Source organism: Chryseobacterium sp. SNU WT5 (assembly GCF_007362475.1).
Taxonomy (GTDB): Bacteria; Bacteroidota; Bacteroidia; order Flavobacteriales; family Weeksellaceae; genus Kaistella.
Genome location: NZ_CP041687.1, coordinates 2709679 through 2825021 on the forward strand (window position 1 = coordinate 2709679; position 115343 = coordinate 2825021).

Genomic DNA, 115343 nt, shown 5'->3' on the forward strand with positions numbered 1-115343 from the left:
GGTTTTATCTTGCATGAACTTGAGGATATTCCAGGTGAGAATCATGAATTTGAAATCAACGATTATCAGATTAAAATTCTGAAAATGAAAAATAAAAGTGTGGATCTGGTTGAGCTTGTTTATGAAGAGCCCAATATTCTGACTGATCTTACAAATGAATTAGGAGAAATTTAATTTAAAGAATTTATTTTTAAAATTAAAGATTTATGGGATTACATTATAATATTCCTTTGAATATTAGGGATTACGAAAATCCACAGCGGGAGTATGAAGAAGAAGTTGCCCTTCTTGAAAAAGAGGATGATGTTTATAAAATTGTTTTATGGAATGACGATGTTAATACCTTTGATGATGTTATAAATGCACTAGTTGAGATTTGTGAACATACCTTCGAACAGGCAGAGCAATGTACAATTCTTGTGCATTACAAAGGAAAATGTACCGTAAAAACCGGGAGTTTAGAAAAACTAAAACCAATGCATGAAAAATTACTATCCCGAAGTTTAACTTCAGAAATAGTTTAAAAACCAAGTTTCGGTCTCCGAAACTTTTATTTTGTTATAAATTATGAGTCCAGTTTTATTGATTATCATTGCAGCTACGGCCATTATCAGTTATATTGCTTTCAGTAATCACGCGATGTTCGAAAAATACAAGTTCAATGTCGGTGCAATTGTGCGCAACAAAGAATATGTGCGTTTAATTTCTGCCGGTTTTTTACACGCAGATTTAATGCATTTATTTTTCAATATGTTTACGTTGTATATCTTTGGGCCTATTGTGGTAGAAGCGTTTGGAGCATTTGGATTTTTACTCGTTTACTTCGGTTCCATCCTTTTAGGAAATGTATTTTCACTTTATCTTTACAAAAACCAATCCTGGTATTCTGCAATTGGCGCGAGTGGTGGAGTTTCAGGGATTTTATTTGCCTCGATTGCCATGATTCCGGATTTAGGTTTATATTTGTTCTTTATTCCGATCGCAATTCCAGGTTATATCTTTGGAGTCGTTTATTTCGGTTATTCAGTTTACATGATGCTGAATCCAAAACAGAATGACAATATCGGCCATGCCGCACATTTAGGTGGCGCTTTTTTCGGTCTAGTTTACGCCGTTGCTGTGCAGCCCGAAAGAGCCATGCACAATGCTTTATACTTAGGGATGATGTCGCTGCCTTTGATTTATATGGCTTATATGGTTTTCGTGAAAAAGAGAATTGGCTAGAATTTTTAGAAGCAACTCGATTTTCACTCAAAATTTAAAAGAGTATTCTTCCTTCCCCAAACAATCCTCTCATTCCCTGACAGATCTTTCAACAACTCAACTTCCTCTAAAACATCAACAAAAAGTTCCAAAGTATCCTTTCCTAATTTCTGATTAATTTCCAGAAAAACTAATCCGTTTTCAGCCAAGTGACTTTTGCAGTCTTCTGCGATTTTTTCATAGAAAATCAGAGCATTTGAAGTCGGCGAAAACAAAGCCATTTTCGGTTCAAATTCTTTCACCGAATCAGCAATCTCTTCTTCTTCCTCAATACCAATATACGGCGGATTCGAAATAATAACATCATACATTTCAGTCAAGTTCCCCTTAAGATAGTCCTGATGGATAAAATTAATATCAATGTTGTGGAAATCTGAATTTCTTTGTGCGGTTTTCAAAGCATTTTCAGAATAATCAATCGCTGAAACTTGCGCTGCAGGAAAGTGTTTCTTCAACACAATCGGAATAATCCCAGATCCAGTCCCGATATCTAAAATTTTGAAATCTTTCTTGCCTAAACCTTTAATTTTTCCTATCGCCAATTCCAGCAATTCTTCTGTTTCTGGTCTTGGGATTAAAACATGTTCATCTATAAAAAATTTCAAACCATAAAATTCGGTCTCACCCAAAATCTGTTGGAATGGCTTTCCGGTTTTTAGTTCTTTAATGATATTCTGAAGTTTTATTAATAAAGAATCTTCTATTTCGCTGTTAATCCGCTGTCTCATTTCGAATTGGTTCCAGCCATTAAAGTGCTGAATAATAATATCTATCAATGTTGCACTTTCAGAATCTGTATAGATGGTTGAAAGTTGCTTTTTGAAACAGCTTTTATATTCTTGATAGGTCATTATACTGGTTATTTTTTCAATTTTTTAAATATAAATCCTTTTTTTTAATTAGAAAGAAGATGTAAGGTGATAATTGAGCATAACAAAATCTTAAGATGAATATATTTTCACTATTTTTGAAAAAATTGGCAAAATAGAATGAAAAGATATCTTTTAATGGTGTTTACCGCAATGATTTTAGTTTCTTGTGGATCTTCAAAAAATGTGGTTGCAAAAAGAGAAACTCCCACAAAGACAGTTAAGAAAGCAAGTAATCTTAAAACGCTTGAATCAAATTATTCAGGTAGAAATTCCTCACTCGTAGATGAACTTTTAAAAGACGCGCGAAAATATTTAGGTGCTCCGTATAAATACGCGGGAAATACGTCCGCTGGTTTTGATTGTTCTGGTTTAATTTGTAAAGTATTTGATGAAAATAGTTATAAGCTGCCAAGAAGATCAGAAGATCAATCGAATAAAGGAAAAGAAATCAAAATTAAAGAAGCTAAGCCAGGTGATCTCGTCTTCTTTGCGACTTCCGGTGGATCAAGAGTTACCCACGTTGGAATTGTTCATGATATAGGAAATGATGGAGAAGTGAAATTTATCCATTCGTCTACATCCAAAGGCGTGATCATTTCGTCGCTCAACGAGAAATACTGGAACAATGCTTATCTTTTCGCCAGAAGAGTTTTGTAAATTTGTATTCTTTCTTAAATTAAAAATAATCAATAATGATATTACAGCAAACCATTGAAAATATTTGGGACAATAGAGAATTGTTGCAAAATGAAGATAGTAAAAAATCGATTCGCGAAGTAATCCGACAATTAGATTTAGGAAAACTTAGAGTCGCTGAACCAACTGCAGATGGCTGGAAAGTAAATGAGTGGGTGAAAAAAGCAGTGGTGATGTACTTTCCGATTCAAAAGATGGAAACCATTGAAGTAGGACCGTTTGAGTTCCATGACAAAATGCCGTTGAAAAAAGGGTATGCCGAAAAAGGTGTTCGTGTTGTACCGCATGCAGTTGCGAGAGAAGGTGCTTATATCGCTCCTGGAGTTATTTTGATGCCTTCTTATGTAAATATTGGTGCGTATGTCGATTCCGGCACCATGGTCGATACTTGGGCAACAGTTGGTAGTTGTGCCCAAATTGGAAAAGATGTTCACCTAAGTGGTGGAGTAGGAATTGGTGGAGTGTTAGAACCATTACAGGCAGCACCTGTTATTATAGAAGATAATGTTTTTGTGGGTTCCAGATGTATCGTTGTAGAAGGTGTTCATGTCGAAAGAGAAGCTGTTTTAGGAGCAAACGTCGTTTTGACTGCTTCCACAAAAATTATCGATGTAACTGGTGATTCGCCGGTGGAAATAAAAGGAAGAGTACCGGCACGTTCTGTTGTGATTCCTGGTAGTTATACCAAGAAGTTCCCAGCAGGCGAGTTTCAGGTTCCTTGTGCTTTGATTATTGGTCAGCGGAAAGAATCCACAGATAAGAAGACGTCTCTTAATGATGCGTTGAGAGAAAATAATGTCGCAGTTTAATAATTTCGAAACTAGCTAATTATTTTACACTAGAAACTAATGATAAAGTCTATCTTTAAAATTCATATTTTATCTCTCGTTATTTTCAGTATTTTTCGATTTATATTACTGTTTTCAAATAGTTCGCACTGGAATTTTAATATGTCTGATTTAGCGCGGGCATTGATGATGGGTGTTCGTTTTGATATGGTTATCAGCTGCTATATTTTAGCATTACCAACCTTAATTTTCCTCATTTTTTATATTTTTAAAAGGAAAAATCTATTAGTAAACAGAATTCTCTATTTCTATTGCGCAATTCTTTACACCATTGCATTTCTTATAAGTGCAGTGGATATTCCTTATTTTAATCAATTTTTTTCTCGGTTAGATAAAGGAATTTTCCAATGGATCGAAAATCCTGCCTTTATCACCGAAATGATTGCAAAAGACTTTAAGTTATGGGGATTTGTTTTTCCTTTTCTTATATTATTATTTATATTCCAATATTTTTTAAAGAAGATTTTTATTCTAATTAATAAACTTGAAATTTCTAGATTAAATTTTGTGCCAAGAATTATTTTGTCTTTTTTCATACTAGGAATAACCTTTGTAGGAATTAGAGGCAGGATTGAAGCAAAATCACCAATTAGGGTAGGAACGGCGTATTTTTCAGAAAATGCATTTTTGAATAAAATCGGTTTGAACCCGAATTTTACTTTTATTCATAGTTTGCTTCAGAAAAGTGTTACTTGGTCAGATTTAATGGATGACAGAAGAGCTTTTTCTATTGTGCAAGAACAGATGAATATCAAAGTTCAGCATGACAAATTTTCTTTAAAACACCCTATTTCCCTAGCTTCCGAAAATTTGGGAAAACCTAATATTGTATTGGTGTTAATGGAAAGTATGACTGCAGATAATATGAAATACTTTGGTAATACGAAAAATTTAACTCCGGTCTTAGATGATTTAATTACGAAAAGTATATTTTTTGAAAATACTTATTCAGAAGGTATTCACACCTTTAATGGAATTTACGGTACATTAACCTCTTTTCCTGCTCTTTGGAATCAGCATCCAATGAAATCAATTCAAAATTACACAACATTTACCACCCCTTTAAAAAAGGCGGGATACGAAAATGTATTTTTTACAACACATGATTCACAGTTTGATAATATGGAAGGATTTTTATATGCTAATGATTTTCAAAAAGTGTACTCGCAGAAGGATTATCCTTCATCTGAAGTTAAAAGTAATTTGGGTGTATCAGATGATTATCTTTTCCGTTTTGGTATTGAAAAAATTAATGAAATGCAACAAAAAAGGAAGGCTCCATTTTTCACTTCGTTTTTAACTTCTAGTAATCATAGCCCTATTATAATTCCAGATTATTTTAAATCCAATAATCCAAGTCAGGAAGAAAAGGTAATTCAGTACGCAGATTGGTCTATAGGACAGTTTTTAAAAGAAGCAGAAAAACAGAGTTGGTACAAAAATACTATTTTCGTCTTTCTTGCAGATCATGGCTCTGGATACGAAAGAACCTACGAAATGTCTCTTAGCTACAATCATATACCATTGTTTTTTTATGCTCCACATCTCCTTAAGAATACTGGAATTAGAAAAGATTTTGTTAAGCAAATTGATGTTATTCCAAGTATAATGGGACTAACTGATATTTCATATATTAAAAATAATTTGGGGATTAATGTGTGGACGCAGAAGCGCGAATTTGCATACTTTGGTGCAGATGATAAAATAGGCGTAGTAAACCAAGATTATTTCTTAATCTATAGGAAGGATGGTCATGAAGCTTTGTATAATTATCGCACGAAAGATTTGAAGAATTACGTAAAAGAATATCCAGTTTTAGTGCAGAAAATGAAAGAATATGCTTTTTCTAATCTTCAAGTTGCTCATTCCATCAAAAAGAAATTAAAATAGTTAAATTCTTATGAAAATTGCTTTCGATGGTAAACGCTTCTTCAATAATTCTTCGGGTTTAGGAAATTTCTCCCGCGATTTAGTTAGGATCTTGGCCAATTGTTTTCCTGAAAATAATTATATTCTTTTCAATGAAAATAAATCTGAAAAAGGAAAGGATATTGTAGACTTACCCAATGTTTCATTTGTAGAAACTTCAAAAGGAACAATGTCCCGGCAATTTAAAATGGGAAAAGATGCCCAACAAATTAATGCCGATATTTTCCATGGGCTTTCCGGCGAATTACCTTTAAAATGGAACGATAAACCGATTAAGAAAATAGTCACGATTCATGATTTAATATTCATGAGATTTCCGCAATATTATTCTTTTTTCGATCGAAAAATTCACTTTTGGAAGTTCAAAAAAGCTGCAGAACAGGCTGATTTGATTATTGCAATTTCTGAGCAAACAAAACGCGATATTATTCAGTTTCTAAAAGCTCCAGAATGCAAAATAAGGGTGGTTTATCAAGGCTGCCATCATGCTTTTAAAGAAAATCAAAGCGCAGATTTTTTAGCTTCAGTAAAAGAAAAATTTAATTTACCTGGAAGATTTATTCTGAATGTTGGAACGATCGAAAAACGCAAAAATTTATTAAATATCGTGAAAGCGATTACTGGAACAAATATTCCTTTAGTTGTCATTGGTAAAAAAACAAAATACTTTAATAAAGTCAAGAAATATATAACTAAAAATAAATTAGAAAGCCATGTTCACGTTCTGGAAAATGTTTCCATGGAAGAATTGGCAGCAATTTATAAACTCGCGGATATTTTCGTTTATCCGAGCCTTTTTGAAGGTTTTGGAATTCCGGTTATTGAAGCGCTTTTTTCTAAAAGCCCTGTAATTACAAGTAATCTCAGTTGCCTTCCAGAAGCGGGTGGTAAAGATTCTCTTTATATCGATCCGCATAATTTCAAAGACCTAAAAGCCAAAATCTTATTTCTTTGGAACAATGAATCTGAAAGAAAACGCAGAGCAGAAAAAAGTTTAGAATTTGTTCAGAAATTTAATGATAACCAAATTGCTGAAAATTTATATTCTGTTTATCAGGAAGTTATGTTAAAATAAAAAATATTTCTTGCAGGTTAATTTTTTTATTAGATATATTTGCAAAGTTAAAAGAACATGAAAAATACAATCGCTTTATTCCATCATTATCATCTCATCCAAAAGACGAGTTGATTATTTATGGCTATAAGCAAATAAAAATATTTAAAAACCGTCTGAACAGAGACGGTTTTTTTTGTGTTTAACATCAAAGCATTTGTTCAGACCCAACCTCAAAATTGAATATGAACAAATTAAAGATCGCAATACAAAAAAGTGGCAGACTCAGCGAAAAGTCCCTTGAACTTTTAAAAGAATGTGGCATTAAAATTCCAGATTTTAAAAGCAAACTCAAAAACTCAGCAACCAATTTTCCTTTAGAAATTCTTTTCCTTCGCGATGATGATATTCCAAAATATGTAGAACAGGGAATCGTCGATATCGGTATTATTGGGGAAAATGAAGTTTTAGAACAAAACAAGAACGTGGATTTTGTAAGAAAACTCGGTTTTGCCAATTGCAGTCTTTCATTAGCAATTCCGAAAGATCAGGACTATTCAGATCTCAGCTTTTTTCAAGGAAAGAAGATTGCAACTTCCTATCCGACAATCGTTAAAAATTACTTTGAAAAAAATAACATCAGTGCAGAAATTGTTGAGATTTCCGGAAGTGTGGAGATTGCTCCAAGTATCGGATTAGCAGATGCGATCGCTGATTTAGTAAGTTCTGGAAGTACACTTTTACACAATGGTTTGAAAGAAGTTGAAGAAGTTTTAAAGAGTGAGGCTGTTTTGATTTCGAGCAGAAATCTTCCCGATGGTATTTCAATAATTCTTGAATCTTTTCTTTTTAGAATTCAAGCGGTGATCAATTCCAGAGAGAATAAATATATTTTGTTGAACGCTCCAAATGAGTCCATTGAAAAGATCATTAATATTTTACCAGGCATGAAATCCCCAACTGTTTTACCACTCGCTGAAACAGGATGGAGTAGTATTCACTCCGTAGTTCGTGAAAATAAATTCTGGAAAATTATTGATGAGTTGAAAAAGTTTGGAGCAGAGGGAATTCTCGTAATTCCAATTGAAAAAATGGTTTTGTAAAGTAGACCTTAGAGGTTAGAAGTTAGATGTTAGAAATCAGTATAAAACAATGTACAATATAAACGTACTAACAAGAGGTAATAGGCCTTTGCTTAGTCAAACGCCTTTGCGATGGTAATTGATTAACAGAATAATAAAATTCCTTATCGTCCCGATGGCTATCGGGATTGCGTTAAAAATAAGTCTATAAAAAGTAAAAATGAAAAATATATTTAAATATCCAGCACAAAATACGTGGGAAACACTCTTGAAAAGGCCAGCTCTTGAAAAGAAAGATTTAAGAAATACCGTTCAGGATATTTTCTTAAAAGTAAAAGAAGATGGTGATGCTGCTTTGAAGGAGTTTGCGATAAAATTTGATCAGGTAAGCATTGCTCAATTATTAGTTTCGAAAGGAGAAATAGAATTTGCCGTCGCCCAGGTTTCACGAGAATTAAAGGCTGCGATCGATCAGGCGAAAGAAAATATTTTCAAATTTCACGCTGCTCAAAAAGAGCAATCCACTGAAATTGAAACCACTGAAGGAGTTATTTGTTGGCAAGAATCCAGAGCAATTGAAAAAGTAGGATTGTATATTCCGGGTGGAACGGCGCCACTTTTTTCTACCGTTTTAATGTTGGCTGTTCCGGCTCAAATTGCCGGATGCAAAGAAGTAATGCTTTGTACGCCACCACAAAAAGACGGATCAATCAATCCTGCGATTTTGTATACCGCGCAATTGTGTGGAATTACCAAAATTTTTAAAGTCGGCGGCGCTCAGGCAATTGCTGCTTTAACTTTCGGTACTGAAACAATTGCTAAAGTTGATAAGATTTTCGGTCCTGGAAATCAATACGTGACGCAAGCAAAACAATTGGCGATGGAATATAATGTCGCCATCGATCTACCAGCGGGTCCAAGTGAAGTTTTAGTGATCGCTGATGAAGAAGCAAAACAAGAATTTTGCGCGGCAGACTTATTATCACAAGCCGAGCACGGAACGGATTCTCAAGTGATTTTTATTTCAACAGATGAAATTGTTTTTAATGACACTTTAAAGGAAATTGAAAAACAATTACTAGAACTTCCACGTAATGAAATTGCAAAGCTTGCTTTAGAAAACAGTCGTTTTGTTCTGATGAGAACTATTGATGAAGCGCTTGAAATGAGCAATTTCTACGCTCCTGAACATTTAATTTTAGCAGTAGAAAATCCTAGAAATTATATTGGGAAAATTACCAATGCCGGTTCTGTTTTCCTCGGAAATTATACGCCTGAATCAGCCGGCGATTATGCGAGCGGAACGAACCACACTTTGCCAACCAACGGATTTGCAAAAAATTACAGTGGCGTTTCCCTCGACAGTTTTGTGAAAAAAATCACCATTCAGGAAATTTCAAAAACCGGCCTTCTAAATATAGGAAAAATCATCGAATTAATGGCCGCTGCAGAAGGTTTGGATGCTCACAAAAATGCAGTTTCACTTCGCTTAAAATCTTTAGAAAATGGAATTTAATTTAGAACAAACAATCAGACCACATTTGGTGGGAATGAAATCCTATTCAGCGTCGCGACCGAGTGACGACAAAGACCAGTTTATTTTGTTGGATGCCAACGAAAATCCGTTCGGAAATTACAACCGTTATCCCGATGCTGAAAATGTTCAGCTCAAAAGAAAACTGGCGGAGATCAATAAAATAGACGCATCTAATTTATTTTTAGGAAATGGCAGCGACGAGTTGATCGACTTATTGATGCGAATATTTTGTGATCCTGAAAAAGATTCGATCATGGTATTCAATCCGAGTTTTGTGATGTACGAGATTTATGCAAAAATGAATAATGTAGCGGTTGAAAAACTGCAGTTAAATTTAGATTTTCAATTGAATAAAACGGAGTTTGAAGACGCGCTAACAAAAACGAAGGCTAAAATTTTGTTCCTCTGTTCGCCTAATAATCCAACGGGAAATTCCATCGACGATTTAGAATTTTATATTCAAAGCTTTAATAGAATCGTAGTGGTGGATGAAGCGTATATCGAGTTTTCTCCAGAAGAATCAGCTGTTCGTTTATTAAAAAAATATCCGAATTTAATTGTTTTAAAAACCTTATCCAAAGCGTACGGAATGGCAGGATTAAGAATCGGCGTTGGGATTTCTGCACCAGAAATTGCTTCCTTTATTAATCGGTTCAAACCTCCTTATAATATCAGTTCAGAAAGCCAAAGACTGGCTTTACGGCAATTACAAAACGAAAAAGAACAGGCGGAAAATATCCAAATAATTTTATCAGAGAAAGATAAATTGAAGAAAGGTTTGACAGAAAATAAAGAGGTAGTGAAGATCTATCCATCTGACACCAATTTCTTTTTGATCGAATTTAAAGATGCCGAAAAGGTTTATCAAAAATTACTTCAGGCCAACATCTGGACAAGTCTTCGTCATCCGGCTTTAAAAAATTGCCTACGCTTAAGTGTCGGGAAACCTGCCGAGAATTTAAAAGTTTTAAACGTATTATCAGAAATTAAATCATGAAAAAAGTATTATTCATCGACCGCGACGGAACTTTAATTTTAGAACCACCCATAGATTTTCAGGTAGATTCTTTAGAGAAATTAGAATTTTATCCCAAAGTGATTCAGAATTTAGCCAGGATCGTGATCGAACTCGATTATGAATTGGTGATGGTAACCAATCAGGACGGTTTGGGAACCGATTCTTTTCCGGAAGAAGATTTCAGAATTCCACAGGACAAAATGCTGAAAACTTTTGAAAATGAAGGAGTCGTTTTTTCTGATCTTTTAATTGATGACAGTTTTGAATCCGATAATTCGCCGAATAGAAAACCGAGAACGGGTTTACTTCAAAAATATATCCACGGAAATTACGATCTGAAAAATTCTTTTGTTATTGGTGATCGTAAAACAGATGTTGAATTAGCGAAAAATTTAGGATCACAATCTATTTTTATCGGAAAAGAAAATTTGGAAGAAGCCACTTTAACCACACAAAGTTGGGACGAGATCTACCAATATTTAAAGAAAATCCCTAGAAAAGCGAAAGTAAACCGTAAAACAAAAGAAACCGAAATTACGGTTGAATTGAATTTGGATGGAAGCGGGAAATCGAATATCAATACCGGTTTGGCGTTCTTTGATCACATGCTGGAACAAATCTCAAAACACGGAAATTTTGATTTGGAAGTAAATGTTAATGGAGATTTAGAAGTTGATGAACATCACACGATCGAAGATACGGCGTTGGTTTTGGGAACCTGTTTTGAGCAGGCTTTAGGTTCGAAAAAAGGAATAGAAAGATATGCATTTGCTTTGCCTATGGATGATTGTTTGGCGCAGGTCGTTTTGGATTTCGGCGGTAGAAATTGGTTGGTTTGGAATGTTGATTTTAAAAGAGAAAAAATCGGTGATGTGCCGACTGAATTGTTTTACCACTTTTTTAAATCATTCACCGATACCGGAAAATGCAATCTCAATATTCAGTGTGAAGGTGACAATGAACACCACAAGATCGAATCGATTTTCAAAGCTTTTGCCAAGGTGTTGCGCGATGCCGTGAAGCAGGATCAAAACAATTTTTCCATCCCAAGTACCAAAGGAATTTTATGATAGCGATCATTGATTATGGCGCGGGAAATGTAAAATCCGTGGAAAATGCCGTCAGAAGATTAGGATTCGAAACAATCACTACATCAGATTTTGAGGAAATAATAAATGCTGAAAAAGTGATTTTTCCTGGAGTTGGAGAAGCTTCCACGGCGATGAAATATTTAAAGCAGCGAAATTTAGATACTTTGATCCCAACATTGAAACAGCCTTTTTTAGGAATCTGTCTCGGACAGCAATTGTTGTGTGATTTTTCGGAAGAAGGAAATACACAATGTCTTGGAATATTTAATTTGAAGGTAAAAGAATTTCCAGCCACAGATATTGTTCCGCACATGGGTTGGAATAATTTACAAGAAATTAAAGGCGATCTTTTAGACGGAATTTCTGCAGGTGATAATTTCTATTTCGTCCATAGTTATTATTGTGAAGTCGGAGCAAATACGACGTCCGAATGTGATTATATTTTGTCGTTCTCTGCGACTTTGCAAAAAGATAATTTTTACGGTACGCAGTTTCATCCGGAAAAATCTGGAGATGTTGGCTCTAAAATCCTTGAAAATTTTCTAAAACTAAAATAACAAACTTTAACCACAAAAGGCACAAAAGTAAAAGTTGAAATTTGATCTCTTTAAAGTTGAAAAAAGGAATGTGTTTAGACCCATTCTTTGATGGACTTTTGAGTTTCTTTAGAGAGTGAAAATTTTTTTAAAACTATAATAATTTAACCACAAAAGTCACAAAAGTAAAAGTTGAAATTTGATCTCTTTAAAGTTGAAAAAAGGAATGTGTTTAGACCCATTCTTTGATGAACTTTTGAGTTTCTTTAGAGAGTGAAAATTTTTTTAAAATTATAATAATTTAACCACAAAAGTCACAAAAGTAAAAGTTGAAATTTGATCTCTTTAAAGTTGAAAAAAGGAATGTGTTTAGACCCATTCTTTGATGAACTTTTGAGTTTCTTTAAAGAGTAAAAAATCTTTTGTGACTCCTGCCTGTCGGCAGACAGGCTTGTGGTTTTAAAAATAATATAAAAATGAAAATAATCCCAGCCATAGACATCATCGACGGAAAATGCGTGCGACTCTCCAAAGGAGATTATGATACCAAGAAGATCTACCACGAAAATCCTTTGGATATTGCCAAAGAATACGAAGCCCACGGAATCCAATATCTCCATTTGGTGGATCTCGATGGTGCGAAAGCAAAAACCATTAAAAATTTAAAGACTTTAGAAATGCTCGCTTCTCAAACCAATCTAATTATTGATTTTGGAGGTGGAATAAAAACACGCGAAAGTTTAGAAAGTGCTTTCAATGCCGGAGCAAATCAAGTGACGATCGGAAGTATTGCGGTAGAAAACTCGCAATTGTGTGAAGAATGGATCACTGAATTTGGCGCTGAAAAATTAATTTTAGGTGCAGATTGTTTAGACCGAAAAATAAAAACTTCTGGTTGGTTGACCGATTCTGATCTGGATGTTTTGGACTTTATTCAATCTTACCAAAGTAAAGGAATTAAGGAAGTAATTTGCACTGATATTTCCAAAGACGGAATGCTCGAAGGACCTTCTTTTGAATTGTATCAGGAAATTTTGAAACAGTCAGAAATGGCTTTAATTGCAAGTGGCGGAATTTCTTCCGTGCAGGATTTGGAGGATTTAAAAAAGGTCGGCTGTTCCGGAGCGATTATCGGAAAAGCCATTTACGAAGGAAAAATAAGTTTAAAGGAACTTCAAAAATTTGATTAATGTTAAAGAAAAGAATTATTCCGTGTTTGGATATCAAAGACGGAAAAACGGTGAAAGGAATCCAGTTTGAAGATCTAAGGATTGCCGGAGATCCTGTGGAACTTGCCAAGAAATACCTCAAAGACGGAGCTGATGAATTGGTTTTCCTTGATATTACGGCAACTTTAGAAAACAGAAAAACGTTGATCGAGCTCGTTGAAAAACTGAGTTTAGAAATTAATATTCCTTTTACCATCGGTGGCGGAATTTCATCTGTTCAGGATGTAGAAGCTTTATTAAAGGCTGGCGCAGATAAAGTTTCAATTAACTCAGCGGCAGTTCGACGTCCGGAACTGGTTCGTGAAATTGCCCAACAATTCGGAAATCAATGTGTTGTTGTCGCTATCGACACAAAAAATGTCAACGGTGAAGATTACGTTTTCATTAATGGTGGAAAAATTCAAACGGAATTGAAAACTTTAGATTGGGTAAAAACGGTTAATGATTTAGGAGCTGGAGAAATATTACTGACTTCCATGGATTTTGACGGCACGAAAAACGGTTTCGATATCCGGATGTTACAAAATGTTTCCGAGGTTTGCCAACTTCCGATCATCGCTTCTGGTGGTGCGGGGAAAATGGAAGATTTCACTGAAGTTTTTACGGAAACAAAAGTAACCGGAGCTTTGGCTGCGAGTATTTTTCACTTCAATGAAATTAAAATAACGGACTTAAAAGAGAATTTAAAACAAAATAAAATATCCATAAGATGAAATCGCCATTAACAAGTTTACCAATAAACACGAATCAGTTTGATGAGATTGCGTAGAATATTTAAAAGATTAAAAAATTACAGATGAAATTAGATTTTGAAAAAGGAAATGGATTGGTTCCCGTAATTATCCAGGACGACCGCTCACAGCAGGTTTTAATGTTGGGTTACATGAACGAAGAAGCTTTGGAATTAACGCAAAAAGATGGACGTGTTCATTTCTTCAGCCGCACCAAAAACCGAATTTGGCTGAAAGGCGAAACCTCTGAAAATTACCTTTATGTAAAAAGAATTCAACAAGATTGTGATTGTGATGCTTTATTAATTCAGGTAAAACCGGCGGGCAATGTTTGTCACACTGGAACTTTTAGTTGTTTTGAAGAGAAAAAATCAAAAGGATTTTTATATGAACTGGAGGAAACCATTTCGGAACGAATCGATCAGAAAGTAGAGAAGTCTTACACTTACGATCTATATCAAAGAGGCATCAATAAAGTGGCGCAGAAAGTAGGAGAGGAGGCTGTAGAATTAGTCATCGAAGCCAAAGATAACAACGCCGATTTATTCAAAAATGAAGCGGCAGATTTACTCTATCACTTTTTAATCCTGTTGAAAGCAAAATCGTTCCAATTAAATGATATTGAGGCAATTTTAATGAAAAGAAGTGGAAAGTAATGATACCATTCTATAATTAAAAAAGCCTGAACACTGTTCAGGCTTTTTCTATGAATCGATTAGTTATTTTTTAATAATAAATTTCTTGGTAGTGCTCTGGCCATCTTCAACTACAGTCAATAAATAGACTCCAGTTTTTAATTTAGAAGTATTAATAGTCTGCTCATCTTTCGAGTTGATAAGCGTACGGCCGGACATATCTGTTACTGTAGAATTATAACCTTTACCATCAATTCCTATGTTGATAAAGTCATTCGCAGGATTCGGAAAAATACTAACGCGGTCTTTAAGTTCTTTTTTCACATCGGTTGTTCCAAGAACTGTTGTACTTGCTCCCGCAAAATGCTGCAAACCACCAATGGCTCCTTGTGCTACTTTTAAAAGATAAACTGGATCCATATTAACGACAGTATCCCCAGAAGTATGCGGTCTTGCACTTTCTATGGTTTCGTATAAACCAGTAAATATCTCTCCATTCTTATCAAAAGGTATATAATCAGTTCTTTCTCCATAGAATAAAGAAGCGGTAAGCGGAGAATACAGCTCCATACAAGTCTTCAATTGGTTTGAAACTACAACAGATGCTGCATTATTACTAGAAGGATAACCAGGGTACATGCCATTTGGACTGTACGGAGTATCATCGTAGTCCACTGTGATATTTGTATTATTTGCTCCAGCTTTTCCTCCTACTTGATCAATATTAAATACTAATTTTATATCCATTTTTGGGTTGGTAGCATTCACAACATTTGTCACATATGATTGACTACCTAGTAACCCTTGCTCTTCACCTGAGAAATTGATGAATTTAATGGAATATTCGGTTGGTACATTTTTTAAGATTCTCGCTGCTTCTAAAATGATAGAAACACCACTACCATTATCATTTGCGCCAACTCCTCCAACAGTATCGTAATGCCCACATATAATAATAAATGTGTTAGGATAAGTAGTACCCGTTTTGGTTACAATAATATTTTTAGTACTATTTCCATTATAAGTAAAATTTTGTGTTGTAATTTCCGAGGCGGTATATCCAAAACTACTGTATTCGCTTTGCAGCCATGCAGCAGCATTATTATTCGCTGTTGTTCCCGTTTTCTTAATACCGTAACTTGCAAAATTGCTAAGATGAGTATTAATATTAGCTTGAGTGACTAATTGTGCTCTTGTTTTGTACGCTTGTATAAAAGTCTGAGAATATCCTAGAGATGCTATTAATAACATAGGAATTAGTAAAGTACTTTTCATATTATGATTAATTTTTTACAAATATAAAGGAAAATCCTAAACAATGTTTAGGATTTTCAAATTGATAACAAAAAATTTTACATTTATTTTACTTGGTCAACAATCGCTTTGAACGCTTCAGGATGATTCATTGCTAAATCAGCTAAAACTTTTCTGTTCAATTCGATGTTGTTCGTTTTTAGAGCGCCCATAAACTGGGAGTAAGACATTCCATGTTCTCTTGCACCCGCGTTGATACGCATGATCCATAAAGATCTGAAACTTCTCTTTTTCTCTTTTCTACCGCGGTAAGCATATTGCATTGCTTTTTGTACGGCATTTTTTGCTACGGTCCAAACATTTTTTCTTCTACCGAAAAAACCTTTCGCTAGCTTAATTACTTTTTTTCTGCGAGCTCTGGAAGCTACTGCATTTACTGATCTTGGCATAATTAAATTTGTTTTTTTGAAAAGGGCGGTAAATTATTTCATTACACTTTTTTGCACCGTTTCAGGGTTAAATTTTCTGAATTTGTTAATTCTTATAAACCGGTTGATTTATAAAAACTATTTTAAAGCTAATTGACGTAAAACGCTCTTTTTGTCCACTTCTGCAACATAAGAAGTCTGCGTAAGATTTCTCTTTTGCTTCGTTTCTTTTTTGGTCAAGATGTGGCTTTTGAAAGCACCTTTTCTTTTAATCTTCCCCGTTCCGGTAAGCTTAAAACGCTTCTTAGCACCTGATTTAGTTTTTAATTTTGGCATTTTGCTTAATTTTATCTATTTGTTATCAATCTCTTTTTACGTCATGTGTACCCACTTTACAGCATTCTACACATTTTTCAGACTGCAAAAGTACGAAATTTCAATGAATTACAAAAACATATTACCACCGAATATCACTAAAGGTTCACACCTCTTATATTATTGCTCAATTTAGAATTTAGGCGAGCCCTTTTGTCTTTCATTAGTGCGCGATTCCGAATAATCGTGATCGCACAATCATTCACTTCTTTTGGTCGGGCTCTTCGCTCATACTTCTTAAGCCAGGCTTCCCACCATCTATTCTGGGGAAACCGCTGCGATTCCTTACGCGGGAAAGTTTTGGTAAACTGATAATTTGGTTAATGAAATAATCATTAGCAAGGTAACTGATTATTTATTGTAATTTTTCCACTGCGAAAACTCTCGGATTTTGAACCGAAAAAATTAACAATTTTATTTCTGATAATTTTCTTTATTCGATTTCTAACTGAGTTTCGCAGGATCCTACAAAACAGGTCTAATTCTAAAATATTTGTAAGAATGTAATTTTTCGCGTTTTTAAATTATTTTTGTGGAGAGATTAGCAAAAATCTGCTTTATAGAAAATGATTAAATCTACCTTCAAAAACCATGATCCCAAATAAAATAGAAATCATACCTTATTCCAAAGACCTAAAAGAAGCCATCAAAATACTCAATTACGGATGGCTTGAAAAATATTTTAGGGTGGAGCAAAGTGATATTCAGTCGCTCTCCAATCCAAAAGAAGACATCATCGATAAAGGAGGATTTATCTTTTATGCAAAACTCAATGATGAAATCGTTGGCACCGTTTCCCTTTTAAAGAAAACAGAAACCATTTTTGAATTAGGAAAAATGGCCGTCGCTGAAAAAGCTCAAGGTCACAAAATCGGAACACTTTTATTAGAACATTGCTTAGATTTTGTAGAACAAAAACATGTTAAAACTTAATTTTATACTCCAACACACAATTAGAATCTGCTCTTCATCTTTACCGCAAATACGGTTTCTCAGAAATTAAACTGGATCAAGGACTTTACGAAAGAGCAAACATTAAAATGGAGAAACATCTTTTCTAAGAGTTAAGATTATAATTGGTGCCGAATCTTTAATAAATAAATAGGATAACGCGTGAAATTAAATCTCTTATTTACTAAAAAGAAAAAAAGAGACTCCAAAGAATCTCTTTTACATTATACTTTATAAAAATGTAATTTTTATTTAGCAGGTTTTTTAGGGCTCATCATCATAATCATTCTTTTACCTTCTAATTTCGGTAATTGATCAACTTTTCCAACGTGCTCTAATTCCTGTGCTAATTTTAAAAGAAGAATTTCTCCTTGATCTTTAAATATAATAGAACGTCCTTTAAAGAAAACATAAGTCTTTAATTTAGAACCTTCTTCTAAGAATTTTTCGGCGTGTTTCTTTTTGAAATCGTAATCATGCTCATCGGTTTGAGGACCGAATCTGATTTCTTTTACGACAACTTTAACTTGTTTCGCTTTTAACTCTTTCTGTTTTTTCTTTTGCTCATAAAGAAACTTTTTATAATCCAGAATTCTGGAAATAAAAGGTTCTGCTTTATCTGAAATAACCACTAAATCCAATTCTTGATCTTTAGCTATTTCTAGAGCTTTTTCTAGCGGATAAACGCCAGGTTCCACATTATCACCTACCAAACGAACTTCTCTCGCACGGATCTTTTGATTGATCTGGTGCAAATCTTCTTGAACTCGTCTCTGTGGACCTCTACCTCTGTAATGAAATTTTTGTGCTATGGTGTCTTTTTTTAATTGGTTAAATTCTAATTTTCTATATCGTTGCTTCTTTTTTGAAGTAAGTGATAAAGTCCTCTACGCTCATTGCGCCTAAGTCACCTTCACCTCTTCTTCGGACAGAAACTGTTCCTTCAAGTTCTTCATTCTCTCCGACGATAAGCATGAATGGCAGTTTTTTTAATTCCGCATCGCGGATTTTTCTACCAGTCTTCTCACTTCTTTCGTCAATCAGTCCACAAATATCGTGATTTTCCAGCAATTGTGAAACTTTTTTTGCATAATCCGCATATTTTTCACTAATCGGTAAAATGATGAATTGATCCGGAGCCAACCATAATGGGAAATCTCCCGCGGTATTTTCCAACAGAATCGCTATAAACCGCTCCATAGAACCGAACGGCGCCCTATGAATCATTACTGGTCTGTGTTTTTCTCCATCATTTCCGGTGTACCATAGATCAAATCTTTCCGGTAAGTTATAATCAACCTGGATTGTTCCTAACTGCCATTTTCTACCTAATGCATCTTTGACCATGAAATCGAGTTTCGGTCCGTAGAATGCAGCTTCACCGTATTCTACAACATAGTTCAGTCCTTTTTTAATGGCGGCCTGAACGATGGCATCTTCTGCTTTTTTCCAGTTTTCGTCGCTCCCGATATATTTTTCTTTATTGTCAGGATCTCTTAACGAAACCTGAGTTACAAAATCTTCAAAACCTAAAGATTTGAAAACATATAATGTTAAATCAATGACATTTTCGAATTCCGACATTAACTGATCTGGTGTGCAGAAAATATGAGCGTCATCTTGAGTAAATCCACGAACCCTTGTTAATCCATGAAGCTCTCCTGACTGTTCGTAACGGTAAACAGTACCGAATTCTGCAAAACGTTTTGGTAGATCACGGTACGACCATTGACCAACTTTGTAAATTTCACAATGGTGTGGACAGTTCATCGGTTTCAACATAAACTCTTCACCTTCGTTCGGTGTTTTGATGGGTTGAAAACTGTCGGCGCCATATTTATCCCAGTGACCGGAGGTAACATACAATTCTTTAGATCCGATATGTGGCGTCATTACGAATTCGTATCCTGATTTTTTCTGTGCTGCGGAAAGAAATTCTTCTAATTTTTTTCGCAGTGCCGTTCCTTTCGGTAACCACAATGGTAAACCTGCACCCACTTTTTCGGAGAATGCATAAATTCCTAATTCTTTACCTAGTTTTCGGTGATCACGTCTTTTTGCTTCTTCTAAAAGTTCTAAATATTCAGTCAGATCTTTTTGTTTAGGGAAAGAGATCGCATAAACTCTGGTAAGTTGTTTGTTTTTCTCATCACCTCTCCAATAGGCTCCGGCTGCGTTTAATATTTTTACGGCTTTTACAATTCCTGTAGCAGGAAGGTGACCGCCACGGCATAAATCCGTGAAATTATCATGGGTACAGAAAGTAATTTCGCCATCATTTAGATTGGATATTAATTCTGTTTTGTATGGATTGTCGGCATATTCTTTTAAAGCATCGGCTTTAGAGACTGGATAAAGACTGAAGGTTGCATTTTTCTTCGCATTCTCCAACATTTTCTTTTCAATCTTTTCAAAATCTTTTTCAGATAATGTTTCCTCACCGAAATCTACATCATAATAAAAACCTTGTTCGATTGCAGGTCCAATGGTTAATTTTGCTTCTGGATAAAACTCCATTATGGCCTGCGCCAAAAGGTGAGCCGAAGAATGCCAAAAAGCTTTTTTTCCCAAATCATCATTCCAGGTGAGCAACTGAACCGTGGCATCTGTTGTAATCGGCGTGGTGTTTTCCACCTGCGTTCCGTTTACTAAAGCAGAAATAACATTTCTTGCTAAACCTTCACTAATTGATTTTGCGACTTCAAGCGGAGTAACTGATCCTTCAAATTCTTTAATACTTCCATCTGGAAGAGTGATTTTAACCATTTGTAACTAAAAATTTAAGTTGCAAAAATACGAATTTTTCGCCATTTATTTTCATGACTTTAATAAGAAGTTAAATGATTTAGAGATGATCATTGAATAAGAAGTTACTTAAAACCGACTCTTTTGGTTTAAAGTTGATAATCTACTGCTTCTTAGTTGATATTCTATTTCTAAAATTAATATACGGTTTGTTGTTAAAAGTAAGATGTTTAGCTGTAATTTTAATTTTTGAGTCTTTTAATTTCGAACCTAGACCTTCAGTTATCGATGCTTCTAGCCTTTTCAAAATATTAAGAGCTTTGTAGGCACGATTTAGATTGGGCGTATAGACCATTATCACATTTTCATCTAAAAAATGATCTTCAACTAGAGACTCAGGATAAATCTTAGTATTGGCTGTAAATCCAGAAAATTCTTTTATATATCCTGCTATTTTTAACAGTTCACTTGCCACAGTAGCATTTTTTAGTTCAGTGAAAGTTGCGGTAATCTTGTAATTCATGGCGTAAGTCCTTTGATTTCGCAAAATAATATGCTTAGCATATTGAATGCAAATTTCATGACTTTTATATTGATTATTAATAGTTTATTTTTTTTTTTTAACATTTGAATAAAAAAAAGCGAAAAATTAATTTTCGCTTTTTTGATCTGTATTATCCGTTTTTCCATCAGGATGAAGTTTGGAGGTTTCTTTTATTTCTTTCTTCATCTTTTCATCGGAATTTATTTTATCAGTAGAGGCGGGCACATTTGGAAAATCTTGATTTTCTTTTTTGATTTCTGCTTCTTTTGTTTTGTGGTCTTTTGGACTTTCCATTATTTTTTTGTTATAGTTTTGTGACATCGATCTGACCAGTCTGGTCTTCAATAGTGTAATTCAAAGCCTTTGCCAAAACAAAAATTTGATCTAAGTTTTCGGTTAATTGTTTTCTGCCCTCGTTCCTTAGACGATTTTGATTGACCGTTTTGTAAGCATTATCCTTTGCATATTTTGTAACTTTCTTAAAGTCCTGATCACTAAATCGGTTGAAAAATGAATCATCCATTGATTGAATTTCTACACTGGGAATAATCCTAATATCAGCATTCGGCAATTCTCTGATAATTAGTTTTTTGTTTATAGAATCAACCTCCAGTTTCATTTTATTTAAGTCATATGAAACCTGGGCATTGGTTTTTGTAAAAGTTACGATCTCTTTTTCTGATGATGGCAGAAGTGAACTTCCCAACATTTGAGAGGTAATTCTAGTTTTTTGCATGCTGGAAAAATCCTGCTCCATTACAACCATTTTATTCATTTTACGAATTTGATTGGTAATAATATAGTAATCATTTTGAACTTTGTCTTCTGCTTTCTTTGTCAGTTTATTCCAGAGTACAAAAAGCAATATCATCGCAACTGCACCTGTAATAAAAGCAATAATTATTTCCTTCTTTTTCACTTTACTTTAATAGATCTTTAATTGAGGAATTGTCTTTTTTAATAATTTCTAACAGATCTCTTTCAAGATATCCTGTTGAAGGACTTTCAATAATCCTGCCGATTTCTTTACCGTATTTTTGAACGATGATGGTAGGAACTTTTTGGATATTATACGTTCCTTCTTCACCACTTGGTGCTTCTTTTTTACGATTAACTGCAATAATAGTAAGTTTGTTTTCGGGGTAATTTAATTGCTCCAAAATTTTGAATAAACGTGGCACTTCACGATGACTATCTTCACACCAAGTTCCCATCACAATGATTAGCGAATAGGAGTTCAGTTTTTCTTTCTTTAATTCGGCAACGGATTTCTGATCGATTGCATATTCATCGTGCTCTTTCACATACCATTCACTATAAGGTTCTTTTAAAAGTTGATCTTTTGACTGATAGCCAAGCAACATTTTTCCGTCATTTGTAGTATCTACTTCCCGGTTGATGACAATTTTCTGCGAATTGCAAGATTGCAATGCGAAAAAAATAGCCGCCGTGCTGAGTATTATTTTGCAAAAATATTTCATAGGTGTTAATGATATTAATTAATGATAGATTTTAAATCTGCGGGAGAATAATATTTATTTTTTAAAACTTTTTGGTCCGAAGTTCTATGAACATTAATTTTTTCTCCAGCAGGCCGTGCAAAAGCATCTTCGCCTTTTTCTTTATAAAAAGCGATCGTCTCGTCTGCTTCTTGTTGGTTATTACAAGCTTTGGACATATTAGAACGCTGTACTTCATTAAATAGCGCTGGGAATTTTTTCCCTAAACCAAATTCTAAAACCGCCCCGCTCAATACATATTGTAAATCACATAAAGCATCTGCGATTTCCACCAAATCATTGTCCTCGATCGCTTGTTTTAATTCATCTAGTTCTTCCTGTAAAAGCGAAACTCTTAACTCACATCTTTCCTTTGCTGGAATTTGAGGTGTTTCCAAAATTGGTACGTTAAAAGTTTTGTGAAATTCTGCAACTTGATTAAGTGCATCTAATTTTTCCATTAATCTTTAATTTGAAACAAATATAAACAATCAATTTTTTAAAATAAAAACCGCCTCAAAATAAATTGAGACGGTTAAAAAAAAATATTTACTTTGAATTTATTCTTTTATGAATCTTTTGGAAGATGATCCAACCTGAATAATATAAACTCCCTTAGGAAGATTAATTAAATTCACAACGTGATCAACTATTTCTCCTGATTGAAGAAGTTTCCCACTCATATCATAAATACTGAATGCAGTTGAATCTGCGTTAGAAATATTCAGAACTTTACCTGTTACAGGATTTGGAAAGATTGAAAATTCTTTAGCTGGATTTGCTGTAGAAGCTGCAACCTCTTTTCCACTGGACATAATATTGATTGTATAATCCTCAACTTGACCATAGCTGAAATTCTCACATGGAGACGATGGTGCGGAGTAGTATTTCATCATTACGCGCATTCTTGTGGCACCCAAGGTAGCGTTGCTCGGAATGGTAATGGAGCCTGTTACTGGTGAAGTTGTAGAACCAGCTTTGGTCCATACGTTCTCGCCTGCATCTGTAAATGTTCCATTTCCATTATAGTCAATATATACTGCATATGCTTCTGAGTATTTTGTAGATCTCCAAGTAGGGGTGATCGATAATGAGTAATTTGTTCCTCTGGTTACATTAGTAGAAACTGAAGTGAAGTTTTCGTAACCTGATGTGCCTGTTGAAGAGTTGTTGATGGTATTGAATTTTACATTACCAATACGCTCGTCAGCAGTACTGTTTGCAGAAGATGAACAGTAGCTTACAGAACTGGAAAGTGTAGTAACGGAAACATTATTACTTGATACAGAAACATTCCCCGCTGCATCTTTCGCTTTAACAGAGAACGTGTAAGATGTTGAAGCAGATAAGCCAGAAACTGCATAAGAAGTTGAACTTGTAGAACCAATTAGAGAAGCGTTTTGGAATACATCATATTCTATCACTCCTACATTATCTGTTGAACCACTCCAGGAAAGATTAGTGGAGCTCGCTGTAGTACCCGATACTGATAAACTCGGTGCAGTTGGTGGAGTAGTATCAGTAGAAGAAGCTGGTGTAGTCACTGAAACTGCATTACTTGCAACAGAAATATTCCCTGCAGCATCTTTTGCTTTCACATTGAAAGAATAAGTAGTAGATGCTGAAAGTCCAGTAATGGTTGCAGATGTAGATTCTGTAGAACCTAATAATGTAGTTCCTCTGTATATGTCATATCCGGTTACTCCAACATTATCAGTTGCACCACTCCAAGATAAATTAGTTGAAGTAGATGTAGTTCCGGAAGCAGAAAGAACAGGAGCCTTAGGTGCTACTGTGTCTCCAGCTCCAGCTGATACTGAAATGTTGCTTTTGTTTACGTTAAAGAAAACATGATTTGTTCCTTTCACCATAATTCTACCTGTAGAAGTTGATGTATTTGGAATAGTCACGTTTTGAGATCCGTCATTTGGTGTTGCAGATAACAACGTTGACCATGTATTTCCACTGTCGGTAGACCATAGAATATCAACATTTGCTGCGTTCACTCCATTAGAAGTAGTTCCTGCAACATTCCAGGTAACTGCTTGTGAAGATCCACCAGTATAAGAAGTTGAAGATGACTGTGATGTTACTGCGAATGGTCCTGCACTAGAATTTACTGAAATTACGGCATCATCTGAATTATTTCCTGATCCACCAGGTCTGTTATCACGAACAGTATATCTGAAATTGAGTGTTCTACCAACAGAAGATAAAGCTTCTACCGTAATTTCTGGACTTGCAGTTGTAGTAGAACCTGCTAAAACAGACTGCATTCTTGGGAAATATCTTGTAGGAGATGTTGTTGGCATATAACTTCTAAAGTTTACACCTGTTGTTTTTGTGGCACTTGGCGCATCCGCATTTGCTTGATTGTCCATCTGTTCCCAAATATAGGTTAGTGCATCACCATTTGCATCCGTAGAGGTACCAGTTAACATGAACGGGGTACTTTTGGGAATCGTATAATCTGCGCCAGCATTTGCAGTTGGAATTGAATTACCAGTTGAAGTAGTTACAGGGCAAGTCTTGGATTTAATATTATTAGTTATTTGCTGAATAGTTACAGCATGGAAATAGGGATCAGAATGAGGCTGAACGTCCACATTTGTAATTCCTGCATAACCCATAATAGTTGATCCGGATCCTGGTTCCATTTGTACTCCTGTTCCTTCATTTGATTTAGTAAACGTATGATTTCCACCAAATTGATGACCCATTTCGTGTGCCACGTAATCAATATCAAAGTTATCTCCTGATGGATTATTGTCTGAAGGAGAAGTGATTCCTTTTCCTTTAGAACCGTTTACACAAACACATCCGATACAACCTGCGTTTCCGCCACCGCCAGACGCACCAAATAAGTGTCCAATATCATAATTAGACTCGCCAATTACAGAGGTTAGAGTAGATTGAAGTTGGCCATTCCATTGCGACATTGAAGAAGAGTTGGAATAAGGATCAGTTGAAGCGTTGGTATATATTACCGAATCATTATTTGAGATAATGATCATTCGAGCAGAGAAGTCTTTTTGAAAAACTCCGTTAACACGAGTCATGGTGTTGTTCATCGCTGCCAAGGCCTTAGCTTTCGTTCCCCCGAAATAGGCTGTATATTCACCTGTACAGGAAAGTGCAAGACGGAAAGTTCTAAGTACGGCATCATCTGCATTAGGTCGGGCAGTTAAATCTTCTCCTAACTGAGATTTAGCATCATCAATTGTCAGACATTCAAATTTATTTAAATTGTCCTTTTTATCTGACCGCTGATAAACCACGTAAGATGAGGCATCAGTAGTGTAAGGTTCAATAAAAACTGCAGAATTATCACTGCTGATTTCCATAGAGGATAAACCCAGAGGTGATAAGCTGAAATAAACTACGTTAGCTGGATTAGCTAAGCTTTGTCCAACATAAGACTTAATCTCTGGATATTTCGCAGCCAATGCAGGATCGAAATTTGAATTTTCGGAAACTTTAAAATCTTCCATTTTTCCGCCAACGGATGGCAAAGTAATAATGGTGGCCGATTTTTCATTAACTGCCAGTTTGTTAGGCGAGCCTTTCAAAGCTGATTTGAGACCTTCAACGTTCAGGTTGAATAATTTTGGATTAGCAATAGAAGCTTTGTTCGCTAAAACTTCACTACTTGCAGATCTGCCTGCATTCGTCCATAAAGAGCTGGTTTGTCCATAGGAGAGACCAGCAATTGCTGCGAAAGCAAAAGATAGAATTTGTGTTTTCATTAATTGTGTTTTATTAATAATTTAAGACCGTCAAATGTATAAATTATTTTCAAACAAACGCATAAATATATGTCGAAAATGATATTTTTTTATTGAAAATTTATGAAAACAATAATCTCGAATTCTTCTTCAAAATTGTTAAAAATGAAAAAAACACCGATAATTCGGTGTTTTTGATAATATTTAGAAAAAATTTACTTAGAAATTTCTCTTCCAATAACCAGCCTTTGTATTTCTGAAGTTCCCTCGCCGATCGTACAAAGTTTTGAATCTCTATAGTATTTTTCTGCAGGAAAATCTTTTGTATAGCCGTAACCACCAAAAATCTGAACTGCATTATTAGCTATTCTTACACAAGCTTCGGAAGCGTAGAGTTTTGCCATTGCACCTTCTTTGGTCATTGGTTGTTTTGCATTTTTTAAATTAGATGCACGTTGAATTAATAATTCTGCTGCGTCAATTTCTGTTGCCATATCAGCAAGCATGAAGTTGATTGCCTGGAACTCATTAATTGCTTTTCCAAACTGATGTCTCTCTAATGAGTATTTTAGAGCCGCTTTGTAAGCTCCTCTTGCAGTTCCTAAGCTTAATGCAGCAATCGAAATTCTACCACCGTCAAGTATTTTCATTGCTTGTTTGAAACCAGAACCTACTTCTCCTAATCGATTAGCATCTGAAACGCGTACGCTATCAAAAATTAATTCTGCGGTTTCGGAAGCGCGCATTCCTAATTTATTTTCTTTTTTTCCTGACGTAAATCCGGGCATACCTTTTTCTAAAACAAATGCAGTTGAGTTATTACGTGCTCCCTTTTCGCCGGTTCTCGTCATTACTACTGCAATATCTCCTGAGATAGCATGTGTAATAAAGTTTTTGGCACCATTAATAATCCAATCATCTCCATCTTTCACTGCAGTTGTGTTCATCCCACCAGAATCAGAACCAGTGTTATGTTCTGTTAATCCCCATGCTCCAATCACTTTACCAGATGCAAGTTGCGGTAACCATTTGTGTCTCTGTTCTTCAGATCCAAACTCATAGATGTGATTTGTACAAAGAGAATTATGTGCTGCAACAGAAAGTCCAATTGAAGGATCAACTTGCGATATTTCATCTAAAATAGTCACATATTCGTGATATCCTAATCCTGATCCACCATATTCTTCTGGAATAACAATACCCATAAAGCCCATTTCACCCAGTTGATGAAATAGTTCTACAGGAAAGGTTTGGCTTTCATCCCAATCCATAATATTTGGACGGATTTTTTTTTCTGCAAAATCTCTTGCGGTTTCTGCAATCATATTAAGGTTGTGAGTAGTCTCGCTGTTCATAGAATATATTTGTTTTCAAAGATAAAGAAAATGTATAAAGTGCTGAAATAATTTCACAGTTAAAACATTAATTAATTATTATATGAATAATCAATAATATCATATTTGAGCCACTTGGTATTATTACTTGTCGTTTAAATAGCTAATTTTGATATATCTTGTAAATTTGATTCAATTACTGACTTATGAAAAAATTTTTATTCTATTTCGTATTCTTTCCAATTTTAGGGTTTTCACAAGCTCCTCCTACTTATTATTCAGGTACTGAAAGTTTGGTTGGGTATCAATTAAAGACAAAACTTCACGATATTATTTCCTCGAAACCTATTACTTGGAATTATAGTGATCTGCCAATATTTTATAATGATACAGATATTGACCATCATTATGATTATGATGCTTCAAATTCGATTTATTTACTGGATATGTATAGCAATAATCCCACTGGTGCCAGTGCTTATCATTATACCGGTTCTCAATTAATCAGTACTGCCGGGCAAGAAGGATTAGGTTATAATAGAGAACATATTATGCCACAGAGCACGTTTGATAGCAATTACCCAATGTACTCGGATCTGTTTTTTGTGATTCCAACTGATGCTAGAATTAATCAGATTCGAAATAATTTCCCTTTCGGAATAGGAGGAGCTGTAAATTACACTGTATTTTCAAATGGATCTAGAATGAGTAATAATGCTACCCCCAATTCTGGATATACAGGAAGAGTTTATGAGCCTCATGCTGAATTTAAAGGAGATATTGCCAGAAGTCTACTGTATTTTGCAGTTCGGTATGAAGGGAAATTAAATTCCTTTAAGTTTGATAATGGTACTTCAGCCGCTAATGATAGAAATCCTCTCGATGGGACGGAAGAAAAATCATTTGAAGATTGGTACGTGAATATGTTATTAAAATGGCATAATGAAGATCCAGTATCTCCTAAAGAAATAGAACGGAATAATAATGTTTTCGCCGTACAGAAAAACCGAAATCCGTTTATTGATCATCCAGAATGGGTAGATCTAATTTGGAATCAAACTGCTTCCAGTTCAGTGCCATTAGCACCGTTAAATTTGTCCAGTACACAAATAAGCTCTTATTTCATCAATTTAAATTGGAATGATTCTCCATCTTCCGATCTACTAGGTTATAAAGTTTACCAAAATGGTCTTTATATAGGATATACAACCAATACCAGTTTTACGGTAGATCACCTATTACCTTCAACCAATTACCAGTTTTCAATCCGAGCTTACAATGATAGTTATATGGAGTCGGCAGACAGCAATTTCTTTTCGGTCGCTACATTATCTTCAGATAGGTATACTAGAGATTTAATGATTTCCAAATATTTGGAAGGTACCGATGATAATAAAGCTTTAGAGATCACTAATAAAACGGGACATGCAGTAAGTTTGAATGGTTACAAAATAAGTGCTCAATTTTATAATACGGTGAACGGTAACTATTATTTTCCTGCGCCATACGATTTAGAAGGAGTAATTAATAATAATGAAACAATCGTTATTCTACATCCCAGAGCTAATTTTAGCTGTATTACGAATAATGATGCTGCATTTCTTTCTGCTTCGCCTCAAATAAGTTTCTCGGGCAGCAATTATCTTGAATTACGATACAGATCCACTACTATTGATGCAATTGGATCCAAATATATTGATAATACTTCTTTGTTAGCTAACGTTTCACTCTATAGGATTCCTGCAATTACAGAGCCTAATAATTCTTTTACATTGTCCGAGTGGGATACTCATGCCGTGGATTATTGTGATAATATTGGAGTCTTGTCTGCTGCTAATGTTCCTAATCCGGTTGATAATGAAATTTCCATATATCCTAATCCTGTCGCTGATGCAAAGTTATTTGTGAGCGGCCAAAACCTAAGTCGATTTGAAAATGCTCAAATATTTAGTATGACAGGACAATTGATCATGACCGTTGAAAAACCTTTTAACAAGAGTAATATTGTAGAGGTACATGATCTTCCTGCAGGAATATTTTTATTAAAGTTGGGTGAGGTAACACTTCAATTTATAAAAAAATAATTATTTTAAGTACAATCTCATTTTTTGCTCTGCTTCTGGTTTAATAGCCATAAGCTTAAATATTTTTTTTTCATCCGGGTAAGAAATACGGTAATAGATGATCTTATCAGCGTAATATTTAAAATATGGATGGTTTTTTAGAAAGGACTCCGGCGCATCGATCAAAGTATATTTTGTCACACTATTGCTATTTAAAGGGGCTATGTTTACGAGTCTTTCAGCTAAATCTTTATCTATATTATATGTTTCTATAATCTGTTTTTTATTGACAAACCCACCTAATTTATTTCTAAATCCTATTAAGCTTGCGGCACTCTTCTCGTCAAAACCAAACTCAATTAATTGGTTAAATTTCATCTGGTTCAATTCAGTTGTCTGAAAATCGGTTTTTGTAACTTTAATATCTTGTGTTTTGGAACTGTGATATTGATTATCTGCTGATTTTACTGCTTCGGAGTTGCTGCTTTTTGAACCTGTGGAAGTTAAAATAATGTATGGTTTTAATTTTTCAAATTTTTCTTCTGAGATAACAAAACAACTTGCAATTTGATCGAAGGTCGTAAACTTCCCTTTCAAATTTTTATCTCTGTAATTAATAATTACTTGAGCTTGCTTTGGTGAAAATCCAAGTTTTTGCCAGCCTTCTAAATTAGTGGTGTTAGGATCAAACGGCTGATAATTGATCTCGGGTTTTACAGGTGAGCTATCCTTCTGATAGACTGTAGGGTTTTTAACAGTGTTATTGAGTGTTGACTTTTCAGGAAGTAGAAGATAAGGAGCTAGCCTTTGGTAATTTTCATCACTAATGGTATAACATTCTTTAAATTTCTCTTTACTGATGAAACTGCCGCCAAGATAATTCTTGTATTTTAAAATTGAAAGTGCTTGTTTTTCTGAAAAACCAAGATTAATGAAATCTGTCAAAGAATAATGATCGGGATTAAATTTTCCCGCAATTTTGAGCTCTTTTTTAGGTTTAGAGTGGTACGTATTAGAATTATAATCTGAGAAATTCTTTACAAATGATTGTCTTTTTGAAGAACTTTCCGGTAATAATATATAGGGTTCCAGCTCTTGATACTTTTCCGCTGAGACTGCGTAACATTTTTTAAACTGTTCTTTTGAGATAAAATATCCTCCAACTACTGATTTGTATTTTAGTAAGGTGGCGACCTGTCTTTCAGAAAATCCCAAATTTATCCAGTCGTTTTTATCCAGATCGTTTGGATCAAACTCTTGTAACATCTTACGCTCCGTAGTATTGTTTTCGGTAAAAGTAGGTTCGGGAACAGAAGGAGGATTATTTGAATTGTAAAAATATAATCCAGCGCCTAAAATTATAACGGAAGTGAGAAATCCTAAAAAATAATTTTTAGCCGCAGACATCTGTACTGAATATCGCATATCGTGTTTTCAGTAAAAATAAGGGCTATTTTAGGTATTTATTTAGTTGAATACACCTAAGTTAAACGTGAATTAAACCCTTTTCATTCAGGTGAATCTACTAGAGATTCTTTTAGTTTTTGTAATTCTGCTTTTACAAACTCAAGCCGGTCAATCATTGAAACGGTTTCAGATATTTTGGAATTGGTGGTAAGAGCGACTCGTGCCCCATCTAAGGTGTAGCCTTTTTCCTTGACCAGATGATAAATCATTTTAAGGTTTTTAATATCCTCTGGAGTGAAGTATCGGTTGCCCTTTTTATTCTTTTTCGGTTTAATGATCGGGAATTCCTGTTCCCAATAACGGATCAGTGATGCGTTCACATCAAAGGCTTTGGAAACCTCACCAATCGAATAATAGAGTTTGTCAGGTAAATTAACTTTCATTTTAATAGGTCAAAGAACAAAAATACATAATATTAAAGAATTCGTGTAAACAAAATTGATCATCTTAAAAAACCGCATTGTTTTTATTTGAGATGAATTAGTACCTCCAATGATTGCCTGAAATTTTTCTTTAGAGAGCTTATTTTAATAAGCGATCTCAATTTTTAATTTCTTATTCTTAAGCCTTTGGTTAACAAGTTTCTTTAATAATTCTATCACTTTTTGTCTGTTAACGGCTACGTATGAAGTCGTATCTTTAACTTCAATCAAGCCGATATCATCTTTTTCCAAACCTCCTTTCTTAATTAAAAATCCTACGATATCTACTTTGTTTACCTTGTCTTTTTTACCGGCACTTATATAAATGGTAAGGAAAGGAGTTCTGGCGGGCATTTTATAATCCTGTGTTAGCTTTTCTTCTGGTGTATTATTTTTAATAAATGGAAAATTTTCATCTTCGGTCATAATTAAATATACGTAACCTTTTGCATTCATCCTTGCGGTTCTGCCATTTCTGTGAATGAAAGCATCTTCTTTTGGGGGCAATTGATAATGAACAATAGATTCTACTTCCGGAATATCTAAACCGCGTGAAGCAAGATCAGTCGTTATTAAAATTCTAGATGAATCATTTTTGAATTTAAGTAAAGCACGTTCTCTTTCATCTTGTTCCATTCCCCCATGAAAAGTCTCTCTCGAAATTCCTTTTTCCTTGAGCAGTTCGGAAATACGGTCAACCGCGTCTCGGTGATTACAGAAAATAAGCGTTCGCTTGTTACCGATTTTGCACAATAAAGAAAATAAGGTGTCTAGTTTCTCTTCAGAAGTAGTTATTACTTTTCTTAGTTGAAAATCTGGTTTTATTTCTAAAACTTTTAAGAAATCTACTTTTTCTGGACGGCTTACTCCAGTAAATTCGGGAATTTCCGGCATTGCAGTGGCAGAGGTCAATATTCTTTGCTTAAGATTCGGCATTTCGTTGATAATGAAACTCATGTCTTCATGAAAGCCAAATTCCAGTGATTTGTCAAACTCATCTAAAACCATTGTTTCAATCGTTGTTGGATCAAAATTGTCGTTTTTTAAATGGTAAGCGATTCTACCTGGTGTTCCAATTAATAGAGCAGGAGCTTGGATGAGGTTGTTGACTTCTATTTTTTTATCATGTCCTCCATAACAATAGGTTACCTTATAATCAGTGCCCATACTTTTGAAAACCTGTTCGATTTGCAAAGCCAATTCCCGGGATGGAACAATAATAATAGCTTGAATGCCAGCCGTTCTCGTGTTTAAGTTTCTAAGAATAGGGAACAGAAATCCTAGTGTTTTCCCTGAACCGGTCGGGGAGAGTAGAATAACATCTTTATGATTTTCCGAGGCTTTGTATGTGGTTTTTTGCATTTGATTCATGTCCTGAATCTGCAAGTTTTGATAGATTGTCTGTAAGTCCATTTTGCAAAGATAAGGCAATGCATTTATTAATGTCTTGTGAAATTAATAAATGAATCGAAATTTCCTTAAAAATGATAGGAATTATGAAATAATAGCGTATTTTTGCACGACTTTTTGTGGAAGTATTTGGCAAGGTTAAAACATTAACAATTAACATCTTCTGTATTTTTTCATAGTACCACATTAGGCCAGATATTGAAAAATAGAGAATACAAATTATTTTATTATGTCAGAAACGACAGACAAAGCAGTGGTTCTTTTGAATCAAAACGTAGCTCCAGAACAGTTTGATTGGGATTCATTTGAATCAGGTCTTGATGCTGAATCTAGACAAGAGAAGAGCGATTTAGAAGAAATCTACAACGGATCTCTAAACAATCTTCAAGACAATGACGTTCTTATTGGTAAAGTTGTAAGACTAACTGATAAAGAAGCGATCGTTGACATCAACTTCAAATCTGAAGGAGTTATTTCTCTAAACGAATTCCGTTACAACCCAGGACTTGCTGCAGGTGATGAGGTAGAAGTAATGGTTGATAGAAGAGAAGACAAATCAGGTCAATTACAATTATCTCACAGAAAAGCAAGAACGCTTAAAGCTTGGGATAAAGTAAACGAACTTCACGAAACTGGAGAAATCGTAAACGGTTTTGTTAAATCAAGAACTAAAGGAGGTATGATCGTAGATGTTCTCGGTATTGAAGCATTCTTACCAGGATCACAAATCGACGTGAAACCAATTAAAGATTATGATCAATTCGTTGGTAAAACAATGGAATTCAAAGTTGTTAAAATCAATCCTGAGTTTAAAAACGTAGTAGTCTCTCACAAAGCATTGATCGAAGCAGATATCGAAGGTCAGAAAAAAGAAATCATCGCACAATTAGAAAAAGGTCAGGTATTAGAAGGTACTGTTAAGAATATTACTTCTTACGGTGTATTCGTTGACTTAGGTGGTGTTGATGGATTAATCCACATTACAGATCTTTCTTGGAGTAGAGTTAATCACCCATCAGAAATCTTAGAGGACGGACAAGTTGTAAAAGTTGTAATCCTTGATTTTGATGATGAGAAAACAAGAATCCAGTTAGGTATGAAGCAATTAGAAGCTCATCCTTGGGATGCTCTTTCTGCTGACATGAAAGTTGGAGACAAAGTAAAAGGTAAAGTAGTTGTACTTGCTGATTACGGTGCATTCGTAGAAGTAGCTCCAGGTGTTGAAGGTCTAATTCACGTTTCAGAAATGTCTTGGTCAACTCACTTAAGAAGTGCAGGTGATTTTGTAAAAGTAGGAGACGAGGTTGAAGCAGAAGTTTTAACTTTAGACAGAGAAGACAGAAAAATTTCTTTGGGTATGAAGCAATTAAGCCAAGATCCATGGTCTAATATCGAAGCTAAATATCCAGTAGGTTCTGAGCACACAGGAATTGTAAGAAACTTTACAAACTTCGGTGTATTCGTAGAATTGGAAGAAGGTATCGATGGATTGATCTATATTTCAGATCTATCTTGGACTAAGAAAATCAAGCATCCATCAGAATTCTGTGCAGTTGGAGATCAATTGAAAGTTGTTGTTCTGGAATTAGATACAGCAGCTAGAAGATTGTCTTTAGGTCACAAACAATTACAGGAAAATCCTTGGGATAAATTCGAAACTAAATATGCTGAAGGAACTGTACATGCAGGAACTGCAACTGAAGTTTTCGATAAAGGAGCTCAAGTTCAATTCGAAGATGCTGAAGTTGAAGCATTCTGTCCATCAAGATTATTAGAGAAGGAAGACGGATCTAAGATCAAGAAAGGAGATAGCGCAGATTTCAAAGTAATCGAATTCAACAAAGAATTCAAAAGAGTAGTAGTTTCTCATACAGGAATCTTCAGAGACGAAGAAAAGAAAAATGTAAGAGAGCAATCTTCTAATCAATCATCTAACAAATCAACTGGTTCTTCTCAAAACGAAGAAAAATCAACTCTTGGTGATTTAGACGTATTAGCAGAATTGAAAAAGAAAATGGAAGGTAAATAAACCTTAGTTTTCAAATTCTATAGAACGCCTCATTAATTTGAGGCGTTTTTTTTACGTAAATTTGGTCAACTTGAAATAGGAGATAGGACCTTACACATTCCTTTTCTTTAACATCATTTACTTATGCAAACATTCTTTAATTTTGGTCTCAATTCTAAAGGAATTATTTCAACTCAGTTTCTAAATTTGGGTTATCATGATTTTATTTCTGCCTCTGATTATGTAAAAGGTTTATCGTATAAAAGAAATGCGAACAAAGAGGATCAACTTTGTCTATTTAAAGATAGCGGCGGGACTTGTAGTACAAAGCACGCAGTATTAAAGAATCTTGCAATTGAAAATGATTTTTCGAACACGAAATTAATGTTGGGGATTTTTCTGATGAATGAAAACAACACTCCTAAGATTGCAACAGTTTTAAAGAAATATAATTTAGATGAAATGCCCGAAGCACATAATTACTTAAGGTATCAACATCAGATTTTAGACTGCACACGGAAGCATTCCAGTGCCGCAGATTTTGTAAATGATTTGGTTGAAGAAGTTGAAATAGAACCCTCTCAGATCACCAATTTTAAAGAACAATATCATCGGGATTACCTAAAAAGATATTTGAACCAAAATCCTTCTATTCCCTACAATTTAGAATCTTTTTGGAAGATAAGAGAAGAATGTATCGAGGCTTTACAGCACTAAAAAACCCATCAAAATAAATTGATGGGTTTTTCTAATATCGTAATCGAGATTATTTTTTGTAAGCAGCGTCTTTAATTCTCGCTTTTTTACCTCTAAGTTGTTTGAAGTAGAAAATTCTTGCTCTTCTAACTTTACCTCTTCTGTCGATTTCAATTTTTTGCAAAGCTGGCATGTTCATTGGGAAAACTCTCTGTACTCCAACATCACCACTCATTTTTCTGATGGTAAAAGTTTTAGTTGCACCGGTTCCTCTCAACTGAAGTACTACTCCTTTAAAGAACTGAGTTCTGGTTTTAGCACCCTCTCTAATTTCGTAATACACAGTGATCGTGTCACCTGCTTTGAATTTTGGGAATTCTTTTTTTGCAATGTACTTGTCTTGTACGTACTGTAATAAATCCATTTTTTTTATAAAAAAATTTGTTTTGTCAAGCTAAGCAACGTTCACGCCCTTCGTCAGAGGTTGATTAACAGGTTGCAAAAATACTACAAAAAACACAATCCACCAACACTTTAGGAAAATAAATCACCAGAAAACATCTATTAAAGATAAGCGGTCTTTTTTCTTGTGGGCGTGCCCTTCCCTCGCTTTTTTCGCGCGGCAAAGCCACGCGAAAAAAGCTCACTCAGGTCGGGCTATCCGCTCTATCTTTTTTGCCCTTGCTTTTGCCCTCGCAAAAAAAGGATGACGCTACTATCCCTCACGCAATGCTAATCTCAATATGATTTTCATTGAGTTCTATATTATAAATTTTCAGATTTTTTTCTTCTTTATAATTTTAATTAAATAAGAAGTTCGGAAAAATTATTAAATCCGATTGGAATAAAAAATGAAAACTACAGTTGTTTTACGCAAAACATAACTTGAATGTCGTGGCCTTCAGCTTGAATTTCCAAAATAAATCGTAAATTTCAGCCACCAAATTATATCATGATATGATCGATAAAAGAGTAAAAAATGTAAAAGATGCAATTGCTGGAATAAGCGATGGGATGACTTTAATTGTTGGGGGATTCGGCCTTTGCGGAATCCCTGAGAATTCAATTGATGCTTTAGTAGAAAGCAATGTTACCGATTTAACCTGTATTTCTAATAATGCTGGTGTTGATGATTTTGGTTTGGGATTGCTTTTACAGAAAAAACAAATTAAGAAGATGATCGCTTCCTATGTGGGCGAGAATGCAGAATTTGAACGACAAATGCTTTCGGGTGAACTGGAAGTAGAACTCACACCACAAGGAACCTTAGCAGAAAAATGCCGAGCTGCTCAATGTGGAATTCCAGCTTTTTATACCCCAGCTGGTTACGGAACGGAAGTAGCAGAAGGTAAAGAAACAAAAGACTTCGATGGTAAAATGCATATTCTGGAACACGCTTTCAAAGCAGATTTCTCTATCGTAAAAGCCTGGAAGGGAGATCACGCCGGTAATTTAATTTTCAAAGGAACTGCTCGTAACTTCAATGCTCCGATGGCAGGCGCTGGTAAAATTACCATTGCCGAAGTCGAAGAATTAGTAGAGCCAGGACAATTAGATCCCAACGAAATTCACATTCCCGGAATTATGGTTCAGAGAATTTTTCAAGGCGAAAATTTTGAGAAGAGAATTGAGCAAAGAACGGTGAGAAAGAGAGCTTAGAAATTTAAAAATTTTAATAAAGAAAAAAACATTTCTCGTGAGAGAAATGTTTTTTTTTGTGGAATAGAAGTAAATTTTATAAATGTGAATCAGTATCCATTTCCGGATTTACTTCACTATTTTTTTCTCAAAAAACAATAGAACTCCAGCGAGAAACATTGTAATAAAACTTGAAATCCAAAGGTAAAATCCAAGTCCCAGTCTGGTAATTTCTGTTGTAGCTCCGCTTTCGCCGTCCATTACCGAATCGAGTGTCAAAAAGTAAAAGCTAAGCAATAGAGAAAAAGTAACTGGTACGACTGCAAATTTCTCCTTATTTAGTACCAGAAAACCGCCAAAAAAATAAAGCGGATTTGCCAACCAAATAAGCGTTAGAAATAATCCTCCTCCCAAAACAGCCATCCACCCTGAAAGGAGTATAAATAACGAATTTGAGTAGATATCTGCCTTTGGATTGGTAACATAAAAAGGGGTAAAAAACATCGATAGAATTTAGAGGGCAATACTCACGACGGTCAGCCAGAATTGAGGACTTTTTCTTTCTTCTTTGAACATAGTGGACTATTTTATTTTAAAGTGATGCAAATCAAATTATTAAAATTTGATTATCCAATTTCTTAGGATTTCCTTTCTCCAATCTGCTGACGCCACATTGCGTAATATAATCCTTTTTCCTCCAGCAAATTCTCATGCGAACCCATCTCGATTACTTGTCCACGCTCCAAAACATAGATACGATCTGCATGCATAATGGTGCTCAAACGGTGCGCGATCAATATGGTGATTTGTGCTTTTTCGGCAGATATTTCTCTAATTGTTGTTGTAATGGCTTCTTCGGTGATACTATCTAAAGCAGAAGTGGCTTCATCAAAAATAAGCAAATGTGGTTTTCGTAACAAAGCACGTGCAATGGCAATTCTTTGCTTTTCTCCACCACTTAATTTAAACCCGCCTTCTCCGATGACAGTATTTAATCCTTCCTCTGCTCGTTCAATCAAAGTTGTAGCGCTGGATTTTCGTAGAGCCATACTTAGATCCTCATCACTTGCCCCGGGATTTACGAACAATAGATTTTCTTTTATGGTTCCGGCAAACAGTTGGGTATCCTGCGTCACGAATCCGATCTGATTTCTTAATTCATCAAAATCAAATTCATTCCCATTAATGTTATTGTAGTAGATCGCTCCCTCATTGGGACGATATAAACCAACCAACAATTTCACCAACGTACTTTTCCCTGCACCACTTGGTCCAACGAAAGCTATGGTTTCCCCATTTTGAACTTCGAAAGAAATATTGTTTAAGGCTTTATAGGCCGCTGACTGATGTTTAAAACTGACTCTACTAAACTTCAGATTGTTAATGGACCCGATCTTTTTTGGTGCAAGTGGCTTTTCTTCCGTCGGTTTCTTCATTAAATTATCAAAATTAAATAAGGAGGCCTCGGCTTCTCGGTATGAGATAATGATATTTCCGATTTCCTGCATCGGACCGAAAATAAAAAATCCGTAAAACATTAGTGATAAATACTGTCCCGGAGTGACCACATTTTTGAAAATAAGGAATAATAAAGTCAATGTGATCATTTGCTGTAAGAAATTAACAAGCGTTCCCTGAATAAAACTTAAAGATCGAATGCTTTTAACTTTTCTGAGTTCCAGCCCTAAAATTTTGTAGGTATTGCTGTTCAAACGCTTCACTTCCTGTTTGGTTAACCCCAAACTTTTTACAATTTCAATATTTCGCAAACTTTCCGTCGTACTTCCCGCTAAACTCGTAGTTTGCGATACAATGTTCTTTTGAATTTTCTTTATTCTTTTACTTAGTAAATTGGTGATAAAAGCGATAAAAAAGATTCCTACCACATAAACAGGCATAATCGCCCAATGCAGTTGAATCGCGTAAACAGAAACGAAAATAATACTTACTAAAATCCCAAAGAAAATATTGATAAAGTTGGTGATGAACTTTACAGAATCTTCTCTTACTTTAGTCAGAATCGACAAGGTCTCACCACTTCTTTGATCTTCAAATTCCTGAAAAGGCAACGCCATAGAGTGCTGCAAACCATCTGTAAAAATATTAGCTCCAAACTTTTGGGTAATTACACTTACTACATAATCTTGAAATGCTTTCGCAATTCTACTAACCATGGCAACCCCAATTAGCAGTCCCAGGAAATAAAATACCCCGTGGTAAATGTCGGTTCCGTATAAATATTCATTTAGATTTCTGGCAAGTAATTTCTCTGTATCAAAAAAATTAGGGTGGGTAACCAACTGATCAAGAATATTTCCCGTAATTGCTGGCCCAAATAGAGAGAAAACCTGATTGATCGTCGCTAATAGTAAAGATAGAATGAGCAACCATTTATGAGGTTTCAAATAACGTATAAGTGTTTTCATTTTTTAAAAATAATTGAGTGCAAAATTAAGGTTATTAATCGGTTTGTTTAGGTCACACTATAGAATGTCTTAATACCATTTGTATAGGAAATGAAAAATGAATAAATTGCAGTTCAAGTTTACACTATGCTTACAAAAGAACAAATCGCTCAGCGCATCTCAAAAGAAGTAAAAGATGGCTATTACGTCAACCTTGGAATTGGTATTCCAACTTTGGTTGCTAACTTCGTTTCTCACGATCTTTCGGTTGAATTCCAAAGTGAGAACGGCGTGTTGGGAATGGGCCCATTTCCTTTTGAAGGAGATGAAGATGCTGATCTAATAAATGCTGGGAAACAAACCATTACCACACTTCCCGGTGCTTCTTTTTTTGATTCTGCTTTCAGTTTCGGAATGATCAGAAGCAAGAAGGTAGATCTTACGATTCTTGGTGCGATGGAAGTTTCAGAGAACGGTGATATCGCCAACTGGAAAATACCTGGTAAAATGGTTAAAGGAATGGGAGGAGCTATGGATCTTGTAGCATCTGCCGAAAATATCATCGTGGCCATGATGCATGTGAACAAGGCTGGTGTAAGTAAAATTCTTAAAAAATGCACCCTTCCGCTTACTGGAGTGGGTTGTGTGAAAAAAGTAGTGACTGAAATGGCCGTCTTAGAAGTTAGGCCGAATGGTTTCAAACTTTTGGAAAGAGCACCAGGCGTATCCGTAGAAGATATCGTGAAAGCAACCGAAGCCGACTTAATCATCGAAGGAGAAATCCCTGAAATGAAGTTTTAAAATCCACTCATTTATTACATAAATAAAACCTTTTCAATTTTGAAAAGGTTTTCTCTTTTGGTTAAATATACTGGTACAGGAGTTTTTTGCTTTTTAATTACTTTAAGATCTCTTTCAAAAACATCAACGTATGATTCCAGGCACGTTTCGCCATCACTGCATTATAATCTGGCGACACTGGACTGGTAAAAGTATGTTTTGAATTGGAGTAGGTAATGATCTGCCAATCTGCTTTTCCGTCATTCATTTCTTTCACCAGTTGAGCATAATCTTCTGGACTTACACTTTCATCATCGGCCGGATGTTCAACTAGGATCTTTGCTGAAAGAGGAATATTATCTCTGGCTGCGTCTTTTGCTAAACCACCGTGAATTGAAACCACACCAACAACCGGCATATTTCCTCGAGCCGCTTCCAAAGCACCGCTACCGCCAAAGCAATAACCGATCACCGCAATTTTTCCGGGATTAGCACCGCTTTTCTTTAATTCATCCAGAGCTAAAGAAATTCTTTTCTGATATGCTTCGAAATTTTGTTTATAATATCCCGCCGTTTTTCCCGCAGAAGCATTATCGGTTGGGGTATTCCCTTCACCGTAAATATCTGCAATAAAGGCAATGTAGCCTTGTTTCTCCAGTTCAGCGGCCGCCATTTTGGCTTCATCGTCAATCCCTTTCCATGCGGGTAGGATCAAAACTCCGGGAAGTTTTTTTCCGACATTGGAGGTAACCAGTCCATTAAGTTTTTGGGCGCCATCTTTATAGGTGATTTTCTTGAGGTTCTGACTAAAGAAAGTTCCGGACACCATAATTGTTACTGTTAAGAGTAGTGATTTGATCATTTTTTTAAATTATTTAAAGGGTAAATTTAAACATAAAATTACCCGTCTGCACTTAATAGAAAATAGAATCTGTCAATGGTACCTTCCATCATTTTATTGAATACATTTTGACCAGATAGTGTACTGCTTTTTTTATTGAAATAAGAAATTAGACTTAAACACAAGCCTAAGCCTAAGCATCTGTAATCTCTAACTATTGTAATTCCGAAGGAATGTCATTATTATAATAAGTAAGTTATACCGTATTAAACGCCGAAGGCGTGACATTTTAAAAGCTGATAAAAAAAATTGAATTCCTAAAAGATAATGTTACTTTTTCAGAGTTTTAATTGATATTCTCGGATTTCTTTTATTATCATTTCACTTCTTAAGAATTGTAATTTTTATTAAGATCCAGAAATTTTATTTTTCTAAAATGAGACGTTCAACATTATTTTAATTTGTAATTTTAAACCGTTTAAAACGAAATTATGTCAAAATATAAAATCCAAAAATCACCTTTCGTTGTTCCAACAACTGACGGAAAACTCATTGAAGAGATCTGGGGAAATTCAACCGGAAACTCAAATATTTCAATCGCACATATGGTTGCGCCACCTAAATGGAGCGAACCTTTTCAAACACCGGAATTCGATGAATTTACGTATATCATTAAAGGAAAAAAGCAGTTCGAGATCGACGATGAGATCGTCATTTTAGAAACCGGACAAAGCATCATCATCGAAAAAGGAGCGCGTGTGCGTTACAGCAATCCATTCGAGGATCCATGTGATTATTTAGCGATTTGCTTACCTGCATTTTCTATGGAGCTAGTAAATAGGGAGGAATTATAACTTTTTTCGAAAGCAGCAGCAAAATTGTGAAATTAGAAGATAATTGATACTTTAATTAAAATTCACCCTTATAAAACTCATATTTTCCTCCAATAAATTTGGCGAAGATATGCTGTAAACCATTGCTCAAAATAATTTCCTCGGTCTGGAGAACCGAATTATATCTGGCAGTTTGCTCAAAAGTCTTTTCAGTCAGTTTAATATGAGGAGCTTTACATTCAACCAAAATTTTTGAAACCGTTTTTTCGGTGACGAGTAAGTCAATTCTCTTAGTTGTTCCGTTTAAGATCAATTTTTTCTCTAAGATCAGAGACGATAGATTTCGACCTTTTGTTATGTGAAAATAGTGGACCCAATGTTGTCTTACCCATTCCTCTGGCGTGAGTAGGAACCATGATTTACGAACTACATCATAAATAAAAAACTTATCTTTGTCTCTCTTGATTTCAAAGTCATAAGTCTCGTTAAAATTCAGTTTCGGAAGATCCATTTATGAAAGAATTAGATTTAATCCTCAAAAATATTAAAAATAAAGAGCTTTTGCCTATTTATTTTTTCCATGGTGAAGAGCCCTATTTTATAGATGCAGCTCTAAAATCTTTTGAAAATGATGTTCTAACAGAAGATGAGAAAGCGTTTAACCAAACGGTAGTTTACGGAAAAGATACTACTTTTTCAGAGGTACTCTCCTTAGCACGTCAGTTTCCTATGATGGGCGACAAACAGGTCATCATCCTAAAAGAAGCTCAGGATATTGTGCTTAGCGAACCTGAAAGTAAGGCATTATTGGCCTATGCCGAAAATCCGGTTGAATCCACCATCTTGGTTATCGCTTACAAGTATAAAAAAGCAGATGCACGAAAAGCATTTCTAAAAACGCTGACTAAGAATAAAATGGTGTTTTTGAGTGAAAAAATCAAAGACTACAACATTGCCAAATGGATCGATTCCGAAATTAGAACTTTAGGATTAAAAGCGAAACCCAATATTCCCAATCTATTGGCAGAATATCTAGGAGCAGATCTTTCCCGAATTTCAAATGAGTTGCAGAAACTCAAAATGATCTTAAAAGAAGGCCAACTTCTGGATGAAAAAATGATCGAAACCAATATCGGGATCAGCAAAGATTTTAATGTTTTCGAACTCATTAAAGCGCTTGGAAAAAAGGACGAAGTCAGCGCATTCCGCATAGCACATTATATGGGTAAATCAAAAACGCATACTTTTGTGATGACCACCGGAAATCTGTATAACTTCTTTTCGAACCTCATCATTTTTCATACGATGAAAGGAGAGTCGCCGCAAAATCAGGCCGCAACCATGGGAGTCAACCCTTATTTCTTGAAAGACTTTGGTGAAGCAGCAAGATTTTATAACCTAAAAAACGGTACACGCGTCATTTCTATTTTACGCGAGATCGATCTCAAAAGTAAGGGATTAGGCGCTATCAATATGACCGACAGTGATTTGCTGAAAGAAATGGTTTACAAAATTTTGCATATCGATCAATATAAGGTCAAGACTTAAAATTCTATATTTTTGGGCGACTATTTCCGCCCTCCATTCCCGCTTTTTTGTTCCACTGCGTTCCACAAAAAGAGCTCCATTCAGGTCGGGTCGCAGACTCTTATAGAATTAAGATTGGTCATCATTTATAAAACTCAACATGAAAAAAATACTCTTTATACTACTGTCTCTTTTTCTATGGTCTTGCAAATCGAAGCACGTGGTCGATGATGATTTTATGAGGCAATCGTTTCAGAAAGTATCATATTTTGATGAAGCACGAAACCGCCAAATACCAGTGGCAATTTTTAGAAAAGATCACTTTGAAAATCAAAAGATGCCGGTTGTTATTTTCAGTCACGGCTACAGAAGAAATCAAGCAGATAGCTATCTCGAGTATTCCTATTTGGTAGAAAGATTGGCGCTAAAGGGTTATTTTGTTGCAAGTATTCAGCATGAATTACCTACAGACGAATTATTGCCCTTAGAAGGAAATCCACAAGTTTTAAGAAGACCAAATTGGGAAAGAGGCTCAGAAAACATCTTGTTTGTTCTTAATCAGTTAAAAAAGGATTATCCGAAATTAGATTACAGCAAAGTGATCGTTGCGGGACATTCCAACGGAGGCGATATGACTGTTCTTTTTACGGAGAAATATCCTGAGATGGTCTGGAAACTCATCACGTTAGATCAAAGAAGATATTCTTTTCCACGTATTTCCAGACCTCAGATCTATTCGCTTCGTTCCAGCGATCAACCCGCAGACACAGGAGTGCTGCCTACCCTGGAAGAACAGAAAAAATTAGGCATAACGATTATCAAACTTCCAAAGACGATCCATAATGATATGGATGACAGCGGAACTGACCAGCAGAAACGTGAAATTGCCGACTATTTTATGAAATTTCTAACGAAAACTAAAACGGCACAATTGACAAAATTCATCACCAAAAACTTCGTTACCCCAAAATAAATCACGATTTTTGGGAATTCAAAAATTGATTTTAATTTAAACCTTAATAATGGAAGAAAATATTTTAGACTGCGTGATTGTAGGTTCTGGACCAGCAGGATTTACAGCTGCAATTTACGCAGCCAGAGCCGACTTAAAACCAGAATTATATACGGGACTTGAACCAGGAGGTCAGTTAACGACCACAACGGAAGTTGACAATTTCCCCGGGTATCCCAATGGGATTACCGGTCCCGAAATGATGATGGATTTGCAAAAGCAAGCCGAAAGATTCGAAACTAAAGTTCATTATGAAATGATCACCAAAGCGGAATTCTCTCAAGAAGTTGGTGGAGTTCATAAGTTATGGGCAGGAAATAAAGAGATTTTAACCAAAACCGTAATTATTTCAACAGGAGCAACTGCAAAATATTTAGGTTTAGACGACGAGAAAAAATACATGGGCGGCGGCGTTTCTGCGTGTGCTACGTGTGACGGATTTTTCTACAAAGGAAAAGATGTGATCGTTGTAGGAGCAGGAGATACAGCAGCTGAAGAAGCTACATACTTAGCGAAGTTGGTGAACAAAGTAACTATTTTGGTACGTAAAGATTATATGCGTGCCTCCAAAGCAATGGTTCACAGAGTAAATAACACCGCAAATATCGAAGTAAAATTCAACCACGAATTAACCGGAATTGAAGGAGAAAATAATTTAGTCGAGAGAGGAGTGGTGATCAATAACTTGACTCAAGAAACTTCTAAAATCGACGTTCACGGAATTTTTATCGCCATCGGTCACAAACCGAATACAGAAGTATTTAAAGGTCAGATCGATTTAGATGAAAACGGATATATCAATACCATTCCTGGATCATCCAAAACCAATTTACCTGGAGTTTTTGCTGTGGGTGATGTTCAAGATAGCCATTACAGACAAGCAATTACGGCTGCTGGAAGTGGATGTATGGGTGCAATGGATGCAGAGAAGTATTTAGGAGAATTGGAGTAAAACCAAAAGTCAAGAGAAAAAGAATTAAGATCCAAAATGATAGTGATCTTATTTAATTCGTAACTTATAACTAAAATCAGAAATCTAATCTACATATTCATAGGAGGCGGATTAGGAAGTGTATTGCGCTTCCTGATCTCCAACTATACCCAGAAGCTATGGAATGTCAATTCCTTCCCGATGGGCACGTTTGTGGTAAATATCATAGGCTGTTTCCTGATCGGTGTATTTACTTCTTATTTCCTTAAAGTCGATAATTATCTGAAGTTTCTATTGATCACGGGATTTTGTGGTGGTTTTACAACGTTCTCAACCTTCTCGGCGGAAAATTATTCATTGTATCAAAGTGGCAACTATCCGATAATGTTATTTTACATTTTATTGAGTGTAATGGTAGGTTTAGGCGCGGTTTACCTCGGTTTACAGGTCGCTAAAAATTAATTTTCACTTTGATAATGAATAGATTAAAATTTTTTTCGAAAATAATTTGGTCAATTTGTAAAAGGTCTTTATATTTGCACCACTGAAAAAGAGAAATCAATTTTAGTTGGAGAACTGGCAGAGTGGTCGATTGCGGCAGTCTTGAAAACTGTTGACTGTAACAGGTCCTGGGGTTCGAATCCCTAGTTCTCCGCTCAAAATCAAAATAACCCGTTGTATTACACCGGGTTATTTTTTTGTACAAATTTCGGCTCCACTTCCTCTCCGAGTTTTGGTATTGATCCCAGTTTGTAAAGCTCTATATTAGCTATGATAATGCCTACCGTTCAATAAAATTTCTCTATGAATCACTTTATGGCAAAATTACATAGCCATAAAAAAAGCCACTTTTCAGCGGCTTTCTATTTAGTTATGATCAGGTAAGAAACTGTACTCTTTTGCGTAGTAAAGCATCTGTTCTGCAAAAGTTTTGGGATACTTCAACACGTAGTCCGTCACTTTGCCATTGCTACCTACAACCGGTGTGATATACGGATTCACAAACCCACGATATGCTGCTTCTTTGTATTTCGCGTTACGGGTCAGTACTTCTTTATGAAGATTCTGATCTACTTTTACGCCGTAATTTTCTACCAGGTTTTTGGCAGCGTTATAATCACCTTCGGATTTGATGCGCTGCGTTTCCCGCAGGAGTTCTCCAAAAAGCTCATGCAGTTTCGCGTAATCAGTAATATTATAATAAGTTTTGCCGTTCCGCACTACTTTTTCAATAACATTGTCCTTTTTACCTTTTTCAAAGACCCACGCGCTGACCCACTGTCGGTTTCGCATATGTGATTCTTCAATATCAGCTCCCGGATCCAGGCGCACGAGTTGCATCATCAAACCGTTTCGGATATAATTATCGTAAGCCGCCATGCCCAATTCTTTCCAATTGTCAACGAGGCCGAGTTCCTGTAGTTTGGGATCATAAAGGAAATAAAGTCCTACCAGATCCGCGCGTCCTTCTTCCATGGTAGAGGCATAACTTTTTAAAGTTTCTTTCGGCGTGCCTACACCAGGATTGATCTGCCCTGACGCGTGACCTACCACTTCATGCAAAGCCGTGTGTAGTTTGCTGGAAAGCTCACCATATTTCTGAGCCAGACGAAGTTCCTCATCGTCGTTCACAAATTCCTTCAGTCTACCAGAGCCTGCTGCTTTATCATAAGCATCGATAATGTTACCCAATGAAATGGATTTCGAGCCGTGTTCTGCACGAATCCAGTCCGCATTCGGAAGGTTCACACCGATCGGCGTGCTCGGGGAAGAGTCACCGGATTCTGATGCCACAACTACTGTTTTATAACTTACGCCCACTACATTCTTTTTTTTGTGCTGAGGCAGAAGAGGAGAGTGATCTTCAAACCACTGCGCCTCTTTGGAGATCACTTCCATTTTTTTCGACATATCAAAATCTTTGATCTGTACCACACTTTCAAAAGAACCTTTGTGGCCGAGCGGATCGTTATACACTTCGATGAAACCGTTGATGTAATCGATGTTTCCTTCAGTGGCATCAACCCACGCAACGTTATAATCGTCCCAGGCTTTCAGGTCACCGCTTTTATAATATTTGATGAGCAAGGCTAAAGCGTTTGCCTGTTTTTGATTTTCAGTTACCGTTCTGGCTTTTTCCAACCAGGATATTACCTGGTCAATCGCCGAACCGTACATGCCACCGCTTTTCCAGACTTTTTCGGTCAACTTGCCATTTTCTTTCACTAGTTTGGAGTTTAAACCGGTAGAAAGTGGACGCTGTGCATCGGGACTTTTCATTTTGGCGTAAAAAGTATCCGCTTCTTCAGACGTAACGCCCTGGCCGTAGAAATTAACAGCAGAGACACGCAGGAGGCCTTTGCTCAGATCCAGATTCACCTTCTTGGTGTCCTTGTCATTAAAAAGAACATCAGCAATTACGGGATCCATTTTTGTGCTGCTCTCTTTTAAAAGCTGATCAAAATACGCTCTGCTAAAAGCAGGTTTCATCTTCTCATTGGAATAATGATGATGGATACCGTTGGCGAACCAGATCCGTTTCAGGTAAATTTCAAAATTCTGCCAATCCTCTGTATTTTTGTTGCCGTTATAATTTTGGTAAATATGTTCCAGCGCTCGACGGATCTCCAGGTTGTGTTGGTAATTCTGATCCCAGATGATGTCGCGGCCTGCATAGCCCGCCTGGCTGAGGTAATACACGTATTCCTTTTCTTTTAAGGTCAGATCATTCCAACCGGGGACATCGTACCGAAGTACTTCGATGTCGGCAAAGCGGTCGATACTGTTTCCGTTGATTGCTGTACTTTGCTCTTGTGTAGTCGATTCAGACCCGGTCTTTTGCTGCACAGTACAAGAAAATAAAAGTACGGTAGCAAGCGCAAGAAGGGTGATTTTGGATTTTTTCATAAACAATATTTACACAAAGATATTTATTTTATATTCAAATGCTTTCAGATTTAATAAAAGATCATGTGGTAAATCATGACGAAAATAGTCTCATTTAGTTATGATTTTTAAAGTCCTGTTAGTCGAAGTTTTTGATACTTTCAAACATCAATATAAAATTTCGTCCAGACTTAAGAGAGTAAATCATAGATATTTAAAAGCGATAGTTAATTAGGTTAATGGCTGTCAAAAATTTCTTAATTTAGGGGTTTCATTGCTTTAAAGATAAGAATGTTTACCGCCAGAACTTTATCCAAAACCTACACGAGATTAAGGATCGGCGTCTGAAATGAAGAGAATCGGGAGAATATCCGATTTCCCAAAAATAAATTGAGGTCTTTCTGAATGAAGATCAGGAACTCACCAAACAAAAATTTATGAAAAAAAATATCTTTCTCTATATTACCATATTTTCCTGTTTAAATTTTTATGCACAGAATTGGACTCCTTTGCACGTTTCGCATTGGACTTATCTTTATGAGAAAAGTGAACAAAATTCCAGTAAAATTGGTGTTTTGGCAACGGGAAGCTTCTGTGAAATTATTGGATTCTATCAATAATTATTATAAAATTGCTGCTAATAATGGCGACATAGGATTTATTCTAAAGCAAAAGTTGACAAAATCGATGCGTGGGAAAAAAGATGCTGATGAACCTAAAGACTATTTTTATCGTGGAACAGCGGGAACGCAATGTCCACATCTCTATGTCCAAGTTTCTGGTTTGCGTGCCAGAACTGAACCGAATACTACGAGTTCTGTTTCGCAAATTCTGCCCATCAATAAATTTGAATGTATAGAATATCTACCAATTTCCAAAAACGGATGGGTTTATATCGGAGATTATTTTCATAAAAACCCAGCCTTTGTACAGTACAAATATTTGGGGGATGAAATTAGTTTTAAGGAAACTTTGGTTCAATTTGAAAAAACCAAACCAGTTGACATCAATCAAAAAAAAATCCTCTTAGAACGACTAGTAGAAATAGGCTGGAATTCAGATCCTCAAAATACTTTAAAAGCCTTGAAACTCTTCAAAACGTTTCATCAAAATCAAGGAACGTTAGAAAGTGTACCAGAAATTGATTTTGAACTTTTCCTGGCAGAACATATACAAAATCCGCTATCGCCGAAAGCAAGGTCAGAATTTAACTATAATAAGATCACTGTGAATATTAATGGTACTGAATTAAATGATGGTACTATTACAGAAGCTCAAATGAAATCTTTGAACTTGATTCGAATTAATGATTACAGTACACTACCCAATTTTTCTGAATGCGGTTGGGATCCGGGATTTGCGTATGTGAACAAATCTAAAAAAACGATTATCAATTTTGAAGAAAACAATAATAAAATCACTGGATTGGTTGAATCATTGAGTTTTATCGAAGGGAATTCAATGGTAATTAACGGTTTTCGAATCGATCACAATACATTGGAAACGGATTTTATCAAAAAATTTGGAAAACTAATCAGTTTCAATCGTTTCAATTTTCCGGGAACTTATTATTTACCAGATGGAGATGCGGGTTTCATGGAAATATCTTTCAAAAATGGAAAAGCCTTTTCTTACCAACATTCCTTTTATTGTTAAATATTTTTTTGTTTTGTCAATATGGTTTTAATTAATCTGAAGTTGGTAGGGTGCTTTTTCGCTCAGAGTATCCTGCCTTATTAATACTTTATCCGGTAGTCCATCTTTATTCAAATCACCTAAAACCTCTTCGATAAGATAATTGTAGTGATTAGTCTGTCGTTCATTCTGCGCCTGAATCTGAAAACACAGCATGAAAAAAGCGATCAAAGCAAATTTTTTAATCATAAAAATAGGATTAAACTGATCATTATAAATTCGCAATGTTTTCTGTTTCATTCTTTAGAATTATACTTCCTTATCTTTAACTTGATGCTTAAATTCTTTTGATAAATCAGTATATTTGATATTTGTCCGAAAGGGCACATCAAGGTTCAATTAAAAAATATAATTGTATTATAATTTCATTTTCTTAAAGATGGTTGGTAGATGATCTATTTTACAAAGGATCAGTCAATTATTTTAAAATAATAATTCATGGTAAATAATTCAGTTACAATTTCAAATCTTCTAAAAACTCATTTTGGTTACAGCACTTTTCGATTCAATCAGGAAGCGATTATCAATGATATTTTAGAGGGTAAAGATGTGTTGACGATCATGCCAACAGGTGGTGGCAAATCTGTTTGCTATCAATTGCCTGCTTTACTTCTTCCTGGTACTGCAATCGTTATTTCACCCTTAATCGCTTTAATGAAGGATCAGGTTGATGTATTATCATCCAATGCAATTCCGGCCGCTTTTATCAACAGCAGTCAGGATAGTTCCCTTAATAATCTTGTCTTTAAAAAATTGCAAGAGGGGAAATTGAAATTACTGTATGTCGCCCCTGAAAGTTTGCCTAATCTGTTACCGCATTTATCAAAAATTGAAATCAGTCTTATTGCAGTAGATGAAGCCCATTGCATCTCTTCTTGGGGACATGATTTTCGTCCAGCCTATACCCAATTGGGATATTTGAAGGAACAATTTCCTCAGAAACCGATTGCTGCGTTTACGGCGACAGCGGATAAGGCCACACAGCACGACATTGTAACGCAGTTAAATATTCCCAAAGCCGAGATTCATCTTTCCTCTTTTGATCGAGCAAATTTGTTTTTAGAGGTTCGTCCCGCAAATAACAGGATGAATCAGATTTTTAATTTTTTGGAAGCAAGACCGAATACGAGTGGTATCATCTACTGTTTGAGTAGAAACAGCACCGAGATGATTGCAAAGAAATTAATTAAAAGTGGTTACAAAGCAATAGCATATCACGCCGGGTTAACTGCTGAGCAAAGATCTGAAATACAAGAAAAATTTATTACCGATGAAACGCCGGTTATTGTAGCAACGATCGCATTTGGAATGGGGATTGACAAAGGAAATGTGCGTTGGGTAATTCATTATAATTTGCCCAAAAATATAGAAGGCTACTACCAAGAAATAGGGCGAGGTGGAAGAGATGGTTTGCCGTCTGACAGTCTTTTATTTTACAGTTACGCAGATGTAGTTCAATTGAGAAAATTTACAGATGATGCTGCTAATAAAGAATATCAAATCGCCAAACTCAACAGAATGCAGCAATACGCAGAAGCTTTGAGTTGCCGCAGAATTGTTTTACTCAATTATTTTGGAGAACAGGTAACCGAAAACTGCCACAATTGTGATATTTGTAAGGCGCCACCTCACTATTTTGATGGGACGCTTCTAGCGCAGAAAGTCTGTTCTGCAATTGCCAGATTGCAGGAGCAGGAATCTACTGGTATGGTGATTGATGTTTTGCGTGGAGCCAAGAATGCTTTGGTTTTAGAAAAAGGTTATCAGAATATAAAAACTTTTGGTATTCTAAAAAACACTTCTTGGTTGGATTTGCAGCAGTATATTATTCAAATGATCAATCAGGGAATTTTGGAGATTCGTTTTCATGAAAAAGGAAGATTATTATTAACTTCACTGGCAAAGAAAATTTTGTTCGAAAATAAAAGCGTACGATTGGCAACGCTTCAAAAACAAATCACAGAAAAGAAAGTTTATGAACCTAAGGCGTATGTTGACGCTGCGCTCTTCCAAAAATTGCGGGATCTGCGGCTGAGCATTGCGAAAGAAGAAAATGTACCTGCTTTTGTCATTTTTAATGATGCTTCTTTAAAAGACATGGCTGATAGACAACCAAGAAATGTGGTAGAATTTCAAAACATTTCTGGGGTAGGAAGTGTAAAACTGGAAAAATTTGGGTCCCAATTTTTAGAGGTAATTGCTGAGCATCAAGAGAGTTAAAGAATTTTTTAATGATTGGAATACCTTCCGTATTCATAATTGTAATCGTACATTCAGACCATTGTAGATATACAATCATTAAATAAATTTTCACGCTAGTTCATTAGGATTTTAATCAAAAACCGCCTGATCTTCCTTTGCTTAAGAATTATTGAGAGAAGAAAATAATATTTTATTTATCGATGAACTTCTTAAAACGGTAAATCAATTCCTTCCGGGACAACAAAATCCTTCGTATACGGATTCTCCAGAAAACTTAAAAATGGTTTTTGAAACTGAATAATATCTTCGCGTTGTATTCCATAAACCGACCAGTAATTGGTGAGTAACTGTGCGAAAACCTCGTCATCCCAAAATCCAAAAACAGGACGATCAGCATTGGCAGTAATAGGAATTGCTTCTATTGTAATTCCATCATCGGTATTTTCAATTTTGTACTCGGCTTTGTACTGTAAAATATAGTCTGAATAATGAAACCTTGCAAACAACTCTTCAAACTGAATAGGATGTAAAACGTGACCTTTCATTTTTTCGAGGAGGTCTTTTTGTTGCTCGCCTATAATTCCATTATCCTGTAAACACGCAATAAAACCAAAACCATTCACTCCAAACTGGAATAATAAATTAACAGTATCATCGCGGTAAGAAAAAATGTCAGCTGAGTATTTGAGCGGAAATACAACAATACTCCAAGGTTTTTGTCCCACAAAAGAAATAGGTTCTACGATGGATTGCATCATGAGATGCAAATTTCCAAATCGTTCTCTAAGCGTGGCGGATAAATCAAAGCTTTCTCTTTGTCTGAGTTTACGCGCACTTTCATACTGCATTTCGTAATACAACATGCCATAAACCATTCTTCCTGTCCAAAGGAAAAGCGATTGTTCATCAAGTTCTGCCATGCCTTCATATCCTTTTTTGTAGGCCTTCTGAACCTTTTCCTCCAGGGCATCAAAAGCTTTTTTTACACGGGGAGAACACGGTAATTGAAGATCAGCATAAGTGTAAGACTTCGATTTATCCATCATCTCAATTCGGTCAGTTCCAAATTTAAAATGATCCATCAGCCATTCGGGATAAACAGACATTTTTTCGGTGGTTAAATCTCCGGTCAGGAAGCAGAATTGTTCGTCGAAAATCAAATCCGTGAAAGGATTAAAAAGGGATAAAGACATAATTAAGTAACTCTTTAAGTTTTGAATTTTGCAAAGATAACCATAAACATAGATTTATTGGAGCCAATGAGCAGAGAAATTATTTCAGAAATACTATAAAATAATTAAGTTCAAGAAGATAGAGTTTGTAAAGAATTGGTGTTTTTGAAGTTGTGAAATTTTAATTCAACTTTTTGAAAAGAATTTCTAGTTTAGTTAAAAGCAATCCGCTGTCATTCGCGGTCTTGTTCTTTCAACTTTAGTTTTTATCAATTACAAAAGCTCTGTTTTTCGATTTCGATTTTTCTTAGCCAAGTTTCAAAAAGCTCTCTAAAATGATTTTCAGAATCCAACTTTTGTATTTGGGTAATCATACCGAATAATTGCGTTTGAATGTATTGGTCTTCTTTTCCATAATTCCAAATCGGCACGACGCACTTCTCAAAATTCTGAGTGAAGTTGGACGTTGGACGATAAATTCGGGGTGTTTTTTCATCGTCATATAGAAAGGCAGGAAGTTCATGCGTCATTTTAAATTGGAGCAGCGCAAAAATCGCATGAAGACTTAAAACAGCCGTCGCTGGATCATTAATTCCTGGACTTAAAGCTTTTAGCGCAATTTCTGCCAACTGATTGAAGCCATAATCTGCACTTCGGTCAATGGGTTGGCCGCTGAAAAAATCTGCTGAATCTGAAATTGTTTTTAATTGATCATCGGTAATTTCATCTTTTTTGTAAACGCGAATACAAGGCGTATCCTCTAAAATAAAAGTGCCTTGACGAAAATAAAAGGAAACATATAAATCATTTTCAACACAATAATCCAGCAGTCTTTTCTCATTGAACCCTTGAAAATAATCTGATTTCTGTGCTTTAATCTCTCTCGAAAGCAAATGTTTCCAATTAAAGGATTGATTTTTAATAAGTTCAAAATCCTTTTCCATGGTTTTAAACGTCTGCTTTCTTACCCGATCAATCACCGTTTCATATTTCACTGTTTGGGTGACATAATCCAGGAAATAAATAAACAAGAAAATATCAATTACCGTTAATAAAATAAGAAGATAAATACTGAGTGTCGGAACATAAATACCACTGGAAATATCCCTGATCGTACTCAATAGAAACAAAGCATAAACGATGGTTCCAATATATATTCCTAAAATTACTTGCTGAAAACGGTTTTCAATCATGCTGTTCAACACGCGGTTGCTCATTTGCGAAGCCGCCTGATTTAGCACAATCATTACCATCGAAAAACTGAAAACGGTGAGCGAAATAATTGCGCCCGCAACCGTAGAAATAATTGTTCGGGCTGTTCCTGCATCTTTTAAACTGAGCCAACTTAAGCTGGATTTCAACTCTTTACCAAAAGGAGAAAAGTCCAAAACCAACATGATCCAGGATAAAAACAGGAAACCAACAGCAATCAAAGCAGGGTAATGTTTTCCACCATTTTGTTATAGTAAATACAACTCCATTTGCTAATGCTCATTATTGAATTGGTTTTCTACATTAAATATATCAATAAAAATTTAAGTTTTTGATTCACGCTCTTATATTTATCATTTAAATAAAGGGGTATTTCAAATTCTACTGTACTTTTTCCTAAATTCGTGTTCTAATTAATAACATGAACGAAAATATTTTAGGTCTTGTGGCTGGTGCAATTACTTCAGTAGCGATGTTGCCACAACTGATCAAAGTTTTAAAAGAGAAGAATGTAGAAGATCTTTCCTGGCTGATGATTACGAGTTTAATTGGAGGTCTTTCGCTATGGGTTTGGTATGGTTTCATCAAAGAAGAATTGCCAATTATTCTCTCCAATGCTTTTGCGGTTTTGGTAAATGTTTGCCTTTTAATTTCCTATTTTGTGTATCGTAAAAAATAGAATAAAAACAAACTTCCTAATGAAAATTAATGAAGCAATCACTTGGCGAAAAACTCCATGTTGAAAATTAATTTGTTATATATTACTTCTTTTTAATCAAATCAATTTCTTTTTTCAAACTCAAAAACATATCCTTCACCGTCATCATATCCAGAGTTTCCGTTTCGAATTCCGCCGTATTAATACTGCACGCATATTCCCATATCTCCACCAACTCAGAAAGTTTAATATCATAAGGCTTATACAACGGATTATCAGAACTCACCGTAATATTTCTGGATGTTTTCTTTTCAAATCTTTTATAAACAACGCCTTCATTTTGGGTAATGAAAATATAAGTTTTATCTTTCTTTAGATCGCTTACATTTTCCACATATTTTCCCACGATGAAAGTTCCGTTTTTAAAAGGCGGCATTGAATCTCCACTCGCCGGGAACGCCCGGAATTTTCCGTTCCTCAAAAAAGGCAGCGAAATCGTTTGTAATTTCTCAATATATTCCGGATCGCTGTAGCCTTGCAGATAACCCATTTGAGCTTTTTCGGGAATAATCTCTATTTTGTTTTCCCCTTTTTCATCGACCGTAATCGGAAGAATAGTGCGGTTATCTGGTAGCTTCATCATCTTTTCTAAAGAATATTTACTCAAATCCAGACCGACCAATAAATCGATGCTTATTCGGAAATATTTAGACAGACGAATTAGAATTTCGATAGGTGGTTCACTGGAGCCATCTTCATATTTTGCGTACCGCCCGCGGGTAATTAAAAGGTCATCAGCGATTTTCTGTTGCGAGTATTTTTGCTGACCTCTCAGATACCGCATGTTTTCTGATAAAATTGACATTGCTATAAATTATAGCAACAAATATACGGATTTTTGATATAAATCATACTAAGTTTGTACCCATGAATCGAGCAATTGCACATATGGATTTGGACACTTTCTTTGTGTCTTGTGAAAGGTTACAGGAACCAAAATTAAATGGTATTCCTGTCATTATTGGTGGTGGTGATCGTGGAGTAGTGGCTTCTTGCTCTTATGAAGCACGTTATTTCGGGGTGCGATCTGCAATGCCAATTAAAATGGCAATGCGATTATGTCCAGAAGCAAAAGTAATCCGTGGTGATTATGAACGTTACTCGAAATTTTCTAAAGAAGTAACCGAAATTATTCAGGAGAAAGTTCCGATTTTGGAAAAAGCCAGCATCGATGAATTTTATATGGATCTCTCCGGTATGGATCAGTTTTTTGGCTGTTATCAATGGACTAAAGAAATTGCAGATTCCGTGACTAAAAATACAGGTTTGCCTATCAGTTTTGCGTTGTCCACGAATAAAACGGTTTCCAAAATCGGTACTGGAGAATCAAAACCTGTCGGAAGATTAGAAATTCCGGCTCAAAATATAAAACCATTTCTCAATCCTTTATCCGTTAGGAAAATCCCGATGGTTGGCGATGTGACTTTTCAACTGCTTTCGAGAATCGGAATTAGAACGATTCAGACTTTAGCCGATATGCCCGTTTTGGTTTTACAGCAAATGATTGGAAAAAATGGAGGCGAACTTTGGAAAAAAGCGAATGGAATCGATCTCACTCCCGTTGTTCCGTATTCCGAAAGAAAATCGCTTTCCAAAGAACATACTTTTACGAATGATACCATGGATATTTTTGAACTGAAGAGATTAATTTCGGGTATGGCAGAATCACTGGCATATCAGTTGAGAAAAGAGAAATGGCTGACTTCCACCGTAGTTTTAAAAATCCGATATGCCAATTTCGATACCGAAACCAAACAGTGTAAAATCTCTTATACGTCGATTGACCATACTTTAGCAAGAGTCGCTTTGGATCTATTTGAGAAACTCTACACCCGAAGAATGCGACTCCGTTTGATCGGATTACGGTTTACGAATCTCGTGCACGGAACCTATCAAATGAATTTATTTGAGGACAGCGAAGAATTAATGAATCTCTATCAGGCCATGGACCGTATGAAAAACCGCTTTGGTAAAAATGCGGTGGGACGCGCTTCTGGATTTGAGCTGATTGCCTGAGTTATGAGAAGTTTTTTTTAACTACAAAAGTCACAAAAGTTTTATTTTTTTAAGTTATTCAAAAGTCCAAAAAAGGGGTGCGTAATTCAATTTCGGAGAAGTCTTAATCATCTTAATTTCTTAATATTTAAAATTTCTAGGGATTTTTTAACCACAAAAGTCACAAAAGATTATTCCTTTTTTAAGTTATTCAAAAGCCCAAAAAAGGGGTGCGTAATTCAATTTCGGAGAAGTCTTAATCATCTTAATTTCTTAATGTTTAAACTTTATAGAATTTTTTTTAATCACAAAAGTTATAAAAGTTGTATTTCTTTTTAAATATTCAAAAGCAAAAAAAATTACATAAAAATTTGGCTTTGCTAACTGAAATTGAAGATTCGACGAAGTCAAATGCCTCGCCCTAATTTAAAGAATCATTTTTCCAAAAAAACTTTGTCTCGTATTTTAAACAAGATTAAAAATTAAAAATTCATTATCGTGTTCCTCAATTCCCACACTTACCACAGCCTTCGTTACGGCACTTTATCGGTTGAAGAACTGGTGAAGCAAGCCGCCGATGCCGGTGCAAAAGAATTAGTATTGACAGACATCAATACCGTGACAGCGATTTATGATTTTAAAAAGGAATGTGAAAAATTCGGCATCAAACCGATTGTTGGGGTAGAAATTCGCAAGGAAAATCAACTCCTTTATATTACGATTGCCAAAGATGAAACTGGAATTGCCGAGATCAACCGTTTGCTGACCAATCATAATTGTGACGGCATTGAACTTCCACAGGTTTCACCGGATTTTCAGAACGTTTTTGTCATTTATTCTTTGGGAAATATTCCGGAGGTATTAAAAGAAAACGAATTTATTGGAGTTCGGGCAGAAGAACTGAACCTTTTGATACGACCGGAATGGAAAAAATTTTTAGACAAAATGGTAATTCTACATCCAATAACTTTTAAAACAAAAAAGGAATTTAATCTGCACCGAATTTTGAGAGCCATCGATCAGAATACTTTAATTTCGAAACTCTCGGAAAGTGATTATTGTTCACCAAATGAAGTTTTTGAATCGGTTGAAGGTATTTTAGATAAATTTAAAAGATATCCGAAAATCATTGAAAATACGCAATACATTTTGAATACGGCGGAATTCAATTTTGATTTTAAAACACCGAAAAATAAAATCTATTTTACCGAAAACAAAGAAAGCGACGATGCACTTTTAAGAAAACTCGCTTATGAAGGTTTGGATAAAAGATATCCTGAAAGAACGCAGATCGTCATCGATCGGATTGAAATAGAATTGAGAGTGGTTACAGAAATGAACTTCGCAGGCTACTTTCTGATCACGTTAGATATTGTAAAATACAGCATGAGTCGTGGTTTTCTGCATGTTGGTCGTGGAAGTGGAGCGAACAGTATTATTAGTTATTGCCTCGGAATTACAGAGATTTGTCCCATCGAACTCAATCTCTATTTTGAACGTTTTCTGAATACGCGACGTAGAAATCCACCTGATTTTGATATTGACTGGAGTTGGCGGGAACGTGATGAAATTCTAAAATATATTTTTGAACGATACGGAAAAGAGCACGTTGCTTTTTGTGGAACGAATGTCGAGTTTAAATACCGCTCTATTTTTCGGGAAGTTGGGAAAGCATTTGGTTTACCTAAAGAAGAACTCGATGTTCTCGCCAAAAATCCCATGGTAACTCATGATGATAATAAAGTCGTAAAACTCGTGCAGAAATATGGAATGCTGTTAGAGAAATTTCCGAATCAACGCAGTATGCATTCCTGCGGAATTATCATTTCCCAGGAACCGATTACCAATTACACGGCTTTGGAAATGCCACCGAAAGGTTTCCCTATCGTACAATTTGATATGAATGTGGCGGAAGATATTGGCTTTGAAAAGTTTGATATTCTTTCTCAGCGTGGTCTGGGAAGCATTAAAGATACACTTGATCTGGTGAAAAAAAATCAGGGAGTTGATATTGATATCCATAAAACCACGATTTTTAAAAATGATAAAAACTGCAATAATTATTTAAGTATTGGAAAAACGATCGGTTGTTTTTATATTGAAAGTCCGGCCATGCGGGGTTTGTTGCGACGGCTGAAATGTGAGGATTATCCAACTTTGGTCGCAGCTTCTTCGATCATTCGTCCAGGTGTGGCGAAAAGTGGCATGATGAAGGAATATATTTTCCGACATAATAATCCGACGAAGTTTGAATATTTCCATGATGTTTTTAAACAGCAACTGGGAGAAACGTACGGAATTATGGTTTATCAGGAAGATGTCATCAAAATCGCTTTGCATTTCGGTGGCGTTTCTGCAGATGATGGTGATGTGTTGCGACGGGCGATGAGTGGAAAAAGTCGGTCCATAGAAAAGTTGCAGGAAGTACGTGATCATTTTTTTGAATCTTGTGCGAAAAAAGGACATCCAGAACAGTTGTCGAAAGAAGTTTATCGTCAGATTGAATCGTTTGCGGGTTATTCTTTTTGCAAAGCACATTCGGCTTCTTATGCGGTCGAGAGCTATCAAAGCTTGTATTTAAAGGTTTATTATCCGATTGAGTTTATGGTTTCTGCCATCAATAATGGCGGTGGATTTTACCGGACCGAAGTTTATGTTCACGAATGCCGAATGGGTGGTGGGAAAATTCATAATCCGTGTGTGAATAAGAGTTTGTTTGAAACTACGGTTTATGGCGACCATGTTTTTTTGGGTTTAATGCATATTGAAAAACTCGATAGTAGAATCGTGCATTTTATTCCAGATGAAAGAAAGAAGAATGGAGATTATACTTCATTGGAAAATTTTATCAAACGGGTCCCAGTCGGAATTGAAACTTTACAGACTTTAATTTTTGTGGGTGCTTTTCGATTTACAGGAAAACAGAAAAATGAATTGCTAATTGAAGCGAGATTACTGATGATTCATTTCAAACCAGAATACCGATTGCCGACTTTTTTTGAAACTCCAGTTCAGGAATACCAACTTCCAGATTTGAAAAGAAACCGGTTTGAGGATGCTTTTGATGAAATAGAAATTCTGGGGTTTGCCGTGTCTTGCAGTCCTTTTGATTTATTACAAACAAAATACCGCAGTATCATCATGGCAAGACATTTACCGAAGTATCATAAACGACAAGTGAGAATGTTGGCGTATTTAATTTCGCGAAAGCACGTTCCGACCAAGAAAGGAGCCATGTTTTTCGGAACCTGGATTGATCAAGAAGGAAACTTTTTTGATACGGCACATTTTCCGGATAATTTACAAAAGTATCCTTTTCAAGGTGGTGGTTGTTATTTGTTATTGGGACAAGTGGAAGTTGATTTTCATTTCCCCACGATTACGATTTTCAAGATGGCAAAAATGCCTTTTATTCCCGATCCAAGATATGCGGAAGACCAGGATAAAAGTTATGAAGTTCACAAAAAGATCAACGAAGATGTGAGTATGACGTGGCGACAGCCTTATCCGCAGGAACATGAAATTGGTTTGCCGAGGAATAAAATGGTGGTAAAGTAAATATGAACTGTTTTTTTTAACTCTTCTTTTTTATAGATATGTTTATTTCGTTTTAATTTCAACTATTCTTCCTGTCAGTCGTTAAAAAGAATTATTAAGCTTTTCTACCTTTCAACATCATGGTTAATATCACTGGAATACCAAATAGAGAGGTTATCACATTCAAAGGAAATTGGGTAGATTCTGAGATAATAGAGAAAAATTCCATTATTAGAATTCCTAATAGTATATTCAGAATCCATTGCTGCCATAATTTTGCTGGATTAAAGAGCATTCGGCAAAAGTGGGGAACTACAATCCCAATAAATAAGATTGGACCTAAAAAAGCTGTTACAGATGCGGAGAGTAAAGAAGATGCGATGATGACAAAGAATTTCAATTGTCTTAAATTCACTCCTAAACTTTGTGCATAGGCGATTCCTAAAGAATTTCCAATTAATGGTTTTATGGTTTTGAAACTTAAAAATAAACCCACAATAACAATAATACTAAGGACTACAATTTGACTCCGGGAAACTTGGTTATTAGCACCAAAGCTCCAAAGTATATAATTTTTTAAACTCTGATTCTCTGCGTAAAATTGTAGAATGGAAACCACCGCACCAGCTAAAGCTGAGATCAAAAATCCAAAAATAATAAGGAATGATTTATCTTGAAATTTACCCGAGAATGCTAAGAGAACCACCATTAACAATAAACTCCCGGCAATTGCAGAAATACTTAGAAAGCTATTTTGTAAAAACTCAGGTAAAATGAAGTCTTGTGAAAAGAAGATATAAAACGCAACGCTCAAACTCGCGATCGAAGTAATTCCCAAAACCGAAGGTCCAGCTAATGGATTTTGAAAATATTCTTGCAACAAAAATCCTGAGGTTGGAATAGAAATTCCCGCCAGCATCATAATTAAGATCCTGTTAATTCGTAGATCAGCGATCTGAGAATTAGCAGACTGAGAAGAGAAAAAATCAGAGAGATTTAAAGTCATAAAACCAATGTTCAAATTAATAAACATCGAAATTATTATTCCGACAATGATTAAAAGAATGGTGATTTTAAACTTTTTCTCCACAGATTAATTTACGTTAGATGTTTTTTCTAATTCTTTAAAATCAAAAAATAAAGAGGTCAAATAAAGGGTGATAAATAATAACAATGGGACGTAAAAGAGTGGAAAATTAAACCAGTCTGAGGAAAATCGATATAAACGGTTCGTGATCGGCATCAGCAATAAAATGAACGACAGAAAATTAATAATTAATGATTTTTTTGAAATTTTATAATTCATATTGATAATCACGATTAAAAAACCTATGATTCCATAAACAGTCCATTTTAAATCATTTAAATCAGAGAGGGAAAATAGCATAATAAGCCCCAACGGCATCGCGATCATACCTCCCATTAGAAATATAAAGAAGTAAGAAATTATCGCAAAGATTCTTAGATTCTTAGTCATTTTCCGGTTCGGAATTAACTTTTTAAATAAAAAAAATCGCAAAGGAATCGATTATTAATACTGGTTCCCTTGCGATTAGTTCAAATTTATTATTTAAAAGAGTTAAGTTTTTCAGTAAGCATCTCTTCACTCATTGAACCTAATGTTTCATCAGTTTTATCTCCTTTTCTCATTAAAGTAAAAGGAATCGCACCTCCATCCCATTTTTTAAAATTAGCTGGAAAAAATTCGGGTGTTAATTTCGAACCGTCCAAAACGACAACGTGTGGAGCAAGTCCATGTTCGGCAACAAATTTTGGTAAAGCTTTGTCCCATTCACTACGCTCATCCAAACTTACAAACGTAAATTTAACAGGCTGACCTTTCATTTCGGCCATTTTTGCTTTAAAATGTGGAATTTCTTTTACACAAGGTCCACACCAGGTAGCGAAAAAGTTCGTCACATAGAGGGTATCGTTATTTTGCTTACCCAGCATTTTTGAAGTTTCTTCTGGACTCCATTCAACTTTTTGGAATGTAGCAATAGAACCTTCCCCTACAGGTGCATTATCGATCACAACAGAATCAGAAGTAGTGGTATCTACCGTCTCGTCAACTTTTGCCTCTTTATTACAAGCTGCCATCAGAGAAAAAACGGCGATGCTTAAAATTACTCTTTTCATTATATTTTTATTATTTTTGAATTCTTATTAATTATGGAAAATCTTTTACCGAAAGCCCGACAAATAGAATTTCACTGGCTAAAATTAACGAAAAAGGAAGAACTGACCAAAAGTACCTTTTCACTTGAATTTAATATTCCAGCGGAGTTATCAGCATATTACCGATTTGAAGCAGGACAATACGTAACCATTAAATTTTCATCACAAGGTGAAGTTCGTTTTAAGGATTTCTCAATGACATCGGCTCCTTTCGAAGAAAAGATCACATTAGGAATTAAGATTAGTGGCGGTGAAAGTTTTGCAAATTCCCTTTTTAAAGGTTTGCAAGTTGGTGATAAAGTAGAAGTTTCCGAACCGCGTGGTCGATTTACCATAGTCTCCAAACCACACGAATTTCGAACAATTGTTGGTTTTGCTGGTGGCATCGGAATTACTCCAGTTTTGAGTCATTTCAAAAATATTTTACATAACGAACCCCGGACACGCCTTTTTCTTTTTTACGGAAATAAGAACCGAAGCGAAATTGCATTTAAAACTGAATTGGATGAGTTGGTAAGAAATCATCCCAATCGATTGGAGATTCACTATTTTTTATCTCAGGAAAAAGTTGGAAATGGTCTTTTTGAAGGTCGGTTAAACGAAAAGAAAGTTGCTTTGATCATCAATCAGATTTTAATGTTAGATGATACGGACGAAGAAAGTACGATTTGGGACGCCGTTGATGAGGTCTTGATTTGCGGAAAAGGGGAAATGATAAAATCGATTGCAAATGCTTGCTATAAACATGGTATTCCGAAAAGAAATATTCACTTTGAGTTGTTTGAGGAATTTAATGAGGACATTTATCCTGTAGAAAAGGAATTTCCTGTGATTAATGATATAGAAGTCGATTTTAAATTATTCAATAGAAAATATTCCACTACATTGAAGAATAATAAAATGCGTCTTTTACAGCAGTTATTAATACAGAAATTTCCAGTACCCTATTCCTGTAAATCTGGTATCTGTGGCAGTTGTGAATGTATTCTGGAAGAAGGTGAAGTGGAACTGCTGGAAAACGAATATTTGACGGCGAAGGAAGTAGAAGCTGGAAAAATATTAGCTTGTATGTCTGTCGTTTTAAGCAATAAAATAAAAGTTAATTTTGATCTATCGGAAACATTTTGAAGAAAATATTAGACATATTAAAATCATTTTTTAATCTCGTTGAAATAGGGATTCTACTAATGATATTAGCTAATATCTGGGTTTTTGCCGTTACTAACGGAAGAACCTACACGAAAATTTCTAAAATTCCACCGCGGGAAACTGCATTAGTTTTAGGAACTTCTCCAAAAATGAAATCCGGTCTTTCAAATCCTTACTTTACTGCACGTATGGATGCTGCCGCACTTTTGTTTCACCATGGAAAAATTAAAAAAATCATAGTGAGTGGTGAGAAAAGTCGGGGTTACGATGAACCTGCAGCCATGAAAAACTACCTCATTTATCAAGAAGGAGTTCCCGAAAATATCATTAGTGAAGATCTAAAAGGGTTTAAAACGCAGGCGAGTATAAAGAACTGTATCGAAGTTTTCAACCAGAAAGATGTAATTATCGTTTCGCAGGGATTTCATAATCTCCGGGCTTTATTCTACGCCAGAAATAATGGAATGAATGCGCTGGGCTTTGATGCACAGGATGTCCTGACCAATAATTCCTATTATCGAAATCAATCTCGTGAGTTCTTGGCGCGGGTTGTGGCAGTGATTTATTTCATTTTTAATATCGAACAAAGAGGATAGTTCTATCTTTCAATCAATTTAAGGACGGATTTATAAAGGAATTTAAGACAAAATCTTATATTTGTAAAAACATTATTATGCTCGTTATCGGAATTGCAGGAGGAACTGGATCAGGAAAAACTACTGTAGTCAATAAAATTCTTCAGCAACTTAATACAGAGGGAGTCAACGTACTTTCTCAGGACAATTATTATCACGATAATCAGCATCTTACCTTGTCAGAAAGAGAAATGCTGAATTATGATCACCCAAAATCAATCGATTTTGAATTGCTTATTAAACACGTGAAAGCTTTGAAAAATGGCGAGATGATTGAGCAACCGATCTATTCATTTGTTACGCATTCCAGAACTGGTGACCACGTTTCGATAGAACCGAGAAATGTTTTAATTGTCGAAGGAATTTTGGTGTTAACAAATTCTGACCTATTGAATGAGTACGACTTAAAAGTATTTGTTCATGCCGATTCAGATGAAAGATTAATCAGAAGAATTCGTCGTGACACGCAAGAACGCGGCCGTGATTTACAGGAAGTTTTACATCGTTACCAGACGACCCTGAAACCGATGCATCAGGAATTCATAGAGCCGTCCAAAAATGAAGCAGATTTAATTGTTCCGAATATGAAACAAAATACGGTGGCGATTGATTTTCTTTCTACAGTGATCAATAATACTTTAAAACAAACCCATTAAATGGAAGATTTAATTAAAGAAATAAAACCTAAATCGGCGAAGTTTAAATTCCTCCAGAAATATGTGGTGAATAAGTATTTTGTGACCATATTTCTTTTTTTAGTCTGGATGGTTTTTTTCGACAGTACTTCATTTTTAGTCATCAATGAATTGAACGGAGAAGTCAATAAATATGAGCAACAGCTTGCGTACTATCAATCGGAGTATCAAAAAAATGATGAGTTCTACAAGAAATTGATGAACAATAAAGCAGAGAAGGAAAAGTATGCACGCGAGAACTACTTTATGAAAAAACCAAATGAGGAAATTTTCATTTTGGTGGTAGACAGTGCAAATGCAGTTAAGAAATAACGGAAAATTACAATACGAGGAATTTATTCGATAAAAATTATAAATTATTTTAAAGCCATAAGAGGCAACATCATATAAAATATGTTTAAAAAAACACCACTTCAAGACTGGGAGGCTGTCGTTCAAAAACAATTAAAGACCGAAAATATTTATGGTATCTTATCTAAAGAAGATCTTGAAGATATTGTGATTAAACCTTATTATGATGCCGTAGCCAAACCACTAAACAATCTGCCTAAAATTGAGGAATCAACGCACTTAGTCGGTCCTTATCGCGAAAGTTCAGAAGATAATATCTTTGCTTTTTTGCTGGACGAAAATGTTGAAGATTTGGAAGAAAAAGTGATTTTTGTAAATAATAAAGAATTAGCTGAGCATATCTCACCTGAAGAAACCAACCGTTATTTTTCTTTAATCGATATTTTTTCAGAGGATAAAAAAGGCGAAATCGATCAGCAACTATGCAAAGAACTTCTAGCCAAAGATTTCGAAAGAAATATTTGTGTTGATGTTTCCCTTCATCAGAATGCAGGGGCTTCAATCGTTCAACAATTGTCGATTTCTTTGGCAAAAACAAAAGAATTAACCGAAATTTTCGGTCGGGAGATTTTAGACAAAATTATTTTTAAAGTAGCTGTAGGTAGTAATTATTTCTTTGAGATTGCAAAGATCCGTGCATTGAAGTTGCTTTTTAATCAATTCTCTAAAGAGTTCGAATTAGACCAAATTCCATATGTTTTTGCGGAAAATACGTGCCGTAATAAATCAAAAAGTGATGCGGAGAATAATCTGATCCGTTCTACCCTGGAACTTTCTGCAACGATGATTGGTGGAGCAGATGCCATTTTTAGCAATGATTATAAAATTGAGAATTCAGATTCCGTTTCTCAGGAAATTTCATTTAAGCAACAGATCGTTTTAGCATATGAAAGCATCATTAATGTTTTTGAAGATGCCGGGAATGGCAGTTATTATATTGAAGAACTAACGCAGCAATTTGCAGAGAAATCCTGGAAGTTATTTGTAGAAATGGAAGAAGAAGGTGGTTACTGCGAACTTTTGAAAAAAGGTTGGATTCAGGAAAAAATTTCTGAGCATGCGATCAAAGAGCAAAATTGGGTAGAAGAAGGAAAAATTAAAATTATCGGTGTAAATCTTTATCCGAAATTAGAGAAAACGAAGTCTGTAGAAAATTTATATTCATCAAATGAAATTAAAGCAGTTCGGCTGGCAGAAATGTTCGAGTAATTTTGCCACTAAAACACGAATTATTTTTAAATTTAACAGGTGGAATACAAAATATTAGACAAAGAAGTTCAACAATACATTAATGCAAATCTACAAACGGATTTGCATTCTTTGTTATTGAAAAAATCGCCATTTGCAGAAGTTTCGATGCTGGAAATCGTACAGCAAATTAAAGGTAAAAAGGTGGCACTCAAAAAATTTCCTTTTCTGTTGAAGGAAGAAATTATTTTCCCGCCTAATCTTAATTTAGAACAAGCTTCGTCACAAGCGACAGCAGAATTTAAAGCACAGGATCTACAAGGAAAAAGTTTTCTGGATTTGACTACCGGATTTGGTATTGATGCTTATTTCTTATCGCAAAACTTTGATGAAGTAACCTTAGTGGAGCAAAACCCTGAACTAATTGAGATTGTAAAACATAACTGGGATATATTAGATAGAAATGCAGTCTTTAGCAATCAAAATTTAGAGGATTTCCTATCAGGAAATAAAGAAAGATTTGATCTGATTTATTTGGATCCGGCAAGGAGAGATGAACACAAGAATAAAAAATTTCTACTGGAAGATTTATCACCAAACCTTTTGCAGATTCAAAGACAATTGCGCAAAATAACTGATCAGATCATCATCAAACTTTCCCCACTCATCGATATTTCGTATCTGCTATCGGAGCTTAAGAATATTACTGAAATCCAAATCATTGCGGTTCGAAATGAAGTGAAGGAATTATTGGTCTTTATTAAACCTAAGACGTTAAAAGAAAAAATAAAAATTGTTTGCACCAATCTCGAAACTAATGAAAGTTCTTTTTCTTTCGAATATGATACTGAAAAATCGGCGGTTTCTGAATATTCAGAACCTCTTCAGTACTTATATATTCCCAACAATGCAGTTTTGAAATCTGGTGGCTTTAACAGTGTTTCCGAGAAGTTTACTTTAAAGAAGTTGCACCGTAATTCCCATTTTTACACTGCTGAAGACTTAAAATCAGAGTTTCCTGGTAGGATTTTAAAGGTTGAAACAATTGATTCTAAAAATATTAAGAAAGGAGATCAATTCAATATCATTTCAAAGAATTATCCCTTGTCTCCTGATGAAATCAAGAAGAAATATAAAATTAAAGATGGTGGAAAAGACTATTTAATCTTTACACAAACAGAAAAAAATAAAATTATTTTAAGAACTTTTTAGAATTTGTCTAAAACCTTTGGGAAAAATCGTAATATTTCATACTTTTGAGCATTGAAAATTAGAAAGATTCTTAATCATCATAAAGTAGATATGAAAAAAATAATTTTAAGCGTTGCAATCGCAGGTTTGGCTATTAGTTGTCAAAAAATTCAGGCGGGTTCGAACAAGGGAGTTTTGCAAATGACCGATGGTGTTGAAAGATATAATGACGATGTCATGAGTGATGAAGCAACTGCCAAATATGATAAAATGCAAGCTGCAAAAGCTATGAAAATGGATGAGGCGGCAAAGACTGTCGCTCAACCACAAATGGAGGTTAAGAAAGACAGCACAGCAACGGTAGTAGAAGCGCCGGCTCCAGCTGCAACGGAAATGAAATAATACTTTTTATAACTTAAAGTACAAATGTCTTGCTTCTGCAGGACATTTTTTTTATTTTTACAAGATTCGATATTTAAATAATTTAATTAAAATAGAATGAAAGAAACATTAAATTACATTCAGGAAAATAAACAACGCTACGTTGATGAGCTTTTTGAATTATTAAAAATTGCTTCCATCAGTGCAGATCCAGCTTATAAAGATGAAGTGTTAAAATGTGCAGACGAAGTTTCAAAATTTTTGAAAGACGCAGGTGCCGATGCCGTTGAAGTTTGTCCTACTGAAGGGTATCCAATTGTATACGGTGAAAAAATAATCGATAAAAGTTTACCTACCGTTTTAGTATATGGACATTACGATGTGCAACCACCAGACCCACTTGAATTATGGACTAAGCCTCCATTCGAACCCTATATTGAAAAAACTGAAATTCACCCCGAAGGAGCAATTTTCGCCAGAGGCTCTGCTGACGATAAAGGACAGTTTTTCATGCACATTAAAGCGTTCGAGGCGATGATGAAAACAAACACTTTACCTTGTAATGTTAAATTTATTTTTGAAGGTGAAGAAGAAGTAGGTTCTGAAAGTTTAGAAGCTTTTGTGAAAAAAAATAAAGAAAAATTATCTTGTGACGTCATTTTAATTTCGGATACCCATATTTATTCCAACGAACAGCCAACAGTTACAACAGGTTTAAGAGGTTTAAGTTATGTAGAAGTACAAGTAGAAGGCCCAAACAGGGATTTGCATTCAGGATTATACGGAGGAGCTGTTCCGAACCCAATTCACGTACTTTCACGCATGATTGCTAACTTAATTGATGAAGATGGCCATATAACCATTGATGGTTTTTATGATAATGTAGAAACGCTTTCTGATGAGGAAAGAGCAGAAATGAATAAGTTAAAAGATGATCCGGAACATTTCAAAAAATCAATTGGTCTAAATGGAGTAGAAGGTGAAAAAGGATATACAACATTAGAAAGAACATCTATTCGTCCAACCTTGGACTGCAACGGAATTTGGGGCGGTTACATTGGCGAAGGTGCAAAAACTGTTATACCGTCCAAAGCATTTGCAAAAATATCAATGAGATTGGTTCCTTACCAAACACCGTCAGAAATCACGGAAAAATTTACCAAATATTTTGAAAAAATTGCACCTGCTAATGTGAAAGTTAAAGTTACACCACATCATGGTGGTATGCCATATGTTTTGCCAAGCGATACCAAAGAATTCTTGGCGGCGAAAGCAGCCATGGAAACTGCTTTCGGTAAAGAAGTGCTTCCGTACAGAAGTGGTGGTAGTATCCCCATTACCGCCATGTTTGAAGAAATACTGGAGGCGAAATCTGTTTTGATGGGCTTTGGATTAGATTCTGATGCAATTCACTCCCCAAATGAGCATTACGGCTTATATAATTTTTACAAGGGAATCGAAAGTATTCCATTGTTTTTCGAGAACTATACCAAATCTTAGTATAAAGTTTGTTAAAAACGCCTCTTAAATGGGGCGTTTTTTTTAACTTTAAGGAAATATATTTTACATGAAAAACAAAGTCGCTTATATTACTGGTGGAACCAAAGGTATTGGACTTGGAATCGCAAAAGCATTGCAAGCTCAAGGTATTATTGTTGCTATTTCCGGTAGAAATAAAGAAGATGCTGAGCAAATTGCCCAGGAACTTTCGACCAATGAAAATAAAATTTTCGGTGTTGGATCAAATGTTAGGAATTTTGAAGATGAAAAAAGTGCAGTCTCCGAAATCGTGCATAAATTTGGAAAAATAGATTACGTGATTGCGAATGCGGGAATGGGTGTTTTTAAACCTGTTGATGAATTGTCTGTTGAAGAATGGTCCTCAATGATCGACACCAATCTTACAGGGATTTTCCACACTTTAAAAGCATCAGTTGAAGAATTGAAAAAATCGGAAGGGTATTTTATTACTATTTCTAGCTTGGCGGGAACCAATTTCTTTGAAAATGGGTCGGGCTACAATGCCTCGAAATTTGGTGCAGTTGGTTTCACACAAGCAGCAATGCTAGATTTACGAAAGTACAATATTAAAGTTTCGACAATTATGCCGGGTTCTGTGGCTACTCATTTTAATAATCATGTACCATCTGAAAAAGACGCCTGGAAAATTCAACCTGAGGATATTGGACAGTTAGTGGTAGATTTATTGAAAATGAATCCAAGAACCTTACCGAGCAAAATCGAGATCAGACCTTCAAAACCTGGCGCCTAAATTATGTATAAAATATAAAAACCTTAAATATACTATGCATGCATAATATATTTTTATTTATCTTAGCAAAAATTAAACAATAAATATTAGCACATGAAAATATTAGTTTGTATCAGTAGTGTTCCGGATACTACGTCCAAAATTAATTTTACAGCAGACAAATCTGCTTTTGACAAAAACGGCATTCAGTGGGTCATTAACCCTTGGGATGAGTTTGCTTTAAGCAAAGCGGTTAAATTACAAGCCGATGGAACTACTGTAACAGTAATCAATGTTGGAGATGCGACAACGGAACCTGTGATCAGAAAAGCTTTGGCAATAGGTGCCAACGATGCCATCAGAATAAATACTGAACCAAAAGACAGTTTTTCAGTAGCCAAAGAAATTGCAAATGTTGCCCAAAGTGGAGCGTATGATTTAGTTCTTTGTGGAAGAGAATCTATCGATTACAATGGTGGAGCAGTACCAGGAATGGTAGCTCAATTATTGAATCAACCATTCGTTAATGCTTGTGTTGGTTTGGATGTAAATGGTTCCGAAGCAACAGCGATTAGAGAAATTGAAGGCGGAAAAGAAACGATTTCTGTAAAATTGCCGGCGGTTATTGCCGGACAAAAAGGATTGGTAGAAGAAAAGGATTTAATTATCCCAAATATGCGTGGTATTATGTCTGCTCGGTCAAAGCCTTTAACAGTAAATGAACCAGTAAATACGGAAGTAAAAGTTGATGCTGTTTCTTACGATTCGGTTCCAGCAAGAGCAGCAGTGAAAATGGTTTCGCCAGACAATCTTGACGAATTAGTGAGATTGCTTCACGAAGAAGCGAAAGTAATTTAATTCTAACCTTAAAGACAATCTATTATGGCAATATTCGTATATGCAGAAAATATAAATGGTATTTATAAAAAAGCTGCGTTTGAGGCAGTTTCTTATGCTAAAGCAATCGCGGAAAAGAATGGTGAAACGGTAACTGCAGTTTCTGTTAATCCAACAGATTCTTCAGATTTATTATATAAGTACGGTGCAGATAAAGTAATTAATATTAAAGATGACGGTTTGAAAAATTTCAGTGCTAAAGCTTATGCTCAGGCAATGAATGAAGTTTCAGACGGAAATATTATCGTTTTCCCACACACTACAGATGCTTCATCCGTAGCTCCGATGTTGGCGATTATGAAGAATTTTTCTTTAATAACTAATGTTTTGGAAATTCCAGAAAGTTTTGCTCCGTTTCAAGTAAAAAGACGTGCATTTTCCGGTAAAGGAATGATGCATGCCAAAGCAGAAGCAGCTGGAGTGATCGTTACAGTTTCTCAAAATGCTTATGGTGTTAAAGAAAATGTGGCTTCAGGTTCTGAAGAAGTTAAAGATTTAGCCGTTGCTAATGAAGATACGAAAGTTATTTCTCATGAACAAAGTTCAGGACGATTAGACCTTAAAGAAGCGGAAATTGTAGTTTCTGCAGGTCGTGGAATGAAAGGTCCTGAAAACTGGGGAATGATCGAAGATTTGGCAAACACCTTAGGTGCAGCGACAGCTTGTTCAAAACCAGTTTCAGATATTGGTTGGAGACCTCATTCCGAACACGTTGGACAAACTGGAAAAGCAATTTCACCAAATCTGTATGTTGCAGTTGGGATCTCAGGTGCAATTCAGCATTTAGCTGGAGTTAATTCTTCAAAAACAATTGTTGTGATTAATAACGATCCAGAAGCTCCTTTCTTTAAATCGGCAGATTATGGAGTAGTTGGTGATGCACTTAAAATTATTCCTGAATTGACAGAGAAAATAAAAGCTTTAAAAGGATAACCTCTTTTTATAATTTAGTATAAAGTCCGAAAGAAATTTCGGACTTTATTTGTTATATTTCTCGAGAAATATAAAGGTTAAAACCTAACTTATTAAAAATTCATTTATATTTGTGTTATGGATTATAAAAGATTAACCATTCGCGGAATTTCATACAGCCAAACCCAGTCGGGGGCTTATGCTTTGCTTTTGGAACATGAAGAAACCAATATTAAATTACCTATTGTTATTGGCAATTTTGAAGCCCAATCCATTTCATTAGGATTAGAAAAAGATATTCATCCACCACGACCGCTGACACACGATTTATTTTCAAAATTTGTTACAGCGGCGCATTTTGAAATCTCATCTGTAATTATTTATCAAATCATTGATGGAGTATTTTTCTCCAACATTAATTTTAAAAATAAAGATAGTGGTGAAGAAATGATATTAGATGCTAGAACTTCAGACGCCGTTGCTATGGCAGTGCGTTTTGAAGCAGCTATTTATACCACGCAGCAGGTTTTAAGTGAGGCGGGGATTTTATTGGAGCTTGATGATCTTTCTAAACAGGAGGAAACGATAGACCAAATGGCGGGTGAAGGTGATTTGGTGGCGCTTAATTTAGAAGAGCTGCAAAAATTATTGGACGATGCAGTGAAAGACGAAGATTTCGATTCGGCGTTGGAGATTCAGGAAGAACTGAAACGCAGAAAGAAAAAAATTGATTAAATTTTTATTTAAAATTATGAATTTAAAATTACGACTTACCATATTGTCTTTTCTTCAGTTTTTCGTTTGGGGAGCTTGGTTAACTACACTGGGAACGTATGGATTTTCCTATAAACAGTGGAGTGGTGCTGAATTCGGGGCTGTATTTTCAACTTTAGGCATTGCATCTATTTTTATGCCTGCTTTAATGGGGATAATCGCTGATAAATGGATAAATGCTGAAAAACTTTATGGAATTTTACATATTCTGTATGGAATAACTCTTTTTTTATTAGCAAAAACTGATGATCCTATTACATTTTTTTGGATCTTATTGGTAGGGATGTGTTTTTTTATGCCAACACTGTCATTATCTAATTCGATTTCTTACAAATTATTAAAAGATAGTCATTATGATGTTGTCAAAGTTTTTCCACCAATAAGAGTTTGGGGTACAATAGGGTTTATTGTTGCGATGTGGACCACAAATTTTTTAAGTGATGCTAAATCGTTCTCTAATTTAGGTATAGACATAGGAACGCAAATCGCCGATTTTCTTGGAAATTCAATCAATGCAAATCAATTTTATTTCGCTGGAATTTTCGCTGTTTTTCTTGGGATATTTGCTTTTTTTCTTCCAAAATGTCCGCCACCAAGGTTAATTAAAGAAGGTGCTTCATTTGCCGAAAAGTTAGGCTTAGATGCTTTTAAACTTTTTGCCGATAGAAAAATGGCTTTATTTTTCTTTTTCTCTATGTTTTTAGGAGCAGCATTACAGTTGACTAATATGTATGGCGATACTTACCTAAAAGATTTTGGAAATATTGCTGCATTTAAAGATTCGGCAGTTGTGCATTACTCGACAATGATTATTTCAATTTCGCAAATTTCAGAGACTTTATTCATTTTAGCAATCCCGTTTTTCCTTTATAAATTTGGAATAAAGAAAGTTATGCTAATTAGTATGATTGCGTGGGTTTTACGTTTTGGATTTTTCTCGTTTGGCTCACCAGAAGGTTTTGGTTTAATTCTTATAATATTATCTAATATTATCTACGGAATGGCATTTGATTTTTTCAATATTTCAGGGTCTTTATTTATTGAAACTACCACAGACAGTAAAATCCGTTCATCAGCTCAAGGTTTATTTATGATGATGACGAACGGATTTGGAGCAATTTTAGGAAGTTATGTTAGTGGATGGTTAATTTCATCTTTCTTTACAGAACAATCTGGGAATAAGATGTGGCATGAAATCTGGTTTGTTTTTGCAGTATATGCTTTGATTATTGCACTTTTATTTGCCGTCATGTTTAAACACAAACACCATCCCGAAGATGTTACCGAAGGCGCAGTCCTTAACCACTAAAAAATAAATTATAACAGGTCAAAAACACGCTTTTTCGAAAGTGTGTTTTTTTTTGTAATTTGGCGTACTTTAAAATAATAAAATAAATATAATGAAAGAAGTATTCATCGTATCTGCAGTAAGAACTCCAATGGGAAGTTTTTTAGGAAGTTTATCATCGGTTCCAGCAACCAAATTAGGATCAACTGCCATCAAAGGTGCTTTAGATAAAATAAGTCTTGATCCGAAATATGTTCAGGAAGTTTATATGGGAAATGTTTTACAGGCAGGTGAAGGACAGGCGCCGGCAAGACAGGCTGCAATGGGTGCAGGATTATCTGATCAAACTCCAGCAACTACCATTAACAAAGTTTGTGCTTCAGGAATGAAAGCCGTGATGATGGCTGCGCAGTCAATCAAAGCTGGTGATCAAGAGGTGATCATAGCAGGTGGAATGGAGAATATGTCTTCTGTACCACATTATTATAATGCCAGAACTGCTACAAAATTAGGTGATGTTAAAATGCAGGATGGAATGGTCCTCGATGGATTAACAGACGTTTATGGAAAAGTTCACATGGGGGTATGTGCAGAAAAATGTGCAGCTGAATATAATATTACAAGAGAAGACCAGGATAATTTCGCCGTAGAATCTTATAAGCGCTCTGCAAAAGCATGGAGTGAAGGGAAATTTAAAGATGAAGTTGTTTCTGTCGAAATCCCACAGAGAAAGGGAGATCCAATTGTGTTTTCAGAAGATGAAGAATATAAATCAGTCAATTTTGACAGAATCGGAACTTTACCAACTGTTTTTCAAAGAGAAAACGGAACGGTAACGGCTGCTAATGCTTCAACTTTAAATGATGGGGCTTCTGCTTTGATATTAATGTCTAAGGAAAAAATGGACGAATTGGGCTTGAAACCTTTGGCCAAAATCGTAAGTTACGCCGATGCCTCTCATGAGCCAGAATGGTTCACAACTGCTCCTTCCAAAGCCTTACCAATTGCTTTGAAGAAAGCCAACTTAGAAATTTCAGATATCGATTATTTCGAGTTTAACGAAGCTTTTTCTGTTGTTGGTTTGGTTAACAATAAGATTTTAGGTCTTGATGCCTCCAAAGTGAACGTGAATGGTGGTGCCGTATCTCTCGGTCACCCACTGGGAAGTTCAGGCTCTAGAATAATTGTTTCTTTGATTAATATTCTGAAGCAAAATAATGGTAAGTATGGTGCTGCAGCTATTTGCAATGGTGGTGGTGGTGCTTCCGCAATTGTTATTGAAAACTTGTAAAATATAAGATTCTGCTAATCAGACCATTAAGAATTACTGTTGATTTTATCAACAGATTCTTAATGGTTTTGTTATTTTTGTTCCATTAATTATTTACAAATGTCGGAAAACGAACCATTACAAACTCAAAATATCAAGAATAATCCTAAAATTATGAAAGCCTGGGCTTTGTATGATTGGGCAAATTCTGTTTATTCATTGGTAATTACTTCTACCATTTTTCCGATTTATTTTTCGATATTGACTACGGCTTCTGAAAAAACAGAGTTTGTAGAGGCAACCGGGAAATGGATTAAAGTTCCTGTTCGACATATGATCACTATTTTTGGTAAAGAGTATCAACCTGATGCTATTTATGGATATTCATTGACCATTTCTTTTTTAATTGTCGTTATTTTATCACCTTTCCTTTCTTCACTCGCGGATACCATTGGAAATAAAAAATCATTTCTACAATTTTTCTGTTATTTAGGAGCAACGTCCTGTATGGGATTAGCCATGTTTACAGGCATGCAAAATGTATTTCTTGGATTATTGTTCAGCATTACCGCAAGTGTAGGTTTTTGGGGGAGTTTAGTATTCTATAATTCATTTTTACCCGATATTGCAACTCCTGATAAGCAGGATGCCCTCTCCGCGAAAGGATATGTATATGGATATCTAGGTTCGGTTGTTTTGGTCATTATCTGCTTGGTTCTTATTCAGGTTTTTGCGAAAGATGCAGAACAAGCCAAAATGTATACCCGAATTTCTTTCTTACTGACGGGTGCTTGGTGGTTTGGTTTTTCACAATATACCTTTAAACATTTACCGCAATTTGGTAATATTAAAGAACAGTTACCGAAAGATCTGGTGTTGCTTAATTATAAAAATATATTTAAGAAACATGAAGAACAAGGAGGTTTTTGGGAAGTTCTAAAAGACAATGTGCAGTTTTATATTGATATTGCCAAACAAAGTTTTCGTGAGTTATTTAAAGTAGGCCGCGTATTATTTAAAGATCGAAATCTCAAATTCTTTCTTTCAAGCTTCTTCTTTTATAGTGTTGGGATGCAGACGATTTTTTTGATGGCAACGTTATTTGGGAAAAGTGAAATAAACCTTGAACAGGATAAATTAATTATGACTTTGTTGGTCATTCAGATTGAAGCAATCATAGGCGCAGTTTTATTTTCAAAATTATCACGTAAAATTGGGAATAAAAATGTAATTTCGATAGCGATCATATTATGGATTGTCGCTTGTCTTTCTGCCTATTTTCTTAACAAAGAAAATCCGAATGTAGAATATCAGTTCTATATAATTGCTGCTATAATAGGCTTGGTAATGGGTGGTCTGCAAGCAATGTCACGCTCTACCTATTCCAAACTTCTTCCAGAAAACAGCATGGATAATACGACGTTTTTTAGCTTTTATGATGTTCTTGAAAAGATTGCGATCATCATAGGAACGTTTATTTTCGCAACAATTATAGAACAGTATCATAATATGAGATATTCAGCTTTATCCATGTCAGTATTTTTCTTTATTGGCCTCCTATTAATCCGTTTCTTAAAAGTGAAACTTGTTAAAGGAAAATAGTTTTTTATGTTGATGAATAATTGGGCACCTGGCTTAAAATTTGTTAAGCTTGAGGTGTTTATTGTAAAAAAGTGTTAAATTTGCAACGATAATCCTACGGATTAAATTAAACTATGGCAAACCCTTTATTTTACGCAAAAATCCTGTTGTTCGGTGAATACGGTATTATTGAAGATTCCCAGGGTCTAACGGTGCCATATAGTTTCTATAAAGGAACTTTGAAATTTTCTGATTTAGAAAGTGACTTTGAAAAAAAGTCAAATGATTCTTTACTAAAATATTCCGCCTATTTAAAAGATTTGAAACTACCAGAATCATTTGAACTTAATGTCTCCCGGTTTATAAAAGATATTAAGAAAGGATTATTCTTTGATTCCAATATCCCTCAAGGATATGGAGTAGGAAGTTCAGGTGCTTTAGTAGCGGCTATTTTTGAAAAGTACGCAATCAAAGGTTACCAACCTGAACATATCTCTAAAGAAGAACTAAAAAATCTTCGTACCATTTTTGGTCAGATGGAAAGTTATTTCCACGGCAAAAGTTCTGGAATAGATCCATTGATCTGTTACATGAATCTACCAATTCTGATCGAAAATAGAGAAAGTGTAGATAAGGTTTCAATTCCCGAGAGTCACGAGGGAAAAGGAGCCATCTTCTTGATTGATTCCGGAATGACTGGTGAAACAGGACCAATGGTTCAGATTTTCTTTGAAAAAATGAAAACAGAAGGTTTCCGGAAAACCATGAAGGAAGAATTTATTCGTTACAATAACGCGTGTATTGATACTTTCTTGAAAAAAGAAATGAATCCTTTTTTTAAAAATTTAAAAAGTTTATCGGTCTGGGCATACGAGCACTTCAAACCAATGATTCCAGAGAGTATCTATAATGCTTGGAAAAAAGGTTTAGATTCTAATGCATACTATCTAAAACTTTGTGGCAGCGGCGGTGGTGGTTATATTTTAGGTTTTACAAAAGACTATAAAAAAGCAGAGAAAATGCTGGAAGGTTTTCACAAGGAAGTGATTTACCGATTCTAAAAACTGTGGAAGTCTAAAATTATCAATTTAAATTTTTTTATTTAGGATTTTGTGACTTTACGATTTATGAAAAATCCATTTATTTATCGATTATCTCAATTTATTGCCTTTATAATGGGTGCCCGGGTTCTTGTCACTTTATTACTAACTTTTGCCTTATACGTTTCTACTTTTTTTCTATTTAATCAGGAGGAAAGTTTAAGAAATTTTGTGTTTGATTTTAAAGTTCATGGTATTATTTTCTGCTCTATTCTAAGTATTTTAGCAGGAGGTATTATCAATCAGTTTTATGATCGCGAAAAAGATGAGGTCACAAAACCATTTCGGACCCGAGTTCAAAATTTCTTAAAACAAAAATATTTTCTTTACGCGTACATTTTGCTTAATTCAATTTCGCTCGGAATTGCTGCTGCAATCTCAATACGGGTTTTCTTTTTCTTTTTGATCTACCAGTTTTTGATGTGGTTTTATAGTCATAAATTGAGCAAGTTATTGATTATTAATAATCTAACATTTGTGAGTTTATCATTGTATCCATTTTTTGGAATGCTGGTGTATTATAAAACCTTTTCCTTGCAGATATTTTTAATGTCGATATTCATCTTTTTAATGCTCTTAATTATTGATGTTTTAAAAGATACCCTGACAAAGAATGCAGATCGAGTTTTTGGTTATTTTACAATTGCCAACATATTTAGTTCAAAAACAACCAGTGCTATACTTGTAATTCTATTAATATTAGCGCAATGTTCGTCGGTATTAATTATTTGGAAAATGGGACTGAAAAGTATCATGAGTTTCTACTTTGCGGGAAGTATTTTTATTCAGATCATAGCTGTTTTTCTCATTTTGAATAAGACCAAATATTCGAAATTCATCAATTTAAATATGTTGAGAATTTGGATATTCATTGGAATTATCTCCATGTTGGCCAATGGAATTCATCAGTATTATTTTCTTTAAAGCAAATCGCAAATTCCATATTATCTGATATTTTTACTAAATTGAGATTTTTAATATCTTAAAATATTTGCTTTTACTTCTATCCTTTATGCATTTAAACCTGTAAAAAATAGCTTATCTTTGCAGATAAATTTTTCAGAACATGAGCAGAGATAGTAAAGGTAATAAGAAGCAAAGAATAAGCAAAATTTCTAATTCAGGAAGTTCGCCAAAAGCTCGTGCAACAAAAACTGTAAGACCTCGCACTGAAAAACCAGAAGAGAAAAAAGAGCCTAAGGCACCAAGAGAGCCAAGATTAATGTCTGCCGCAGAAGCAAAATCTTACGAAAAGACTTTTGACAAACCAGCTTCCAGAAAGATGGGAAAGAGAGTTGGGAAGTCTTTTGATAAAAGTGGTAAAGCTGTAACAGGTGCTTCAAAATCCGGAGTAAAAAAACCTTATAAAAAACCATTCGTCCCCGTAGATGAAGCGCAGAAAACCCGTTCTTTTGTTCAAAAAAGAAGGTTTGATAAGTTGGCAAAAGAGACTCCTAAAGAATCGATCCGTTTAAATAAATATATTGCTAATTCTGGAATTTGTTCTCGTAGAGAAGCAGATGATTTAATTACACAAGGTTTGGTAGAAGTAAACGGAAAACCTGTTACCGAAATGGGTTACCAGGTTCAGAAAACGGACAGAGTTGTCTTCGACGGACAGGGAATTACACCAGAGAAACCGGTTTATGTTTTATTGAACAAGCCGAAAGGATATATTTCTACAACTAAAGATGACAAAGCAAGAAAAACTGTTTTGGATCTGGTAGCCAATGCATCACCTTACAGATTGTTCCCAGTGGGGAGATTAGACCGTTCAACGACAGGGGTTATCTTATTGACGAATGATGGACATATGACCAAGAAGCTTACACACCCGTCTTTTACCATGAAGAAAATCTATCATGTTACATTGGATCGGAAATTAGATAGAGCGGATTTAAACATCATTGCGGAAGGTTTAAGATTAGAAGAAGGAATAGCAGAAGTAGACAGTATTTCATACATCGAAGGAAAACCTAAAAATGAAATTGGTATCGAAATCCATATCGGTTGGAATAGAGTAGTGCGTCGGATCTTCCAGAAATTAGGTTATGAAGTTGAATTATTGGATCGAGTAATGTTTGCGGGTTTAACCAAGAAAAACATTAAAAGGGGACACTGGAGAATATTGTCTGAGTTAGAAGTTAATAATCTAAAAATGTTATAATTCTTTTTCGTTTTAATCAAAGGAATTTAAATAAACAAAAAGCCCTTTTTTGCATCTGCAGAAAGGGCTTTTACCTTAATAATTTTCCCACTTTTCTCTGTGAAAGATCTTTCAATTAGGAAGGAGAATTCTATGGAAACTAAATTGATCTCCATTTTAAATGGAATTTTTATAACAAATTGAAAATCGAATAATTATCACGATTATTAAAATTCAGTAAAATAGTTTTGAGATTGAAAAGATGTTTTTTGTATTTTACTTTTCAATTTGGATCACAAACTAAATCCAAATTTAAGTGTTACGTTCACAAAAAAACTTCCCAATTATTTTCGGGAAGTTCTTATGTAAGGTTTTAAATAGAATTTATTTTAAATCGGAAATATTAATCTCTGCTAAACCCTTCTTCAGTTCTTCATATGAAAGCCCTTCTCCACTTAGGGTTAAAAGATAGCGGTTTTTAATCATCATCTGAATTTTAGAACTGATGTTTTCGCCATTTTTATCTTCCGAAACAATTGCTTTCCCTCCATTAATGTCTTCGCTTCTTTCGAAGCCGGTCTCAGTAATTTTTTCTTTATTCATATTAAGACCCATCATGAGCATGGAAACCATCGCACTTCCTGTTTCACCTGCTCCATCAAGAATCTCCAACTTAACTTCTTTATTTTCTTTATCAGAAAACTTAGCTTCTGCTGACGATAGATTAAGCATAGAATTATCTCCTACGGTAAGTTCTGTTCTTTTTAAACCAATCAATTGTTCAGGCAATAAAGATTTTAACTGTTCATTGGTTAATGGGGTCATTGCTTTTAACTTTTCTACATTCTTAGAGACCTCTTCCAGAGAATTGTTAATTTTACTGTAGTCTTTTGCAGTGGTAACCAGATCGGATAAACTTCCTGATTTTTCTTCTTTTATCTTTTCTTCTTTGCTGCAAGCAACTACCATAAGAACTGTAGTCGCAATAAATAGTTTTTTCATGAAAATTGTTTTTAGTTTACGCAAAAATACACAATTTAATTTTCATCAAAAAGAGAGTAAAACAAAAAACACACTCAGGTTGAGCATGTTTTTTATTAATGTAATTATTGAAAAATAAAAGTTTTCTAAATTTTATTAAGAATAGAATTTAGCGTTGGAGAAGGTCGCATTGCCTCATCTGTTTTATCGAAATCAGGCTGGTAATAACCACCAATATCTTGCGGTTTTCCTTGAGCACCAATTAACTCCTCGTTAATCAGAGTTTCATTGTCTTTTAACTCCTTTGCAATAGTGGAAAAAGCGGTAGCCATTTCACTATTTTTAGTTTGTTTTGCTAAAGCTTCTGCCCAATACATCGCCAAATAGAAGTGAGATCCTCTGTTATCAATAGATCCAACTTTTCTTGCAGGTGATTTATCATTGGCAAGAAATTCCTCGTTTGCGGTATCTAAGGCATCTGCCAGGATTTGTGCTTTGTCATTATTTTGAGTTTGCGCCAAATGTTCCAAACTTGCCTGTAGTGCCATAAATTCTCCTAAAGAATCCCAACGCAAATAACCTTCTTTGATAAACTGCTCGATATGTTTTGGTGCAGAACCTCCCGCTCCTGTTTCGAAAAGACCACCACCGTTCATCAATGGAACAATAGAAAGCATTTTTGCTGACGTACCAAGTTCCAAAATAGGGAACAAATCTGTCAGATAATCTCTCAACACGTTTCCAGAAACTGAAATGGTATCTAAACCTTGTCTGATTCTTTCCAAAGTGAAAGTCATAGCGTCTTCAATATTCATAATTCGAATATCAAGACCAGATGTATCATAATCTTTCAGATATTTTTCAACTTTTTTGATCATCTCACGATCGTGAGCTCTTTGGTCATCTAACCAAAAAACTGCTGGCGTGTCAGATAATCTAGCTCTGTTTACCGCTAATTTTACCCAATCCTGAATGGGTGCATCTTTCGCCTGACACATTCTGAAAACATCTCCAGCTTCAACTGGTTGTTCCATATAAACTTTTCCGTTCGCATCAGAAACTTTTACGGTTCCGTTTGCAGAAAGTTGGAAAGTTTTATCATGAGATCCGTATTCTTCAGCTTTCTGAGCCATCAATCCAACATTGGGAACAGAACCCATTGTTCTAGGATCCAGTGCTCCATTTTTCTTCATATCATCAATAGCTGCTTGGTAGAAACCAGCATAACATCTGTCTGGTATCATGGCAACGGTATCTTCTTCATTTCCTTCCGCATTCCACATTTTACCACCGCCTCTAATTAAGGCAGCCATAGATGCATCTACAATAACATCAGAAGAAACATGGAAATTGGTAATGCCTTTGTCAGAATTCACCATCGCGATTCTAGGTCCGTTTTCAATTGTTTTAGCGATATCTGCTTTGATTTCTGCTTCTTTTACGTTACCAGAAATTTTTTCAAATAAAGTCGCTAATCCGAAGTTTGGATTAATGTCTAATTCTTTGAAAGTATCTTTATATTTTGAAAAAACATCCTTGAAATAAGTTTCTACGATCGCACCAAAAATAATTGGATCAGAAACCTTCATCATCGTCGCCTTTAAATGTCCAGAAAGAAGAACATTTGCAGCTTTCGCCTCAGCTATTGCATCAGCAACAAATCCTTTCAATGCAGAAAGACTCATTACGGAACTGTCGATAATTTCACCAGCTTTCAAAGGCGATAGACCTTTTAATTCTTTAACAGAGCCATCATTCCCAACGAATTCTATTTTAAATTGAGAATCATTTTCTACGGTAACCGATTTTTCAGTACCATAAAAATCACCGGAATGCATATTTGCCACCGTCGTTTTAGAATCTGCAGACCAATCTCCCATTTTATGTGGGTTTGCTTTTGCGTAATTCTTTACCGCTCTGGGCGCTCTCCGGTCAGAGTTTCCTTCTCTTAATACTGGATTTACCGCACTACCAAGAACTTTTGCATATTTATTTTTAATGGCCTCTTCATCAGCGTTTTTAGGCTCAGAAGGGTAGTTGGGTATTGCGAAACCGTCTTTCTGCAGTTCAGCAATCGCCTCATCTAACTGAGGAACTGAAGCGGAGATATTTGGAAGTTTAATAATGTTTGCTTCTGGTGTAGTTGCTAGAGTACCCAATTCTGACAAAGCATCTTCTACTTTCTGATCGTCATTTAAAAATTCAGAGAAATTCGCTAAGATCCTACCTGCAAGAGAAATATCTTTTGGAACAATTTCTATATCTGCTTTCTTTGTAAATGCTTTTACAATTGGTAAAAAAGAATGTGTAGCCAACATTGGAGCTTCATCTGTTAATGTATAAATGATTTTTGATCTGTCTGCCATTATAATAATTTTAAGGTGAATTTTAACAAATACAAAAGTAGTGATTTTTGCTCAGAACTTCGATTTTTTACCTCCAGTATTTCTTTAAAAAGAAGCGCAACTGGACTTTTATGCCCTATTGAAATTTTCTATAATTCTTAATTTAATATAATGCATTATTTACTTATTATTAGTTCTAAATTTACCAGATATGAATTCGCAATTAGCGAAGCATGTTAAACTTAAATAGAATTTATTATGATTAAACGATATAGATTTTCACTACTTACTTTATTATTTATATCGGTACAATTTTCAGCACAAATGCTTGAGAAATCAACTTCGTTGAACCAGCAAGGTGCCATGGAGTTAGCGAAGGAGGCAAATAATCAAGCTCAAAAATTAGACAGAAAAGTTTCAATTGCGGTTTTGAATAATGCAGGTGTAGTTTTACTATTGTTGAAAGGCGATCAAGTAGGACCGCATAATACCGAAGCATCTCGGAAAAAAGCTTACACCTCGTTTTCCACACAAACAGCGACTTGGGATCTTATGTTTAAAGCGGCAAATAGCAAGGATGCTAAAAATTTAAATACCATGCAGGATCTGTTATTGTTAGGTGGAGGAATGCCTGTCTTCAAAGATGGCGACCTTGTGGGGAGTTTAGGAATTTCCGGTGGTGGAAGTGGAGAGAATGATCATAATATTTCAAAAAGAGCAGTTGAAACTTTAGGATTCAAGGTATCAAAATAAAAAAAATCTTCGGAGATGGATTTAGATAGAAAAAAACATTGGGAAACGGTTTACGAAACTAAAAGCGCAAACGAAGTTAGCTGGACCCAACAAGTACCAAAAACGTCACTTTCATTGATAGAGTCATTTGGACACGATAAAAAAATAAAGATTATTGATATTGGTGGTGGAGATAGTAATTTGGTCGATCATTTGTTAAAAGATGGTTTTGAAAATATTACCGTTCTTGATATTTCTGAGAAAGCTATTGAAAAAGCAAAAAAGCGGCTTGGTGAAAAAGCAAAAAAGATAACCTGGATCGTCAGTGATATTACAGAATTTAGTCCTTTAGAAGTCTACGATATCTGGCATGACCGCGCTGCCTTCCATTTTTTAACAACCGATGATGAAATAGATCAATACAAATTGATTGTGTAGAAAGCAGTCACTGGTTTCTTAATCATTGGAACATTTTCGGAAAATGGACCCTTAAAATGCAGTGGTTTAGAAGTCACCCGATACAGCGACGAAAAACTAAGTTCTGCTTTTCAAAAAAACTTTAAATTAATTAATTTTGTTCTGGAAGATCACATAACCCCATTTGGGACAACGCAGAATTTCTTATTTTGCAGTTTCAATAAAAATTCTAATTAATTTTAAAAATCTCCAATATGTTCGGATTATTTAGTAAAAAGAAGAAAGTATTATTAGTTCACGACAAAATATGGATCACAGAAAAAGCAAAATTTAATGCTTGTTTATCATTAAAGAAGTCAAATCCTAAAGTAATGTTTGTGGCGTGGTTTGCAGAAACCAAAAGTAATCTTGAACTTTATCTTAAGGAAAATCAAGTTGAAGTCGAAGTTTATTTAGCCGATCACTTAGGTCTGATGCAACAAGACAAGGATTTGATTTTTGTAGAGCACCATCCTTTACAGACAGAAGAACATAGAATTGCGGATAAGCTCGACAAAAAAGAAATTACTGTTTTCTCTTCAATTTCTGAGCCTATTTTTCAATTATTTGGGGGTGACCATTTGGCAGAATTAATGAACAGGTTGGGGATGAAGGAAGATGAGATGATCGAACACAATATGATTAGCAAATCTATAATGAGGGCTCAGGAAAAGATCGCTCAAAAAACTACACAGAATGTATCGGCCAAATCGCAAAAAGAGTGGTTATTATATGCAGGGCACAATCACTAATATAAAAGAAAGAAAATTATAATGTATATCCGTTTTCAATCATGCAGCAAATTTTAAACCCAAAGTCTGCAAATATTTAATTACAAAAATGCTGTTTTATCCACTTTTTTAAATTTCGAAAAAGTATTTCACTGAGCAAAGTTCGAATAAAAAATACAATAATGCCGATTTGCGGTTATCCGTAAATTATAAAAAGAGAGAGATTTCAATTGAAATCTCTCTCTTTTATTTTAATCGAACAAGTCTCTTACTTTGTCGAAAAAGGTCTTTTCTTTTCCAGAGGGTTCAGCCATCATATCGCCGTTGCTCATCTGCTTTTCAAAAAATTCTTTCTGCTCTTTAGAAAGATTTTGAGGAGTCCAGACATTAATATGAACAAACATATCACCTGTTCCATAACTATCGATACTAGGTAAACCTTTTTTCGAAAGTCTTAGTATTTTGCCTGATTGTGTTCCAGGATCTACTTTTATTTTAACTTTTCCACCAACCGTAGGGATTTCTTTATGAGCTCCCAAAGCTGCTTCTGCAAAAGAAATATACAATTCCTGATGAAGGTTATCACCTTCTCTTTTTATGGTAGCATCTACTTCTTCTTCAACGACCACAAGCAAATCACCAGGCGTACCTCCAAATGGCGCGTCATTCCCTTTTCCTTGTACATTGAGTTGGATTCCTTCTCTTGCTCCTGCCGGAATATTGATCGTTACTTCTTCATCTTCTTTAATCAGACCTTGCGAATTCGCTCCAGCTGGAATTTTATCTGCTACTTTCCCTATTCCCTGACAAGTTCCACAATGCGTTTGAGTTTGCATTTGTCCGAACATGGTATTCATAACCTTCACCTGAACTCCTGAGCCATTACAGGTAGGGCATGTTTTTGCTGTCGCACCAGGTGCCAATTTCATTTTCTTGACTTTAATGGTTCTTTGTGTTCCTTTCACCATTTCTTCAAGATTCAGTTTAATTCGTACACGCAAATTACTACCTCTTAGCTGTTGTCTTTGTTGACCGCCACCGCCGCCAAAATGTCCACCAAAGATATCTCCAAATTGAGAGAAAATGTCATCCATGTTCATTCCGCCGCCTCCAAAGCCACCGCCACCGCCGAATCCGCCACCACCGTTCATTCCGGCGTGACCATACTGGTCGTAACGTGCTTTCTTATTGCCGTCGCTCAAGACTTCGTAAGCTTCTGCGGCTTCTTTAAATTTCTCTTCTGCAGCTTTATCACCTGGGTTTTTATCGGGGTGAAATTTAATAGCCATCTTACGATAGGCTTTTTTTATTTCTTCCGGAGAAGCACTTTTGCTGATTTCTAATATTTCGTAATAATCTCTCTTTGACATAATAATTAGGAGTGAGTTTCTTCAGATAAGAACTGAAAATATATTTTACTTTTTATTTGGGCAACATAATCCGTCTTCCGCTCCCAATCTTTTTTTTTTGCCTTCGCTTTGTTCCCAACAAAAAAAAGGATTTCCGCTCAAGCCGGGTTGCACAATTCGACTTTTTAAATTAGTTTCCAGTAACTACTTTTGCGAAACGGATCACCTTATCAGAAAGTTGATAACCGGTTTCTATCACGTCTACAATTTTTCCTTTCAGATCTTCTGAAGGTGCAGGAATTTGGGTAATTGCTTCATGGAAATCCACATTGAAATCATCACCAGCATTTACACTTATTGGTTTCAAGCCTTTATCATTTAATTTATTTTTAAATTTATTATAAATAAGCTCCACACCTTTCAAATCTTCTTCATTGCCATTTTTAGCAATTTCCTTGATTGCACGCTCAAAATCGTCCAGAACATCTAACATAGAGATCATCATGTCCTGATTAGCATATTGAAAGAACTCCATTTTTTCTTTGGTAGTTCTCTTTTTGTAATTTTCAAATTCTGCGAATAATCGGATATATCGATCTTTTTCTTCTGCCAAAAGGTCTTCCGAAGATGGCTGTGTTGTCACATCTGAAGCCGTATCTTCTATTGGATCGTTATTGACCTCTTCTTGTGGATTTAACTTTTCTTCGTGAATATCTTTATTCTCTGACATAATATTAATTTTAGTACTCAGCAATTCACAAAGATTTTGCCAAAATGTACTTTAGGACATTTCGGCAGACATTAGCGTTAATGGTCTTGTTTTAAAAGAAAGTTTGATAGAGTAATACCAGATTGAGAACGAGAATAATTGCTGAAATAATCCAAACTAAAGTTTTTAGCCATGTTTTATTTACAAATTCACCCATTTTCAATTTTGAGTTAGTAAACATCACCAGAGGAATTACTGCAAAACTTAATTGCATCGAAAGGATAACCTGCGATAAAAGAAGTAGATCTGTTGTTCCTTTTTCACCGTATAGTATTGTTACAATTAGTGCAGGAATTACCGCGATAGATCTCGTTAATAATCTTCTGAGCCAAGGTTTCAATCGTATATTGAGAAAACCTTCCATCACAATTTGCCCCGCTAAAGTTCCTGTTAATGTAGAATTCTGACCGGAGGCTAATAATGCTATGGCAAAAAATATACTTGCTAGAGTAGTGCCTAGGATCGGTGTCAGCATTTTGTGTGCATCGTGAATGTCGGCTATATCATGATTTCCGGTAGTGTGAAATGTTGCCGCTGCAACAATTAAAATAGCAGCGTTGATGAAAAAAGCTACAAATAAAGATGCTGTACTATCAATGGTCGCAAATTTAATGGCCTCTTTTTTACCCTCGTGCGTCCGGTCATAATTTTTTGTCTGTACAATACTGCTATGTAAATATAAGTTGTGTGGCATTACGGTTGCACCCAAAATCCCGATAGCAATATATAACATGGATGGATTTGTAATTATTTCTTTTTGCGGAACCAAACCACTAAGTAGAGGGAAAAGGTCCGGTTTGCTCAATATAATCTCGTACAGAAAACTTCCGAGAATAACGATCGTCAAACCTGCTACGATGCTTTCTAGAATTCTAAATCCCTTTGCTTGTAAGAAGAGAATTATAAAAACATCTATGATGGTGATGGCAACTCCCCAGGTTAGAGGAATTCCGAATAGTAGATTTAAAGCGATAGCCGAACCGATGACTTCGGCTAAATCACAAGCAGCAATTGCAATTTCACAGAAAATCCAAAGGATGAAATTAGTTTTAGGACCAAAATGATCTCGACAAGCTTGTGCTAAATCTCTTTCTGCAACAATTCCTAATTTTAGAGATAAATGTTGGAGAATCATTGCAAATAAATTGGATATTAAAACTACAGAAAGTAGGGTATAACCAAAACCAGCTCCTCCGGCAATATCAGTTGCCCAATTCCCTGGATCCATGTAACCAACAGCAATCATAAGTCCTGGGCCAGCAAAAGCAAATAACTTCTTCCAAAAGCCAGCGTCTTTCGGAATATTAATAGATGAAAAAACTTCTGGTAAAGAATTGGAATGCTTCTCTCTTCTCCACGGCGTTTTTGAACTGCTCACAAATGTTAGATTGTTCTAACAAAAATAAATAAAAAATTTCTGGTATTATTTATAAAACAAAAAAAATCCCGAAATAATTCGGGATTCATTTTTATAGAAAGTAAGATTATTTTGTAAATCGAACAGCCATTTTTCTGTCAACAGCTCTTTCAGCATCTGAAGCTGTAGCTGGAACAGTCGCGAATTCGCTTCCGTATCCTTTAGCCTCAACAACTTGAGAAGCTACACCTAATTTGCTTAGTTGCCCTTTGATGAAATCTGCTCTTTTTTGAGAAATTGTTTTGTTAACTGCTGCATCACCAACATTATCAGTATATCCACCAACTTTGATTTTTGCCTCTGGATATGCTTTCAGAATCGCAGCTAAATTTTGTAACTGACCTTCAGATCCTGCTTCTAATTCAGTAGCGGAATTCATTTTGAAGTTCACATTATCAAAACTGTACCATGTGTCTTTTAGTGCTGAATCATCTGCTGCATTTTTATAACCGTCAGATTTTAAGAAATTAATCATTGTAGCCTCCATTCCATTAGCATAACCTTTGATAGGAGTACCGTTTAGATCAATATCAGTAACTTCTTTTGTTCCAGTTACTACTGCTGTATCATTCATCATTGCTGATGAATCAGTAGGAACTGCTGTAGAATCAGTTGTAGTTACGACGGTTTGATCTGCTGGCTTATTGCATTGTTTCCATAAGAACCAAGCAGCTAAAGCTAATAATAACAAAGGTAACAACCATTTCCAGATTGATCCTCCCTCGTTATTGTCGGGCGTAGAAGTAACATGTGTTTCACCAGCTCTGTTAACTTCTACTTTCGGCTGATCGTATGAAGTTACTTTTACTGCATCATTACCACCAAATACGTTTCCTAAACCTAATGAAGCTAAAGAAAGACCTGCAGGTAATAAAGAAGAAACAATTCCTTTCTGATCATGTAGTAAGTTTGTAATTCCAGATGCTCCTAAATTATTATCGGTAGCATATTTACCAACTGAACCTAAGGTTGCACCGGTAACCATGTTTAATAATGAGCTAGAAGAAGAGCTGCTAATTCCAGAAAACGAAGAAATTGCATTCACCAATCCACTAATTTTATCACCAAAAATAGATGTTAAAACCGTAGTAATTAATGAATTGTTTGAGGATCCACCTAATAGGTTACCTAGCATTCCGCTTGAACCGGCACTTGTAATTGCATCAAGAATCCCTGGTTTGTCTGCATTGTTAGCCAATCCACCTACGATCGCAGGTAATAATCCACTTATTGCTTTTGAAATTCCAGATTCACTTTCTCCTAATTGAGAAGCTGCCTGCGATACTAACGCTGGACCTAACTGTCCTTTAATAAGGTCGATAATGTTTAAAGCCATAATAGTTTAATTTTTAAAGTTTAATAATCAACTGCATGCAAAATTTAATCCATTAAGATAAAATTCTATTTTTTTATAAAAAAATTAACATTTAAAATGAATGCTATTTTTATAAATTTTTAGTAGGCTTTTGCGAAAATAACTCGTTGATTTGAAGGTTTCCCCGTAATTAAAGAAATTCCCTCCTCCATCTTATTGTCTATAGGAATACATCGAATAGTGGCTTTTGTCTCATTTTTAATTTGCTCCTCTTCTTCCGCAGTGCCGTCCCAGTGAGCAGAAATAAATCCACCTTTTTCTTCCAAAACAGTTTTAAACTCTTCATAAGAATTTACTGGCGTAATATGAGCATCTCTAAAAGATAAAGCTTTATTATAAATATCTTTCTGAATCGTTTGAAGTAGTTCTTCAATATAGATTTCGATGTTTTCAATTGGTTGAACTTCTTTAGTGAGATTATCTCTTCTTGCAATTTCTACCGTCTTATTTTCCAGATCTCTGGCACCCATTGCGATTCTTACAGGTACACCTTTTAATTCGTACTCGGCAAATTTCCAACCTGGTTTGTTATCAGTTCGGTTATCATATTTTACTGATATTCCTTTTGCTTTTAACTTTTCCTCTATGGAAAATGCAACCTCATTAATTTGATTTAATTGATCATCACCTTTAAATATTGGAACGATTACCACCTGAATTGGTGCTAAAGATGGTGGAAGAACCAAACCTAAGTCGTCGGAATGCGTCATGATTAAAGCACCCATTAATCGAGTTGAAGTTCCCCAAGATGTTCCCCAAGCATGTTCAATTTTTCCTTCTTTTGTCGTAAACTTTACATCGAATGCTTTCCCAAAATTTTGTCCTAAAAAGTGAGAAGTCCCGGCTTGCAATGCTTTTCCATCCTGCATTAGCGCTTCAATGCAATAGGTGTCATCAGCTCCCGCAAATCGCTCGGAGGCAGTTTTAACCCCTTTAATTACGGGAATGCCCATAAAATCCTCAGCAAAGGTTGCGTAGACATCAATCATTTTCTCAGTTTCTTCAATTGCTTCATCTTTGGTGGCATGAGCGGTGTGTCCTTCTTGCCATAGGAATTCTGCAGTTCTTAAAAAGAAACGAGTTCTCATTTCCCAACGCACGACATTAGCCCACTGATTAATCAAAATTGGTAAATCACGGTAAGATTGAATCCATTTTTTATACGTACTCCAAATAATGGCTTCAGAAGTTGGACGAACAATTAATTCTTCTTCTAACTTAGCCTCTGGATCAACGATTAATTTCTTTGGATTATCAGGGTCAGTTTTAAGTCTATAGTGGGTTACAACTGCGCATTCTTTGGCAAATCCTTCTGCATTTTGCTCTTCGGCTTCGAAAAAACTTTTTGGAATAAAAAGAGGGAAGTACGCATTCTGATGACCAGTTTCTTTGAACTTCTTATCTAATTCATCGCGCATTTTTTCCCATATAGCGTAACCATATGGCTTAATTACCATACAACCCCGAACTCCAGAATTTTCTGCTAAGTCCGCTTTTACTACTAGTTCGTTATACCATTTGCTATAATCTTCGGCTCTCGAAGTAAGTTTTGCCATTATTTTGATGTTTTGATTTAACTAAGTGAGGCTTTTAATATCTAAACTTAAAAGCGTATTATTACACAAGATTTATACCCGTTGATTGGTACAATTTTGGTATAATGTGCAAATATAAATTAATTAAAACTTTTTCACCTTATCATGAAAAATATTACCTATAAAAACTTACTAAATTCACTAAAATTAAAATCGGTTTTTGCGATCGTTGGTGGGATGCTATTAACTTCTTGTGGTGCTGCCATGGGTTATACAGAGACTGATGGCGTTTATTACGATCCCAATAAAGATACTTTGCCAGAAGGTGTAGTGATGAGTAGCGGAAATCATGTAAATGAATATTATGATTATCAGGTTACAGATGATCAAAACAAATATTTAAATTCTGATAATCGAAATGAAAGTTGGAAAAACAATCAAAATTCTGACTTTGGAACCTATACTGGTACCGATACTTATTATAATGATGCGTGGGGTTATGGGTATCCATATGGATATAACTCTGGTTTCAGTTTTGGAATGAATTTCGGGTGGGGTTCTCCTTACGGTTATGGTAATTACTATAATCCATGGAATTACGGATACAATCCTTATTACGGATCATATTATCCTTTCTATGGTTATTACAATCCTTATTACGGTTATGGTCCTTACGGCTACCCATCCAACTATTACTATGGCAACAGTTATTATGGTAACCGATATAATAATTACAACGCACCTTCATTTAACTACAAGAGAAGTGGTGCTACTGGTGCATTCCGAAATGATGGTAATAATACAGTAAGATCAAATAATAATCAATCTGCTGGATTTAGAAAGAATAGTCCAACTTTTAGAAATAGTAATCAGCAAAATACAGATTATAGAACGAATCAGCGACAAAATGATCAACCAAGATTTAGAACTACTCCGCAAAAAAATCAGCAGAGACAAAATGTGCCTCAAAGGCAGGTAACTCCTCAGGAACAGCCGAGATTTAGAACCAATTCGAGTGATAGTGGATTTAGATCAGGAAGCTCGGGAAGCAGTTCAAATAGGGGATCATCCAATTCAGGTTCTACAAGACAGTCAGGCGGTTTCAGAAGATAACATATAATTAAGGATAATATTTAAAATGATTAAAAAAACTTGTATAATATTGGGTATTTCTGCAGTTTATTTTGTGAATGCTCAAGATATTTCTACACTAAGAAATACGGTAGATGCTTATTCAAACTCTTCGCTAAATGGTTCTGCACGTTATAATGCAATGGCAGGATCAATGGGAGCTCTTGGTGGAGAAGTTTCTGTACTTAATTCTAATCCAGCTGGGATCGGCGTCAACATCGCCAGCGAAATGTCTGGAACATTATCAATTACTAAAAGCAATAACAGTTCATCTTTTAATGGGAGTTCAATTGATTACAAGGTAAACAATACAGACCTCGGAAATGTTGGTGGTGTAGTTGCTTTTAGAGTTGCCGGAAATTCCCCATGGAAATTTGTCAATATTGGAGTCAATTATTCTAATCAGTCGATTGAAGATTACACTGAAACTCCAGGGAATGCAAATATAAACTTCAATGCTATTGGTGCAAATAATATTCCGACGACCTTAAGTTACGCAGGTCATGCCTATAATAGATACGGAAATCTTTCCAAAATGAGTATGGCGGTTGGTGCTAATTATGATAACCGAATTTATGTGGGTGGAGGTTTAAATTTTCATACCTTGGTAGTGGATCAGTATGATTCTGCAGCCTTTCAGTCATCGTCAGATAATAATACAGCGGAATATCATAAGCAATATACTCCGTTTTCTGAATCTTCGAATGGATTTTCAGCAACAGTAGGAATTATTGGAAAAATAAATCCTCAATTCAGAGTTGGAGCAGCTTTGGAAACTCCAACTTGGTGGACTATTGAGCGGGCTTTTGATGAATATGAAAATCCTACTGATGGTACCTACTCGGAGAACAGAACACTTTCTACTCCTTTAAAAGCGACGTTAAGTGCTGCTTTTGTACCTAGTAAGAATCTTGCAGTTAATATAGATTATACTATAGGTTTGACAAAGCCCCAATATAAGGTGCGTGGAGATGCAGAAACTGAATTGAATAGTTTCTTCAATGACCATTCTAGAAGTATGTCAGAAATTAAAGCGGGAGCGGAATACAGAATAGACGCTTTTCGTTTAAGAGCAGGTTACGCTTATGCAAATAGTCCATTTAACTCTGTAGATTTGAACTCATTCTCGGACGCAGGTACCTCTGGGAATAATTCTTTTGATAAACTATTAGTGGGAAATAGAACGACTTTCGGAGCTGGCCTTGGATATGATTTTAAATCATTTTATCTTGACGCAGCATATCAAAGTATTTCTTCAGATTATCAAAATCCCTTTTTAGCAGGAAGTGCAGCAAACAATGCAGGTTATTTTTCTGATAAATATGTAGTCGAATCAAATTCTTCAATTGTATCTAATGTGAAGAACAAGAAAGATAATTTTTTCCTTACCTTAGGATGGAAATTCTAAAATAGAAATAATGCAGATTAAATAGGCTTCAAGATAATTGAAGCCTATTTAATTTTTTATCGCTACTATTTGTTAATGATGGTGGAAAAGATGGCCAGTCATTGCCAATAGTACTCCAAGGGTTACATAGCCAATTTTCTTCCAGTCTACATTATGATTTTTACTGCTTTCAAAAATGATTACTGATGAAATATGAAGAAAAATTCCACCTACTAAAGCTAGAAAGTACACTTCTAAATTAGGATTAAAATATTTTCCTAATATTAATCCTAAAGGTGAGGCTAATGCAAAAATTGCAATAATTAAAAATGCGGAAGGATTGAATTTTTTATTTTTTACTAGGAAAGCACCAAGAATAAAGGAGATGGGAATATTATGCACCAAAATTCCAGTTAAGTAGGGAGTGAAAGTTTCAGTTTCGTTCGCCAATGGGATTCCTTCTAAAAATGCATGGATAAACATTCCAATCATCAATGCGATTGGAAGGATATTCTTTCCTTCGCTATGATGATGAAAGTGACCGTGCTCAAAGCCCTTAGTTAAGTTTTCAAGCAGCATTTGAAGCAAAACTCCACCGATCACCCAAAGTCCAATATTATTATTTGTTCCAGAATATACTTCCGGGAAAACTTCGTTCAAACATATAGTAATAAGAAATCCCGCGCTTACAATCAATAAATTTTTTGCAAACTTCTCCCGATCTCCAAAAAATTTTCCGAGAAATACACCAATTAAAACACTTAAAATTAAGAGAATAATAATCATAATTACGGAATTTATTAGTTCTTCTTTTTAAACAAATTGATACATCTTGCTGATTGTTCTACATCAAATTTACCTAAATGATAATCACCGAATGTAGTGATTCTTTCAAAACCGAATTCTTCGGCGTACCTGTTTATTTCATCCAACGTATGAAGTTTTACCTTTTCGAAAAAATGAAAATCTTTTCCCTGATCTTTAAAACTAATATCTTTGATCACATGCTGATTCTCAATTTTCTTCTTTATGGTGAAGTTGATTCCTTCTTTAGTCATATTCTCTTCTGGAACGAGTGTATTTTCAACCCATTTTGCATTCAGAAAATCTAATACAAAATATCCGTCTTCCTTCAAGATATTTGATATTGACCGAAAAACTTTTTTATCATCATTTTCATCTTCGAAATATCCAAAGCTGGTGAAGAGATTGAAAACTGCATCAACTTTCTGTGATGATAGTTGGGTGAAAATCTCATCTCGCATGTCGTGAACTTCAAATTTTAAATCTGAATTTTCGAACTGTTTGTTATGTTCAATGCTTTGTTGTGATAAATCCAATCCTAAAACTTCATAGCCCATTTTGTTTAAAAAAACAGAATGTCTGCCTTTTCCACAAGCCAGGTCAATAATTTTAGAATCTTTCGGTAGATTTAAGTAATTGATTAGTAAGGTGATAAAGTTTTCTGCTTCTGCAAAATCTCTATCTTTATATAGAATATGATAATAAGGAGTATCAAACCAAGTTTCAAACCATGCCATTCTGCAAAAATAACTAAATTTGCAATTGGAAAACGACAAGTTGTAAAAAGATTTCTATTGATTATAATCATCTTCGGGGAGCCAACAAATTCAATTTGTAGTTTGAAAACATATTTTATAATAAACTCAACTTAAATAAACTTCAACAAATTGTTGATCATCAATATATGGATACAGAAAATTTAAAAATACAGATCAAGACTTTTTTCGGACTCGAAGAAATTTTAGCAGAAGAGATCAGAAAACTAGGCGGAACAAATGTTGAAGTTAAAAACCGCGCAGTAAATTGCGAAGGCGACTTAGGATTTCTTTATAAGATTAATTACTCCGCCAGAACCGCTTTGAAAGTTTTAGTTCCAGTCTTAACCTTTAAAGCTTGGGACGAAAACCGTTTCTACGATAAGCTTTTCGATTTTCCTTGGGAAGAATATATGACCGTTGATCAGACCTTCGCTATCGATACCACCATTTATTCTGAGCGTTTTTCGCATTCTCAATTTATGGCTCAAAAAATGAAAGACGCGATCGTTGATTATTTTAAATTTAAATATAATAAAAGACCGAGTGTAGATACGCACGATCCAGACATAAAAATTCATCTTCACATCGATCGAGAATTGGTAACCGTTTCTTTGGATTCTTCTGGAGATGCTTTATTCAAAAGAGGATACAGAAAGGAACAAGGTGAAGCGCCTCTAAACGAAGTACTCGCTTCTGGAATGTTGCAATTGGCAGGTTGGGACGGAAAAGGAAACTTCCTTGATCCAATGTGCGGTTCAGGTACATTATTGATCGAAGCTGCGATGATTGCGATGGATTTACCTGCACAGATTTTTCGCAGGAGATTCGGTTTTCAAAACTGGTTAAATTACGATGCAGAATTATTTCAAACCATCAAAGATGTTAGGATCAATCGAGTAAAAGAATTTACAGGTAAAATCATTGGTTATGATATCGATTCCAATATGTTACATGCTGCTAGAATTAATATTGAAGCTGCGGAAATGGATGATGTTATCGAAGTAAAAGAACAAGATTTCTTTGAATCTAAAAAAGAATTATTTCCTTTACTAATGGTTTTCAATCCACCGTATGACGAAAGAATTGTAATCAACGATGATGAATTCTATAGTACGATTGGTGATACTTTCAAGAAAAATTATCCAAACACTTTGGCTTGGTTAATTTCTTCAGATTTAGATTCTATAAAAAGAGTAGGACTAAGACCTTCACGAAAAATTAAACTCTATAACGGAAAATTAGAATGTCGTTTTATGCAATATGAAATGTATGAAGGAACCAAGAAAATTCACAAATTAGAAGGTAGAGAAGGAGGTAGTTAATCAATTCCATTTTCTTTTTGAACTTTTGAAAAATTTTAGAAATAAAACTTTTTGTGCCTAAATAAACTATGCCGTCAATCTCAATCATTATCGCTATTTATAACCGAAAAGACGAACTTTTCGAGTTGCTCAACTCCTTATCGCATCAAACCGATAAAGATTTTGAGGTGATTATTGTGGATGACGGTTCTATTCTAAATTTACGTCCAACTGCTGAATTATTTCACGAAAGTTTAACGATTGAGTTTTTTCGCAAAGATAATTCCGGTCCTGGATTATCACGTAATTATGGAGCCAGAAGAGCTAAGAATGACTGGCTGGTTTTTGTCGATTCCGATGTGATTGTTGAATCCAATTATATCCAAAATATTAAGAAGAACATTTCCGAAATTTCGTGCGATGCTTTTGGTGGTGCCGACAAAGCTCACAAAGGCTTCAATCTGATGCAGAAAGCAATATCCTATTCTATGACGTCCGTTTTTACAACTGGTGGGATCAGAGGGAACAAGAAAGCAGTTACCAAATTTCAACCACGAAGTTTCAATATGGGCGTTCGGAAATCTGCATTTGAAAAAGTTGGTGGTTTTTCAGAAATGCGTATTGGTGAGGATCCAGACCTTTCCATGCGACTTTGGGAGAATGGCTTTACAACAGCGTTCTTTGATGATATTGGCGTATATCATAAACGGAGAGTAGATTTCGGGAAGTTTTCGAAACAGGTATATCAGTTCGGTTGTGCACGACCAATTCTTAATCAGCGACACCCAAAATATGTGAAGATTTCCTTCGCCTTTCCATCGATTTTTTTAATTGGCTACTTCCTCGGATTTATTGAGTATTTTTTCTTTCATAAGGGAGCTATATTGGGCTTATACGGACTTTATACCTTTGTTATTTTCTTTCATGCCTTATACCAAACCAGAAATGTCAGCATCGCTGCGATGGCGATTATTGCAACCTATATTCAAATGTTTTCCTATGGTTACGGATTCTTAAAATCCTGGATTTTATTGAATGTTTTTCGCAAGAAACCTGAAGATGCATTTCCTTCTCATTTCCATAAACCATAGTTTAAAATTATAATATTCTTCGTTCAGGACGCACAATTGACTTTGTCGAAAGACTTTATTTAACAGTTATTTTTTAGACGCATTTTCCGGCTTTCACGACTCGGTTTTTTACCATCGTCTTCGACTTTGCTGAGAACGATAAAAAAGAGCTCAAACCTCCCGTTCAATCCGCGGCGCAATCCTATTTTAAATCGAAAATTAATTATTTTTACCAAGAATTTTAAATCAGTACATTGAAAAAAATAAGCTCCTTTTTAATTCTGCTATTCTCCTTTATTAATTTATTCGCTCAAAATACTTACGTCTTTTTGGGTTCATTTAACAGAGACAAAAATACCGATGGAATTTACGTGTATCAATTAAATACAGACACCGGAAAACTTATCAAAGTAATTACCGTAAAAAATATTCTTAATCCCTCTTTTCTAACTTTATCGCCAGATGGAAATTATGTTTATGCCTGTACAGAAAGCAAAACGCTAAATGGTGGAAAAGTAAGTAGTTTTAAATTTGATCCGGCAAATAAAAAACTCACCTTTATCAACAGTCAAAAGAGTGGCGGAGAAAATCCCGTTTATCTTACGGCTCATAAAAATGGGAAATGGCTTATTAATGCCAATTATTCAGAAGGAAGTATTTCGGTTTATCCCATTTCAGAAAATGGAACAATTGAACCATTTGTTCAAAATTTTCATTTTGAAGAAGGAAGTATCGATCCTCACCGCCAGGAAAGATCACATATTCATGCAGCGGTTTTTTCACCCAAATTCGATTATGTATTTTTTCCAGATCTTGGAGCAGATAAGATCCGAGTCTATTCCTTTGATAACGAAAAAACACAACCTTTGGAAATTGCAGAACCACCTTTTATGGCAACGACTTTAGGAAGTGGGCCCCGACATTTTACTTTTCATCCCAACGAAAAATTCGCTTATTGTATCGAGGAATTAACAGCGACAATTGAAGCGTATCACTATGAAAGCGGCATGTTAAGAAAAATTCAGAAAATAAATTCCCACTCTGACCGACATACAGACAATTTCGAAAGTTCAGATATTCATATTTCTCCGGATGGGAAATTTCTATACGCTTCAAATCGTGGGTCCGAAAATATTATTTCAATATTTGAAATTCAAAAAGAGGGCACTTTAAAAAAAGTCGGCGTTCAGTCGACGCTAGGTAAACATCCGCGCGTATTTGGAATGGACGAATCCGGTAATTTTCTGATCGCTACCAATTCTGTGAGTGGAGATGTGGTTGTATTTAAAAGAAATGCACAAAATGGTCTGTTGAAAAGAGTCGGTAAAAAATTAAAAATATACGGAGTTTCCTGTGTGAAAATCAGAAAGTATTGAGTCAGTTTTCAGAAATGAAATTCCCGCTGAAAATCCTTATTTTTGCAAAAAAGAAACAATGCAAAACTACTTAGAATTCAATTTTAAAATAGAGCCTTTACAACCCTGGAATGAAATCCTGATGGCAGAACTTATCGAAATTGGTTTCGACAGTTTTACAGAAGAGCACGACGGAATTTTAGGATATATTCAGGCGGAATTATTTAAAGAGCAAGATTTAAAAGAAGTTCATTTGCTTCAAAATCCTGAGATCAACATTTCTTATACATTCAAAGAAATGCCGAATATCAACTGGAATGAAGAGTGGGAAAAAAACTTTTCACCTATAAATATTGAAGATCAAGTTTCCATTCGTGCAGAATTTCATGACGATCAAAACTTACCGCACGAAATCATTATTCAACCAAAAATGTCTTTTGGAACTGGACATCACGCCACAACCTATTTGATGATCGAGCAAATGTTGGACATGAATTTCGAAAACAAAGCGGTCTTGGATATGGGTTGCGGAACTTCAGTTTTAGCCATTTTCGCTAAACAACAAGGTGCTGGGAAAACAGTAGCAATTGATATTGATGAATGGTCCGTAGAAAATTCCATTGAAAACGCAGCAAGAAATAACGTAGAACTCGAAATCTCTCAAGGAACTGCCGAGAACCTAGGAAGTGAGAACTATGATATTATATTGGCGAACATCAACAGAAATATTTTGATCTCCGATATTCCAACTTATGTTTCAGTTTTAAATGAAGGCGGACAATTGCTGCTATCTGGATTATGTTTCTTCGACGTAGATGATATTCTGGAAGTTTGCAACGAACAAAAACTGACATTGAAAAAGAAAATACAGCGGGAAGAATGGGTTTCTTTATTACTGGAGAAATAAAAAAACCTAGCGAAATGCTAGGTTTTAGTGACCTCGACTGGATTCAAACCAGTAACCTCCTGAGCCGTAATCAGGTGCGCTATTCAGTTGCGCCACGAGGCCTTTTTTAAGGGTCTGCAAATATAACAATTTTTTATTCCTTTCAAATAATGAAATCTACTTTTTTTACATTTTTATCGTTTTTTCTTCTTTTTTCATGTAAAAAAGAAAATGCTACCCCCTCAAATGACTGGCAAATTGTTTCTGAAAATGTGCAATTTAAAGAAGATGTTGCTACTTTTTATTTAAAATCAGGGAAGTTTAATTACCGTATTCCGACAAATCAACTTCCTTTTAAGAAAGTGATCTTGTTGAACGCAAGTTTGGTTGGGTATTTTACCGAACTTAATTTGGAGCAAAGAATTATTGGCATTTCCAGTCCGGAATATGTTTATGCAGAGAAAGTTCATCAATTGATACAAGATGGAAGCATCCAAAATGTGGGTAATGATCAAAAATATGATTTAGAGAAAATTATAGCGTTGAAACCTGATGCGATTTTTACAAATTATATTCCTAGTTTCGAGAACACTTATGATTTGATTAAAAAAAACGGGATCGAAGTTATTTTTCTTGACGAATATCTGGAACATAATCCTCTCGAAAAATCGAAGTATCTACTAGTTTTCGGAAAATTATTTAATAGTGAAAAGAAAGCAATCTCTACATTAGAAGGAATTCAAAAAAGTTATGATTCTCTAAAAAATAAGGCAAAAGCTTCACAGAAAAAACCAATCGTTCTTGCGAATGAAATGTATGGCAATCAATGGTTTTTACCAGGAGGAGAATCTAGTTTAGCAAGATTTATTTCAGATGCAAATGCAACATACATTAATGCTGATAATCCAGACACGAAAGCAATTCCTATGAGCTTTGAAGAAGTTTTTACTAAAAGCCAAAAAGCGGAATATTGGGTAAATATTGGTAATCATCAAAATAAAAAGGAATTATTACAAATTAATCCTAACTATACTAAACTTCCGGTTTTTAATGAGGGGAAGTTGTATACAATTGACCGGAAATCACAAGGGAAATCCAATGATTATTTTGAAAGTGGAGTCGTTCGTGCCGATATTGTACTAAAGGACTATATCAAAATTTTTCACCCGGATTTACTTAGTGATTATAAATTGACTTATTTTAAAGAATTGAATTAAATATTAGTCTATTTTTGCACGTTGAAAACCGATCACTTATTGATTCATTATTTATGTGGAAGAAAATTAAGAAACTCATCTTTATCGTCATCCTGGCGAATATTTTGTTTATCGTTTGGGGTAAGTTTTTCAATCCACCCATAACCATCACGCAAATTGGTGGCTTAATTGAATTTGGAAAACTAAAAAGAGACTATGTATCCTATGAGGAAATGGGAACTAATGTGAAAAAAGCAGTCATTGCCTCCGAAGATCAAAGCTTTTTTGATCATAATGGTTTCGATTATAAAGCCATAGAAAAGGCAATGAAGCATAATCAGAAAGGTAAAAAGATCCGTGGTGGAAGTACGATCTCGCAACAAACTGCAAAAAATATTTTTCTGTGGCAAGGTCGAAGCTGGGTCCGGAAGGGTTTTGAAGCGGTTTATACTTTTATTATTGAGCTGGTTTGGGGCAAAGATGTGATTTTAGAAAGGTATTTGAATTCCATTGAAATGGGGCGTGGTGTGTTTGGTGTGGAATCTGCCTCAAAATATTATTTTAATAAGAGTGCTAAAGATTTGACCAAGAGCGAAGCAGCCTGGATAGCTACTATCTTACCAAATCCTAAGAAATATGATCCTAATAATCCTTCCGCATATTTGAATAAGAAGCATTCTTGGATCATGAGACAAATGAATAATATTACCTTGAAATAATTGATCTTTACTGAGAATTATGGCATTTAGTTTTAGACATAAAGAGGATTTCAATTCTATCTTAACCAAATATTTCAGTTTCAGAAATGAGACGAAGTCTTTGGATCCATTAATGGAAATGTTGCAAAGTATAAGAATAAGTAATTTTCAGCACGTTCTAGAATTTTTAAAAGAGAACAGGGAGATTACTGATAATCTTGGCTATTATATCCGGAATATTTTTGATGGTAAACCTTTTAATTTATCATTGACAGAAGCAAATATTCTTTCTGAAAATGCTTTTTATCCCGAACTGAAGAAAAGACTCCTAGACTCTATTTTGCCTAATGTCGAAAATGAAGATACCATCTGGTATATTGTTGATACCGTTTCTGTTAGACCAAAAGTTGATTTGGCTTTTTTTAGCAGATTGAGTGATGATGAAATCAATGAGATTTTTACATTATTGAAAATTGATAATTTAAGTATTAAAACTACAGTCAAAAATGAGTTACTATTTTCCTTAAATATTCTTGCCTGGCGTATTATTGGTAACGCGATGGATGTGCAGGTCGTAAATATGGCACCAGAATATAGGAATTTTGACAATCCATTCTTAGCCATGCAGAATGAAATTGATCTGCTGAATCATAGTTTTAGAGACGATCCACAATTTCAACTGGATTCTAAAAGTGTGAATTATAAACAAATTAAGGTTTATATGCAGCAATGCTTGGATTTTGTCGCTCTTGCTTTTAAAAACAGCTCTAGATATGGTATATCCAGTAAAATTAATCAGTCACTATTAAAAATCCGGCAGCAGTTAGAAAGAATGTCAGATATTCTTTCAGTGATGGTTTTTGATAAAGAGGAGGATGTTTTAAAAAACTCTAAAAAACTCTTTTTTAAAATATTAGAATATAAATCACATAAAAATAACCTTGTTGAGCTTTTTTCTGACAGTACCACGCTGAAATCACATTTAATAACCAACCATACTGCAGAAACAGGATCACATTACATTACCTCTTCAAAAAAGGATTACTTGAATATGTTTTTGCGATCCAGTGGTGGTGGAGTGATCGTAGGAGCTTTGTGTGTGCTCAAATTATTGTATGGCTATATTCCTGGCAGTGATTTTTCACATGCGTTCCTGTATGCCTTCAATTACGCAATGGGATTCGTTATGATTTATTTAATGAATTACGTTCTGGCTACGAAACAGCCAGCGATGACCGCTGCTACAATGGCAAAAGTTCTGTCGGAAGGAGAGAATACGAAGAAGAATTATGTGGACTTTGCCCATTTGGTTTCAAGGCTTTTCAGATCACAATTTATCGCATTTATGGGTAATGTGCTCTTGGCATTTCCAATTGCTTTAATGATTATATACGGAATGGATGTGTTTTTTGCACAAAATTTTGCCGCTGAAAAGTCTGCAAAGATGCTTAATGAGCTGGATCCGTTTCAATCAAAAGCGATATTTCACGCTTGTATTGCTGGCTTCTTTCTTTTTATTTCCGGTATTATTGCAGGAAATGTAGCAAATAGCTCGGTGTTTTATCACATCCCTAAAAGAATTGAAAAGAATCCATTTTTAAATTATTTTTTTGCACAATCAGTAGCAAAAGGATTATCTAAATATTATGCAAAAAACTGGGCCGGGATTATCTCTAACTTCTGGTTCGGTGTATTTCTTGGAGTCATTGGGCCTGTCGGACTTTTCTTCGGTCTTGATTTAGATATCCGACACATTACTTTTGCCTCAGGAAATTTTGCATTAGGTTTATATGGCGCGGATTTTTCAGTCACTGCCAAAACATTCTGGATCGCTTTTTTTACTGTTTTTCTAATAGGATTTTTCAACTTTGCGGTAAGTTTTGGACTTTCAATGATTTTGGCATTCCGATCCAGGAAAGTTAATTTTGGCGAAGTAAAAGAAATTTATCGGGAGATTATCAACTATTTTATGAAGAACCCTCTGCGATTCTTCTTGCCGATCCGATCAAGCTTAGATACAAGTACGCAGGAAATGGTAGAAAATACAGTGGTTATAAAACCAGAAGACCAATAATATTTTCTTCGCCGAACTTCTCTTGAAATTTCTTTAAATAAGATGTTTTTCGCATTCTGAAATCATTCTTCAATAACGGAGATTTTATTCTGATCTCTAAAATTTTCTTATGCAGATTAACAGATTCTATTTCGTTGAAGAGCGCATCGTTTAGGTACTCGTGCAGAAAGTCTTTCACCTCAAAAGCCAGTAATTTATTTTCAAAACCATAGAGTCTTGCAAATGATTTAATCAGTTCTGAAGATTGATATTCTCTTTTCTTTTTCTTCATCATAATTCAAAAATTTTACTTTCTTCATTAATTCTTCGAACTATATTTTCAGTTCTTTCCTTGCTCGTATCGGTAATAAAAATTTGACCGAAATGTTCTTGATTAACCAACATAATCAATTGAGAAACTCTGGAATCATCTAACTTATCAAAGATATCATCTAATAATAGGATAGGGGTTTTACCTGTCAAATCTTTAATTCTAACCATCTGTGACAATTTCAAAGCGATAAGGAAAGATTTTTGCTGACCTTGACTTGCAGTTTTCTTCATAGAGAACCCATTCATTTCAAAAAGCAGATCATCTTTATGACTTCCTTTAGAAGTATATGTTAAAATACGGTCTTTTTCGAAATTAGCTTTTAGCAACTGCTCAAAAGTTTGTTCCTTAAGATCAGATTCATAGATTACTGAAACCTTTTCATTTGCTTTGGAGATAATTTCATAGTAATTTTGAATTAAGGGAACCATCGATTCTGTAAATTCTTTTCTTTTCTCAAAAATTATTGTTCCATATTTAATTAAAGGTTCATTGTAAATTTCCAAACTGTCATTATCAAAATATCTATTCTTAGCAAAATCTTTTAACAACGCATTTCGCTGCTGAACGGTTTTCTGGTATTGAATTAAATTGAAAAGATAATCTGAATCTGTTTGAGAAATCATAGCATCCAGAAATTTACGACGACTTTCTCCTGAATCGGATATCAAGTTAGAATCATATGGGGAGATAATTACGCTGGGTAAAAAACCGATATGATCCGAAATCCTATCGTAAGTCTTATCATTTTTTTTAATGATTTTCTTAGCCTCCTTAGGCTGTTGAACTTTAATTGTGTTTTCTTTCTCTCCATCATCAACGATTCCTTCAATGGCAAAAAAATCTTCACCAACTTTGATATTACTTAAATCCTTATTTCCGAGAAAATTTTTCGCAACGGAAAGATAATGGAGTGCATCGAGGATATTTGTTTTTCCAATACCATTATTACCTACAAAACAATTAATTTGGGGGGACAACTCAAAGTTTCTTTCATGATGATTTTTAAAGTTGATAAGGGATAGTTTTTTAATGATCATTTTTCGAATCTCTTTTATGCTGAGCAGCTTTATTGTAATAAGTTAGCAAAAAAAATCTCATAATTCATCTTCAATTAATCTCACTCCAAACTTTCAGTAAAGATAAAAATTTCAATCTAGACCACGCTCAAAGAAAGTCTGCAGAATTTTAGTTTTCAAAATTTACAAAATGCGGTTTATCTGTTCCGAAAGAATTTAAGGGCAGCATATTGTTATGGTAGTCATTAAACTCAAACAACGAATTGTTGCCAAAAGGGACATTTGGATAATACATAAAGGAAAGTTGAATTCTATTGAAAACCAAATACGGGTTGTCAATCAAAACTCCGATTCCCATTTTTGAACTTGTTTTGGAATGAAATAATTTTTCGTTGTTTTGAGAAAGCCAACCAACCGCTACGATGCTGTAAGGGCTAAAATGAAAATTCTTCCAGGTTTTATCAATAAATAACTGAGTCTGATAGCGCAGGATAAGTTTCTTTGTTCCTATATAATCTCCGCTATATACAGGAAATTCTTCTTGTGCAGAGATATTCATTCGGTCTTTATAAGAAGAATTATAGAGCCTGCTGCCCCAAGCATAAGTAGGAGAAAAGAAATGTCTTACTTTGGCAAACTTCCAATCCTGTAAACTAGTAAAATAGGTTCCATCAAATCGGAAAGAATCGCTGTCTTCTTTTGCGGCATTAAAGAATCTTCCGTATTCGGCTTTAACCGTAAAGTAGCCACTATTAATAAAACTTCCGAAGCCACCAGAAATGCCAGCATAAGGAAGGGGTTTGCTACTCCTATTAAATAATCCGGCAGTAATACCAAAAGATTTCCCATAAGGAATATCTTCTGGAAGATCATATTGAAAAACATTTCTTTTAATAGAGAATTTCCTTTCAATGAAAGTTGCTGAAGCTAATAAACTATTATATGAAGTAAAAAAGCCCTCCTTATCAATTTCTGGATTGTCTTTGTACTGATAATTTTGAAATCGTGCCAACAACGCAATGTTTCTGGAGATTTCGTCTTTGTTACTTTTGAAAACAGGGAACTGATAACCGCCCCATAAATCCTGACTGTAGACTTTAATCTGAACTTCCGGAAAAACTTCTGTATTTTCCAGCGGCATCAAAACTTTTCTCATAAAATATTCAAAGGTAAATCCTCCTGCCCATTTTGTCAGTGGAGAGAAGAAATCGCGATTTGCACTAAAATTGACTCGCTCGTTATCCGAAAAATCCTTTTCTACCAGAATTCCGGCGTTAATGAAAGTTCCAAAAATATTAAAGGCTTTATAGCTACCTAAAATATTGTTCTGTTTTTCCTTAAAGTTATTAGAGTAAAGAAAATTGACTTCATGTCCTAAACCGAGTAGATTCTCGTCTTTAATTCCTGCCCCGAATTTACTTCCGGAAAATCTTAGTCTGGGTTTTAAACTCCAGGAATCCAGAACTTTTATCAAAACATCAATTGAATCTTTCGTCGAAGTGCTATCAATAATACTGATGTTTACTCGGTTGACGAATTGCGCATTTCGCAAAACACGCTCTGATTCATACAATTTCTGAGCGTTGTATTCTTCCCCTTTTTTGAACAGGAGATAATTATTAATGGTAGATTTTTTTGAATCAATGTGAATACGGTCTGTCAGTCGATCATACCATTTAGGATCTGCATTCTTATCTGAAATTTTATAACCAAAAGGATCGATGGTTTCAATATTAATATTTCTGATTATTTTTCCATCAAAAGATTTCTGAGAATGTTCTTTCGCTCTTGACTTTACCGATAAAGAGTCAGCTTCGCGCCGGAAAATAAAACGATGAATAAATCTGGTGGATTTTCTTTTATCAGAAAATTCTTCAATTTTATAATATAAAGAATCCTTTTTCTCTTGAGCTGAGACAAAAGAAATACAGAATAAAAAGAGAACGGTGAAAAAGATAAATTTCGATTGCAATTGATTATAATTACGGAAAAGTGAATGTTAATTAATAAGCCATTGCAAGATAATAAATAATAAAGGCAATCCGCTACAACTCTCTACCCAAAAAGAAAAATAGGAATCTTTATTAGAGTTCTCAGCATAGTAAATCAAGACAAAAGTGATTATCGCGGTTAAGAAGAAAGCAAATGAATAATCAGTTTTTAAGTAATAAATCGCAATGATTAAACTTATAAAAACCAAAATATAAGCAAAGTATTTGGTGTTCTGTTCGCCAATTAATCGTGGGAAAGTAATTACCGTATCCGATTTCATATCACGAATGTCAAAAGGTAAAACCAGCGCTGTAATAAACAACCAACTAATCCAGAAAATCTCGGGATGAAAAACAGGTAGAATTAACCACGAATTAATTAAAGCCCAAGTTAAACCCACATAAAATATCTTAAATAGTGGAATGTTCCGGACAAAATATTTCAAGAATTTACTGTCATACAGAAGACCAATTACAATGATGATTAACCATTTTACCAAGCGACCGTCGTTATGATTATAGATAATCAATCCGGCCGAAATAATACCTGAAATGAGATTTAATATCAGAACTTTATAAAATAATTTTCCGCTATTTTGGTATTTTGTGTAAAGATATCCACTAAAGTAAGTAATGAAAATCAGCGCAATGGTCGGAGTTTTGATAATATCCTGCTCGTACATAAAAAACACAGCAAATAAAGTTCCCATTAAAGAAACATAAATTTGACTGTCGATGATGTATTTTTTTAGTAAATTTAAACGATGCATTTTCACAAACTTTCAAGATTTTTAAAACCTTGAAGGTTTCAAATTAGAAACAAATCTATGAAAAATAAAATTTTTACAATCCTCCTGTTATTAATAAGTTTCAGTTATGTTTTCGGACAAAAACATTACGATGATCAATGGAAAAAGATATCAGAAAATTCCAAGACTGGAAAATTCAAATCGAATCTTCCTCTAATTTTAGAAATTCAAAACCAGGCTATGAAAGAAAAAAATGCCGTTCAACTCATTCGTTCGTTGAAAGCAGAATTCAGTATTGTTAATCAAACTTATGATGATACTAAAAATGATGCATCAAGTAAATTTTTTACGAAACTGAATGGTTTAGATGAGAAATTAAAAGATGATGAGAAATTGTTGTATCAGGTTTTGTTAGGTGAATTTTTTAGTGATTATTACAATCAAAATCAATGGCGAATTAATCAAAGAACGAATCTTAATAATCAGGATTTTGCTGAAATTGAAACGTGGTCAAAATTAGATTTTAAAAATTATTTAGCTAAACATTTCCAAAGTTTAGAATCTAAAAAAGTGGAATTACAAAAGATCTCAATGTCTAAGTATAAGGAGATTTTTAACCTAACTGAAGATTTAGAATATTTTCCAACCTTATTTGATTGGAATGCGATGAACGAAATCAAGTTCTACAATAATTCTCAACTCTTCACGCCCAATGAATTGAAAGTCAATCAATCAAAAATTTCTAACTTATATTCGGAACTGATTCAGAAAAATTCAGGAAATTCAAAACTCTATTTTCAGCATCAGAAATTAAATGATTACTGTGCTTTTTCAAATTGTAAAGATAAATTTGAACAACTGCAAAAATTAGTAAAAGAATCAAATTCAGAAGACGATTATAAACTCGTTGTTATTGGGGAAATCATTAATCATTTAAGAGATAAAGGAGATTATAAGTCAGCTTTAATTCAAATCAATGAAGCAAAGAAAAGTTATCCAAAATCCAAATTTCTTAACAATATTATCAATCAGGAAAATAGTATTCTACAGCCAACATTAGCAATTCATTTTGAAAAACATACGCAAGCAAATCTTCCTATTCATTTGGTAGCAGAAGCGAAAAATGTGACCAAGTTTTCTTTAAATATTTACGAAGTTAAAGATGATCAACAGAATTTTTTAAAATATGTGGCTAACTCTTATGATAAAACCCGTTTTCCAGCCGTTAAGAAAACTTTAGTTCGGAAAGAGTCTTTTGATTTACAGGACTTAAAAGATTATAAAAATCACAAAACTTCGTTAGAAATAAAATCACTTCCGTCTGGGATTTATCTTGCGGAATATGTTGTGGAAAATTCTATTCAAGATAATTTCTATTTTATTACAACCAATTCGCGAATTATTTTTAATAAAAAAGATGACCGAAAAACCACTGACAATCAACTGAAACTCGTCAATCGTGAAAATGGTAAATCAGTTTCAAATGAAAATCTGAAATTTTTTGAATTTACCAATGATAATAAAGCCAATTCTTTTGGTGCAAAAACTGACCAATCTGCAGTTTTCAAATTACCGATTTCCAAAGACAATAGGTATTATCGCTATTATTTGGTGCAACAGCCTTCTACAAATGATTATAATTTAATGCAGGTTTATGGCAATCAATATTATAATGAGCCGAAGAAATTAGGAGAACAAAATCTCGCCCAAATTTTTATCGATCGGGGCATTTATCGTCCAGGACAAATTGTTTATTTTAAGGTGATTAACACTAAATTACTTTTGGATAAAGAATCCGTTTCTGCTGGAATTTCTCAGAAGATTACTCTTAACGATGCTAACGGCGAGGAGATTTCTACTCAAAAATTTACGACAAACGAGTTCGGTTCTTATAATGGGAGTTTCACTTTGCCGAACGGAAAATTGAATGGTCAATTTTCTTTGGAAGTAGATTCTGATAATGTAAATAATGATGCGACGAAATATTTTCAGGTTGAAGAATACAAACGACCAAAATTTGAAGTGACTTTTGATCCGATAAAAGAGGAATACAAATACGGACAAACCATTGAACTGAAAGGAAAGGCATTGATGTTTTCCGGTGTGGCTTTGAGTAATGCAACCGTGAATTATGAAATTAAAAAACAGAATATCCGATGGAGATATTTCTGGTGGTATCCGCGTGGAAACGATAATGAAAATTCCATTTTAGGAGAAGTGAAAACCAATGAGAAAGGAGAGTTCATCATTAAAATCGATTTAAAGAAAGATGAAACTTTAGAAGGGATTCAGATCGATAATTATCAAATTAATGCGTCATTAACCGACATTAATGGTGAAACACAATCTGCGACGGAAAATGTAAAAGTCGCGTCGGTTTCTCATTATATCAAAACCGATGATATTAAAGATTCTTTCACCGATGAACCAATTAAGGTTAATGTTGAGACTAAGAATTACAATGACCAAAATTTAAAAAAACCATATCAAGTTAAACTTTCAAAACTTCAACCGAAAGAAAGAGTTTTTCGATCAAATTTCGAAACTGAAATTCAGGATTTACCGAAGTTTTCAAAAGAAGAATTCGTTCAGAAATTCCCACACGATTATTTCTCCAAAGAAGAGAAAGAATGGAAAGAACAATCTGTCATTCTGAATGGAGTCCAGCGAAATGAACAATCCTTGGATCTTGGCAAACTCGCTGCCGGAAATTATAAACTCGAACTCTTTAATATTGAAGGAAAAGATACCATTAAAATTGAAAAAACTTTTGAAGTTTTTGACAAACGATTTTTAGCAGATTCGCAGAAACCTTATTTAAAAGTTCTTCAACCAAAAGACGAATTCAAGCGAACTGAAAAAGCGAAGATATTTGTGTATTCTGCAATTCCGGATGCTTTGGTTAATGTCTATGTTCAAAATGGGAATGGTGAAACGGTAACGGAGCAAAAGAAGCTTAATTCCGATAGCAATCGGAATGGACTTTTAGAATATGTTGTCAATTTCCCGAAAGACGAAAGCATTGATCAAATCAATGTTCAGTTTCAGCTGGTTGCTTTTAATGATGTTCAAACGCAATCGGTTAATTTGAAAATTGCGTCAGACAATAAACCTTTACGAATTGAAACTGTCACGTTTCGGGATAAATTAGAGCCCGGACAAAAAGAAAAATGGACGGTTAAAGTTTTGGGTGAGGATAAAGAGAAGATCAACTCCGAAGTTTTGGCGAATATGTATGATAAGTCTTTGGATCAATTTGCGAGTAATAGTTTCTCCTGGCAACAGATCTATCAGAAATATTTTCTCATGAATTCTTATCGGATTAATGAAGGTTTGTCGCAAGAAAATTATAGCAAGCGAGTACCTTATTTAAACCAAAAGAATATAAATATTCCTGATTTTAATTGGTTTGATGGTGGTCTTGTAAATAATTCCTTATCTGGTAGAATTTCAGGAGTGCAAATGTCAGATGCAAAAAATCTAAATATTATTAGAGGAACTGCTTCTGCGAAAATGGAATCTCCACCGCCACCAATCGCAAAACAATTAGAAACAACATCAGGTTTAATTTCTGATGAAGAAGTTGTAATGGTTGGAGCAGGTACAAAAAAAGAAAACCTAGATAAAATTCCAGTTCGTCAAAATCTAAACGAAACTGCCTTTTTCTACCCAAACTTAATGACCGACAAAGACGGAAATGTAACTTTTGAATTCACTTCTCCGGAAGCATTAACGCAATGGAAACTGATGTTTTTAGCGCACACTAAAGATGCGCGGTCAGCAACTTTAGAAAAATCAGTCGTAACTCAGAAAGAGTTTTCCGTAACGCCGAATTATCCACGCTTTTTACGTGAGGGTGATGAACTGAATCTGCAGTCAAAACTTTCCAGTTTGGTCGATAAAAAATTGAGCGGAGTAGCACAGTTGCAAATTTTAGATGCATTTACGAATGAAGATATTTCCAGCAAATTCAATTTAAATGAAACTCAGAAAACATTTGATTTAGCAGAGAGAGGAAATTCCGTCGTGACCTGGAAATTGAAAGTTCCAAATGACGTTTCTTCAATGATCATTAAAGTCGTAGCAAAAGCTGGAAATTTCTCTGATGGTGAACAAAAAGCCATTGCTGTTTTACCGAACAGAATGTTGGTTACAGATGCTGTTCCAATATTTGTGAAAGAAGGACAAACCAAAACTTTTGTTTTAGAGAATCTGGCGAAAAATACTTCGACAACTGCGACCAACTTTTCGAATACTTTGGAATTGACAACCAATCCGATATGGGAAATCATGTTTGCTTTGCCAAGTTTAAAAAATGACCAAAACAATTCTGCAGATGTCGTTTTCAACAAATGGTCTGCCGATGTTTTAGCTTCCGAAATTTTTAAAGCCAATCCAAAACTGAAAAAGGTTTTTGAAGAGTATCAGTCGAAAGGTTTATTAAAATCTAATCTGGATAAAAATCAGGAACTGAAACAATTGTTGCTGGAAGAAACACCATGGGTTTTAGAATCGAAAAACGAAACGGAACAAATGGAAAAATTAGCGCGTTTGTTCGATGCGAATACGATGCGAAATTCGATTAATGAAGATTGGAGCGAATTGCTGAAACTTCAAAATCCTGATGGTGGATTTTCCTGGTATCAAGGTTATCCGAGTTCTTATTACAACTCATTGTACATCTTGAAAAATCTTGGTAAAATAAATGAATGGCTGAAAGGAAATACTACAGAATATCAATCTGCGGAACAAAAAGAAATGGTTTCTAAACTGGTTAATTACGTTGATTCAGAAGTTCATAAATATTGGGACGTTAAGAAAGAGTACGTTTGGAATAACTATGTTTTGGACTATCTAGATACGCGTCATTATTGGGAAAAAGAATTTCCACTGAAAGGAAAAGGAGCGCAATTAAAAACATTAGTTATTCAAAAAGCGCCAAAATCAGAAATCAAAGATTTCACGTTCTTTGGTTTGCACCGCGCTGCTTTACTTTTTGATGATTATAAACTTCCTATTTTATCTAAAAAATTACTGACTTATTTAAAAGAAACTTCAACCGAATCAGAAACTCAGGGAATTTATTGGAAACAAAATCTGAACGATTGGGGATGGTATTCTTCAAAAACGGTGAACCACGCCGGAGCTTTGGAAGCCTTTAATAAATTGACTCCGAACGATGAAAAAATGATTGAGGAAATGAAGATTTGGTTGATTACTCAGAAAGAAGTGAATTCTTGGGGAAGTTCGCGCGGAACAGCAGAAGTGATTTTCACGATTTTAAATTCAGGCAAATCATGGACTTCTTCAGAAAGCGATAAAGCCACTATTATTTGGGGATCCTCATCCCAACGTTCGCCAAGGGAGAAGGAGCAGCGCGCGACTGGTTATATTAAACAAACTATAAAATCAGAAGAGATCAATAAAGATTTAGGAACTGTAACCGTAACAAAACCAGGTCCTGGAATTGTGCAAGGTGGTTTATTCTGGCAATATTATGAAGATTTAGATAAAATAAAATCGTCCGAATCTTATATCTCAATTACCAAAGAATTGTACAAGAAAGTGAAAACGGTGAATGGCGAGGAATTGAAGAAAATTGCTGGAGATACGCCTTTGAAAGTTGGTGATAAAGTCACTGTAAGAATGATTCTTAATACCGACCGTAACATGGAATTTATTCACTTAAAAGATATGCGAGCTGCAGGTTTTGAACCTTTAAATGTGATTTCTGGCTATGAATGGAAAAACGGATTGGGTTATTATCAATCGACCAAAGATGCTTCCACCAATTTTTATATCGAGAATATGAGAAAAGGGAAATATGTTTTTGAGTATGATTATATCTGCAATGCTTCCGGAACTTTCAGCAATGGAATCACAACGTTGCAAAATTATTACGCACCGCAAATGAATGCACATACGAAAGGAACAAAAATCACAATCACTGAATAATTTTCTTTGCCAAATCGAAGATTCGACGTAGTTAAAGTTCAAAATCTTTAGCAAAGTTTTAAATAGATCCGTTTCAATTTTGAAGCGGATTTTTTTATCATTTGAGAGAAAAAACGACTGCCACAAATTAGGATATAAAAATTTTTTCAACCACAA

102 protein-coding genes, 2 tRNA genes and 1 pseudogene (1 of these 105 running past the window's edge) are annotated in these 115343 nt (G+C 34.9%); 63 read left to right on the plus strand and 42 right to left on the minus strand.

The features are described 5' to 3' along the window. The 3 genes in view from FNJ88_RS12795 to FNJ88_RS12805 are tightly spaced (at most 43 nt apart) and all read left to right on the plus strand, a layout consistent with a single transcriptional unit that may run on beyond the window. On the plus strand, nt 1-174 hold the final stretch of the coding sequence (locus FNJ88_RS12795) for a hemolysin family protein (protein WP_143853622.1). The gene continues 1185 nt to the left of window position 1, outside the view; 174 of the gene's 1359 nt are visible here — the last part of the coding sequence; its start codon lies off the left edge, out of view; the stop codon is at nt 172-174. A gap of 32 nt (nt 175-206) precedes the next feature. Next, entirely contained in the window at nt 207-524 is a 318-nt protein-coding gene (locus tag FNJ88_RS12800; protein ID WP_143853623.1) for an ATP-dependent Clp protease adaptor ClpS, read from the plus strand. Between the two features lie 43 nt (nt 525-567). Beyond that, nucleotides 568-1224: a rhomboid family intramembrane serine protease gene (locus FNJ88_RS12805; RefSeq protein ID WP_143853624.1), complete on the plus strand. Its 657-nt coding sequence runs from the start codon at nt 568-570 to the stop codon at nt 1222-1224. A gap of 23 nt (nt 1225-1247) precedes the next feature. On the opposite strand, the gene prmC is transcribed toward FNJ88_RS12805, so the two are convergent. Continuing rightward, entirely contained in the window at nt 1248-2114 is an 867-nt protein-coding gene (prmC, locus tag FNJ88_RS12810) for a peptide chain release factor N(5)-glutamine methyltransferase (RefSeq protein ID WP_143853625.1), read from the minus strand. 138 nt (nt 2115-2252) lie between these two features. Here prmC and FNJ88_RS12815 point away from each other — a divergent pair, with 138 nt between their 5' ends. The 12 genes from FNJ88_RS12815 to hisIE all read left to right on the plus strand — a co-directional run bounded on the left by FNJ88_RS12815 (nt 2253) and on the right by hisIE (nt 14542). After that, nucleotides 2253-2792, plus strand: coding sequence for a C40 family peptidase (locus FNJ88_RS12815; protein WP_143853626.1), 540 nt, complete (start codon nt 2253-2255; stop codon nt 2790-2792). Nucleotides 2793-2827: 35 nt separating this feature from the next. Next, nucleotides 2828-3640 carry a 2,3,4,5-tetrahydropyridine-2,6-dicarboxylate N-succinyltransferase gene (locus FNJ88_RS12820; RefSeq protein WP_143853627.1) on the plus strand — a complete coding sequence of 271 codons (813 nt, stop codon included), beginning with the start codon at nt 2828-2830 and terminating at the stop codon, nt 3638-3640. Between the two features lie 141 nt (nt 3641-3781). Beyond that, entirely contained in the window at nt 3782-5569 is a 1788-nt protein-coding gene (locus FNJ88_RS12825) for an LTA synthase family protein (protein WP_185145832.1), read from the plus strand. A gap of 10 nt (nt 5570-5579) precedes the next feature. Continuing rightward, nucleotides 5580-6683: a glycosyltransferase family 4 protein gene (locus FNJ88_RS12830; RefSeq protein ID WP_143853629.1), complete on the plus strand. Its 1104-nt coding sequence runs from the start codon at nt 5580-5582 to the stop codon at nt 6681-6683. Nucleotides 6684-6907: 224 nt separating this feature from the next. Continuing rightward, the gene (gene hisG / locus FNJ88_RS12835; RefSeq protein ID WP_143853630.1) at nt 6908-7765 is read left to right on the plus strand and encodes an ATP phosphoribosyltransferase; all 858 of its coding nucleotides are present in this window, start codon (nt 6908-6910) and stop codon (nt 7763-7765) included. 199 nt (nt 7766-7964) lie between these two features. Continuing rightward, nucleotides 7965-9260: a histidinol dehydrogenase gene (gene hisD / locus FNJ88_RS12840; RefSeq protein WP_143853631.1), complete on the plus strand. Its 1296-nt coding sequence runs from the start codon at nt 7965-7967 to the stop codon at nt 9258-9260. Beyond that, entirely contained in the window at nt 9250-10278 is a 1029-nt protein-coding gene (gene hisC / locus FNJ88_RS12845; RefSeq protein ID WP_143853632.1) for a histidinol-phosphate transaminase, read from the plus strand. The genes hisD and hisC overlap by 11 nt, the downstream gene beginning before the upstream one ends. Further along, complete coding sequence (gene hisB, locus FNJ88_RS12850) at nt 10275-11369, plus strand: bifunctional histidinol-phosphatase/imidazoleglycerol-phosphate dehydratase HisB (protein WP_143853633.1); 1095 nt, start codon at nt 10275-10277, stop codon at nt 11367-11369. Before hisC ends, hisB begins: the two co-directional genes overlap by 4 nt. Next, nucleotides 11366-11947 (plus strand): imidazole glycerol phosphate synthase subunit HisH, encoded by a 582-nt coding sequence (gene hisH, locus FNJ88_RS12855; RefSeq protein ID WP_143853634.1) that lies wholly within the window; start codon nt 11366-11368, stop codon nt 11945-11947. Before hisB ends, hisH begins: the two co-directional genes overlap by 4 nt. A gap of 455 nt (nt 11948-12402) precedes the next feature. Continuing rightward, entirely contained in the window at nt 12403-13116 is a 714-nt protein-coding gene (gene hisA, locus FNJ88_RS12860; RefSeq protein WP_143853635.1) for a 1-(5-phosphoribosyl)-5-[(5-phosphoribosylamino)methylideneamino]imidazole-4-carboxamide isomerase, read from the plus strand. Next, entirely contained in the window at nt 13116-13868 is a 753-nt protein-coding gene (gene hisF / locus FNJ88_RS12865; protein ID WP_143853636.1) for an imidazole glycerol phosphate synthase subunit HisF, read from the plus strand. Before hisA ends, hisF begins: the two co-directional genes overlap by 1 nt. A gap of 83 nt (nt 13869-13951) precedes the next feature. After that, nucleotides 13952-14542 (plus strand): bifunctional phosphoribosyl-AMP cyclohydrolase/phosphoribosyl-ATP diphosphatase HisIE, encoded by a 591-nt coding sequence (hisIE, locus tag FNJ88_RS12870; protein ID WP_143853637.1) that lies wholly within the window; start codon nt 13952-13954, stop codon nt 14540-14542. 63 nt (nt 14543-14605) lie between these two features. Here the strand turns inward: hisIE and FNJ88_RS12875 are convergent, their stop codons facing one another. The 3 genes from FNJ88_RS12875 to rpmI form a co-directional block, all read right to left on the minus strand. Then, nucleotides 14606-15796: a M28 family peptidase gene (locus FNJ88_RS12875; RefSeq protein WP_143853638.1), complete on the minus strand. Its 1191-nt coding sequence runs from the start codon at nt 15794-15796 to the stop codon at nt 14606-14608. A gap of 83 nt (nt 15797-15879) precedes the next feature. Next, the gene (gene rplT, locus FNJ88_RS12880; RefSeq protein ID WP_143853639.1) at nt 15880-16224 is read right to left on the minus strand and encodes a 50S ribosomal protein L20; all 345 of its coding nucleotides are present in this window, start codon (nt 16222-16224) and stop codon (nt 15880-15882) included. Between the two features lie 117 nt (nt 16225-16341). Then, the gene (gene rpmI, locus FNJ88_RS12885) at nt 16342-16539 is read right to left on the minus strand and encodes a 50S ribosomal protein L35 (protein ID WP_027377392.1); all 198 of its coding nucleotides are present in this window, start codon (nt 16537-16539) and stop codon (nt 16342-16344) included. 630 nt (nt 16540-17169) lie between these two features. Between rpmI and FNJ88_RS12890 the strand changes: the two genes are divergently transcribed. Continuing rightward, nucleotides 17170-17511 carry a GNAT family N-acetyltransferase gene (locus tag FNJ88_RS12890; protein ID WP_317132172.1) on the plus strand — a complete coding sequence of 114 codons (342 nt, stop codon included), beginning with the start codon at nt 17170-17172 and terminating at the stop codon, nt 17509-17511. 266 nt (nt 17512-17777) lie between these two features. Here FNJ88_RS12890 and infC read toward each other — a convergent pair whose 3' ends face one another. From infC to FNJ88_RS12935, 9 genes are all read right to left on the minus strand, one after another. Beyond that, nucleotides 17778-18284 (minus strand): translation initiation factor IF-3, encoded by a 507-nt coding sequence (infC, locus tag FNJ88_RS12895; protein ID WP_185145833.1) that lies wholly within the window; start codon nt 18282-18284, stop codon nt 17778-17780. Between the two features lie 91 nt (nt 18285-18375). Beyond that, a complete protein-coding gene (gene thrS, locus FNJ88_RS12900) occupies nt 18376-20295 on the minus strand; it encodes a threonine--tRNA ligase (RefSeq protein ID WP_143853641.1) in 1920 nt (639 codons plus the stop codon). Between the two features lie 142 nt (nt 20296-20437). Beyond that, nucleotides 20438-20797 carry a hypothetical protein gene (locus FNJ88_RS12905; protein ID WP_143853642.1) on the minus strand — a complete coding sequence of 120 codons (360 nt, stop codon included), beginning with the start codon at nt 20795-20797 and terminating at the stop codon, nt 20438-20440. A gap of 126 nt (nt 20798-20923) precedes the next feature. Beyond that, entirely contained in the window at nt 20924-21112 is a 189-nt protein-coding gene (locus FNJ88_RS12910) for a hypothetical protein (RefSeq protein ID WP_143853643.1), read from the minus strand. A 10-nt stretch (nt 21113-21122) separates the two neighbouring features. After that, nucleotides 21123-21737 (minus strand): DUF4230 domain-containing protein, encoded by a 615-nt coding sequence (locus tag FNJ88_RS12915; protein ID WP_143853644.1) that lies wholly within the window; start codon nt 21735-21737, stop codon nt 21123-21125. A 1-nt stretch (nt 21738) separates the two neighbouring features. After that, nucleotides 21739-22299: a TlpA family protein disulfide reductase gene (locus FNJ88_RS12920; protein ID WP_143853645.1), complete on the minus strand. Its 561-nt coding sequence runs from the start codon at nt 22297-22299 to the stop codon at nt 21739-21741. A 14-nt stretch (nt 22300-22313) separates the two neighbouring features. Beyond that, nucleotides 22314-22778, minus strand: a complete 465-nt coding sequence (locus FNJ88_RS12925; RefSeq protein ID WP_143853646.1) for a nucleoside triphosphate pyrophosphohydrolase family protein — start codon at nt 22776-22778, stop codon at nt 22314-22316. Nucleotides 22779-22877: 99 nt separating this feature from the next. After that, nucleotides 22878-26063 (minus strand): reprolysin-like metallopeptidase, encoded by a 3186-nt coding sequence (locus FNJ88_RS12930; protein ID WP_143853647.1) that lies wholly within the window; start codon nt 26061-26063, stop codon nt 22878-22880. 194 nt (nt 26064-26257) lie between these two features. Further along, nucleotides 26258-27397, minus strand: coding sequence for an acyl-CoA dehydrogenase family protein (locus tag FNJ88_RS12935; protein ID WP_143853648.1), 1140 nt, complete (start codon nt 27395-27397; stop codon nt 26258-26260). A 185-nt stretch (nt 27398-27582) separates the two neighbouring features. Between FNJ88_RS12935 and FNJ88_RS12940 the strand changes: the two genes are divergently transcribed. Then, nucleotides 27583-29460 carry an endonuclease gene (locus tag FNJ88_RS12940; protein ID WP_143853649.1) on the plus strand — a complete coding sequence of 626 codons (1878 nt, stop codon included), beginning with the start codon at nt 27583-27585 and terminating at the stop codon, nt 29458-29460. Here FNJ88_RS12940 and FNJ88_RS12945 read toward each other — a convergent pair whose 3' ends face one another. The 3 genes from FNJ88_RS12945 to FNJ88_RS12955 all read right to left on the minus strand — a co-directional run bounded on the left by FNJ88_RS12945 (nt 29461) and on the right by FNJ88_RS12955 (nt 32741). Further along, on the minus strand, nt 29461-30864 hold the full coding sequence (locus tag FNJ88_RS12945; RefSeq protein ID WP_143853650.1) for a helix-hairpin-helix domain-containing protein: 1404 nt from the start codon (nt 30862-30864) through the stop codon (nt 29461-29463). A gap of 83 nt (nt 30865-30947) precedes the next feature. Further along, nucleotides 30948-31289, minus strand: coding sequence for a MerR family transcriptional regulator (locus FNJ88_RS12950; protein WP_143853651.1), 342 nt, complete (start codon nt 31287-31289; stop codon nt 30948-30950). A 144-nt stretch (nt 31290-31433) separates the two neighbouring features. Continuing rightward, complete coding sequence (locus FNJ88_RS12955) at nt 31434-32741, minus strand: DEAD/DEAH box helicase (RefSeq protein ID WP_143853652.1); 1308 nt, start codon at nt 32739-32741, stop codon at nt 31434-31436. Nucleotides 32742-32967: 226 nt separating this feature from the next. On the opposite strand from FNJ88_RS12955, the gene rpsA reads away from it, so the two are divergent. Together rpsA and FNJ88_RS12965 are read left to right on the plus strand one after the other, a co-directional pair. Then, nucleotides 32968-34767, plus strand: a complete 1800-nt coding sequence (rpsA, locus tag FNJ88_RS12960; RefSeq protein WP_143853653.1) for a 30S ribosomal protein S1 — start codon at nt 32968-32970, stop codon at nt 34765-34767. A 123-nt stretch (nt 34768-34890) separates the two neighbouring features. Beyond that, the gene (locus FNJ88_RS12965) at nt 34891-35463 is read left to right on the plus strand and encodes a hypothetical protein (protein WP_143853654.1); all 573 of its coding nucleotides are present in this window, start codon (nt 34891-34893) and stop codon (nt 35461-35463) included. A 49-nt stretch (nt 35464-35512) separates the two neighbouring features. Here the strand turns inward: FNJ88_RS12965 and rplS are convergent, their stop codons facing one another. Then, nucleotides 35513-35866 (minus strand): 50S ribosomal protein L19, encoded by a 354-nt coding sequence (rplS, locus tag FNJ88_RS12970; protein ID WP_143853655.1) that lies wholly within the window; start codon nt 35864-35866, stop codon nt 35513-35515. A 533-nt stretch (nt 35867-36399) separates the two neighbouring features. Here rplS and FNJ88_RS12975 point away from each other — a divergent pair. After that, nucleotides 36400-37101 carry a CoA transferase subunit A gene (locus tag FNJ88_RS12975; RefSeq protein WP_143853656.1) on the plus strand — a complete coding sequence of 234 codons (702 nt, stop codon included), beginning with the start codon at nt 36400-36402 and terminating at the stop codon, nt 37099-37101. 108 nt (nt 37102-37209) lie between these two features. Here FNJ88_RS12975 and FNJ88_RS12980 read toward each other — a convergent pair whose 3' ends face one another. Both FNJ88_RS12980 and FNJ88_RS12985 read right to left on the minus strand, forming a co-directional pair. Further along, on the minus strand, nt 37210-37584 hold the full coding sequence (locus tag FNJ88_RS12980; protein ID WP_143853657.1) for a hypothetical protein: 375 nt from the start codon (nt 37582-37584) through the stop codon (nt 37210-37212). A gap of 134 nt (nt 37585-37718) precedes the next feature. Then, on the minus strand, nt 37719-39506 hold the full coding sequence (locus FNJ88_RS12985) for an ABC transporter ATP-binding protein (RefSeq protein WP_143853658.1): 1788 nt from the start codon (nt 39504-39506) through the stop codon (nt 37719-37721). A gap of 126 nt (nt 39507-39632) precedes the next feature. On the opposite strand from FNJ88_RS12985, the gene FNJ88_RS12990 reads away from it, so the two are divergent. Continuing rightward, complete coding sequence (locus FNJ88_RS12990) at nt 39633-40286, plus strand: 3-oxoacid CoA-transferase subunit B (RefSeq protein ID WP_143853659.1); 654 nt, start codon at nt 39633-39635, stop codon at nt 40284-40286. 97 nt (nt 40287-40383) lie between these two features. Here the strand turns inward: FNJ88_RS12990 and FNJ88_RS12995 are convergent, their stop codons facing one another. Then, nucleotides 40384-41127 (minus strand): dienelactone hydrolase family protein, encoded by a 744-nt coding sequence (locus FNJ88_RS12995; RefSeq protein ID WP_143853660.1) that lies wholly within the window; start codon nt 41125-41127, stop codon nt 40384-40386. 470 nt (nt 41128-41597) lie between these two features. On the opposite strand from FNJ88_RS12995, the gene FNJ88_RS13000 reads away from it, so the two are divergent. Continuing rightward, nucleotides 41598-41960 carry a cupin domain-containing protein gene (locus tag FNJ88_RS13000; protein WP_143853661.1) on the plus strand — a complete coding sequence of 121 codons (363 nt, stop codon included), beginning with the start codon at nt 41598-41600 and terminating at the stop codon, nt 41958-41960. A 55-nt stretch (nt 41961-42015) separates the two neighbouring features. On the opposite strand, the gene FNJ88_RS13005 is transcribed toward FNJ88_RS13000, so the two are convergent. Further along, complete coding sequence (locus FNJ88_RS13005; RefSeq protein WP_143853662.1) at nt 42016-42450, minus strand: type I restriction enzyme HsdR N-terminal domain-containing protein; 435 nt, start codon at nt 42448-42450, stop codon at nt 42016-42018. Between the two features lie 2 nt (nt 42451-42452). Between FNJ88_RS13005 and holA the strand changes: the two genes are divergently transcribed. The 5 genes from holA (at nt 42453) to FNJ88_RS14375 (ending at nt 46064) form a co-directional block, all read left to right on the plus strand. Next, nucleotides 42453-43487: a DNA polymerase III subunit delta gene (gene holA / locus FNJ88_RS13010; RefSeq protein ID WP_143853663.1), complete on the plus strand. Its 1035-nt coding sequence runs from the start codon at nt 42453-42455 to the stop codon at nt 43485-43487. Nucleotides 43488-43626: 139 nt separating this feature from the next. Beyond that, nucleotides 43627-44439 (plus strand): alpha/beta hydrolase family protein, encoded by an 813-nt coding sequence (locus FNJ88_RS13015; protein WP_143853664.1) that lies wholly within the window; start codon nt 43627-43629, stop codon nt 44437-44439. A gap of 49 nt (nt 44440-44488) precedes the next feature. Next, nucleotides 44489-45430: a thioredoxin-disulfide reductase gene (gene trxB, locus FNJ88_RS13020; RefSeq protein WP_143853665.1), complete on the plus strand. Its 942-nt coding sequence runs from the start codon at nt 44489-44491 to the stop codon at nt 45428-45430. A gap of 123 nt (nt 45431-45553) precedes the next feature. Further along, nucleotides 45554-45871, plus strand: a complete 318-nt coding sequence (gene crcB / locus FNJ88_RS13025) for a fluoride efflux transporter CrcB (RefSeq protein WP_317132173.1) — start codon at nt 45554-45556, stop codon at nt 45869-45871. 108 nt (nt 45872-45979) lie between these two features. After that, a tRNA-Ser gene (locus FNJ88_RS14375) sits at nt 45980-46064 on the plus strand. Between the two features lie 212 nt (nt 46065-46276). Here the strand turns inward: FNJ88_RS14375 and FNJ88_RS13030 are convergent. After that, a complete protein-coding gene (locus FNJ88_RS13030; RefSeq protein WP_143853667.1) occupies nt 46277-48316 on the minus strand; it encodes a dipeptidyl-peptidase 3 family protein in 2040 nt (679 codons plus the stop codon). 516 nt (nt 48317-48832) lie between these two features. Here FNJ88_RS13030 and FNJ88_RS13035 point away from each other — a divergent pair. Further along, nucleotides 48833-49951, plus strand: coding sequence for a hypothetical protein (locus FNJ88_RS13035; protein ID WP_143853668.1), 1119 nt, complete (start codon nt 48833-48835; stop codon nt 49949-49951). A gap of 27 nt (nt 49952-49978) precedes the next feature. Here FNJ88_RS13035 and FNJ88_RS13040 read toward each other — a convergent pair whose 3' ends face one another. Next, on the minus strand, nt 49979-50230 hold the full coding sequence (locus tag FNJ88_RS13040; protein ID WP_143853669.1) for a hypothetical protein: 252 nt from the start codon (nt 50228-50230) through the stop codon (nt 49979-49981). Between the two features lie 198 nt (nt 50231-50428). On the opposite strand from FNJ88_RS13040, the gene recQ reads away from it, so the two are divergent. Beyond that, nucleotides 50429-52210: a DNA helicase RecQ gene (gene recQ / locus FNJ88_RS13045; RefSeq protein ID WP_143853670.1), complete on the plus strand. Its 1782-nt coding sequence runs from the start codon at nt 50429-50431 to the stop codon at nt 52208-52210. Between the two features lie 191 nt (nt 52211-52401). Here the strand turns inward: recQ and FNJ88_RS13050 are convergent, their stop codons facing one another. Both FNJ88_RS13050 and FNJ88_RS13055 read right to left on the minus strand, forming a co-directional pair. Further along, on the minus strand, nt 52402-53385 hold the full coding sequence (locus FNJ88_RS13050; protein ID WP_143853671.1) for a hypothetical protein: 984 nt from the start codon (nt 53383-53385) through the stop codon (nt 52402-52404). A 248-nt stretch (nt 53386-53633) separates the two neighbouring features. Next, complete coding sequence (locus tag FNJ88_RS13055) at nt 53634-54797, minus strand: DUF2254 domain-containing protein (RefSeq protein ID WP_143853672.1); 1164 nt, start codon at nt 54795-54797, stop codon at nt 53634-53636. Between the two features lie 200 nt (nt 54798-54997). Between FNJ88_RS13055 and FNJ88_RS13060 the strand changes: the two genes are divergently transcribed. Further along, complete coding sequence (locus tag FNJ88_RS13060; protein WP_143853673.1) at nt 54998-55255, plus strand: SemiSWEET transporter; 258 nt, start codon at nt 54998-55000, stop codon at nt 55253-55255. Between the two features lie 82 nt (nt 55256-55337). Here the strand turns inward: FNJ88_RS13060 and FNJ88_RS13065 are convergent, their stop codons facing one another. After that, on the minus strand, nt 55338-56099 hold the full coding sequence (locus FNJ88_RS13065; protein WP_143853674.1) for an XRE family transcriptional regulator: 762 nt from the start codon (nt 56097-56099) through the stop codon (nt 55338-55340). Between the two features lie 62 nt (nt 56100-56161). Here FNJ88_RS13065 and dinB point away from each other — a divergent pair, with 62 nt between their 5' ends. After that, nucleotides 56162-57310, plus strand: coding sequence for a DNA polymerase IV (gene dinB, locus FNJ88_RS13070; protein ID WP_143853675.1), 1149 nt, complete (start codon nt 56162-56164; stop codon nt 57308-57310). 477 nt (nt 57311-57787) lie between these two features. Beyond that, entirely contained in the window at nt 57788-60847 is a 3060-nt protein-coding gene (locus FNJ88_RS13075; protein ID WP_143853676.1) for a DNA polymerase III subunit alpha, read from the plus strand. A 94-nt stretch (nt 60848-60941) separates the two neighbouring features. On the opposite strand, the gene FNJ88_RS13080 is transcribed toward FNJ88_RS13075, so the two are convergent. Both FNJ88_RS13080 and FNJ88_RS13085 read right to left on the minus strand, forming a co-directional pair. Next, on the minus strand, nt 60942-61859 hold the full coding sequence (locus FNJ88_RS13080; RefSeq protein WP_143853931.1) for an iron ABC transporter permease: 918 nt from the start codon (nt 61857-61859) through the stop codon (nt 60942-60944). A gap of 533 nt (nt 61860-62392) precedes the next feature. Further along, the gene (locus FNJ88_RS13085) at nt 62393-62965 is read right to left on the minus strand and encodes a TlpA family protein disulfide reductase (protein ID WP_143853677.1); all 573 of its coding nucleotides are present in this window, start codon (nt 62963-62965) and stop codon (nt 62393-62395) included. Between the two features lie 33 nt (nt 62966-62998). Here FNJ88_RS13085 and FNJ88_RS13090 point away from each other — a divergent pair, with 33 nt between their 5' ends. From FNJ88_RS13090 to FNJ88_RS13175, 18 genes are all read left to right on the plus strand, one after another. Beyond that, nucleotides 62999-64132 carry a 2Fe-2S iron-sulfur cluster-binding protein gene (locus tag FNJ88_RS13090; protein WP_143853678.1) on the plus strand — a complete coding sequence of 378 codons (1134 nt, stop codon included), beginning with the start codon at nt 62999-63001 and terminating at the stop codon, nt 64130-64132. Beyond that, on the plus strand, nt 64129-64749 hold the full coding sequence (locus FNJ88_RS13095) for a vancomycin high temperature exclusion protein (protein WP_410495021.1): 621 nt from the start codon (nt 64129-64131) through the stop codon (nt 64747-64749). The genes FNJ88_RS13090 and FNJ88_RS13095 overlap by 4 nt, the downstream gene beginning before the upstream one ends. 77 nt (nt 64750-64826) lie before the next feature. Beyond that, nucleotides 64827-65444, plus strand: coding sequence for a uridine kinase (udk, locus tag FNJ88_RS13100; protein WP_143853680.1), 618 nt, complete (start codon nt 64827-64829; stop codon nt 65442-65444). Continuing rightward, entirely contained in the window at nt 65445-65795 is a 351-nt protein-coding gene (locus FNJ88_RS13105; RefSeq protein ID WP_143853681.1) for an FtsB family cell division protein, read from the plus strand. 81 nt (nt 65796-65876) lie between these two features. Further along, a complete protein-coding gene (locus FNJ88_RS13110; RefSeq protein ID WP_143853682.1) occupies nt 65877-67043 on the plus strand; it encodes a methylmalonyl-CoA mutase family protein in 1167 nt (388 codons plus the stop codon). A 39-nt stretch (nt 67044-67082) separates the two neighbouring features. Continuing rightward, a complete protein-coding gene (locus tag FNJ88_RS13115; protein WP_143853683.1) occupies nt 67083-68234 on the plus strand; it encodes a class I SAM-dependent methyltransferase in 1152 nt (383 codons plus the stop codon). A gap of 51 nt (nt 68235-68285) precedes the next feature. Next, nucleotides 68286-68615: a hypothetical protein gene (locus FNJ88_RS13120; RefSeq protein ID WP_228414531.1), complete on the plus strand. Its 330-nt coding sequence runs from the start codon at nt 68286-68288 to the stop codon at nt 68613-68615. A gap of 96 nt (nt 68616-68711) precedes the next feature. Next, complete coding sequence (locus FNJ88_RS13125) at nt 68712-70094, plus strand: dipeptidase (RefSeq protein ID WP_143853684.1); 1383 nt, start codon at nt 68712-68714, stop codon at nt 70092-70094. A 67-nt stretch (nt 70095-70161) separates the two neighbouring features. Next, nucleotides 70162-70866, plus strand: coding sequence for an SDR family oxidoreductase (locus FNJ88_RS13130; RefSeq protein WP_143853685.1), 705 nt, complete (start codon nt 70162-70164; stop codon nt 70864-70866). A 93-nt stretch (nt 70867-70959) separates the two neighbouring features. Then, a complete protein-coding gene (locus tag FNJ88_RS13135) occupies nt 70960-71703 on the plus strand; it encodes an electron transfer flavoprotein subunit beta/FixA family protein (protein WP_143853686.1) in 744 nt (247 codons plus the stop codon). Between the two features lie 24 nt (nt 71704-71727). Next, nucleotides 71728-72675 carry an electron transfer flavoprotein subunit alpha/FixB family protein gene (locus tag FNJ88_RS13140; protein ID WP_143853687.1) on the plus strand — a complete coding sequence of 316 codons (948 nt, stop codon included), beginning with the start codon at nt 71728-71730 and terminating at the stop codon, nt 72673-72675. A gap of 117 nt (nt 72676-72792) precedes the next feature. Continuing rightward, on the plus strand, nt 72793-73389 hold the full coding sequence (locus FNJ88_RS13145) for a bifunctional nuclease family protein (RefSeq protein ID WP_143853688.1): 597 nt from the start codon (nt 72793-72795) through the stop codon (nt 73387-73389). Nucleotides 73390-73405: 16 nt separating this feature from the next. Beyond that, nucleotides 73406-74737, plus strand: a complete 1332-nt coding sequence (locus FNJ88_RS13150; protein ID WP_143853689.1) for a nucleoside permease — start codon at nt 73406-73408, stop codon at nt 74735-74737. A gap of 91 nt (nt 74738-74828) precedes the next feature. Further along, a complete protein-coding gene (locus tag FNJ88_RS13155) occupies nt 74829-76007 on the plus strand; it encodes an acetyl-CoA C-acyltransferase (RefSeq protein WP_143853690.1) in 1179 nt (392 codons plus the stop codon). 99 nt (nt 76008-76106) lie between these two features. Next, nucleotides 76107-77588, plus strand: coding sequence for an MFS transporter (locus FNJ88_RS13160; protein WP_143853691.1), 1482 nt, complete (start codon nt 76107-76109; stop codon nt 77586-77588). Between the two features lie 113 nt (nt 77589-77701). After that, entirely contained in the window at nt 77702-78628 is a 927-nt protein-coding gene (locus FNJ88_RS13165) for a mevalonate kinase (RefSeq protein ID WP_143853692.1), read from the plus strand. A 66-nt stretch (nt 78629-78694) separates the two neighbouring features. Beyond that, entirely contained in the window at nt 78695-79591 is an 897-nt protein-coding gene (locus tag FNJ88_RS13170) for a UbiA family prenyltransferase (protein ID WP_143853693.1), read from the plus strand. A gap of 142 nt (nt 79592-79733) precedes the next feature. Further along, nucleotides 79734-80834 (plus strand): pseudouridine synthase, encoded by a 1101-nt coding sequence (locus tag FNJ88_RS13175; protein ID WP_228414532.1) that lies wholly within the window; start codon nt 79734-79736, stop codon nt 80832-80834. Nucleotides 80835-81197: 363 nt separating this feature from the next. On the opposite strand, the gene FNJ88_RS13180 is transcribed toward FNJ88_RS13175, so the two are convergent. Then, the gene (locus tag FNJ88_RS13180) at nt 81198-81815 is read right to left on the minus strand and encodes a hypothetical protein (protein WP_143853694.1); all 618 of its coding nucleotides are present in this window, start codon (nt 81813-81815) and stop codon (nt 81198-81200) included. A gap of 125 nt (nt 81816-81940) precedes the next feature. Continuing rightward, nucleotides 81941-84160 carry an NADP-dependent isocitrate dehydrogenase gene (locus FNJ88_RS13185; RefSeq protein ID WP_143853695.1) on the minus strand — a complete coding sequence of 740 codons (2220 nt, stop codon included), beginning with the start codon at nt 84158-84160 and terminating at the stop codon, nt 81941-81943. Nucleotides 84161-84397: 237 nt separating this feature from the next. Here FNJ88_RS13185 and FNJ88_RS13190 point away from each other — a divergent pair, with 237 nt between their 5' ends. The 3 genes and pseudogenes from FNJ88_RS13190 to FNJ88_RS13200 all read left to right on the plus strand — a co-directional run bounded on the left by FNJ88_RS13190 (nt 84398) and on the right by FNJ88_RS13200 (nt 86079). Further along, the gene (locus tag FNJ88_RS13190) at nt 84398-84892 is read left to right on the plus strand and encodes a GlcG/HbpS family heme-binding protein (RefSeq protein ID WP_143853696.1); all 495 of its coding nucleotides are present in this window, start codon (nt 84398-84400) and stop codon (nt 84890-84892) included. Between the two features lie 15 nt (nt 84893-84907). Further along, nucleotides 84908-85525: pseudogene (locus FNJ88_RS13195) on the plus strand (class I SAM-dependent methyltransferase). 17 nt (nt 85526-85542) lie between these two features. Next, the gene (locus FNJ88_RS13200; protein WP_143853697.1) at nt 85543-86079 is read left to right on the plus strand and encodes a preprotein translocase subunit SecA; all 537 of its coding nucleotides are present in this window, start codon (nt 85543-85545) and stop codon (nt 86077-86079) included. A 230-nt stretch (nt 86080-86309) separates the two neighbouring features. On the opposite strand, the gene dnaJ is transcribed toward FNJ88_RS13200, so the two are convergent. The 5 genes from dnaJ to proS form a co-directional block, all read right to left on the minus strand. Beyond that, nucleotides 86310-87428: a molecular chaperone DnaJ gene (gene dnaJ, locus FNJ88_RS13205; RefSeq protein WP_143853698.1), complete on the minus strand. Its 1119-nt coding sequence runs from the start codon at nt 87426-87428 to the stop codon at nt 86310-86312. Between the two features lie 169 nt (nt 87429-87597). Further along, complete coding sequence (locus tag FNJ88_RS13210) at nt 87598-88137, minus strand: nucleotide exchange factor GrpE (protein ID WP_143853699.1); 540 nt, start codon at nt 88135-88137, stop codon at nt 87598-87600. A gap of 91 nt (nt 88138-88228) precedes the next feature. Continuing rightward, on the minus strand, nt 88229-89554 hold the full coding sequence (locus FNJ88_RS13215) for an Nramp family divalent metal transporter (RefSeq protein WP_143853700.1): 1326 nt from the start codon (nt 89552-89554) through the stop codon (nt 88229-88231). Nucleotides 89555-89660: 106 nt separating this feature from the next. Continuing rightward, nucleotides 89661-90929 (minus strand): OmpA family protein, encoded by a 1269-nt coding sequence (locus FNJ88_RS13220; protein WP_143853701.1) that lies wholly within the window; start codon nt 90927-90929, stop codon nt 89661-89663. 119 nt (nt 90930-91048) lie between these two features. Then, nucleotides 91049-92524 carry a proline--tRNA ligase gene (gene proS, locus FNJ88_RS13225; RefSeq protein WP_143853702.1) on the minus strand — a complete coding sequence of 492 codons (1476 nt, stop codon included), beginning with the start codon at nt 92522-92524 and terminating at the stop codon, nt 91049-91051. Nucleotides 92525-92668: 144 nt separating this feature from the next. On the opposite strand from proS, the gene FNJ88_RS13230 reads away from it, so the two are divergent. Both FNJ88_RS13230 and FNJ88_RS13235 read left to right on the plus strand, forming a co-directional pair. Continuing rightward, nucleotides 92669-93616 (plus strand): prolyl-tRNA synthetase, encoded by a 948-nt coding sequence (locus tag FNJ88_RS13230; RefSeq protein ID WP_143853703.1) that lies wholly within the window; start codon nt 92669-92671, stop codon nt 93614-93616. Nucleotides 93617-93641: 25 nt separating this feature from the next. Continuing rightward, nucleotides 93642-95042: an OmpP1/FadL family transporter gene (locus tag FNJ88_RS13235; protein ID WP_143853704.1), complete on the plus strand. Its 1401-nt coding sequence runs from the start codon at nt 93642-93644 to the stop codon at nt 95040-95042. Between the two features lie 72 nt (nt 95043-95114). On the opposite strand, the gene FNJ88_RS13240 is transcribed toward FNJ88_RS13235, so the two are convergent. After that, a complete protein-coding gene (locus tag FNJ88_RS13240) occupies nt 95115-95807 on the minus strand; it encodes a ZIP family metal transporter (RefSeq protein WP_143853705.1) in 693 nt (230 codons plus the stop codon). A gap of 14 nt (nt 95808-95821) precedes the next feature. Then, entirely contained in the window at nt 95822-96562 is a 741-nt protein-coding gene (locus tag FNJ88_RS13245; protein ID WP_143853706.1) for a class I SAM-dependent methyltransferase, read from the minus strand. 167 nt (nt 96563-96729) lie between these two features. On the opposite strand from FNJ88_RS13245, the gene FNJ88_RS13250 reads away from it, so the two are divergent. From FNJ88_RS13250 to prmA, 4 genes are all read left to right on the plus strand, one after another. Further along, entirely contained in the window at nt 96730-97905 is a 1176-nt protein-coding gene (locus FNJ88_RS13250; protein WP_143853707.1) for a class I SAM-dependent RNA methyltransferase, read from the plus strand. A gap of 68 nt (nt 97906-97973) precedes the next feature. Beyond that, nucleotides 97974-98975: a glycosyltransferase gene (locus tag FNJ88_RS13255; protein WP_143853708.1), complete on the plus strand. Its 1002-nt coding sequence runs from the start codon at nt 97974-97976 to the stop codon at nt 98973-98975. A 233-nt stretch (nt 98976-99208) separates the two neighbouring features. Then, nucleotides 99209-100330, plus strand: a complete 1122-nt coding sequence (locus FNJ88_RS13260) for a lactonase family protein (protein ID WP_143853709.1) — start codon at nt 99209-99211, stop codon at nt 100328-100330. Nucleotides 100331-100388: 58 nt separating this feature from the next. After that, nucleotides 100389-101216: a 50S ribosomal protein L11 methyltransferase gene (gene prmA, locus FNJ88_RS13265; RefSeq protein WP_143853710.1), complete on the plus strand. Its 828-nt coding sequence runs from the start codon at nt 100389-100391 to the stop codon at nt 101214-101216. 28 nt (nt 101217-101244) lie between these two features. Here prmA and FNJ88_RS13270 read toward each other — a convergent pair. After that, nucleotides 101245-101318 (minus strand) — tRNA-Arg (locus tag FNJ88_RS13270). 47 nt (nt 101319-101365) lie between these two features. Between FNJ88_RS13270 and FNJ88_RS13275 the strand changes: the two genes are divergently transcribed. From FNJ88_RS13275 to FNJ88_RS13285, 3 genes are read left to right on the plus strand one after another with little or no spacing between them, the layout of a single operon-like run. After that, nucleotides 101366-102412 (plus strand): ABC transporter substrate-binding protein, encoded by a 1047-nt coding sequence (locus FNJ88_RS13275; RefSeq protein ID WP_143853711.1) that lies wholly within the window; start codon nt 101366-101368, stop codon nt 102410-102412. Nucleotides 102413-102465: 53 nt separating this feature from the next. After that, nucleotides 102466-103110 (plus strand): monofunctional biosynthetic peptidoglycan transglycosylase, encoded by a 645-nt coding sequence (mtgA, locus tag FNJ88_RS13280; protein ID WP_143853712.1) that lies wholly within the window; start codon nt 102466-102468, stop codon nt 103108-103110. 19 nt (nt 103111-103129) lie between these two features. Beyond that, nucleotides 103130-105163 (plus strand): recombinase, encoded by a 2034-nt coding sequence (locus tag FNJ88_RS13285; protein ID WP_143853713.1) that lies wholly within the window; start codon nt 103130-103132, stop codon nt 105161-105163. Here FNJ88_RS13285 and FNJ88_RS13290 read toward each other — a convergent pair. The 4 genes from FNJ88_RS13290 to FNJ88_RS13305 all read right to left on the minus strand — a co-directional run bounded on the left by FNJ88_RS13290 (nt 105141) and on the right by FNJ88_RS13305 (nt 109253). Beyond that, nucleotides 105141-105437, minus strand: coding sequence for a hypothetical protein (locus FNJ88_RS13290; protein WP_143853714.1), 297 nt, complete (start codon nt 105435-105437; stop codon nt 105141-105143). The two genes, FNJ88_RS13285 and FNJ88_RS13290, sit on opposite strands and share 23 nt — an antisense overlap. After that, nucleotides 105434-106513 (minus strand): DNA replication/repair protein RecF, encoded by a 1080-nt coding sequence (gene recF / locus FNJ88_RS13295; protein ID WP_143853715.1) that lies wholly within the window; start codon nt 106511-106513, stop codon nt 105434-105436. Before recF ends, FNJ88_RS13290 begins: the two co-directional genes overlap by 4 nt. 148 nt (nt 106514-106661) lie before the next feature. Next, a complete protein-coding gene (locus tag FNJ88_RS13300; RefSeq protein ID WP_228414533.1) occupies nt 106662-108464 on the minus strand; it encodes a hypothetical protein in 1803 nt (600 codons plus the stop codon). A gap of 27 nt (nt 108465-108491) precedes the next feature. Beyond that, complete coding sequence (locus FNJ88_RS13305; RefSeq protein WP_143853716.1) at nt 108492-109253, minus strand: hypothetical protein; 762 nt, start codon at nt 109251-109253, stop codon at nt 108492-108494. Between the two features lie 57 nt (nt 109254-109310). On the opposite strand from FNJ88_RS13305, the gene FNJ88_RS13310 reads away from it, so the two are divergent. Beyond that, nucleotides 109311-115187 (plus strand): alpha-2-macroglobulin family protein, encoded by a 5877-nt coding sequence (locus FNJ88_RS13310; protein WP_143853717.1) that lies wholly within the window; start codon nt 109311-109313, stop codon nt 115185-115187. Nucleotides 115188-115343 lie beyond the last annotated feature (156 nt).

Bases quoted from the DNA above. Each gene is read 5' to 3' on its own strand.
- FNJ88_RS12800 (WP_143853623.1), top strand. From the start codon at position 207: ATGGGATTACATTATAATATTCCTTTGAATATTAGGGATTACGAAAAT.
- FNJ88_RS12805 (WP_143853624.1), top strand. From the start codon at position 568: ATGAGTCCAGTTTTATTGATTATCATTGCAGCTACGGCCATTATCAGT.
- prmC (WP_143853625.1), bottom strand. From the start codon at position 2,114: ATGACCTATCAAGAATATAAAAGCTGTTTCAAAAAGCAACTTTCAACC.
- FNJ88_RS12815 (WP_143853626.1), top strand. From the start codon at position 2,253: ATGAAAAGATATCTTTTAATGGTGTTTACCGCAATGATTTTAGTTTCT.
- FNJ88_RS12820 (WP_143853627.1), top strand. From the start codon at position 2,828: ATGATATTACAGCAAACCATTGAAAATATTTGGGACAATAGAGAATTG.
- FNJ88_RS12825 (WP_185145832.1), top strand. From the start codon at position 3,782: ATGTCTGATTTAGCGCGGGCATTGATGATGGGTGTTCGTTTTGATATG.
- FNJ88_RS12830 (WP_143853629.1), top strand. From the start codon at position 5,580: ATGAAAATTGCTTTCGATGGTAAACGCTTCTTCAATAATTCTTCGGGT.
- hisG (WP_143853630.1), top strand. From the start codon at position 6,908: ATGAACAAATTAAAGATCGCAATACAAAAAAGTGGCAGACTCAGCGAA.
- hisD (WP_143853631.1), top strand. From the start codon at position 7,965: ATGAAAAATATATTTAAATATCCAGCACAAAATACGTGGGAAACACTC.
- hisC (WP_143853632.1), top strand. From the start codon at position 9,250: ATGGAATTTAATTTAGAACAAACAATCAGACCACATTTGGTGGGAATG.
- hisB (WP_143853633.1), top strand. From the start codon at position 10,275: ATGAAAAAAGTATTATTCATCGACCGCGACGGAACTTTAATTTTAGAA.
- hisH (WP_143853634.1), top strand. From the start codon at position 11,366: ATGATAGCGATCATTGATTATGGCGCGGGAAATGTAAAATCCGTGGAA.
- hisA (WP_143853635.1), top strand. From the start codon at position 12,403: ATGAAAATAATCCCAGCCATAGACATCATCGACGGAAAATGCGTGCGA.
- hisF (WP_143853636.1), top strand. From the start codon at position 13,116: ATGTTAAAGAAAAGAATTATTCCGTGTTTGGATATCAAAGACGGAAAA.
- hisIE (WP_143853637.1), top strand. From the start codon at position 13,952: ATGAAATTAGATTTTGAAAAAGGAAATGGATTGGTTCCCGTAATTATC.
- FNJ88_RS12875 (WP_143853638.1), bottom strand. From the start codon at position 15,796: ATGAAAAGTACTTTACTAATTCCTATGTTATTAATAGCATCTCTAGGA.
- rplT (WP_143853639.1), bottom strand. From the start codon at position 16,224: ATGCCAAGATCAGTAAATGCAGTAGCTTCCAGAGCTCGCAGAAAAAAA.
- rpmI (WP_027377392.1), bottom strand. From the start codon at position 16,539: ATGCCAAAATTAAAAACTAAATCAGGTGCTAAGAAGCGTTTTAAGCTT.
- FNJ88_RS12890 (WP_317132172.1), top strand. From the start codon at position 17,170: ATGATCCCAAATAAAATAGAAATCATACCTTATTCCAAAGACCTAAAA.
- thrS (WP_143853641.1), bottom strand. From the start codon at position 20,295: ATGGTTAAAATCACTCTTCCAGATGGAAGTATTAAAGAATTTGAAGGA.
- FNJ88_RS12905 (WP_143853642.1), bottom strand. From the start codon at position 20,797: ATGAATTACAAGATTACCGCAACTTTCACTGAACTAAAAAATGCTACT.
- FNJ88_RS12910 (WP_143853643.1), bottom strand. From the start codon at position 21,112: ATGGAAAGTCCAAAAGACCACAAAACAAAAGAAGCAGAAATCAAAAAA.
- FNJ88_RS12920 (WP_143853645.1), bottom strand. From the start codon at position 22,299: ATGAAATATTTTTGCAAAATAATACTCAGCACGGCGGCTATTTTTTTC.
- FNJ88_RS12925 (WP_143853646.1), bottom strand. From the start codon at position 22,778: ATGGAAAAATTAGATGCACTTAATCAAGTTGCAGAATTTCACAAAACT.
- FNJ88_RS12930 (WP_143853647.1), bottom strand. From the start codon at position 26,063: ATGAAAACACAAATTCTATCTTTTGCTTTCGCAGCAATTGCTGGTCTC.
- FNJ88_RS12935 (WP_143853648.1), bottom strand. From the start codon at position 27,397: ATGAACAGCGAGACTACTCACAACCTTAATATGATTGCAGAAACCGCA.
- FNJ88_RS12940 (WP_143853649.1), top strand. From the start codon at position 27,583: ATGAAAAAATTTTTATTCTATTTCGTATTCTTTCCAATTTTAGGGTTT.
- FNJ88_RS12945 (WP_143853650.1), bottom strand. From the start codon at position 30,864: ATGCGATATTCAGTACAGATGTCTGCGGCTAAAAATTATTTTTTAGGA.
- FNJ88_RS12950 (WP_143853651.1), bottom strand. From the start codon at position 31,289: ATGAAAGTTAATTTACCTGACAAACTCTATTATTCGATTGGTGAGGTT.
- FNJ88_RS12955 (WP_143853652.1), bottom strand. From the start codon at position 32,741: ATGGACTTACAGACAATCTATCAAAACTTGCAGATTCAGGACATGAAT.
- rpsA (WP_143853653.1), top strand. From the start codon at position 32,968: ATGTCAGAAACGACAGACAAAGCAGTGGTTCTTTTGAATCAAAACGTA.
- FNJ88_RS12965 (WP_143853654.1), top strand. From the start codon at position 34,891: ATGCAAACATTCTTTAATTTTGGTCTCAATTCTAAAGGAATTATTTCA.
- rplS (WP_143853655.1), bottom strand. From the start codon at position 35,866: ATGGATTTATTACAGTACGTACAAGACAAGTACATTGCAAAAAAAGAA.
- FNJ88_RS12975 (WP_143853656.1), top strand. From the start codon at position 36,400: ATGATCGATAAAAGAGTAAAAAATGTAAAAGATGCAATTGCTGGAATA.
- FNJ88_RS12980 (WP_143853657.1), bottom strand. From the start codon at position 37,584: ATGTTTTTTACCCCTTTTTATGTTACCAATCCAAAGGCAGATATCTAC.
- FNJ88_RS12985 (WP_143853658.1), bottom strand. From the start codon at position 39,506: ATGAAAACACTTATACGTTATTTGAAACCTCATAAATGGTTGCTCATT.
- FNJ88_RS12990 (WP_143853659.1), top strand. From the start codon at position 39,633: ATGCTTACAAAAGAACAAATCGCTCAGCGCATCTCAAAAGAAGTAAAA.
- FNJ88_RS12995 (WP_143853660.1), bottom strand. From the start codon at position 41,127: ATGATCAAATCACTACTCTTAACAGTAACAATTATGGTGTCCGGAACT.
- FNJ88_RS13000 (WP_143853661.1), top strand. From the start codon at position 41,598: ATGTCAAAATATAAAATCCAAAAATCACCTTTCGTTGTTCCAACAACT.
- FNJ88_RS13005 (WP_143853662.1), bottom strand. From the start codon at position 42,450: ATGGATCTTCCGAAACTGAATTTTAACGAGACTTATGACTTTGAAATC.
- holA (WP_143853663.1), top strand. From the start codon at position 42,453: ATGAAAGAATTAGATTTAATCCTCAAAAATATTAAAAATAAAGAGCTT.
- FNJ88_RS13015 (WP_143853664.1), top strand. From the start codon at position 43,627: ATGAAAAAAATACTCTTTATACTACTGTCTCTTTTTCTATGGTCTTGC.
- trxB (WP_143853665.1), top strand. From the start codon at position 44,489: ATGGAAGAAAATATTTTAGACTGCGTGATTGTAGGTTCTGGACCAGCA.
- FNJ88_RS13030 (WP_143853667.1), bottom strand. From the start codon at position 48,316: ATGAAAAAATCCAAAATCACCCTTCTTGCGCTTGCTACCGTACTTTTA.
- FNJ88_RS13035 (WP_143853668.1), top strand. From the start codon at position 48,833: ATGAGAAAAGTGAACAAAATTCCAGTAAAATTGGTGTTTTGGCAACGG.
- FNJ88_RS13040 (WP_143853669.1), bottom strand. From the start codon at position 50,230: ATGAAACAGAAAACATTGCGAATTTATAATGATCAGTTTAATCCTATT.
- recQ (WP_143853670.1), top strand. From the start codon at position 50,429: ATGGTAAATAATTCAGTTACAATTTCAAATCTTCTAAAAACTCATTTT.
- FNJ88_RS13050 (WP_143853671.1), bottom strand. From the start codon at position 53,385: ATGTCTTTATCCCTTTTTAATCCTTTCACGGATTTGATTTTCGACGAA.
- FNJ88_RS13060 (WP_143853673.1), top strand. From the start codon at position 54,998: ATGAACGAAAATATTTTAGGTCTTGTGGCTGGTGCAATTACTTCAGTA.
- FNJ88_RS13065 (WP_143853674.1), bottom strand. From the start codon at position 56,099: ATGTCAATTTTATCAGAAAACATGCGGTATCTGAGAGGTCAGCAAAAA.
- dinB (WP_143853675.1), top strand. From the start codon at position 56,162: ATGAATCGAGCAATTGCACATATGGATTTGGACACTTTCTTTGTGTCT.
- FNJ88_RS13080 (WP_143853931.1), bottom strand. From the start codon at position 61,859: ATGTTTATTAATTTGAACATTGGTTTTATGACTTTAAATCTCTCTGAT.
- FNJ88_RS13085 (WP_143853677.1), bottom strand. From the start codon at position 62,965: ATGAAAAGAGTAATTTTAAGCATCGCCGTTTTTTCTCTGATGGCAGCT.
- FNJ88_RS13090 (WP_143853678.1), top strand. From the start codon at position 62,999: ATGGAAAATCTTTTACCGAAAGCCCGACAAATAGAATTTCACTGGCTA.
- udk (WP_143853680.1), top strand. From the start codon at position 64,827: ATGCTCGTTATCGGAATTGCAGGAGGAACTGGATCAGGAAAAACTACT.
- FNJ88_RS13105 (WP_143853681.1), top strand. From the start codon at position 65,445: ATGGAAGATTTAATTAAAGAAATAAAACCTAAATCGGCGAAGTTTAAA.
- FNJ88_RS13110 (WP_143853682.1), top strand. From the start codon at position 65,877: ATGTTTAAAAAAACACCACTTCAAGACTGGGAGGCTGTCGTTCAAAAA.
- FNJ88_RS13125 (WP_143853684.1), top strand. From the start codon at position 68,712: ATGAAAGAAACATTAAATTACATTCAGGAAAATAAACAACGCTACGTT.
- FNJ88_RS13130 (WP_143853685.1), top strand. From the start codon at position 70,162: ATGAAAAACAAAGTCGCTTATATTACTGGTGGAACCAAAGGTATTGGA.
- FNJ88_RS13135 (WP_143853686.1), top strand. From the start codon at position 70,960: ATGAAAATATTAGTTTGTATCAGTAGTGTTCCGGATACTACGTCCAAA.
- FNJ88_RS13140 (WP_143853687.1), top strand. From the start codon at position 71,728: ATGGCAATATTCGTATATGCAGAAAATATAAATGGTATTTATAAAAAA.
- FNJ88_RS13145 (WP_143853688.1), top strand. From the start codon at position 72,793: ATGGATTATAAAAGATTAACCATTCGCGGAATTTCATACAGCCAAACC.
- FNJ88_RS13150 (WP_143853689.1), top strand. From the start codon at position 73,406: ATGAATTTAAAATTACGACTTACCATATTGTCTTTTCTTCAGTTTTTC.
- FNJ88_RS13155 (WP_143853690.1), top strand. From the start codon at position 74,829: ATGAAAGAAGTATTCATCGTATCTGCAGTAAGAACTCCAATGGGAAGT.
- FNJ88_RS13160 (WP_143853691.1), top strand. From the start codon at position 76,107: ATGTCGGAAAACGAACCATTACAAACTCAAAATATCAAGAATAATCCT.
- FNJ88_RS13165 (WP_143853692.1), top strand. From the start codon at position 77,702: ATGGCAAACCCTTTATTTTACGCAAAAATCCTGTTGTTCGGTGAATAC.
- FNJ88_RS13170 (WP_143853693.1), top strand. From the start codon at position 78,695: ATGAAAAATCCATTTATTTATCGATTATCTCAATTTATTGCCTTTATA.
- FNJ88_RS13175 (WP_228414532.1), top strand. From the start codon at position 79,734: ATGAGCAGAGATAGTAAAGGTAATAAGAAGCAAAGAATAAGCAAAATT.
- FNJ88_RS13180 (WP_143853694.1), bottom strand. From the start codon at position 81,815: ATGAAAAAACTATTTATTGCGACTACAGTTCTTATGGTAGTTGCTTGC.
- FNJ88_RS13185 (WP_143853695.1), bottom strand. From the start codon at position 84,160: ATGGCAGACAGATCAAAAATCATTTATACATTAACAGATGAAGCTCCA.
- FNJ88_RS13190 (WP_143853696.1), top strand. From the start codon at position 84,398: ATGATTAAACGATATAGATTTTCACTACTTACTTTATTATTTATATCG.
- FNJ88_RS13200 (WP_143853697.1), top strand. From the start codon at position 85,543: ATGTTCGGATTATTTAGTAAAAAGAAGAAAGTATTATTAGTTCACGAC.
- dnaJ (WP_143853698.1), bottom strand. From the start codon at position 87,428: ATGTCAAAGAGAGATTATTACGAAATATTAGAAATCAGCAAAAGTGCT.
- FNJ88_RS13210 (WP_143853699.1), bottom strand. From the start codon at position 88,137: ATGTCAGAGAATAAAGATATTCACGAAGAAAAGTTAAATCCACAAGAA.
- FNJ88_RS13220 (WP_143853701.1), bottom strand. From the start codon at position 90,929: ATGGCTTTAAACATTATCGACCTTATTAAAGGACAGTTAGGTCCAGCG.
- proS (WP_143853702.1), bottom strand. From the start codon at position 92,524: ATGGCAAAACTTACTTCGAGAGCCGAAGATTATAGCAAATGGTATAAC.
- FNJ88_RS13230 (WP_143853703.1), top strand. From the start codon at position 92,669: ATGAAAAATATTACCTATAAAAACTTACTAAATTCACTAAAATTAAAA.
- FNJ88_RS13235 (WP_143853704.1), top strand. From the start codon at position 93,642: ATGATTAAAAAAACTTGTATAATATTGGGTATTTCTGCAGTTTATTTT.
- FNJ88_RS13240 (WP_143853705.1), bottom strand. From the start codon at position 95,807: ATGATTATTATTCTCTTAATTTTAAGTGTTTTAATTGGTGTATTTCTC.
- FNJ88_RS13245 (WP_143853706.1), bottom strand. From the start codon at position 96,562: ATGGCATGGTTTGAAACTTGGTTTGATACTCCTTATTATCATATTCTA.
- FNJ88_RS13250 (WP_143853707.1), top strand. From the start codon at position 96,730: ATGGATACAGAAAATTTAAAAATACAGATCAAGACTTTTTTCGGACTC.
- FNJ88_RS13255 (WP_143853708.1), top strand. From the start codon at position 97,974: ATGCCGTCAATCTCAATCATTATCGCTATTTATAACCGAAAAGACGAA.
- prmA (WP_143853710.1), top strand. From the start codon at position 100,389: ATGCAAAACTACTTAGAATTCAATTTTAAAATAGAGCCTTTACAACCC.
- FNJ88_RS13275 (WP_143853711.1), top strand. From the start codon at position 101,366: ATGAAATCTACTTTTTTTACATTTTTATCGTTTTTTCTTCTTTTTTCA.
- mtgA (WP_143853712.1), top strand. From the start codon at position 102,466: ATGTGGAAGAAAATTAAGAAACTCATCTTTATCGTCATCCTGGCGAAT.
- FNJ88_RS13285 (WP_143853713.1), top strand. From the start codon at position 103,130: ATGGCATTTAGTTTTAGACATAAAGAGGATTTCAATTCTATCTTAACC.
- FNJ88_RS13290 (WP_143853714.1), bottom strand. From the start codon at position 105,437: ATGATGAAGAAAAAGAAAAGAGAATATCAATCTTCAGAACTGATTAAA.
- recF (WP_143853715.1), bottom strand. From the start codon at position 106,513: ATGATCATTAAAAAACTATCCCTTATCAACTTTAAAAATCATCATGAA.
- FNJ88_RS13305 (WP_143853716.1), bottom strand. From the start codon at position 109,253: ATGCATCGTTTAAATTTACTAAAAAAATACATCATCGACAGTCAAATT.
- FNJ88_RS13310 (WP_143853717.1), top strand. From the start codon at position 109,311: ATGAAAAATAAAATTTTTACAATCCTCCTGTTATTAATAAGTTTCAGT.